This is a genomic window from Streptosporangium sp. NPDC051023 (genome assembly GCF_040689595.1).
Classification (GTDB): Bacteria; Actinomycetota; Actinomycetes; order Streptosporangiales; family Streptosporangiaceae; genus Streptosporangium.
Map to the genome: position 1 here is coordinate 1 of NZ_JBFBCE010000038.1, position 88838 is coordinate 88838.

81 protein-coding genes and 2 pseudogenes are annotated in these 88838 nt (G+C 68.9%); 41 read left to right on the plus strand and 42 right to left on the minus strand.

The genetic code is table 11. From position 1 onward, the window contains the following. Window positions 1-869, plus strand: an 869-nt coding sequence (locus AB0395_RS24640) for an HAD-IC family P-type ATPase (RefSeq protein ID WP_366284218.1), incomplete at its 5' end; no start/stop codon positions are given. Window positions 870-937: 68 nt separating this feature from the next. On the opposite strand, the gene AB0395_RS24645 is transcribed toward AB0395_RS24640, so the two are convergent. From AB0395_RS24645 to AB0395_RS24655, 3 genes are read right to left on the minus strand one after another with little or no spacing between them, the layout of a single operon-like run. Beyond that, entirely contained in the window at window positions 938-1543 is a 606-nt protein-coding gene (locus AB0395_RS24645) for an HAD hydrolase-like protein (protein ID WP_366284221.1), read from the minus strand. Beyond that, window positions 1503-2180 carry a hypothetical protein gene (locus AB0395_RS24650; protein WP_366284224.1) on the minus strand — a complete coding sequence of 226 codons (678 nt, stop codon included), beginning with the start codon at window positions 2178-2180 and terminating at the stop codon, window positions 1503-1505. The genes AB0395_RS24645 and AB0395_RS24650 overlap by 41 nt, the downstream gene beginning before the upstream one ends. Window positions 2181-2222: 42 nt before the next feature. Beyond that, window positions 2223-2906, minus strand: coding sequence for a hypothetical protein (locus AB0395_RS24655; protein WP_366284227.1), 684 nt, complete (start codon window positions 2904-2906; stop codon window positions 2223-2225). A 291-nt stretch (window positions 2907-3197) separates the two neighbouring features. Between AB0395_RS24655 and AB0395_RS24660 the strand changes: the two genes are divergently transcribed. Further along, complete coding sequence (locus AB0395_RS24660) at window positions 3198-4019, plus strand: MEDS domain-containing protein (RefSeq protein WP_366284228.1); 822 nt, start codon at window positions 3198-3200, stop codon at window positions 4017-4019. Further along, window positions 4016-4969 (plus strand): sensor histidine kinase, encoded by a 954-nt coding sequence (locus AB0395_RS24665; protein ID WP_366284231.1) that lies wholly within the window; start codon window positions 4016-4018, stop codon window positions 4967-4969. Before AB0395_RS24660 ends, AB0395_RS24665 begins: the two co-directional genes overlap by 4 nt. Before the next feature lie 83 nt (window positions 4970-5052). Here AB0395_RS24665 and AB0395_RS24670 read toward each other — a convergent pair whose 3' ends face one another. Then, entirely contained in the window at window positions 5053-5412 is a 360-nt protein-coding gene (locus AB0395_RS24670) for an STAS domain-containing protein (protein ID WP_366284233.1), read from the minus strand. Between the two features lie 297 nt (window positions 5413-5709). Between AB0395_RS24670 and AB0395_RS24675 the strand changes: the two genes are divergently transcribed. Next, window positions 5710-6114, plus strand: a complete 405-nt coding sequence (locus AB0395_RS24675; protein ID WP_366284236.1) for a YchJ family metal-binding protein — start codon at window positions 5710-5712, stop codon at window positions 6112-6114. 154 nt (window positions 6115-6268) lie between these two features. On the opposite strand, the gene AB0395_RS24680 is transcribed toward AB0395_RS24675, so the two are convergent. Beyond that, a complete protein-coding gene (locus tag AB0395_RS24680) occupies window positions 6269-7180 on the minus strand; it encodes a DUF4429 domain-containing protein (protein ID WP_366284237.1) in 912 nt (303 codons plus the stop codon). A gap of 287 nt (window positions 7181-7467) precedes the next feature. Between AB0395_RS24680 and AB0395_RS24685 the strand changes: the two genes are divergently transcribed. Beyond that, window positions 7468-8607 (plus strand): sensor histidine kinase, encoded by a 1140-nt coding sequence (locus tag AB0395_RS24685; protein WP_366284240.1) that lies wholly within the window; start codon window positions 7468-7470, stop codon window positions 8605-8607. Next, window positions 8604-9260, plus strand: a complete 657-nt coding sequence (locus AB0395_RS24690; RefSeq protein ID WP_366284242.1) for a response regulator transcription factor — start codon at window positions 8604-8606, stop codon at window positions 9258-9260. Before AB0395_RS24685 ends, AB0395_RS24690 begins: the two co-directional genes overlap by 4 nt. Here AB0395_RS24690 and AB0395_RS24695 read toward each other — a convergent pair. Then, window positions 9250-9984 carry a DUF2306 domain-containing protein gene (locus AB0395_RS24695; RefSeq protein WP_366284244.1) on the minus strand — a complete coding sequence of 245 codons (735 nt, stop codon included), beginning with the start codon at window positions 9982-9984 and terminating at the stop codon, window positions 9250-9252. The genes AB0395_RS24690 and AB0395_RS24695 overlap by 11 nt on opposite strands. Window positions 9985-10264: 280 nt before the next feature. Here AB0395_RS24695 and AB0395_RS24700 point away from each other — a divergent pair, with 280 nt between their 5' ends. From AB0395_RS24700 to AB0395_RS24710, 3 genes are all read left to right on the plus strand, one after another. Beyond that, window positions 10265-11251 carry an NAD(P)-dependent alcohol dehydrogenase gene (locus AB0395_RS24700; RefSeq protein WP_366284246.1) on the plus strand — a complete coding sequence of 329 codons (987 nt, stop codon included), beginning with the start codon at window positions 10265-10267 and terminating at the stop codon, window positions 11249-11251. Between the two features lie 223 nt (window positions 11252-11474). Continuing rightward, entirely contained in the window at window positions 11475-13067 is a 1593-nt protein-coding gene (locus tag AB0395_RS24705) for an alpha/beta fold hydrolase (protein WP_366284249.1), read from the plus strand. 158 nt (window positions 13068-13225) lie between these two features. Continuing rightward, window positions 13226-13897, plus strand: coding sequence for a flavin reductase family protein (locus AB0395_RS24710; protein ID WP_366284252.1), 672 nt, complete (start codon window positions 13226-13228; stop codon window positions 13895-13897). Between the two features lie 46 nt (window positions 13898-13943). Here the strand turns inward: AB0395_RS24710 and AB0395_RS24715 are convergent, their stop codons facing one another. The 3 genes from AB0395_RS24715 to AB0395_RS24725 form a co-directional block, all read right to left on the minus strand. After that, the gene (locus AB0395_RS24715) at window positions 13944-14552 is read right to left on the minus strand and encodes a DUF6461 domain-containing protein (RefSeq protein WP_366284254.1); all 609 of its coding nucleotides are present in this window, start codon (window positions 14550-14552) and stop codon (window positions 13944-13946) included. Between the two features lie 91 nt (window positions 14553-14643). Further along, on the minus strand, window positions 14644-18228 hold the full coding sequence (locus tag AB0395_RS24720; protein WP_366284257.1) for a DNRLRE domain-containing protein: 3585 nt from the start codon (window positions 18226-18228) through the stop codon (window positions 14644-14646). Window positions 18229-19138: 910 nt separating this feature from the next. Then, complete coding sequence (locus AB0395_RS24725) at window positions 19139-19573, minus strand: SgcJ/EcaC family oxidoreductase (protein WP_366284260.1); 435 nt, start codon at window positions 19571-19573, stop codon at window positions 19139-19141. Window positions 19574-19596: 23 nt separating this feature from the next. Here AB0395_RS24725 and AB0395_RS24730 point away from each other — a divergent pair, with 23 nt between their 5' ends. Next, the gene (locus AB0395_RS24730) at window positions 19597-20364 is read left to right on the plus strand and encodes a PepSY domain-containing protein (RefSeq protein WP_366284261.1); all 768 of its coding nucleotides are present in this window, start codon (window positions 19597-19599) and stop codon (window positions 20362-20364) included. Between the two features lie 83 nt (window positions 20365-20447). Here AB0395_RS24730 and AB0395_RS24735 read toward each other — a convergent pair whose 3' ends face one another. The 7 genes from AB0395_RS24735 to AB0395_RS24765 form a co-directional block, all read right to left on the minus strand. Continuing rightward, window positions 20448-21593, minus strand: a complete 1146-nt coding sequence (locus AB0395_RS24735; protein WP_366284263.1) for a DUF6596 domain-containing protein — start codon at window positions 21591-21593, stop codon at window positions 20448-20450. Continuing rightward, complete coding sequence (locus AB0395_RS24740; protein WP_366284266.1) at window positions 21590-21997, minus strand: YciI family protein; 408 nt, start codon at window positions 21995-21997, stop codon at window positions 21590-21592. Before AB0395_RS24740 ends, AB0395_RS24735 begins: the two co-directional genes overlap by 4 nt. Window positions 21998-22694: 697 nt before the next feature. After that, window positions 22695-22934, minus strand: a complete 240-nt coding sequence (locus tag AB0395_RS24745) for a BldC family transcriptional regulator (protein WP_366284267.1) — start codon at window positions 22932-22934, stop codon at window positions 22695-22697. 118 nt (window positions 22935-23052) lie between these two features. After that, the gene (locus AB0395_RS24750) at window positions 23053-23286 is read right to left on the minus strand and encodes a hypothetical protein (protein WP_366284270.1); all 234 of its coding nucleotides are present in this window, start codon (window positions 23284-23286) and stop codon (window positions 23053-23055) included. A 254-nt stretch (window positions 23287-23540) separates the two neighbouring features. Then, entirely contained in the window at window positions 23541-23825 is a 285-nt protein-coding gene (locus tag AB0395_RS24755; protein ID WP_366284271.1) for a hypothetical protein, read from the minus strand. Further along, entirely contained in the window at window positions 23822-24241 is a 420-nt protein-coding gene (locus tag AB0395_RS24760; protein WP_366284273.1) for a hypothetical protein, read from the minus strand. The genes AB0395_RS24755 and AB0395_RS24760 overlap by 4 nt, the downstream gene beginning before the upstream one ends. Further along, window positions 24238-24453: a hypothetical protein gene (locus tag AB0395_RS24765; RefSeq protein ID WP_366284276.1), complete on the minus strand. Its 216-nt coding sequence runs from the start codon at window positions 24451-24453 to the stop codon at window positions 24238-24240. The genes AB0395_RS24760 and AB0395_RS24765 overlap by 4 nt, the downstream gene beginning before the upstream one ends. Window positions 24454-25343: 890 nt before the next feature. On the opposite strand from AB0395_RS24765, the gene AB0395_RS24770 reads away from it, so the two are divergent. From AB0395_RS24770 to cas2e, 12 genes and pseudogenes are all read left to right on the plus strand, one after another. After that, window positions 25344-25607 carry a winged helix-turn-helix domain-containing protein gene (locus AB0395_RS24770; protein ID WP_366284278.1) on the plus strand — a complete coding sequence of 88 codons (264 nt, stop codon included), beginning with the start codon at window positions 25344-25346 and terminating at the stop codon, window positions 25605-25607. 161 nt (window positions 25608-25768) lie between these two features. Next, window positions 25769-26599: a helix-turn-helix transcriptional regulator gene (locus tag AB0395_RS24775; RefSeq protein ID WP_366284280.1), complete on the plus strand. Its 831-nt coding sequence runs from the start codon at window positions 25769-25771 to the stop codon at window positions 26597-26599. Further along, window positions 26592-26795 (plus strand): DUF397 domain-containing protein, encoded by a 204-nt coding sequence (locus AB0395_RS24780; protein ID WP_366284281.1) that lies wholly within the window; start codon window positions 26592-26594, stop codon window positions 26793-26795. Before AB0395_RS24775 ends, AB0395_RS24780 begins: the two co-directional genes overlap by 8 nt. 5 nt (window positions 26796-26800) lie before the next feature. Continuing rightward, window positions 26801-26998, plus strand: coding sequence for a DUF397 domain-containing protein (locus AB0395_RS24785; RefSeq protein WP_366284283.1), 198 nt, complete (start codon window positions 26801-26803; stop codon window positions 26996-26998). A gap of 720 nt (window positions 26999-27718) precedes the next feature. Continuing rightward, entirely contained in the window at window positions 27719-30616 is a 2898-nt protein-coding gene (cas3, locus tag AB0395_RS24790; protein WP_366284286.1) for a CRISPR-associated helicase Cas3', read from the plus strand. Next, the gene (casA, locus tag AB0395_RS24795; RefSeq protein ID WP_366284287.1) at window positions 30606-32354 is read left to right on the plus strand and encodes a type I-E CRISPR-associated protein Cse1/CasA; all 1749 of its coding nucleotides are present in this window, start codon (window positions 30606-30608) and stop codon (window positions 32352-32354) included. The genes cas3 and casA overlap by 11 nt, the downstream gene beginning before the upstream one ends. 2 nt (window positions 32355-32356) lie before the next feature. Next, window positions 32357-32983, plus strand: a complete 627-nt coding sequence (gene casB / locus AB0395_RS24800; RefSeq protein ID WP_366284289.1) for a type I-E CRISPR-associated protein Cse2/CasB — start codon at window positions 32357-32359, stop codon at window positions 32981-32983. After that, on the plus strand, window positions 32983-34185 hold the full coding sequence (gene cas7e, locus AB0395_RS24805) for a type I-E CRISPR-associated protein Cas7/Cse4/CasC (RefSeq protein WP_366284292.1): 1203 nt from the start codon (window positions 32983-32985) through the stop codon (window positions 34183-34185). Before casB ends, cas7e begins: the two co-directional genes overlap by 1 nt. Beyond that, on the plus strand, window positions 34182-34883 hold the full coding sequence (gene cas5e, locus AB0395_RS24810; RefSeq protein ID WP_366284295.1) for a type I-E CRISPR-associated protein Cas5/CasD: 702 nt from the start codon (window positions 34182-34184) through the stop codon (window positions 34881-34883). Before cas7e ends, cas5e begins: the two co-directional genes overlap by 4 nt. Then, complete coding sequence (gene cas6e, locus AB0395_RS24815; protein WP_366284297.1) at window positions 34883-35599, plus strand: type I-E CRISPR-associated protein Cas6/Cse3/CasE; 717 nt, start codon at window positions 34883-34885, stop codon at window positions 35597-35599. Before cas5e ends, cas6e begins: the two co-directional genes overlap by 1 nt. A 3-nt stretch (window positions 35600-35602) precedes the next feature. Beyond that, window positions 35603-36387 (plus strand): annotated as a pseudogene (gene cas1e / locus AB0395_RS24820) (type I-E CRISPR-associated endonuclease Cas1e). Then, the gene (cas2e, locus tag AB0395_RS24825; protein ID WP_366284299.1) at window positions 36384-36740 is read left to right on the plus strand and encodes a type I-E CRISPR-associated endoribonuclease Cas2e; all 357 of its coding nucleotides are present in this window, start codon (window positions 36384-36386) and stop codon (window positions 36738-36740) included. The pseudogene cas1e and the gene cas2e overlap by 4 nt, the downstream one beginning before the upstream one ends. A 286-nt stretch (window positions 36741-37026) precedes the next feature. Here the strand turns inward: cas2e and AB0395_RS24830 are convergent, their stop codons facing one another. Continuing rightward, window positions 37027-38160 (minus strand): HAMP domain-containing sensor histidine kinase, encoded by a 1134-nt coding sequence (locus AB0395_RS24830; RefSeq protein ID WP_366284301.1) that lies wholly within the window; start codon window positions 38158-38160, stop codon window positions 37027-37029. A 14-nt stretch (window positions 38161-38174) separates the two neighbouring features. After that, window positions 38175-38831 (minus strand): response regulator transcription factor, encoded by a 657-nt coding sequence (locus AB0395_RS24835; protein WP_366284303.1) that lies wholly within the window; start codon window positions 38829-38831, stop codon window positions 38175-38177. Between the two features lie 464 nt (window positions 38832-39295). Between AB0395_RS24835 and AB0395_RS24840 the strand changes: the two genes are divergently transcribed. After that, window positions 39296-40594, plus strand: a complete 1299-nt coding sequence (locus AB0395_RS24840) for a hypothetical protein (protein WP_366284306.1) — start codon at window positions 39296-39298, stop codon at window positions 40592-40594. Between the two features lie 285 nt (window positions 40595-40879). Further along, window positions 40880-41476: a YbhB/YbcL family Raf kinase inhibitor-like protein gene (locus AB0395_RS24845; protein WP_366284308.1), complete on the plus strand. Its 597-nt coding sequence runs from the start codon at window positions 40880-40882 to the stop codon at window positions 41474-41476. 185 nt (window positions 41477-41661) lie between these two features. Here the strand turns inward: AB0395_RS24845 and AB0395_RS24850 are convergent, their stop codons facing one another. Next, window positions 41662-42501, minus strand: a complete 840-nt coding sequence (locus tag AB0395_RS24850; protein WP_366284311.1) for an SAM-dependent methyltransferase — start codon at window positions 42499-42501, stop codon at window positions 41662-41664. Window positions 42502-43169: 668 nt separating this feature from the next. Here AB0395_RS24850 and AB0395_RS24855 point away from each other — a divergent pair. From AB0395_RS24855 to AB0395_RS24865, 3 genes are all read left to right on the plus strand, one after another. Further along, entirely contained in the window at window positions 43170-44303 is a 1134-nt protein-coding gene (locus AB0395_RS24855) for an SGNH/GDSL hydrolase family protein (protein ID WP_366284313.1), read from the plus strand. Window positions 44304-44803: 500 nt separating this feature from the next. Then, entirely contained in the window at window positions 44804-45373 is a 570-nt protein-coding gene (locus AB0395_RS24860; protein ID WP_366284315.1) for a hypothetical protein, read from the plus strand. Beyond that, the gene (locus AB0395_RS24865) at window positions 45370-48132 is read left to right on the plus strand and encodes an SUMF1/EgtB/PvdO family nonheme iron enzyme (protein ID WP_366284318.1); all 2763 of its coding nucleotides are present in this window, start codon (window positions 45370-45372) and stop codon (window positions 48130-48132) included. The genes AB0395_RS24860 and AB0395_RS24865 overlap by 4 nt, the downstream gene beginning before the upstream one ends. 25 nt (window positions 48133-48157) lie before the next feature. Here AB0395_RS24865 and AB0395_RS24870 read toward each other — a convergent pair whose 3' ends face one another. The 11 genes from AB0395_RS24870 to AB0395_RS24920 form a co-directional block, all read right to left on the minus strand. Then, window positions 48158-49156 (minus strand): FAD-dependent oxidoreductase, encoded by a 999-nt coding sequence (locus AB0395_RS24870; RefSeq protein WP_366284321.1) that lies wholly within the window; start codon window positions 49154-49156, stop codon window positions 48158-48160. Window positions 49157-49167: 11 nt separating this feature from the next. Continuing rightward, window positions 49168-50292, minus strand: coding sequence for a hypothetical protein (locus tag AB0395_RS24875; protein WP_366284324.1), 1125 nt, complete (start codon window positions 50290-50292; stop codon window positions 49168-49170). A 26-nt stretch (window positions 50293-50318) separates the two neighbouring features. Further along, a complete protein-coding gene (locus AB0395_RS24880) occupies window positions 50319-51410 on the minus strand; it encodes a 2-hydroxyacid dehydrogenase (protein ID WP_366284326.1) in 1092 nt (363 codons plus the stop codon). A 325-nt stretch (window positions 51411-51735) separates the two neighbouring features. Beyond that, window positions 51736-52644 carry a PLP-dependent lyase/thiolase gene (locus AB0395_RS24885; protein ID WP_366284328.1) on the minus strand — a complete coding sequence of 303 codons (909 nt, stop codon included), beginning with the start codon at window positions 52642-52644 and terminating at the stop codon, window positions 51736-51738. 42 nt (window positions 52645-52686) lie between these two features. Beyond that, complete coding sequence (locus tag AB0395_RS24890) at window positions 52687-53292, minus strand: TetR/AcrR family transcriptional regulator (protein WP_366284330.1); 606 nt, start codon at window positions 53290-53292, stop codon at window positions 52687-52689. A gap of 67 nt (window positions 53293-53359) precedes the next feature. After that, window positions 53360-54985, minus strand: a complete 1626-nt coding sequence (locus tag AB0395_RS24895) for a carboxylesterase/lipase family protein (protein ID WP_366284332.1) — start codon at window positions 54983-54985, stop codon at window positions 53360-53362. A 111-nt stretch (window positions 54986-55096) separates the two neighbouring features. Beyond that, entirely contained in the window at window positions 55097-56644 is a 1548-nt protein-coding gene (locus AB0395_RS24900) for an ABC transporter substrate-binding protein (protein ID WP_366284334.1), read from the minus strand. Continuing rightward, window positions 56644-57699, minus strand: a complete 1056-nt coding sequence (locus tag AB0395_RS24905) for an oligopeptide/dipeptide ABC transporter ATP-binding protein (RefSeq protein ID WP_366284337.1) — start codon at window positions 57697-57699, stop codon at window positions 56644-56646. Before AB0395_RS24905 ends, AB0395_RS24900 begins: the two co-directional genes overlap by 1 nt. Then, entirely contained in the window at window positions 57696-59585 is a 1890-nt protein-coding gene (locus tag AB0395_RS24910) for a dipeptide/oligopeptide/nickel ABC transporter permease/ATP-binding protein (protein ID WP_366284340.1), read from the minus strand. The genes AB0395_RS24905 and AB0395_RS24910 overlap by 4 nt, the downstream gene beginning before the upstream one ends. Further along, window positions 59582-60529, minus strand: a complete 948-nt coding sequence (locus AB0395_RS24915; RefSeq protein WP_366284343.1) for an ABC transporter permease — start codon at window positions 60527-60529, stop codon at window positions 59582-59584. The genes AB0395_RS24910 and AB0395_RS24915 overlap by 4 nt, the downstream gene beginning before the upstream one ends. A gap of 161 nt (window positions 60530-60690) precedes the next feature. After that, a complete protein-coding gene (locus AB0395_RS24920) occupies window positions 60691-61857 on the minus strand; it encodes a serine hydrolase domain-containing protein (RefSeq protein WP_366284345.1) in 1167 nt (388 codons plus the stop codon). A gap of 167 nt (window positions 61858-62024) precedes the next feature. Here AB0395_RS24920 and AB0395_RS24925 point away from each other — a divergent pair, with 167 nt between their 5' ends. The 6 genes from AB0395_RS24925 to AB0395_RS24950 all read left to right on the plus strand — a co-directional run bounded on the left by AB0395_RS24925 (window position 62025) and on the right by AB0395_RS24950 (window position 66718). Then, window positions 62025-62681, plus strand: a complete 657-nt coding sequence (locus AB0395_RS24925; RefSeq protein WP_366284347.1) for a GntR family transcriptional regulator — start codon at window positions 62025-62027, stop codon at window positions 62679-62681. Window positions 62682-62727: 46 nt separating this feature from the next. After that, window positions 62728-63633, plus strand: a complete 906-nt coding sequence (locus AB0395_RS24930) for a nitrilase-related carbon-nitrogen hydrolase (RefSeq protein ID WP_366284350.1) — start codon at window positions 62728-62730, stop codon at window positions 63631-63633. Next, a complete protein-coding gene (locus AB0395_RS24935) occupies window positions 63630-64292 on the plus strand; it encodes a DUF2848 family protein (RefSeq protein ID WP_366284353.1) in 663 nt (220 codons plus the stop codon). The genes AB0395_RS24930 and AB0395_RS24935 overlap by 4 nt, the downstream gene beginning before the upstream one ends. Beyond that, window positions 64292-65737 (plus strand): 4-hydroxyphenylacetate 3-hydroxylase N-terminal domain-containing protein, encoded by a 1446-nt coding sequence (locus tag AB0395_RS24940; protein ID WP_366284403.1) that lies wholly within the window; start codon window positions 64292-64294, stop codon window positions 65735-65737. The genes AB0395_RS24935 and AB0395_RS24940 overlap by 1 nt, the downstream gene beginning before the upstream one ends. 86 nt (window positions 65738-65823) lie before the next feature. Beyond that, window positions 65824-66168 carry a cupin domain-containing protein gene (locus tag AB0395_RS24945; RefSeq protein ID WP_366284355.1) on the plus strand — a complete coding sequence of 115 codons (345 nt, stop codon included), beginning with the start codon at window positions 65824-65826 and terminating at the stop codon, window positions 66166-66168. A gap of 67 nt (window positions 66169-66235) precedes the next feature. Continuing rightward, window positions 66236-66718 carry a flavin reductase family protein gene (locus AB0395_RS24950; RefSeq protein ID WP_366284357.1) on the plus strand — a complete coding sequence of 161 codons (483 nt, stop codon included), beginning with the start codon at window positions 66236-66238 and terminating at the stop codon, window positions 66716-66718. Between the two features lie 154 nt (window positions 66719-66872). Here the strand turns inward: AB0395_RS24950 and AB0395_RS24955 are convergent, their stop codons facing one another. The 4 genes and pseudogenes from AB0395_RS24955 to AB0395_RS24970 all read right to left on the minus strand — a co-directional run. Then, window positions 66873-68111: a hypothetical protein gene (locus AB0395_RS24955; protein WP_366284359.1), complete on the minus strand. Its 1239-nt coding sequence runs from the start codon at window positions 68109-68111 to the stop codon at window positions 66873-66875. A 402-nt stretch (window positions 68112-68513) separates the two neighbouring features. Next, window positions 68514-70082, minus strand: coding sequence for a M28 family metallopeptidase (locus tag AB0395_RS24960; protein ID WP_366284362.1), 1569 nt, complete (start codon window positions 70080-70082; stop codon window positions 68514-68516). Window positions 70083-70255: 173 nt separating this feature from the next. Then, window positions 70256-71509: a hypothetical protein gene (locus AB0395_RS24965; protein ID WP_366284365.1), complete on the minus strand. Its 1254-nt coding sequence runs from the start codon at window positions 71507-71509 to the stop codon at window positions 70256-70258. A 170-nt stretch (window positions 71510-71679) separates the two neighbouring features. Beyond that, window positions 71680-71790 (minus strand): annotated as a pseudogene (locus AB0395_RS24970) (alpha/beta hydrolase fold domain-containing protein); the annotation flags it as partial. Between the two features lie 107 nt (window positions 71791-71897). Here AB0395_RS24970 and AB0395_RS24975 point away from each other — a divergent pair. Further along, entirely contained in the window at window positions 71898-72512 is a 615-nt protein-coding gene (locus AB0395_RS24975; RefSeq protein WP_366284367.1) for a TetR/AcrR family transcriptional regulator, read from the plus strand. An 89-nt stretch (window positions 72513-72601) separates the two neighbouring features. After that, a complete protein-coding gene (locus AB0395_RS24980) occupies window positions 72602-74242 on the plus strand; it encodes a carboxylesterase family protein (RefSeq protein ID WP_366284369.1) in 1641 nt (546 codons plus the stop codon). A 139-nt stretch (window positions 74243-74381) separates the two neighbouring features. Here the strand turns inward: AB0395_RS24980 and AB0395_RS24985 are convergent, their stop codons facing one another. Both AB0395_RS24985 and AB0395_RS24990 read right to left on the minus strand, forming a co-directional pair. Continuing rightward, entirely contained in the window at window positions 74382-74723 is a 342-nt protein-coding gene (locus tag AB0395_RS24985) for a hypothetical protein (RefSeq protein WP_366284371.1), read from the minus strand. Then, the gene (locus AB0395_RS24990) at window positions 74698-75441 is read right to left on the minus strand and encodes a histidine kinase (protein WP_366284374.1); all 744 of its coding nucleotides are present in this window, start codon (window positions 75439-75441) and stop codon (window positions 74698-74700) included. The genes AB0395_RS24985 and AB0395_RS24990 overlap by 26 nt, the downstream gene beginning before the upstream one ends. Window positions 75442-75696: 255 nt before the next feature. Here AB0395_RS24990 and AB0395_RS24995 point away from each other — a divergent pair, with 255 nt between their 5' ends. Then, complete coding sequence (locus tag AB0395_RS24995; protein ID WP_366284376.1) at window positions 75697-76395, plus strand: pentapeptide repeat-containing protein; 699 nt, start codon at window positions 75697-75699, stop codon at window positions 76393-76395. A gap of 458 nt (window positions 76396-76853) precedes the next feature. On the opposite strand, the gene AB0395_RS25000 is transcribed toward AB0395_RS24995, so the two are convergent. Continuing rightward, window positions 76854-77060 carry a hypothetical protein gene (locus tag AB0395_RS25000; protein ID WP_366284379.1) on the minus strand — a complete coding sequence of 69 codons (207 nt, stop codon included), beginning with the start codon at window positions 77058-77060 and terminating at the stop codon, window positions 76854-76856. Window positions 77061-77126: 66 nt separating this feature from the next. On the opposite strand from AB0395_RS25000, the gene AB0395_RS25005 reads away from it, so the two are divergent. Further along, complete coding sequence (locus tag AB0395_RS25005) at window positions 77127-78548, plus strand: substrate-binding domain-containing protein (protein ID WP_366284381.1); 1422 nt, start codon at window positions 77127-77129, stop codon at window positions 78546-78548. Between the two features lie 82 nt (window positions 78549-78630). Here AB0395_RS25005 and tatA read toward each other — a convergent pair whose 3' ends face one another. Continuing rightward, window positions 78631-78900 carry a Sec-independent protein translocase subunit TatA gene (gene tatA, locus AB0395_RS25010; RefSeq protein ID WP_366284384.1) on the minus strand — a complete coding sequence of 90 codons (270 nt, stop codon included), beginning with the start codon at window positions 78898-78900 and terminating at the stop codon, window positions 78631-78633. A gap of 167 nt (window positions 78901-79067) precedes the next feature. Continuing rightward, window positions 79068-80504 carry an FG-GAP repeat protein gene (locus AB0395_RS25015; RefSeq protein ID WP_366284386.1) on the minus strand — a complete coding sequence of 479 codons (1437 nt, stop codon included), beginning with the start codon at window positions 80502-80504 and terminating at the stop codon, window positions 79068-79070. Between the two features lie 256 nt (window positions 80505-80760). Between AB0395_RS25015 and AB0395_RS25020 the strand changes: the two genes are divergently transcribed. Next, window positions 80761-81660, plus strand: a complete 900-nt coding sequence (locus AB0395_RS25020; protein ID WP_366284389.1) for a neutral zinc metallopeptidase — start codon at window positions 80761-80763, stop codon at window positions 81658-81660. A 113-nt stretch (window positions 81661-81773) separates the two neighbouring features. Here the strand turns inward: AB0395_RS25020 and AB0395_RS25025 are convergent, their stop codons facing one another. Next, on the minus strand, window positions 81774-83840 hold the full coding sequence (locus AB0395_RS25025) for an NACHT domain-containing protein (protein ID WP_366284392.1): 2067 nt from the start codon (window positions 83838-83840) through the stop codon (window positions 81774-81776). A gap of 127 nt (window positions 83841-83967) precedes the next feature. Here AB0395_RS25025 and AB0395_RS25030 point away from each other — a divergent pair, with 127 nt between their 5' ends. Next, window positions 83968-84651: a response regulator transcription factor gene (locus AB0395_RS25030; protein WP_366284394.1), complete on the plus strand. Its 684-nt coding sequence runs from the start codon at window positions 83968-83970 to the stop codon at window positions 84649-84651. A 32-nt stretch (window positions 84652-84683) separates the two neighbouring features. Here AB0395_RS25030 and AB0395_RS25035 read toward each other — a convergent pair whose 3' ends face one another. Continuing rightward, complete coding sequence (locus tag AB0395_RS25035; protein ID WP_366284404.1) at window positions 84684-86000, minus strand: HAMP domain-containing sensor histidine kinase; 1317 nt, start codon at window positions 85998-86000, stop codon at window positions 84684-84686. Between the two features lie 157 nt (window positions 86001-86157). Here AB0395_RS25035 and AB0395_RS25040 point away from each other — a divergent pair, with 157 nt between their 5' ends. After that, window positions 86158-86847 (plus strand): response regulator transcription factor, encoded by a 690-nt coding sequence (locus AB0395_RS25040; protein ID WP_366284397.1) that lies wholly within the window; start codon window positions 86158-86160, stop codon window positions 86845-86847. Window positions 86848-86853: 6 nt separating this feature from the next. Continuing rightward, window positions 86854-88251 carry an ATP-binding protein gene (locus AB0395_RS25045; protein ID WP_366284399.1) on the plus strand — a complete coding sequence of 466 codons (1398 nt, stop codon included), beginning with the start codon at window positions 86854-86856 and terminating at the stop codon, window positions 88249-88251. A gap of 149 nt (window positions 88252-88400) precedes the next feature. On the opposite strand, the gene AB0395_RS25050 is transcribed toward AB0395_RS25045, so the two are convergent. Then, window positions 88401-88619: a BldC family transcriptional regulator gene (locus tag AB0395_RS25050; RefSeq protein ID WP_366284401.1), complete on the minus strand. Its 219-nt coding sequence runs from the start codon at window positions 88617-88619 to the stop codon at window positions 88401-88403. Between the last annotated feature and the right edge of the window lie 219 nt (window positions 88620-88838).

Genomic DNA, 88838 nt, shown 5'->3' on the forward strand with positions numbered 1-88838 from the left:
TCGTCGCCGACGGCGAGGACCATGACGAGGTGCTGCGGCTGGCCGGCGCCCTGGAACACGCCTCCGAGCACCCGATCGCCCAGGCGATCGCCGGGCAGGCCGCCGCCCGGGTGGGCGCGCTGCCCACGCCGGAGGACTTCGCCAACGTCGAGGGGCTCGGGGTGCAGGGCGTCGTGGACGGGCACGCCGTCCTCGTCGGCCGCCCCCGGCTGCTGGCGGACTGGTCGCAGCATCTGCCCGCCGAGCTGGAGCGCGGGCTTCAGCAGGCGCAGGCGGCCGGTCGTACGGCCGTGGCGGCCGGCTGGGACGGCCGGGCCCGCGCGGTCCTGGTCGTGGCCGACACCGTCAAGCCGACCAGTGCCCGGGCGGTGGCCGAGCTGCGTGCGCTGGGGCTGACCCCGGTGCTGCTGACCGGGGACAACGAGGCCGTCGCCAGGTCGGTGGCCGCGGAGGTGGGCATCGAGGAGGTCGTCGCCGAGGTGCTGCCCGCGGGCAAGGTCGAGGTGGTCAGGCGGTTGCAGGCCGAGGGCCGGTCGGTGGCGATGGTCGGTGACGGCGTCAACGACGCCGCCGCGCTGGCCCAGGCCGATCTGGGGCTGGCCATGGGGACCGGGACCGACGCGGCGATCGAGGCCTCCGATCTCACGTTGGTGCGGGGTGATCTGCGGGTGGCCGCCGATGCGATCCGGCTGTCGCGCCGTACGCTGGCCACGATCAAGGGCAATCTGTTCTGGGCGTTCGCCTACAACGTGGCGGCGTTGCCGCTGGCCGCGTTCGGGCTGCTCAATCCGATGATCGCCGGGGCCGCGATGGCGTTCTCCTCGGTGTTCGTGGTGAGCAACAGTCTCAGGCTCCGCCGCTTCACATGATCATCGGGTCCCAGGTCCCGTCGGCGAGGAACCGTTCCAGCACGGTCGTGTAGGGCACGGGGACGAATTCAGATGGTCGTCAGGGCTTTGACGGTCCGGCGGACGGGGACGCCGGGGGCGGGGGGTGCGCCGGTGCGGTTCACCCAGCAGAAGTCCACCCCGGCCGCCCTGGCGCAGCCGCCGTCGCTCACCGGTGAGTCACCGACCATCAGGGCGTCGCGAGTCCTGGCGGCGAGCAGGTCCAGCGTGTGGTGCAGCAGTGCCCCGTCCGGCTTGCGCAGGCCGACCTCGGGCGCGATCACCACGTGTTCGAAGAACCCGCCGATGCGGGTACGGCGCAGCTTGGCCCGCTGGACGTGGGCGATGCCGTCGGTCACCAGGGCCAGTCTGAAGCGCAGGGAGAGCCGTCGCAGGGCGGCCCTGGCGTCGGGGAACAGGGTCACGCTCCGGCAGAGCGCGTCCTCGAAGGCGGCCGCGGCCGAGGGCGGGGCGCCCATCCTGGCCCAGCGTTCGAGCCGCAGCTCGGCGAGGGTGATCCGGTGCTCCCGGTAGGCCGCCCAGAGAGGCTCGTTCGCGGCGTGGAACGCGGCGAGGAACTCGGGGCGGCCCGTCCTGAAGAAGCGCCGGTGGACCTCATGAAGCGCGTCGCGCTCCGTCCGGGCGTAGTCGACCACGGTCCCATCCAAGTCGATCAGCAGGACCTGGTACCGGTGTCCCCCCGCCGAGCCCATCGCGCTCCGACAGCCGGAGGATCTCCCCGACCGCGACCGCGTCCGCGGTGTAGATGTGCGGAACGTCGACGAAGACCCTCATTGATCCACAGCTCACCCCGAGGCCGTCGGCGACCTCGCTCTGGATACTACGCAGCGGAACGTAGTTCAAGTAGGAGGTGTACACGTTCTGTGACCTGAAGGCGGCGGTCATCACCAGCCGCTCGTCGCGGAGCCTGAAGGCCAGGCTGGTCAGGCAGGGCACCGCGTCCTGGGGCTCGCCGGGAGAGGTGAGGGAGATCCAGCAGCTCTTGGTGTACGGCTTGGCCCGCAGCACCCCGGTGACCCAGCGGAGCTGGTCGACGCCGAGGAACTGGCGCAGCCGGCCGCCGTAGCTGTACTTGAACGGCGGGACGATCACGTTCTCGCTGAACTTCCTGCTGTACAGCGGGATCTTCTTCGCGTCGCCGTACGAGCGGAGAATCGGATCCTCCCAGCCGAGTCCGGCGATCTCGAACAGCACCGCCGGGGCTTCGATGATCGGGCCCCGGTCGTCCTCGGCGGGGCCGCCGTTGGTCCTTACGTGTTGGAGCAGCCACATCCATGCCTCCCCACAAGACACGAATCTGAGAAGGTCGGGCATTCAGGTCTCCACATTGGGGAAATGGAAGGGATTCTGGGGGAGTCGGCGCTGCCGGGAGACGTTGGCGCGGACGTAGTACACGAAGTAGTGCACCAGGGCGAGGAGCCCGACGACCACGGCCAGGAGCGCCGCGTTCGGGGCGGCGCCGATCAGGCCGAGGACGCCGACGGCGATGTAGGAGCCGTTGACCAGGGCGAGCATCATGACGTTGATCCCGGGCCAGGCGAGTGGCGCGTAGGTCTCCGGATAGCGGGGGTCGACCGGCAGGTTGGGGGTCCAGCCGAGGGCGGAGAAATGGTCCTTGAGCTGGACCACGTAGAGCAGGCGGAAGTTGTTGAGCGCCCGCGCGGTCCGCATGTGCGCGTTCACCGCCTCGATCAGCCGCAGGAACGGCAGGACGCTGAGCAGGCCGAACGCCGCGGTCACCGCGAACAGGTACCACGGGACCGTGGCCCACGAGGCCAGCGCCGCGGGATCGATCACCTTCGTGCTCACCAGCGCGATCGTGGCGGCGAAGGGTGCGGCGAGCAGGCTCATGGACAGCCGGGTCATCTTGAGGCGCTCGTCCTTGGCCGCCAGATAGACGTTGTAGGTCCCTGCGAAGTCCACGGAGACCAGTTGGATGAACTCCCGGGGTTCCACCGGCAGCCCGTCAAGCCTTTCGGGCAGGGCGGCAGCGGTCATTCGCGGCACTGCTTTCCGCATCGGGACCCCACTTTCGAGAAATAGTGGATTTCCCCGGTAAGAAGATTTTGACCCACTTGTCAGCTCTCTGCGGGAGATTTACCGAACGTGTATCTCAGAATTTTTCGACCTCGGGACGTTCGGCACTCACGGGAGAGGCGGGCATATCGGGAGGCGGCAGGAGGGACGGCCTGCGTAGGCTCGGAGCGTGGATCCCACGCGACCGGCCCATTCTCGGAAGCGCAGTAGGCTACGCCCGGGGTGTCGCAGCGAGGGCGAGGTGGGTTCGCGGTGCGGAAGTCAGGCGTCATGCCGACGCTCGATCTGGTCGACGTCGGCGAGCACGTGTGCTGGATCGTCGACCCGCACCAGGGATACGCGGCCGCGACCTCGGCGTTTCTCGCCGACGGTGAGCTCTTCGGCGACAAGGTCGTCATCGTCGGGTCGCCGCTCGCCCCCTTCCCGCCGGCGGGCATGCCGAGGGACGCGACCCTCGTCGACCCGCGCTCGGTCCGCGGGGACGGTCCAACGCCCGACCTGGCCTCGATGCTCGGCCTCGTGCGGCGTGAGGCCGACATGGCGGGACGCCAGGGCTACCGCGCCCTTCGCGTGCTGGCCGTGATGGATCAGCTCGTGTCGCCGGAGGTCGGCCTGGACGTGCTGATCGACCACGAACTGCGGCTCGACGAGCTCATGGCCGACAGCGAGGCCATCGTGGTCTGCGCGTACGGCCGTGACCGCTTCGGCGCCGCCACGCTGGACCACGTGGCATGTGTGCACCCCCGCGAACTGGGTAACGGACGCTCTGGACCGTCGTTTCGGATGTTCAACTCGGGACCGGGCAGCTGGACCGTGTGCGGGGTCGTCGACTCCGACGGGGCCGTGGCGTTCGGTGCCGCCCTGGCCGCCGCGACGGCGCTCTCTCCGACATTACGGCTCCGCCTCGACGAGCTGGAGCTGATGGACGCGGCCGGGATGCGCGCGCTCGTGGAGGCCGCGACGGGCACCGCTGTTCACCGGATCACAGTCGAGGGCGCGAACCCGACAGTGAGGGCGTGCTGGGAGATGCTCGGCTACAGCAGCTGCGAGATACCCGTGGAGCTGACGCCATGACCACCGAGGCCACCGGCGTGGCGGATGCGGCCGGCCTCCGCCACGAGATCTACTCCTACTCTGGCGAGGCACAGTTCCTCACCGGGGTGCTGCCCTTCATCGACGACGCCCTGGCCGCGGACGAGATCGTCCTGGTCTCCGTGCCGGAGAGCCGGGAGCGGATGCTCCGCGGGGAGCTGACCGGCTCCGACCCGCGCGTGGTGTTCATGGACGTCTCCGCGCTCGGCCGCAACCCCGCCAGGCTCATCCCCGCCTGGCAGCGCTGGATCGGCGAGCAGGCGAGGGAGGGCAGGCCGGTGCGCGGCATCGGCGAGACGGACTGGAACGGGCGCGGCACCGCGGAGATCGAGGAACTGCGCTATCACGAGTGGCTGCTGAACCTCGCCTTCACCGGCTCACCGGCCTGGTGGCTGCTGTGCCCCTACGACACCGACACGATCGATCCCGAGACCATGCGGGCGATCAGCCGGTGCCATCCGTTCGCGCTGCGGGAGGGAGTCCACCAGCAGTATCCAGACTTCGCCCAGGTGCCCTTCACCTGGGACGATCTCGAACCCGCCTGCGACCCCTTCGAGGAGTTCGCCTACTCAAGGGGAGACCTCGCGGCGGTCAGGGACAAGGTGGTCGCCTGTGCGGGGCCGTACGGGCTGAAGGGCGACCGGCTACGGGAGACCCTCGTCGCGGTCACCGAGATCGCGGGCAACAGCATCGCGCACGGCGGCGGGCACGGGACCCTCCGCACGTGGGTACGGCAGGGCACGCTCGTCTGTGAGTTCCGTGACGCGGGAGTGATGACCGACCCCATGATCGGACGCAGAGTGCCCTCTCCTCGCTCCCTGCACGGCCGGGGCATGTGGCTGGTCCACCAGCTGTGCGACCTGGTGCAGATCCGCTCGACCCCCGAGACCGGCACGCTCATCCGCCTGCACATCACGCTTCCCCAGCCCTGAGGGACGCACCTGGTTCCCGGCTCGGGCGGCACGGGGTTCGCGGGGCGTGGCCGTACCGCGCCAAGGCGGTCTCAGTGGCGGTCTCAGTGGTCCTCCAGGGCCTCCTCGACCGAGGCGGACAGCTCGAAGAACTGCAGGAGCCCCGTGGTGGCCAGCATCTGGCGCAGGGTGCGGTTCACGCCCGCCAGCACGAGGTGGGTCCCGGTCTCCCTGCTCCGGTGGAGGGTCCACAGCAGCTCGGCGAGGCCGGTCGAGTCGCAGAAGGTGAGCCCGGTGAGATCAAGGATGAGCGAGGGGGAGGGGCCGGTGCCCCAGAGCTCGGTGAGTTCCCGCCGGAACATGGGCGCGTAGTCGTAGTCGAGCTCGCCGACCGCACGGATCACGACGACGTTTCCCCGTGAGCCCGATGATATGGACAGTGCGTTCGCGCTCTCCGGTGACATGGGAAACTCCTTAGGCCCGCGGTTCACAGGGCGGGCGTTCCCCCCGTCCTACCAGGTATTCGGATTCGGTGCCGATACAGCTCGGCATTCGATACCGATTGGCATCTTTAACGATTTTTGCCCAATTCGTTGTGCGGCAAGCCGCCCGGGCTGTCGCCTCCGGCTCGCACGGCGCCCGTCCAGGGCGATGCGGTCGAGCCCGACGCGAACGGGGCGAGGCCGAGAGCGTCTTGAGCCTCGCGGGTGATCGCCTCGTACGAGAGTCCGGCCTTCGACGTCACCGGGCAGAATGAGGGGATGTCGCGACGCCGTGTCCAGCCCCGCTCCACCGCCCTTCTCTCGTGCCCGTGCGGGACCGCGGTGCCGTATCGCGACTGCTGCGGTCGGCTGCACCGGGGAGAGGCCGCCGCCACCGCGGAGGCGCTGATGCGCTCCCGGTTCAGCGCCTTCAGCGTCGGAGACACCGCCTATCTGCTGCGTACCTGGCATCCGACCACCCGCCCTGGGCACCTCGATCTCGGCGGAGGGGTGCGCTGGGTGCGTCTGGAGATCCTGGAGACCACCGGCGGCAGCGCCGTGCACACCGAGGGGACGGTGCGGTTCCGCGCCCACTACCTGGAGCGGGGCGCGGCGGGGGAGATGGAGGAGCACAGCAGGTTCGTCAGGTACGACGGAGCCTGGGTGTACCTCGGCGCGATCTGACCTCCTCGGCACGACCGTTCGGCGGCCTCATCTGACCGTCACCGGTCACGAGCCACCTCGCCGGCCCACTGACTCCTCGGACCTCTTCGGTTCTTTTCGGCTCTTGTCGGCGGTCTGAAGAGTCCCCAGAGAGAGCCGCCCGCAGGCCGCCGCCTCAGCCGTCGTTCAGGCGGCGCAGCAGCGCCTGCTTGGCCGAGCTGAACTCCTCCTCGGTGAGCACGCCGGAGCGGTGCAGTTCGCCGAGTTCTCCGAGACGGCGCAGCACGGCATCCTGGTTCTCCAGGTCGGCCAGGCGGCGCAGCAGTGTCTCCCGTTCGTCCGACGGGGTAGGCGCCTGGGATAGCGCGGGTGGCGCCGCCGGTCGGCGAGGGGTGCGGGGCAGCCTGGCCAGTACGGCCGCGGCGACCAGGACGGTCGAGCCGCCGTAACGTTGCACGCCCCAGGACACGCAGTGCGGGTCCTCCTCCGGCGATCGGGCGGGGGCCGCGCCGTTCAGGTGGAAGCGCAGCCGACCGTAGTTCATGCCCGACTGCGGGGCCCATTCCACGCCGGTCAGGTCCTCCAGCGCGAGGGTCTGCGGGCCCGCCTCCTGCTTGGCGGCCTTCGCGAACATGGTCCAGTCCAGCCGGACGGCGTGGCCGTCGAAGCTCACCGTGCCGTCACCCGCGGTCGCGGAGATCGGTACGGCAGGGCCCGGCAGCAGGAACGATCCCGTGGGCGTGCTCGGCGCCCGCTCGATCGCGAGGCAGTCGCGCACCTCGTCGGCGAGGTAGGCGGCGGCTCCGGCGCGATCCTTGGGGACGGCCAGCCGGTAGGGGTCGGCGGGCTCGGTGAGCCGTCCTGCGGCCACGTCGGACAGCGGGTCGGCCCCCGGCCGCAGGCGGAGTTGCAGGCTGCCGCCCTTGCGTGAGGGCTCGAAGGAGACGCTGCCGATCGCGGCGAGCGGAATCGTCAGTTCGCCGAGGAGTTTGCGCAGTTCGTGGACGCCTCTGTCTCCGCCCGGCACGACCCTGAGGGTCTCGCTGTCGAACGTCCATGACCCGTCCGGCACGAAGATCTCCGTCATGACCGCCAGCCTAACGCTCTGATCACCGCCGCTCATGCCGTACGACGGGACCGGACGATCTCGCCTGAATCGGGCCGGCCGCCGGGGCCCGCCAGGTCGAGCCGGCGGTCGCGAGCCCGGGGACGGCGTCGAGTGCGTGACCGGTGACCTGCCCGAGGACGGTCGAGTACGTGACCGGTGACCTGCCCGAGGACGAGGGGATCGAGCCCGTGGCGGGTGCCCTGGGAAATGCGAGTGTTGTGTTTTCGGATGATCCAGGGTGACACGGTCTCTCGTACGATGATGTGGTGCACGGCCTGCTGCGCTCTGTGTGGAACGAACCCCGACCCGCCGACCCGCCGCCGCGGGGGTGGCGCGACTGGGTGTTCGCGGGGGTGCTCGTGCCGGTCGTCCTGCTCGAGGGGATTCTGCGGCCGGATCTTCCGTGGCGGGTCGTCTCGGTGGCCGTCACCGTCGGGCTGGTGCCCACGTTGCTGTGGCGCCGGGCCAGGCCCCTGCTGATGGTCTTGATCGTCTTCGCCGTCACGAACCTGGCGCCGCTGCTGATGGGCGGCGCCTCTCCGGAGACGTACACCCTGGCATACGTGCTGGTCCTGCTGTACTCGTTGTTCCGGTGGGGATCCGGCCGCGAGGCCGTGATCGGGCTGACGGCCATGATCGTCGCGGTCTCCCTCTCGCTGTTCTCCGGCCGTCTCGCCCCCGGCGACACGGTCGGCGCGTTCGTCGTCGTATTCTCCAGCGTCACCCTGGGCGGCGCGCTCCGATACCGGGCCGGAGCGAGAGCACGTGAGCTCGACCAGATCAAGCTGCTCGAACGCGAACGACTCGCCCGCGACCTGCACGACACCGTCGCCCATCACGTCTCGGCGATGGCGATCAGGGCACAGGCGGGCCTCGCCACCTCGGCGTCGCGGCCGAACGCCGCGACCGAGGCACTCCACGTCATCGAGGCCGAGGCGGCACGCGCCCTCGACGAGATGCGCGCCATGGTCCATCTCCTGCGCCGGGACCACCCCGCGGAGCCTGCGCCCGGCCGCCAGATTGCCGACCTCGAACAGCTCGCGAACCAGAGCCGTTCCGGCCCGTCCGTCGACGTGAGGATCTCGGGCGACATCGGCGACCTCTCCCCGTCGGTCGAGGCCGCGATCTACCGCATCGCCCAGGAGTCGGTCACCAACGCCCGGCGGCACGCCCGGCACGCCACCCGCGTCGAGGTCCGCGTCGACGCCGACGAAACCTCGGTGCGCCTGCGCGTGAGCGACGACGGCGACGGCGGCCGCATGCGTTCGGCCGCGTCACCGGGATACGGAATCATCGGCATGATCGAACGCGCCGACCTGCTCGGCGGTACCTGCGAAGCGGGCCCCGGTCCTGACCGAGGCTGGACCGTGACCGCCGTACTGCCCAGGGTGGGGGCGGCGACGTGAGCATCCGGGTGATCGTCGCCGACGACCAGGAGATCGCCCGCACCGGGCTCGTGATGATCCTCGACGCCCAGCCGGACATCGAGGTCGTCGGTGAGGCCGCCGACGGGCGGCGAGCCGTCGAGCTCGCCCGGCGGCTGCGCCCCGACGTGTGCCTGTTCGACATCCGCATGCCCGGCCTCGACGGCATCGAGGCCACCCGCTCCCTCGCCGGACCGGCCGTCGACGACCCCCTCGCCGTCGTCGTCATCACCACGTTCGACCTCGACGAGTACGTCTACGCCGCCCTGCGCGCCGGGGCCAGGGGCTTCCTGCTCAAGAACGCGGGCGCCGCCATGCTCTCCCAGGCCATCCACGCCGCCGCCAACGGTGACGCCCTCATCGCCCCGAGCATCACCGCGCGGCTGCTCGGAACCTTCGCCAGAACCGGGCCCGCCTCACCGCCGGCGCAACCCATCGAGGTGCTCACGGACCGGGAGGAACAGATTCTGGCCACCGTGGCACGCGGGCGGACCAACAACGAGATCGCCGACGAGTTCCACATCTCCCTCAGCACCGTCAAGTCCCACATCGCGAGCCTGATGGCCAAGCTCGGCGCCCGCAACCGCGTCGAGATCGCCATGTGGGCCTACGAGACCAACCGCGTCAAGCACTGATCCGGGCTTGCTTCCTACGGATGATCCATTCGGCCACGGCGAGGTTTATCATCCAGCTGGCGCCCATGAGCAGTGCCTTGGGGATCTCGCCGGGTGTGCCGAAGATCAGGAACCAGAGCAACAGGGTCAATGCCTGCGTGTCCACGCTCAGGCCGATCGCGTAACCGCGGATCATCCAGGCGCGGTGCCGGGCGACATCTCGCCGCCGGATCGCGGCGAAGCCGAGAACAACGGACAGGAGCATGGCCGAGCCGAAGATGAGCCGGAAGCCGTAAAGAAGATCACCGTCACCGTCGGAGCGGGGATAGAACAGGGTCATCCACAGCGCGGAAAGCGCGGCGACGATTCCACAGAAAACCAGGAATCGCCCGGCGACGCGGTGCCAGCCGGGCCTGCGGCGGCGGAAACGGGGGGCGAACTGAAAGGCCCCCAGAACGCTGTACAGGATGGTGCTGAGAATGTGCAGCACTATGGGCAGGGGCGCCGCGAAGAACCGCGCGTTCTCCGGCGTGATCTCCGCCCCGCCCGTCAGTTCGGTCAGGCGGATGGCTCCGGCGGCCATCGGAATGGCGCTGAGTGCGATCAGGCCGGTGGGTATGAGCCAGCCCGCCCTGGCGGAGGAGTCCGCGATGAAAGTCGGTGCCGTGTTCCGGTCGTCCGTGGGCCGGCCGCTTCGCGGCGACCGCGGAGATGGAAAGCGCCCTGCCGGGCTCTCGTCGGTCATGACCTGATCGTGACGGCCGAGACGGTTGCGGCTCATCGACAGAACGGCCCGATTCGCGTCGGCCGATCATCCGCCAATTAGGCGTACTTTCGGCTGATGAGCCCTTTGTGCAGGGCTTCTACGCTGATTTCTCGTGGCCCGGGACGCGATTGTCGCTGTCCGGTCGGCGACGCGTCCGCCCCGTCAACGCGGGTCGTGACGTCGATCCATGGGTGCGCTGGTTCCCGATGGGGCTGGCGCACGGCTGACACCCGCACTCACGGTAAATGAGGAGAATGTGATGAAGGCGTTCGTCCTACGCTCGTACGGCTCACCCGACGCCCTGGATCTCACCGACATCGACAAGCCCGTGCCCGGCGACGACGAGGTGCTGGTCCGGGTGCGCGCGACCTCCGTCCAGCCCTACGACTGGCACCTCATGAGGGGAGAGCCGTATCTCGCGCGCCTGATGGGCGGCGGTCTCGGCCTGCGCAGGCCGAAGATCGACATCCTGGGCGCCGACATAGCGGGACAGGTCGAGGCGGTCGGCAGGGACGTGACGGAGTTCCACCCCGGTGACGAGGTGTTCGCGATGTCCAAGCAGGGGGGCTTCGCCGAGTACGCCTGCGTCAAGGAGGGCGAGCTGGCGCCCAAGCCGAAGAACCTGTCGTTCGGGCAGGCGGCGGCGGTACCGCTGGCGGCGAACACCGCCCTGCTGGGCCTGCGCGACGAGGGGCGAATCCAGCCGGGGCAGAGAGTTCTCGTCAACGGGGCCTCGGGAGGTGTGGGCACGTTCGCCGTACAACTCGCCAAGGTGTTCGGCGCGCACGTCACCGGCGTCTGCAGCGCGCGGAACGTCGACCTGGTCCGATCGATCGGCGCCGACGAGGTCGTCGACTACACCAAGGAGGACTTCACGCGGCACGGACAGCGCTACGACCTGCTGCTGGACATCGCGGGAAGCCGCCCGGGATCGGCGTGCAGGCGGGTGCTGACCCCCAGGGGGACCTATGTCGCCGTCGGCGGGCAGGGCGGCCGATGGCTGCAACCCATGGGTCACATAATCTCCGCGCTCGCGGTTTCGCCGTTCGTGTCCCAGAGACTGACCATGGCGGACGTGGTCCGGTGCACGGAGAACAAACGGAACCTGATGACGCTGACCGAGTTCGCCGAGGACGGCAGGCTCACTCCGGTCATCGACCGGAGCTACCCGTTCGAGGAGATCCCGGCGGCCGTCAGATACGTGGAGGAGGGACACGCCCCGGGGAAGGTCGTCATCGAGATCTGAGACACCGGGGGCGCCGCGTGCGATGGCCGGTGAATCCGACGCGGTGAGCCGGGCCGACGGGCTGGGCCGGTGAGCCGCCTCCAGCCGTTCCGCCCGACCGGCGTCGGTGACGGGGGAGGGCGGGGCGCGCGAGTGACGAGGCTTCCACCATCACCTTTCGTTGACGGAATCGGTCACTTTTGCGGGCAGCCCCGGCCGGGGCGCGGTCCCTAACGTGGTCAGCATGATCAAACGATGGAATTCCGGTAGGAGACAGGACCGTGCTTCCGTGGTCAACGGGCGCGGCATGACGCGCGAGGGCGCGCGCTCGACGACCGGCGTGCCGGGAAGAGTCGCCCTTGTCATCGTGCTGGCCGTCGCGGGCGTCCCATCGGCGGCGGTCTCCGCGCAGACAGTGGCCTCCGCGCGGGTGGTGGTTTTCGCGCAGACGGCGGACTCTGCGCGGGTGGCGACCTCGGCACAGGCGATGAGAACGGCGGCCCTGGACTGGCAGCCATGTCCCGGTGACCCCGGTGACCCCGGTGACAAGGCCGGGATGCAGTGCGCCGATCTCCAGGTCCCGGTGAACTGGGGCAGACCCGACGGGCGCAGGATCACCTTGAAACTGGGACGCCTGCCCGCAACCGGCACCGCCGAGGGCTCGGTCCTGGTCGCGTACGGCGGGCCTGGCGGCCCCGGCATCGCCATCACCGAGGCCCATCCCGACATGTGGGCGAAGCTGCGCACCCGCATGAACGTCGTCACCTGGGACACCCGCGGGTACGGCGAGCAGTTCGGAGGGCTGAGCGACGGGCTGCCGTGCACCTGGACCCGGATCCCCTACCCGGCGTTCCCCGCGGACGACGCCGAGTTCGGCAGGCTCTCCGACACCAACCGCGGATACGCGGAGGCCTGCCGCCACGGTGACCCGGAGTTCTTCGCGAACATGAGCTCGGCCGACCACGCCCGGGACATGGAGGCGATCAGGAAGGCACTCGGCGAGGCGAGGCTGAACTTCTACGGCGCCTCCTACGCGGGCCTGTACGCCCAGGCCTACGCTCGCCTCTTCCCCGCGCAGGTGCGCGCCATGGTGCTCGACGGCACCATGAACCACGGCGACGCCGACTGGCTGAAGGAGGTCGGCAAGTCCGCCCGGGATCATGAGGCGGCGATGCGACGCTTCTTCGACTGGTGCGACGGCGCGGACACCTGCCCCCTGGACGACGCCGCCCGGAGCTGGCGAAAGCTGATCGCCAAGGCCGACCGCTCACCGATCGCGGCCAAACGCGTAGGCGCGCACTACAACGCCCGTGACCTGCAGGACCTCGCGCTCGGTCTCGCCAGGCAGGGAGAGGCGCAGTGGCCCGCGCTGGCGCAGGCCGTTCAGGACGCCGTCAACGGCGACGCCTCGGGCCTCGCCCCGCAGCGGGGCGCGCGCTATCCGGATCTCACGACCCCGGTCACCGAGTGCCTCGACTGGCCACGCTTCCGGGACCGTTCCGAGATGGCGGCGGCGGTCACCCGGCTGCGGAGGCTCGCACCGGACACCGGGGCCGCCGCGACCCTGGTGACAGGGACGCTGGCGTGCGTCGGCTGGCCGGTGACGGTCACCAACCCGCCGAAGGCCCTGCCGGACGGCCTCCCCCCGCTGCTGGGCGCGGGCGCGTGGGTCGAGTCCGACGCCACCGAGCGGGCGGTGAAACAGGTGCCGGGCAGCGTCACGATCCGCCACGAGGGGCCGGGCCACACCCTGTATCCCTTCAACGCCTGCGCCCGCGAGCACATCGACCGCTACCTCACCGACCGCGTGCTGCCCCTACCCGGCACCGAATGCTGAGCCCGGAGCGGGCCGGCCTCGGTGACCTGGTGGAACACCCCGGTGGCCGATGAGGGCAGGATCGGAAAAGGGAGCCTTTCCCGCCTGCCCTCACCGGTTCGGTGACGTGCGCGATCTTTCGGCGGGCGCCGAAATGATCCGCTTGTACGGTCGGGCCCATGGACATCACCATGCACCGCGACGCATCCTCTGACACGGCTGCCGACCATGTGACGATCACACCGAGCATCCTGTACTTCGGGACGCCCGTCGTGCTGCTCTCGACCGAGAACGAGGACGGATCGTTCAACCTCGCCCCGATGTCCTCCGCCTGGGCGCTCGGGCAGGTGATCGTCCTGGGCCTGGATATCGAAGGTCAGACCGGGCGGAATCTGTCCGTCCGCCCCGACATGGTGATCAACCTGCCGGAGCCGCGGCAGTGGCCCGCGGTGGAACGCCTCGCGTCGCTGACCGGGGCTGACCCGATGCCGGAGTACAAGCGAGGCACGTTCCGCTTCGAGCGGGCCAAGTTCGAGGCCGCGGGCCTGCGGCCCGAGCCGTCCGGCGAGGTCCGTCCGCCCCGGGTCGCCGAGTGCCCGATCCAGTTGGAGGCCCGCGCCGCCCGGGTCCGGACCGACGCCACCGACGACTTCCTCATCGTGGAGGCCCACGTTCTCAAGGTCCACGCCGACCCTCGCATCGTCGTGCCCGGCACCCAGCACGTCGACCCGGCCCTGTGGAGTCCGTTGATCTACAACTTCCGTCACTACTTCGGGCTCGGCCCCGAACTCGGCCACACCTTCCGCTCCCAGACCCCGCGAAACCCCGGCCGGGCCGACGGCCTCCGGTGACGCGGTTGGCCACCTCGCGGCGGCCACCGATTCGCTGGAAAGCCCGCTACATCTCGTCGTACAGGAGGGTGGGCAGGGGACCTTCGAGGAGGGCTGTCTCCAGCCTGACGCCACTGGCCAGTTCGACGACCGTCATTCCCGCCGCCCACCATCGGATGAGCGTCTGCTCGTATCCGGAGTCGTCCTCTTCATCCACGTCCACGTGCTCGGCGAGAAATTCGTGATAGCGGTCGAAGACATCGGGTTCGTCCCCGCCGGCCGACGGCTCGTAGAGGAAATCGTAGGTGGCGAGGCACCTTCCGTCACGCGCGTAGGTGAGCCAGGCCTGCTGGTCGGTGTTCCAGGAAACGCTCCATATCCGGGCGTCGGCACTGAGGGACTCCAGCAGGCCGGGTGAGGAGAGCCGTGCCCCGTGCGGTTCGACGGTCATCACGGCGGACTGGGCTGTGACGAGGTGGAGCGGGGCCCCGTCGAGCTCAGGCCATTCGTCGAGGGCGTGTTGCCGCAGTTCGTCCGTCTCATGCCCGAGGCGGCGCACGACCTCCTCGACGGTCAGCGGCCGCGGGTCGCCCCGTAGGACTCCCCAGCAGGCGCCGAGCTCGATGGGCTGGCTCCTGAGCAGGGATCTGTAGTGCTGGAACACGTCTTCGTACATGACCTGACCTGCCCAGGACGCGAGGAATGACGGGGGAACGGATATCCGTTCCCCCGTGATCCTATCCGCGTTCCTGATTTCTACCGCATTCCTATTGTGGAGGTGCCGGGCGGGTGACGTTGACGTAGAACGGGTCCCAGTTCAGGACGTCCCTCTGCAGAGAACCGTCACGGCCAAGGATTCTTTGGTTGGTGAGGAAACGTCCCAGCTTTCCGCCCGCGCTGGAGTTTCCGGTCTTGGTCACCGGACGTACCGAGTAGGACTGGTTCGATGCTCTGGAGGCGCTCGACGTTGTGGCGTTGAAAGGGTATTCGTCACATTGTCTGATGCTCTTATCGTAGTCCGGTAGCTTGTCGCACTCCGCCCTGATGATGCGGCCGCTGGCCCTGTTCCAGGTCGCGTTGACCGACCTGTAGAGCGGCAATGGTGAACCCGACCTTCCAGGTATTGATTTGTTGGGGTTGTACGGGATCGTCTTCAGCGGCTGGTTGAGGGCGGTCCAAACGTGTCCCGCTACGGACCGGTACGTGGAGTTCGGATCGTTTGACGGTACGGTCGGATCAGCCGGATCCGACAGCTTGTACGTCAGCGTCGGCGCCTCGTAGTAGACCACGCACCCCGCGCCGATGGAACTGACGAGATATGCGGCGCTGTCACATCGGATCGACGGAACGGTGTCGTAGGATCGCGCCGAAACCGTCTCCGTCAGGCTTGTCACCTTCGACCAGAAACGCGGCTTACAGACCGCGACGGTGTCGAGATCGTCGTAGTCGTTGTCGTCGACGGAGGTCACGGTGAACACGGCTTCCGTGTTGGGCCACGCCGAATGGTGATACGTGTACGAGGTCTGACCGACGATCTGGCAGCGTTGTGTTCCCGGCGGCTTTTTCAGGTTCATGCCCAGGGTGACCCTGGCCCAGCGCGGATACGCGAGCCCCTTGAACGTGAAGTTGTTCACCGTGACGCGGACCTGGAAAGTGCGCTCGTGTTTGTCCTTTCCGGCGTTGTAGCTCCGGATCCGGATGGTCGCCTCACCATTGATGTAATGGTTGACCTGCGGCGTCGACCAGCTCCTGTTCTCCATGCCGACCTGGCGGATGGCGCACCAGTTGAAGCGGTCCTTCTGCCAGCCGCCCGGGTAGAAGGTCGTCGGTGTGTTGACACCCGGACGTTTCGCCTCGGTCGTGTGTTCCCGGCACTGAGCCTCGGTCATGAAGCCGCCGCCGACCGGAACCGCCGCTGCCGCGTTCGCCTTCACCTTCGCCGGGGCCGCCGTTCTCGCGGTTGCGGGTGGTCCGACGACGGTCACCGAGAGCACCGGCGCGACGGGATCGGGTTGCTCCGACGTGGTCGAGTCGAAGTAACGCTCAAGCGAGCCCGGCTGGGCCTCGGGTACCGCGCGAAGCTGGATTCCGTGGTCAGCCGCGCCCGACGCCCACGCACTGGCCATGGGGGTGACGGTCCAGCTGATGTCCGCCACATCCTCGCAGGGCGGGTCCGAGTCGGCACCGATCTGGGTGGCGCTCGTCGTGGGCTGGGAGTCCCATGTCAGGCTCGCCCCGTTCCATGGGCCGGTGACCTGAGACACCTTGATCGCGGCGGTGTGATCGGGACAGTAGCCGTATCGGTTGCGGAGCTTCAGATGCGCGTTCACCACCGTCTTGCCGGCCAGGGCCGAGGTGTCGAACTTCAGGTACGTCCGGGAGAGGTCGTAGGTGCCGTCCTCCCAGTCGTAGCTGCCCGCGGCGAGCTCCGGACCGCCCTGCTCCTCGTATCCCCAGTTGGTGGTGGTGACGGCGGACGTCAAAGGCAGTTCCAGAACCTCTTCCTCTCCCGACGGGCCGGTGGGAGAGGGGGAGGGGGAGCCTGTGGGCGTGGGAGAAGGAGAGGGAACCGTGGGAGTAGGGGTAGGAGAGGGAGAGGCGTCGGGATCGTCGGGCTCGACGCGGTAACCGGGGCCGGTGTCCGGATCTTCAAGATCTGCGAGTTCTTCCGGAGTCAGGTCCGGGGGAGTCTCCTGGGTGTCGGCGTCGACGTCGAACGACTCGCTCGCCGACTTGGCCGCCTCGACGATCTTCCGGTCGTCGGTGAGCGGGAATGTGGGATTCGTTTCGGAGGTCTCCCGGCTCTTGATGTCGTCGATCTCAGCCTGGGAAGGCGAACTCGACGGCTTCTCCGCCTGGAAGTAGGAGTACTGCTGCGGGGGCTCGAACTCGATGAACAGGACCGGGCCGCGCGGTCCCGACGTACCCGCGGAGTAGCCGTACTCGGCCGAGCGGTACTGCCGCCAGTTCGTCGCGTCGGACTCGCTGACCGCGCGGAGCTGCAGGCCGTTGTCAGGATCCCCGTTCGCCCATGCCTGGGCGATGCCCTCGATCGAGTAGTACAGCTCGCCCTCGCCCCACGAACAGGTGTCGCTGTAGGCGGCCTTGTTGCTGACCTGGTTACTGGACGTGGTCGCGGGCTGCGAGCTCCAGGAGATCGTCGACGGGGTCCACTCCTGGGTCACCCGGCGCACCAGGATGCCCGACCCGACCTCCAGGCCACAGGCGTTGGAACGATAGTTCCACAGCCGCAGGTCGGCGTTGAGGATGTTGGCACCCATGAGCTGGAAAGAGGCGTCCATCTGGAAACCGATGTAGGAACGCCACGTCTCGCCGCCGTTGCTCGACTTGCCGGCTCTGAGCCAGGTGGACGAGCCCTGCGAGTTCGGATACTGCGAGCTGGAGACGAACGTGTCGATGGCGCGGCCTGCTCCCAGCCACTCCGAACCTCCGGCCTGGAGGGTCACCGGGAACTGGGTGGCGGGGTCGGACAGGAAGGTGGTGTCCGCCGACAGGATCAGCTGCGAGGCGTCGCCGCCCATCGAGACCTTTGCCACGCCGCGGCGGCCGTCGTCCGGGCCGCCTTTCATCGCCGCGGCGTCAAGCATCGGTACGTCGGGAATATCGACTATTTTCCTTTTGCCCTCTTTGAGCTGTGCTTTTCCGTTCGCGGCTGCCGCGTACGACAGTCCGGGGGGAAGCTGCACCGGCAGGCTGAGCGTGGTCTTGCGCCGGGGACGCTCACGGAACACCACCGACTGGTTGAATCCCGTTGGAGTGGCCGAGATCGCCAGGTCGATGCCCTTGCCGTACGCGTCACGATAGGTGGCGGTGTTCCCCGCCAGAGTGGGAGCGGGCAGGGCAGAGGGGGCGAGCAGCGCGGAACGGCCTCTCTCGTGCCGGAGCTTGACCACGGGGCCGTTGCCGCCGGTCGACAGCTGCAGTCCGTTCTTGGCGAACTTGGGGGCGAGAGTCTCGCCCTTCTCGACAAGGGTGGTGTCGATGTCGTGCCACCGGCCTGCCCGCTTCACGCGGACCGGCCCGGTGTTCAGATACGCCTGCATGGTCTTGCCGTCGGGCTTGGCGAAGAACTGCGCCGTCTCCGTCGTCCACGCCTCCACCTCGACCGGCGTGTGACGGCTGACCGCCTCCCGCCTGGCCTGGTCGAGTTGCCTCGGCTGAGCGGGATCCTGCACGGAGGGAGTCGGCGGGGCCTCGGCCGCGGCGGGGGCGAGCCCTGTCAGCGCGGACAGCGGGGCCGACAGCACGACCGCGGTCAACGCGGCGGTTCCGGCGAATAATCGCCGCCGAAGCAGCGCGTTTCTCGGTAATGTGGTTGATTTATCGCTCATGAAGTTCCTCTGCTGCCAGGTGGTATCGCGAATGGACTCGACAGCCAGGCCTGGGATGTCGTGAAACATATTCGAGCTTCATTGCGCGACAGATGTGTGTCAATGCCCGAGAAGTGCTGCACCGATCACGGAAAGTCTCCAACCATTGGCAGACATGTTTGACGTGCATAGTCAGAGGGGTTGAGTGCGCCTGACTTCGGGCAACGGCGATCGGAGTGTGATGTGCGTCACATCGGTGCTCTCGTCCATGTGATCTGGTGTGCGTCCATCGCAAATCGGGATTTCAGACGAGGCTGATCGCATTTACATTCCGGTCTGTCGTGCGGCCTTTTCCGGATGATCGGTTCGTCCTTGGCCGATGGAGTGGCGGCGAAGTTCGTCGTGGGTCGAAGTGGGAGTCGTGCAGGGCTTGGAGCGGTGCCGATCGCCGTGTTCCGTTTGTCGTGACCGTAAGACGGCGCCGCTGAGACGGTAAAAAGAGGCGGGCTTAAATCAAATTCGGTCCGATCCGGCCGGCATTCGCAAGGCGGTAGAAGAAACGATTGCCGTCGCAGGGCGATGTACACCCCTCCGCGGAAGGCGGTGGGACATCGTGAAATGAGGAAAACCGTCATGATCCTTCGAGTGCGCACCTCGGGATCGCAGGAGAAAAAGTGATGACCGTATCCCGTGACATGCCTTCCGGCGCAACGCCGCTCAGTGGATCGAGCGCGGACAGGCCGGATCCGAGGTGAACCATGACCAAAAACGGCGAAGAGCGGCTTGGGCCTCGGTTTTGGCGCGGGCGGGGCCGTCCCGTAGGCACGGGGAGCAGGCTTGCTGACCTGTGGGTTTATTGGCGGTGAAAGTGCGCGGCGCCCGGTTTCCCTCTCGGGGCGGGCGCCGCGCTTTTGAAGCCTGGCGAGTACGGCTAGGAACTCGCGTCCCATCCCAGCGGGGACAGTCGGGCCAGGTCGTCGTCCCGCTGTGCGAAGTCCGCTATGTCCGACCGAATGGTGTTGTGGAATGCCAGAATCTGTCCGTTCCGGATGATTTTCGTCTGGATGGCGTGTGTGTCTCCGGCTCGCGGCCCTGAGGGGACCCGCAGCGTCGTCGTCGTGCGCACCAGCAGCACTCCGTCGCCGATGGGACGGACGGCCACCAGTCGTATCTCGAGCCGGCTTCCCCGGTAGATGGTGTCGAAGATCTTCTGGTGTTCGCGGGCGATCACCTCCCGGCCGTGCTGCACCCGCCCCACCACGTCGACGAACTCCGCGTCCTCCGCGAAATTCGCCGCCCACCCGGTGCCGTCACCGGCGTTCCAGGTCCGCTGCATCTCGGTGATTATCTCGTCAACCGTCAACATGGCCCCAGTGTCGAAAATCAACCATGGTTGAGGTCAAGTCGGGCCATTCCCGTGCGCGCGGCGAGCAGCCCCGTTTATTGGGGATTGGTCGGGTGGATGGTTGGCCAGGTCGTGAGCGGGAGTGGGCGAGGACCATGTTGCCCGACTTCCAGGCGTGCCTTTATGGAGTTTCGGGCAGCGTCACCAGCATGAATGGCGGAAAACAGGCAAAGACCATCATCGGCATCATCTTCATCGGCTCGGCCCTGCTCACGGCTGCGGCCTGCGGGAGCGCCCACACTGACTCCGGTGCCCTCGAAGTGGCCCCCGTGGGGGAGGCCGTCGCCGGACTCACGTCACCGGGCGACCCCAGCCAGGAACCCGGCGGTACGGCGAGCGCGGAAAAGGCGGCCGCCGCGGCCGTGAACGCCGTCGCGGGCTCCACTGCCCTCTCGGTCCAGTCGGAGAACGGCGGCGCGATATGGGGGGTCCAGCTGGCCGATCCCGACGGCACCGAACGGTTGCTGGAGGTGGACGCGTCAGGAAAGGCGCTCTCGGAAGCCAGGGTCAAGGACACCGGTAAAGAGGAGAAGACCAGGGTCAAGGGCATCATCAAGGGTGCCAAGGTGACCTTCGAGGAGGCGGCGAGGAAGGTGTCCTCCGCGGTGCCACAGGGCAAGATCGCCCACATGAGCCTGGACAGATACAGCAACGACCTCCTCGTCTGGGATGTCGATGTCGTCACCTCGGACGGCACCTGGCACGAGGTCAAGGTCGATGCCAAGACCGGTGCCGTGGCCAAGAACGGCTAGCGCCCTGTGCGAGGTCCGATCGGTGTCGCACTCTCCGAACAGAGATCTCCGGTAGAGGGTTCAGCGGCCAGGAGGAATCCGACTCACGGCCGCAGCAGTTGCCGCACTCGTGCGGCCTCTCGCGTGAGGTGGTCGCGCTCCGGCACGCTGGTAGCGGCGCGGGAGGCCTCGGCATACAGCTCGGCGGCGTGCCCGAGGTCGCCGGCGCGTTCGTGCAGGTATGCCGTCACCGCGGTGTAACGGGGCAGGTCGGGGTCCGCGTCAGCCAGCGCCGCCAGACCGGCCTGCGGTCCGTCGGCCTCCCCGACCGCTACCGCGCGGTTGAGCCGCACCACCGGGCTGCCGGTGAGGAGCAGCAATTCGTCGTACCACTCCACGATCTGCACCCAGTCCGTCTCGGAGGCGCTCCGGGCGTCCGCGTGCAGGGCGGCGATGGCGGCCTGCGCCTGGTATTCGCCCAGCCGGTCGCGCGCCAGCGCGGCCTGCAGAATCGCCACCCCCTCGGCGATCAGGCCGGTGTCCCAGCGCGACCGGTCCTGCTCGCCAAGGGGCACCAGGCGACCTCCCGGGCCGGTGCGGGACGCGCGGCGCGCATGGTGCAGCAGCATGAGCGCGAGCAGGCCGGCGACCTCGGGTTCGCCGGTCAAGGTGACGAGCTGGCGGGTGAGGCGGATCGCCTCGGCCGTCAGGTCGAGGTTTCCGCTGTACCCCTCGTTGAAGACGAGGTAGAGCACCCGCAACACCGTCCCGAGATCGCCGGGCTGGTCGAGCGGCAGTCCCGCGATCCGCCGCTTGGCCCGGCTGATCCGCTGCGCCATGGTCGCCTCGGGGACGAGATATGGCGCCGCGATCTGGCGCGTGGTCAGGCCGCCGACCGCGCGCAGCGTCAAGGCGACGGCCGAGCCCTGCGGCAGGGTGGGGTGCGCACACAGGAAGTAGAGCCGCAACGTGTCGTCCGTGGCGGGCGCAGGACCGGCGGGAGGCTCGACCTCCACGGCGAGCTCCCGCCCCCGCCGCGACGCCTCGGCACGGGCGGTGTCGAGGAACCTGTGCCACGCGACCGTGATGAGCCATGCCTTCGGATCGCGCGGTGGATCGTCCGGCCAGGTTTCCAGCGCCCGGATCAGGGCCTCCTGCACGGTGTCCTCGGCCGACGCGAAGTCGGCTCCGCGCCGGACGAGGACACCGATCACCGCGGGCACGAGCTCCCGCAGCAGCGACTCGTTCACTCAGTCACCGTGGGCGACTCGGTGAGAAACGGCCGAACCTCGAGCCACTCGTGGATCGGCTTGCCGCCGGGCCCGGGAGCGGCGGACAGCTCCCCGGCCAGCTGGACCGCGCGGTCCCAGGACTCCACATCGATGATCATCCAGCCGGCGATGAGGTCCTTGGTCTCGGCGAACGGACCATCGGTCACCGGCGGGCGCCCCTCGCCGTCGTACCGCACGAACGCGCCCTCGGGTGCCAGTGCCTGTCCGTCGATGAACTCACCCGTCTCCTCCAGGCGGGCGGCGAAGTCGCGCATGAACTGCACGTGCGCGTCGATCTCCTCCGGCGTCCACCGGTCTATCGACCCGTAGTCGACGACGGGGGCCGGGCCACCTCGGTAGTGCTTCAGCAGCAGGTACTTCATGGTAGTTCTCCTTCGTCGCGCGGCCCGTCGTGGCCACTCGTGCCCCTGGGACGGAGCCGGCACCACATTCTCGACACCCAGAAGCGTGCTGATTTCCAGAACTTTCCTCTGGCTGTCACCGCCGCTGCGGCACCCGTACGGCCAGCAGTGTCCTGTCCGCGTGCCGTCGGGACGGGGCAGGACGCCGAGCCGGGAAGACGACACCTGTCCGACCAGGGGCTATCCCTGCGTGCGCGGGGAGCAGATCGCCGACCACGACTCGATCGACTGGTTCTGGGGGCCATCCCCGCGTGCGCGGGGAGCAGCACGTGACGTTCCCTCGGATCGCCGAGTCGGAGGGGCCATCCCCGCGTGCGCGGGGAGCAGAAAGCTGCCCGCAAAGGGGAGCGGCTGACGGTGGGGCCATCCCCGCGTGCGCGGGGAGCAGACTTGCTGACCTGCGGGTTTATTGGCGGTGAGGGTGAAAATTGAGCACTTTCGATGACTCGGACATTTCGGGCGCACTGCCTGTTGCTTAGAAGGTGGGTGGTGATGACAGGTTAGCGTTTGGTGGGTTTGCTGTTTTGGGCGAACGCGCAAAGACTGAGGGCGCCTGTGGTGTTTCTCGCCGTCGGAACCGACGTGTTCCCCATGCTTGGGGATGATCATCGGACAGCCGATGACAGGTCAGCTGAGAGCTACGAGAAACAACGCTGTCTTATGCCGTGTCAGAGGCGGGGTGCCTGCCGGCCAGTAAGGCGCGGATTTCGGATTCGAGGTAGCGGCGGTGGCCGCCCAGGGTGCGAAGGGATGTGAGCTTTCCCGACTTGGCCCATCGGTTGACAGTCTTGGGGTCGACTCGGAACAGGGCCGCCACTTCGGCCGGGGTAAGCAGAGGCTCGATAGCGGGAGCGGTGACGGCAGAGTCGCCGGGGGCGATGATTTGGATGCCTTCCATGAAGATCTCCTGACAGGCGTCGGGCAATGAGGACGGTGCGCGGAACGGTGACGGGACGAGGAGTGTCGGTGATCTGACGGGCGTGAGGTGAGGCGGGTTGTCCCGGGGGCGAATGGGGTCAGTGGCGGACGCGGTGCAGGATGCCGGTGTGTACGGCCAGCGCTGCGGCCAGCCGCTCCGGGGTGGTGCGTCCCACCGAGCCCCGTGCTCCGGCGGCATGCTGGGCGGCGGTGATGCGTCCGAGGCGGTGGGCCCACCAGCGGGGCAGGCCTGGCAGGAAGATCTGCTCGTAGCGCCAGCCAGGGTAGATGCTGCCCAGCAGGCTGATCAGAGCGTTGTCGCGGTCGGTCATGGTCGGCTTTCTCGCCAGGTGGATTGGCCTTCTTACGGGGTAGGGGTGGTGCCCGGCCTGGATGGGGGTCCGGGCCGGGCACCAGGGTCTGCATCGGCTTGGGTGGGCAGGCGGGTGCAGACCCGCGCGGTTTCCGCTTCCCCGGTGCGCTTCGGGAACCGCACGAGGGTGTGCGACCCGGGCCCCTCCTCCCGGATCGCACGTTCAAGGGGTACGGCCTGCCGCAGGTGCGCGCGATGCCGTACCGGATGAGGTCAGGACCGCAGGAAGGTCCGGAGGACGCCCGGCAGCGGCTCGGAGGCAGACAGCGCGGCCAGGATCTCGGCCTGGGCGGCCAGTTTCCCTTCCAGCCGTTCGGCCGAGTCCGCCCTGATCAGGAGCCTGATGCCCGCCATGATCTCCTGTCTGTCGGGAAAGGTACGACGGTAGGCGCTCCAGGCGCCGGTCTCCGAGTTGTGGAAGATCAGCCAGCCGGGGTGGGCCTGTTGCACCGTGTCGCATCGTTGATGTGCGACACCCGAGTCCGAAGTGGGGATCATGCGGTCCTCCGGTAGGGGTGCTGTGGTGCGAAGGCCTGCTGCGGGAGCGCGGCACGCCCCAGAGCGGCGATGCCGCCGTACCCGGCCGAAGACAGAGACGAGGGCGTGGCCGGGGACGGAGACGACGTGGACACGAGCAGGGACTGCCAGGTGAGGGCCGTCTCCTTCTCGCGCATCTGTCCTTCCAGCCCTGCGGCGGTGTCGTCCTCGACGATCACCGGCTCGGGCGTGGGCCAGGTGGCGATGGCGTAGAAGCGGCGCCGTCCCAGGCTGTAGAGAACCGCCCAGTCAGGACGGGAACGTTCCAAGCATTTGACCTCAGCGCGGGCCGGGCCGTCCCACAGACGGCGGTGCACGCTGGTACGGGGCTGCCCGGCGCGGTGGCGCCCCGGCGAACGGGACAGGCGCCGGATCACGAGATCACCTGCCGGGCGATCTCCTCCTGCCGCTCCACCGCCGCCTGCACCTCGGGGAAGGTGTCGGCGTCCACGGCAGGGTCGGCTCCGGCCTGCATCGCCGCGATGGGGAAGGGGGTCTGGCGGATGGCCCAGAACCGCCCGGCGTCGCTGATGATCAGCCGCCAGCCGGGAATCGCCTGGTTCTTCGGGATGGACCTGGCATTCTCCATGGATCTGACCTTCCTCCGATCAAGGGCTCGACCGACATCGCGGACATCCGGCCGGACCTGGCTTATGGGGTGAGCGGGAAGAGCACGCGACATGCCGTCCGGCGCGGACGGCCGTGACCTGGGGATGGTGGTCCTGGTCGAACCGGGGCCACGAGAGGGAGACGCGCGGTCGCGGACGGGACGGGAACCGCCGATGCGTGAGATGCCGGGACGAGACGGTTCGAGGGGCCGGGAGCGCGGATGGGGGGAGGGTCGCTTCGTCCGCCTGGAGGGCGACGACCGTAGCGGCGGTGTGGTCGGGATCGGTACGGCCGTGGCGGGCGGGCGCGGAGGCGACTCGATCCGGAAGGGTGCTTTCGGGGGTGTGGGCTGAGCGGTCTCCAGGACGGGCGGCGTCTCCGGGACGAGAGGGGATGCCCGTACGGCGGGCGGTTCGGGTCGACGCTGGGCGGGCACCAGCGGGATCACCTCGACGGGAGCCGTTTCGGCGGGCGCTTCGATAGGGGGAAGGGCGTACCTTCCGGTGCGGCGCCGTTCCTGAAGCCGCGCTGCCATCAGCGTGCCGTCCGGCTGGACGTAGTCGTGATCGGTCCGGCGACCGGGACAGCCGTGCGCGTAGGGGGCGTGCCCACATAAAGCACACCCCATGGGCATCGGTGCGGCATCGGTGAAGCAGCCGCACCCGTCTCTCATCGTCGGCCGGTCAAGGACCGGAGCACTAGGGTTAGGCATCGGTCAGGAGAGCCTTCCTGATCAAGGACCCGTTGTCGGTGTAGGAGACCGGCAGCGGGTCTGCTTTTAGGTTTCTGCAGTCTGATGCAGTGTGCTGCACCAGACTGCATCAGGAGCGAACTAACGGGGGTAAACTGCACCCGTCTACGGTGCCGCTCATGAGTCAGGATTGGGAGTGGGATCAAGATCAGACGATCTGGAAGCAGTTGTATGAAGTCCTGCGGAAGCGGATAGAGACCGGTGTTTATCCATCCCGGTCGCCGGTGCCAAGCCTTGATCGGCTTCAGCAGGAATTCGGCGTTGCGCGGGTGACCGTCCAGAAGGTGATGCGCATTCTTAAGAGCGAAGGGATGATCAAGACGATCGTCGGCAAGGGAACCTTTGTAAGACCTCCGGAGGAATGGGGGCAAAGCTTGGATTAATAGGGCATGGTGGCACTGCTCCCGGGACCTTGTGGATAGTCGTTCAATGCCCGGCTGGGAACGATGCTTACCCCACTCATCATGGTCGTGCATACTGCACATGCGCAAGCGGTATGCACAGAGATTTTTACGAGGGGTAGCGACAGAATGACGCTATGCCAATGAAGTCCCCCACCGTGCGCCATCGCCGACTGGGTCGTGAACTGCGGCGACTGCGCGAGACCGCAGGCCTCAGCGTGGATACTGTCGCTGTTCACCTCGGCTGGTCGCAAAGCAAGGTAAACCGCATCGAAAACGCCCGTATCAACGTCTCCGGCGCTGACGTTGCCAATGCTTGCGACTTGTACGGTACAGACTCCTCGACCAAAGCTGGCCTGATCCAGCTCGCCAAAGACGCCAGCCAGCGCGGTTGGTGGACCGCCTACAGTGATGTCTTCACTGGATCCTTCATCGGGCTCGAAGCTGAGGCGTCGGAGATCCGCATTTGGCAACCGCTCCTCATCCCGGGCTTGCTTCAAACGGAAAGGTATACGCGGGAACTTTTTCGTGCAGGGCGCCCAGATCTCAGCGAGTCAGACGTAGACCGCCATGTCGCTGCTCGGATGGCAAGGAAGATCGCATTGGTCACCCCGCCTGTACTGCATGTGGTGATCGACGAAACCGTCCTACAACCGATCGGGCATCCCGGAGTCATGGCCGAGCAGATCGAGACACTCTTCGGGCTTGCTGACCATGAACTCATCACGCTTCAGATCCTTCCGCGCCGGGTGGGCTTGCATCGCGGGTTGGAAGGAGCCTTCTCTGTCATGTCGTTCAGCGAGCCAGCCGACCCTGATGTCGGATACGTCGAGAGCCCCGCAGGCGATATCTACGTAGAAGCGCCAGGACAGGTGAAGCTGCTTATGCTGACGTTTGAGCGCCTCGCTGGCGCGGCCTTGTCCCCCGAAGAGTCCGCGGCTTTCCTCGCCGCGGCAAGGAGTGACCATGTTTGATTCCCCTGCCTTGGCTACGGCCTGCTGGCGTAAGTCCAGCCTCAGCGGCACCGGTAACGACTGTGTCGAGGTGGCTACCAATCTTCCTGGCCTCGTCGCCATCCGCGACAGCAAGGATCCCTCTGGTCCGGCTTTGGCCTTTTCTCCGGCTGCTTGGAGCGACTTCCTGGTGGGTATCCGTACCGGGAGCCTCTGACAGAGATGGGTGCCGCGCGGCCCTCATCTAAGGGGCGCGCGACACCGAAAGGGGCAGCCGTGCCCGACTCCCTCGCCTCGTCCACGGCTCACTGGCGCAAGTCCAGCTTCAGCGATGGCGGAAACGGCTGTGTAGAGGTTGCGAGGAACCTTCCCGGCTTTGTCGCCGTTCGCGACAGCAAGGATCCCAGGGGTCAGTCTTGACATTCACCTCGGCTGCCTGGGGTGACTTCCTCGCAGGGGTCCATTGCGGAGACTTCCAGGGGTGATAGCCCCGCGTGCGCGGGGAGCAGGAAGGCGAGTTCGAGCAGTGGAATCCTGAGACGGGGCCATCACCGCGTGCGCGGGGAGCAGTCCTTCTTGAGTACACCGATCCGGCCGACGACGGGACCATCCCCGCGTGCGTGGGGAGCAGGATGGCCGCCGGATCGGCACCGGGCAAACGAAGGGACCATCCCCGCGTGCGTGGGGAGCAGACTTGCTGACCTGCGGGTTTATCGGCTTGGCGGGCAAGAATTGAGCACTTTCGATGACTTGGACATTTCGGGCGCGCCGTCCGGTGTCTGTAGATGTGGATGTTAGGGACAGGGTAGTGGCTGGGGTGTCCTCGTTCTCTGGTCTGGAGAACCTTCTTGAGGCTTCGGATATGCGGCGAAGGTGGCTCTCGTAGCTTTGTGGCGTATATGAGAAAAATAAGCCTTTTGGCATTTGTGTTATTTGTCTGACTTTGGGGTCGTGGGGGCTGTGTTGGCGGAGGCGGTCGTTACTGGTCCACGGGGTGGGGGGTGGCTTATTGTCAAATGTTCTATGTGGAGGTAAGAAACTCCTGCCGAGAGTGAGGAGCCTCCCTCCTGGCCGGGTTGACTTTGAAGGAAGCGCCAAATTTTCGAGACGTGTTCGGTAAACGTGGGTTTAATGGCTCCCATGTCGAACGGGCGGTCGAACAAGCGGTTCACCGAGGGGCTGTCGAAGGCGGCCCGTGCGGTCTGGGCCAAGCATGATCGCGAGACCGGTGACTGGCTTCCTCTGTGGCGGCACATGGCCGACAGCGGTGCCGTCGCCGGGTTGTTGTGGGATCGCTGGCTTCCCGCGCAGGTTCGAAGGTTGATCGCCGAGGCGCTTCCCGAGGGCGAGGACGACGCGCGCAGGCTGGCGGTCTGGCTGGCGACCACGCACGACATCGGCAAGGTCACCCCCGCCTTCGCCTGCCAGGTGGAGTCGCTCGCCGACGTCATGCGGGAGGCCGGGCTGGAGATGCCCTCGCGTGAGCGGATGACCGACCGCAAGCTCGCCCCGCACGGCCTGGCCGGGCTGGTGCTGCTCCGGGAGTGGTTGATCGAGCGGTACAGCTGGGCGAAGAGCTCGACCCTGCCGTTCGGGATCGTCGCGGGAGGTCACCACGGGATCCCGCCCACCAGCTCGGACATCAAGGAACTGGCCGACCGTTCCGAGTTGCTGCGCACCTCGGGGCGCGAGGAGCTGTGGCGGAGCGTGCAGTGGGAGATCCTCGACCGGTGTGCACAGGTGTGCGAGGTGGAGGACCGGCTGGCCGTGTGGCGGGAGGTCAGGCTTCCGCAGCCCGCGCAGGTGCTGCTGACCGGTTTGGTCATCGTGGCCGACTGGATCGCCAGCAACTCCGACCTGTTCCCCTACTTTCCCGAGGCGACCCGGCAGGGTGATGAGGAGCGGGTCGAGGCGGCGTGGCGGGGGCTGGACCTGCCGGAGCCGTGGCGGGCGACAGAGCCCGAGGGGGAGGCGGCCGACCTCTTCGCCTCCCGGTTCCGGCTTCCCGACGGGGCGCGGATCCGTCCCGTTCAGGAGCGGGCCGTACGGCTGGCGCGCGAGATGGACGTCCCCGGTCTGATGGTGATCGAGGCGCCGATGGGGGAGGGAAAGACCGAGGTCGCGCTGGCGGTCGCCGAGGTCTTCGGTGCTCGTTCCGGTGCGGGGGGCTGTTTCGTCGCGCTGCCCACGATGGCCACGGGCAGTGCGATGTTCCCCCGGATGCTCGACTGGCTGTGCCGTCTTCCCGCCGAGGGGTTCGGCGACGGACCGCGTTCGGTGCTGCTGGCGCACTCCAAGGCGGCGCTGAACGACGCCTACGCCGAGCTGATGCGGGCCGGCCGCCGAGGGATGCGCGGCATCGAGCAGGACGGCGACGAGCGACGGCGAGGGGCACACCCGACCGAGCTGGTCGCGCACCGGTGGCTGCGGGGCAGCAAGAAGGGGATGCTGGCGTCGTTCGTCACAGGGACGATCGACCAGTTGCTCTTCATGGGGTTGAAGAGCCGTCACCTGGCGCTGCGTCACCTGGCTCTGGCGGGCAAGGTCGTGGTGATCGACGAGGCGCACGCCTACGACGCCTATATGAATTCCTACCTCGACCGGGTGCTGTCGTGGTTGGGTGCTTACCGGGTGCCGGTGGTCGTGCTGTCGGCGACGCTTCCGGCCGCGCGGCGGCGCGAGTTGGCCGAGGCGTACGCCGGGGTGACCGAGGGCGGCGAGGGCTTTGCGAAGCTGGAGGCCGCTGAGGGCTATCCGTTGCTGACGATGGTCCAGCCAGGTGGTGAGCCCGTGTGCGAAGCCGTACAGGCGTCGGGCCGGAAGACCGACGTGTGGCTCGAAGGGCTGGGCGACGGCTTGGAGGAACTGGGCGACCGGCTCGCCGACGAGCTGGCCGAGGGCGGCTGTGCGCTGGTGGTGCGCAACACCGTTGGCCGGGTGCTGGAGGCCGCCGCGTATTTGCGGGAGCGGTTCGGCGAGAAGGACGTCACTGTGGCGCACGCTCAGTTTCTTGACCTCGACCGGGCTGCCAAGGACGCCGACTTGCTGGACCGGTTCGGCCCGCCGGAACGGAGCGCGGGCTGCCGCCCCACCGGTCGGCACATCGTGGTGGCCAGCCAGGTCGCTGAGCAGTCCCTCGACATTGACTTCGACCTCCTGGTGTCCGATATATGTCCGATTGACCTGTTATTGCAGCGTATGGGGCGCCTGCACCGGCACTCACGCGGCGAGGGGCAGAGTGACCGTCCCGAGCCGTTGCGTATGGCCCGCTGCCTGCTGACCGGCGCGGACTGGGAGACGACACCGGTCGAGCCGGTGAGTGGCTCCCGGACCGTCTACGGCGCACACGTGTTGCTGAGATCGGCCGCCGTGCTTGAGCCGTACCTCGCCGGGACGGCGAAGACGGGGCACGTGGTACGGCTGCCGCAGGACATCAGCCCGCTCGTGCAGAAGGTGTACGGCTCCGAACAGGTCGGCCCGGACACCTGGCAGGAGGCCATGACCCGGGCTTGCGAGGACCACGACCTGCGCCGGAAGGAACAGCACCGCAAGGCGCAGGACTTCCAGATCGGCGAGGTCGGCAGAGCGGGGCGCTCACTGCTCGGCTGGGTCGAGGCGGGGGTCGGTGACGCCGACGAGTCTCCCGGAGGACGGGCGCAGGTCAGGGACGGTGTCGACTCCCTGGAGGTGCTGGTGGTCCAGCGACTGGCCGACGGGTCCCTGGTCACGGTGCCGTGGTTGAGTGAGGGGCGCGGCGGCCTCGAACTTCCGGTGGACACGGCGCCCGAGCCGAGGCTCGCCCGGGTCGTGGCCTCGTGCGGGCTGCGACTGCCGTACCACTTCTCATTCCCCGGGACGATCGATCAGGCCATCAGGGAGCTGGAGGCCGAGTACGTTCCGGCGTGGCAGTCGAAGGAGAGCCCCTGGCTGGCCGGAGAGCTGATCCTCGTGCTCGACGAGGAATGTCGGACCCGACTGGCAGGCTACGGCCTGCACTACACCCCTGACGACGGCCTGAAGGTGTCGCGTGCCGAATGACCCATCCTTTGACCTGACCCGTGAGCAGTGGCTGCCGGTACGGCGTCGCGACGGCGGTGCGGACAAGTTGTCCCTGCGGGACGTCTTCGCCCAGGCTCACGAGCTGCGGCGGCTCGTCGGGGACGTGCCGACCCAGGAGTTCGCGCTGCTGCGGCTGTTGCTGGCGATCCTGCACGACGCGGTCGACGGGCCGCGCGAGATCGAAGATTGGCAGGAGCTGTGGGACAAGGGGCTGCCCGCCGACCGTGTCACGGACTACCTGGACGAGCACCGTGAGCGCTTCGACCTGCTGCACCCGCGGCAGCCGTTCTTCCAGACGGCCGGGCTGAGCGCCATGTCGGGCGAGGTCGGCTCGCTGGACCGGCTGGTCGCCGACGTCCCCAACGGCAGGCCCTTCTTCACCATGCGGGCCAGGGGCGTCGACCGGCTCGGCTTCGACGAGGCCGCCCGCTGGCTGGTGCACGCCCACGCCTTCGACACCTCCGGCATCAAGACCGGCGTCAAGGGCGACGACAGGGTCAAGGGCGGCAAGGCGTATCCATTGGGGGTCGCCTGGGCGGGCACCCTCGGCGGAGTCCTGGCCGAGGGGGACACGCTCGCCGAGACGCTACTGCTCAACCTGGTCGCCTTCGACACCCCCAACCTGCGGATCGATCCTCGCCGTGACCTGCCCACCTGGCGACGTGACCCGGTGGAGCCGGGACAGGCGAAGCCCGGGGAGCTGAGCACTCGCCCAGCGGGGGTGCGTGACCTGTATACCTGGCAGTCCAGGCGGGTACGGCTCGCCTTCGACGCCGACGGCGTGCACGGTGTCGTGCTGACGTACGGCGATCCGCTCGCCCCGCACAACATGCATGCCCACGAGCCGATGACGGGCTGGCGACGCAGCCCGGCGCAGGAGAAGAAACTGAGCCTGGCGCAGGTGTACCTCCCGCGCGAGCACGACCCCGCCCGCAGCGTGTGGCGTGGGCTGGGCGCGCTGATCGCCGGTCGCGCAGAGGGAGGCGAGCAGCGGAGTGAGGCGGCGGCCGTCGTCCGGCCGCGCATCCTCGACTGGGTGGCCCGTCTCACCGTCGAGAGTGACATGCCCACGGACTTCCTGATCCGGGCCCGATTGTTCGGCGTGGTGTATGGCACCCAGCAGTCCGTCATCGACGAGATCGTCGACGACGCCGTGGCGATGCGGGTCATCCTGCTGAAGGAGAACGACAGACGTCTCGGCCAGACCGCGATCGACGCGGTGTCCGACGCGGAGAAGGCCGTGACCGTGCTGGGCGACCTGGCCGCCGATCTCGCGCGGGCGTCCGGAGCCGACGCCGAGGCCCCCAAGGCGGCGGCCAGGGACCTCGGGTTTGCCACCCTGGACGGCCCGTTCCGTGACTGGCTCGCCGCGCTCGGCTCCGAGGGCGCCTCCGCAGATCCCAGGGCGCTCTGGCAGGACGAGGCACGACGGTGCGTCGGGAGGCTGGGCGGGGAACTGGTCGGTTCGGCGGGGGCGGAGGCCTGGCAGGGACGCGTCGAGACCTGGAAGGGCAAGCAGGTCTGGTTGAACGCCTCACTGGCCGACCTGCTGTTCCGTGCCCGGTTGCGTAAGGCGTTGCCCGGCACGGGCCGCCCTCGCCGGGATTCGCCCGACGGAGACCCGCCGGGCGACGACCTCCCGGACATCGGCTCTCCGGACGACGTCGAGGATGGCGGTTTCGAGAACGGCGGCGGACCGCCGGATACGGAGAAATGACCATGACCACCCCAACTACCCGGCGGCCCGTGGCAGGGCTGGTCGGTGAGGTCGCCGGTGCCTACATCGGCGAGCTGCAGAAGGGCTACCTCAAGGATGAGAGCTGGGCCGTCGCCACCCTGGCCCGGCTCAGGCGCGGTGCGGGAAAGCTCCCGGCGGACGTGCCCGACCTGTGGGGCATGACCGGCACCGAGCGTCTGTACGACGAAGGGGAGTTGTCCGAGACCGAGGAGACGAGGGCCGAGGCCGCGCTCTTCCTCGCCGTCACCCTCTACGCGCTGCACCAGCAGTCACGCTCAGAGCAGGGCATGCACCGGCGCAGGGTCGAGCTGGGCGCCGCTGTACGGAGGCTGATGCCGCCCGGTGACCTCGACGAGCCGATCCGGTGCCACTTCGTGCGGGCCGGTTCCGCAGAGACGCGCGAGGCACTGGCCGACCGGCTGCGCCAGCTCGTCTCACTGCTGCGCAGGGAGTCGATCCCACTCGACTACGCCCTGCTGGCCGAGCAGCTCTACCTGGCTCAGACCCCTGAGGGGATGCGCCGGGTCCGCGAGAGGTGGGGGCGCAGCTTCCACGCATACCGTTCCGACGACTCCGGCGACGCCGGTTCCACAGACAAGGACGTCTGATGACCCGCACCATCCTCGATTTCCACGTGCTGCAGACCGTTCCGCCGAGCTGCCTGAACCGCGACGACACCGGCACCCCCAAGACGGGGGTTTACGGCGGGGTGCGCCGCGCCCGGGTCTCCAGCCAGGCGTGGAAGCGCGCGACCCGGCGCGAGTTCCATGACCTGCTCGACCCCGCCGAGTTGGGGGTGCGTACCCGCAGGGTGGCTGAGCTGCTGGCCGGGCGGATCGCGCGACTTGATGGGACGATCGGGCAGGCCGAGGCGTGGACCTTGGCCGCACAGACGGTCCAGCTCGCCACCGGCACCAAGGTCGAGGTCCCCAAGCGCAAGAGCAAAGAGGGCAAGGAGGACAAGCCCGAGACCGAGGCCGCGCCGGAGTCGAAGTATCTGCTGTTCCTCAGCGCCCACCAGCTCGACGGACTGGCCGAGATCGCGGTCAAGGGGTACGGGGCCGGCAAGGACTACTTCAAGGACAAGGCGACGAGAGAGCTGGCCAGGCAGCTCGCGGGTGGCAGGCACTCGGTCGACATCGCGCTGTTCGGCCGGATGGTCGCCGACGGCGCCGAGATCAACGTCGATGCCGCCGCGCAGGTCGCGCACGCCATCAGCGTGCACCGGGTGGACAACGAGTCCGATTACTACACGGCGGTCGACGACTACAAGGAGCGGGAGGACGACGACGCGGGCGCGGGCATGATCGGCACCGTGGAGTTCAACTCCGCAACCCTCTACCGCTACGCCGCCGTCGACGTGGACCTGCTGCGCCGCAACCTCGGTGAGGGGCTGAGGGAGGACGAGCCGGTCACCGAACCCGTGCGACGGGCCGTCGAGGCGTTCACCCGGTGCTTCCTGACCTCAATGCCCACCGGGAAGATCAACACCTTCGCCAACCACACACTGCCGGACGCGGTGCTGGTGAAGGTCCGTTCCAGCAGGCCGATCAGTTTTGTCGGCGCGTTCGAGGAGCCGTGCCGTACCGATCCGGAGGTCGGCGGATATCTCCGGCAGACATCGCGGGCACTGGCCTCCTACATTCCCCAGGTCGAGAGGGCCTACGGTGTCGCGGACGACACCCCCGCATGGCTGCTGCGGATCGGCGGGAACACTGAGGCACTGTCCGGCCTCGCCGAGGAGCTGCCCCTCGACGAGCTGGTCGCGGCGGTCGGCTCGGAGGTCGTCAGGCGACAGGGTGGGGCATGAGCGTCCTGCTGATGCAGCTCGCCGGTCCGTTGCAGTCGTGGGGGGCGTCCTCGCGCTTCGCCCGCCGTACGACCGAGGCGGTGCCGACCAAGAGCGGCGTCATCGGGCTGCTGGCCGCCGCCCAGGGGCGCCTGCGAACCGACGACATCGCCGACCTGGCCGCGCTGCGCTTCGGGGTGCGCGTCGACCAGCGCGGCACCCTCCTGCGCGACTTCCACACCGCGCACCACTTCGCGGGGGGTGAGGCCATGCCGGTCTCCGAGCGCTTCTACCTCGCCGACGCGGTCTTCGTCGCGGGCGTCGAAGGCGAGGCCGGACTCATCGGCATGCTGCACCGGGCATTGCGGGAACCCGTCTTCCTGCCCTACCTCGGACGCCGCTCCTGTCCGCCGTCGCGGCGGCTGGATCTCGATGTCCATCCCGGCCTCCCCTTGGAGCAGGCGCTGGAGGACGAGAAGTGGCGGGCCGCGCCGTGGTACCAGCGCCGGTACCGCCAGGCCAGCGTCAAGTTGGAGATTTTCGTCGAGGGGACCGAGGAGGACGGCCGGGCGGACACCCTGCGCGACCAGCCGCTCAGCTTCGACCCGCTGCACCGCCGGTACGCCTTGCGCGGCGTCCGTCACCTGCCGTCGGTGTCCGTACCCAACCCCACCGCGCGGACCGGCCACGACCCGATGTCCGCGCTGGAGAGCGTCTGATGTATCTGACCAGGTTCCGCGTCAACACCGCCAGGACCGGCGCTCGTAGGCTGCTGTCGTCGCCGCAGCGCCTGCACGCTGCGGTGATGTCCTCTTTCGCGGAGATTCCATTGCCCGGTGGAGACGGGCCAAGGGTGCTGTGGCGGCTCGACCGCGACAGCGCCGCCGAGACCTTTCTCTACGTCGTCAGCGTCGCCGAGCCCGACCTCACCCACCTGGTCGAGCAGGCCGGCTGGCCCCAGACCGGCCGCTGGGACACCCGCGACTACGGTCCTTTTCTGTCCCGGCTGGCCAAGGGCGACCTGTGGGCCTTCCGGCTCACCGCCAACCCTGTCCACAGCATCCGCCGTACGGCCGGGGAGCCGACCAAGGTCACCGCGCACGTCGGGCCGCGTCACCAGTCGGGCTGGCTGTTGCGACGCCAGGAGGAGGCCGGATTCCGAGTGGTCGAGAGGCCTCAGGAACGGCGGCTTCTCCCAGAGGGAGACCGATACGCCCTGACACCGAAGGGGGATCGGTACGAGTTGGCCGTCCGTGACCAGCGTCAGCTGTCCTTTCACAAAGCCGGGCAGCGGCAGTTGGTCACCCTGACCGCCGTCACCTTCGATGGGTGGCTGGAGGTGACCGACCCGGACGCGCTCCGCCGCATGTTGACCCACGGGCTCGGCAGGGGCAAGGCGTACGGCTGCGGTCTGATGACACTGGCGGTGGTGTGACGGATGACCACCGTAGGCAGACGTGGTGCGTCCTCGCCGCGTGAGCTCACCCGGATGGGGGACCGGCTCTCGTTCGTCTACCTTGAGCGGTGCGTTCTGCACCGCGAGGACAACGCCCTCACCGCCGAGGACGCCGAGGGCGTCACCCACATCCCGTCCGCGACGATCGGCACGCTTCTGCTCGGCCCCGGAACCCGTGTCACCCACCAGGCGATGAGCGTGCTGGGCGACAGCGGGGCAGGCGTGGTGTGGGTGGGGGAGCAGGGGGTGCGTTTCTACTCGGGTGGCAGGTCACTGAGCCGTTCCTCCGCTCTGGTCGAAGCGCAGGCGGCCAGATGGGCCAACCGCCGTACCAGGCTCGAAGTCGCTCGTGAGATGTACCGGATGCGCTTCCCGAATGAGGATCCGGCCGGTCTCACCCGGCACGAGCTTCTCGGCAGGGAGGGGCGCAGGGTCAAGGAGTGTTACCGGAGGGAGGCCGCGAGGGCGGGCGTTCCCTGGAACGGCAGGGTGTATGTTCCCGGAGACTTCGACTCCGGGGACCCCGTCAACCGGGCGGTCACCGCCGCCGCCCAGTGCATGTACGGCATAGCCCAGACCGCCGTCTCAGCTCTCGGTTGCGCTCCCGGACTCGGCTTCATCGTGTGAACGACATCAAGCATCTCGTTCTGTTAGGTGAGGCGGAAGATCCTCCTGTCGAGGACGACATCGACCGGGTGACTCTCCAGAGTGACCACGGAGCCGAGGTGGAGTCGGGCCGTAATTATGACGACGGAGTGATCTGGTGACCGTCATCGTGCTCACCCGCTGTCCTGCGGGCTTGCGCGGGTTCCTGACCCGCTGGCTGATGGAGATCTCTCCCGGTGTCTTCATCGGAGGCCCGTCGAGGCGGATCCGGGAAGCGCTGTGGGCGGAGGTGGCACAGTATGCGGATACCGGGCGTGCACTTCTGGCCTACACCACCGACAACGAGCAAGGATTCGCCTTCGCGACATACGATCACAAATGGCACCCGATCGATCATGAGGGTCTTATTCTGATCCGTCGCCCGAAGCAGCAGCCCGCAATCGCTTCGACCGCCGACGGAGCCCCTCAAGGCTGGAGCAAGGCCTCCAAACGCCGCCGCTACGGACAACGCTGATCGCCGTTACCGCATATCAGTCCCTCGTCACCCGTCATCGAAAGCGAGACTCCAAGATTGTCCGAAATGCCCGAGTCTGCAGAAGTGCTAAAAATCCGCGCTGCTCCACTGTGAACGTGCAGGTCAGCGAGTATGCTCCCCGCGCACGCGGGGATGGTCCCGGTGCCAGACGGTCCGGGATCAGGTCGCCCAGATGCTCCCCGCGCACGCGGGGATGGTCCCGTGGTGGGGCCGGTGTGTCCGGTCAGGGGGCCATGCTCCCCGCGCACGCGGGGATGGTCCCGGGTCAGGAGGTGGCGGGGAGTTCGACGGTCATGGTGAGGCCGCCCTCCTCGCGGGGGCGGGCGGTGACCGTGCCGCCGTGGGCGTCGGCGATGGCGCGGACGATGGACAGGCCCAGGCCGCTGCCGCGTTCGGAGCGCAGGCGGTCGCCGTGCAGCCTGCGGAAGGGTTCGAAGATCGTTTCGATCTCGTACGGCGGGACCTGGAGCCCGGTGTTCGCCACGACCAGCTCGGCCACGTCCGTGCGCTGCCGGGTGGTCACCCACACCTCGCCACCGGCCTGGTTGTGCCGGATCGCGTTCTCGACGAGGTTCTGCACGAGCCGTTCCAGCAGCACGGGGTCCCCGGCCGTCGGAGCCGCGTCCAGTAGCCGGTGCAGGATCACCCGGTGTTCCTTCGCCTCCGCGCTCGCCTGGTCGAGGACGTGTTCCACCACGTCCGTCAGGTCGAAGGGGCGCCGGTCGAGGACGGCCTGCTCGCCCTCGGCGAGGGCGAGCAGGCCGTCGATCAGCCGTTCGTGCCGGGTGTTGACCAGCAGCAGGGACTCGCCGAGCTGTCTGACGTCCTCGGTCGCGTCGTGCCGTCTGACCGCCACGTCCACGAGTGTCCGGTTGATGGTGAGCGGGGTGCGCAGCTCGTGTGAGGCGTTGGCGACGAAGCGGCGCTGGCCGTCGAAGGCGCGGGCGAGGCGGGCGAGCATGACATCGAAGACGTCGGCCAGCTCGGCGACCTCGTCACGCGGCCCGGTGTAGGCGATGCGTTCGGTGAGGTTGTGGCTCTGGGCGACCCGTCTGGCGGTCTCCGTCACCTGCCGGATCGGGCGCAACGCCCAGTCACCCGCCCACCAGCCGAACCAGACGGCTCCCGCGCTGGTGACGACGAGCCCGAGGCCTCCCACGGTGAGCAGCGTGCTCAGCGTGTCGCGCTGGTAGATCCGTCTCACCTGGTCCACCCGCTTGACGGCCACGTAGTACTCGGAGGTGTTCGGCGCGTAGACCCCGTTGGACATGGTGATGTACTCGGGCCTTCCCAGCCCGTCGCGGGGTTCCAGACTGTTGCGCACCAGGAAGTAGGCACTCCAGAGCAACAGGGCTCCGACAACGAAGAACACTCCGCCGCAGGTCAGTGCGAGCCGCATTCTGGCGGTGGGTTTCATTGGATGCGATACCCCACTCCGGGAACGGTCTCGATGACGGGAGGGTCGCCCAGCTTGCGGCGCAGCTTCATCATCGTCATCCGCACGGTGTTGGTGAACGGGTCGATGTGCTCGTCCCACACCTTCTCCAGCAGGTCTTCGGCGGAGACGACCGCGCCGTCCGCCCGCAGTAGCTCGGCGAGCACGCCGAACTCCTTGCGGGCCAGCGGGACGTACCGGCCGTCGCGGTAGACCTGCCGGTGGGCGCGGTCGAGCCGTAGGCCCGCCCGCTCCAGCATCGGCGGGTCGGCGGGCCTGGCCCGGCGGCCCAGCGCGTGCACGCGGGCGACGAGTTCCTCGAAGGCGAACGGCTTGGGCAGGTAGTCGTCCGCGCCGAGGGACAGTCCCGAGACGCGGGCGCGGACGTCGGCCGCCGCGGTCAGCATCAGGATCCTGACGAGGGCGCCGGAGTCGACCACGGCCTTGCAGACGTCGTCGCCGTGGACGAGAGGCAGGTCGCGGTCCAGGATCAGCACGTCGTAGTCGTGGATGGCGAGCCGTTCGAGTGCCGCGTCGCCGTCGTAGGCGATGTCGACGGCCAGCGCCTCGGCGCGCAGGCCCTCCGCGATCGAGTCCGCGAGCATGCGCTCGTCCTCGGCGATCAGAACGCGCAACGACTCTCCCCCTGAATCCCCGGCGTAGATGAAATGCGCATTCCGCTGGAATGCGCATTCCGCCCAGGGTGCCGTAACGCATATAACCCGGGCATAACCAGATTCGGTGACGCCCAGGTTATCGATCATCGGCTCTACTCCACCACCGGCGAGGGCAACCGTCCCGCGCCGGAACAGGAGAGTGATCGATGCCGCGTCTGGAATCCGTTGCCCCGCCTGCCGCGCCGGAGGCGCCCGGACCTTCCGCCCCGCCGGGGACGCCCGGATCTCCCGCTCCGCTGGAGGCGCCTGAATCTTCCACCTTGTCCGGAGCGCTCGGGCCGTCCGCGGTACCGGAGACGCACGACCCTCCCGATCCGCCAGAGACGCACGACCCTCCCGGTTCGCCGGGGAGGCACGGGCCTCCTGGTTCGCGGTGGTCGTACGGCCCGCCGCTCCGGGCCCTCTCGGGCCACTGGTTGTTCGTGCTGGTTCTCGCAGGCGCGGGGGCGCTGCGAGTGGTGACCATGCTCGGCTACCGGCCCGCCCAGCTCTACTGGTACGACTCCTTCAGCTATCTCGACACCGCCGTGCACATGAGGCCGTCCGAGCAGTTCCACCCGACCGGTTATCCCTTCCTGCTGTGGGCGCTGCGCCCCTTCCACAGCGTCGAGGTGATCGCGGGCGTCCAGCACGCCATGGGGCTTGGCATCGGGCTGATGATCTACGTGTCGCTGCGGCGCAGGTCACTTCCCGGGTGGGGGGCGGCTCTGGCCACGCTGCCCGTCCTGTTCGACCCGGCGTTCCTGAGGCTGGAGCACGCCGTCCTGTCGGACATGCAGCTCATCTTCCTGGTCGTCGCCGCGCTCACCGTCCTGCTCTGGCGTCGTGAGCCGTCGGCGGGGGCCGCCGTCTGCGCGGGCCTGTTGCTCGCGCTCGCCGGGCTCACCCGGACGGTCGCGGTTCCCCTGCTCGGCCTGTTCCTGCTGTATCTCCTGGTGCGCCGTACCGGCTGGCGGCCCGTGGTGGCACTCGCGCTGGCCGGGATCCTGCCGCTGGCGGCGTACGCGGGGTGGTACGCCGCGCACCGCGGCAGATTCGCGCTCAGCGGTTCCGACGGCGTGGCGCTGTGGGCGCGGACCATGACCTTCGCCGATTGCGCGGTGATCAAACCGCCTGGGGAGGAGGCCAAGCTGTGTCCGAACGGCACGGTCGTGGACGCGGCCTCCGAGTACGTCTGGGCCCCGGACGCGTCCCTCAACAAGCTGCCCGGCGGCCGGTTCTCGCACAACGACCTGGCTCGATCCTTCGCCCTGCGGGCCATCGTCGCCCAGCCGCTCGACTATCTGCGCGAGGTCGTCAAGGACACCTCTCTCACCTTCGCCTGGACCCCGGTCGCCCATCCGAAGCGGGTCAATCCGGCCCTCACCTTCCCGAGGGGGAGCTGGCCGCTGCCCGACTTTCCGCTGATCGACAAGGTCCGTCGTGAGTACGACCCGGGCATCCGCGGCCTGTACTCGGTCGAGCCGTACGCCGGGCTGCTGGCGGCCTACACATATCCCGCGTATCTGCACGGTCCGCTACTGGGCGTGGTCCTGCTGCTCGGCGGGCTCGGCGCGCTGTTACGGCGCCGCCTGGCCCTGCTGCCGTGGGCCGTCGCGGTGTTCCTCCTCGTCGCGCCGGTCGCCGTCCTCGACTTCGACCACCGTTACGTCCTGCCCGCGATCCCGGTCGCCTGCCTCGCCGCCGCCCTGGGCCTCGCGGGTTCCCGCGACGGGGCCTGACAGGAAACGACAGGGTCTGACCAGGAACGACGGGCCTGACAGGGAACGGGGCCTGACCGGAACAGGCCGTGCCTCACGGCCCCGTTCTCCTCCCGAACCGCGGCTCAGCGGATCGCCGGCGGTTTCGTGACGTCAGTGACGATGGAGAGCAAGGTTCCCGATACGGGTGGTAGCGGGCGGAAACCTCGATCCGTACACTATGACCACGACATAAGTAAATATCAGTAAATGTCACTGTAAAACGGGTGGAGCACCAGGACCAAAACCCCCCCTTAGGAGTCCTCTGTGACCATCAAACGAGCCGTGTCGTACGCCCTGGTCGGCACATTGACCGCCGGCCTCTCCATCGCCGCCGCCGCACCGTCGATCGCGGGATCGGCAGAGGCGGGCCGTGCCGCGTTCACCGTGACGAGCAGCGCCTTCCCCCCGGGCGGGGTGATCCCGAAGGTTCACGAGTGCACCAGCAGCGGCAACAACGACCCGCGCCAGAAGAACGAGTCCCCGCCGCTGACGTGGGCCGGTGCTCCGGCCTCTGCCCAGAGCTACGCGATCGTCATGCGCGATCTCGACAACAACAATCTCATCCACTGGGTGATCTACGACATCCCGGTGAACGTGACCTCACTGCCGCAGAACGTCGAGCACGCCTATCGGCCCTCGGTCCCCTCGGGAGCCAGGCAGGTCTACTACCGTGGAAGCGCCAGCCTCTACGGCTACCAGGGCCCCTGCTCGCCCACGACGGTGAACACGTACGAGTTCGTGGTCTACGCGCTCAACAAGGCGAAACTGTCCGAACTGACCACCAACTCATCGACGCAGACCGCGGCCAGGGCCATCGCCAACGCGTCGCTGGGATCGGCCAGGGTGTCCGGCGAGTCGTGAGGCGGGGCGAGACCTCGTCGGTATCGATGCGGGTCATGCCACGACGGGTTCCCGCGATGGTGTCCGAGGTGTCTCGCCCGTTCTGAAAATCTCGTTCCTTCCGGTGAAGGGGACACCTCGCATGCGCGGGGAGTCTCCCTTCACCGTTCACGGGCCTGACCACGCGGGGGCCGCGTGCCGTGGTGTCAGCGCTTGATGCCGATGCCGCCGTACATCGAGACCTCGTTGTCCTTCAGGGACCTCGCCTCGTCGTCCGGGTGCCAGTGGTGCACGGGGGTCGCGCCGGGGGGAACCAGTTCCAGGCCCTCGAAGAAGAGGTCGACCTCGGCCCTGGTGCGGGTCTTCGAGGCGATCCCGCGCTGGTTGAACGCCGCGACGGCCGACGTGACCCGTTCCGGGGCGCCGTCGATCGCGATGGTGGACAGGGCCAGGGCGCTGCCCGGCGCCAGGGGCCGCATGAGCTCGTCGACGATGTCGTGCGCCTCCTGCTCGTCGGCGATGAAGTGCAGGATGGCGATCAGGCAGAGGGCGACGGGCTTGCTCAGGTCGAGGGTTTCCTGCGTCTCGGCCGCGCTGAGGATGCCCTGCGGGTCACGGATGTCGGCGTCGATGTAAGTGGTCCTGCCCGTCGGCGTGCCGACGAGGAGGGCGCGGGCGTGTTGCAACACGATGGGGTCGTTATCGATGTAGACGATCCGCGCCTCGGGGTTGACCTCCTGCACGACCTCGTGGAGGTTCGGCGAGGTGGGCAGCCCGGTGCCGATGTCCAGGAACTGGCTGATGCCCTGCTCGGCGGCGAGGTAGCGGGCCACGCGGACCATGAAGTTCCGGTTCGCCCGCACCGACGTCGTCAGGTAGGGGGCGACGGCGATGACCTCTTCCGCGACCTTACGGTCGGCCGCGAAGTTGTCCTTGCCGCCCAGCATGTAGTCGTAGACCCGGGCCGAGTGGGCCTGGTTCGTGCGCAGGTCGACGGGCTTCGAGCTGTCAGGCGTCAGTCTGGACCAGTCCAAGTTTCCCGACAAGGATGATCCTCCGGTCTTCGGTTCGACATCGTTCATATAGCTATAAAGCTTGTCGATCATATGCCCACTTCGCCCAAATGGGGCCAGGCGGAGATTGCGGGATGAGAACATTTTAAGCTCGAAGGAAAGGGGTAACTTACCTGCTTCCTTCGCCGTACCGGAGTGCCGCACCGCCCGGGTGAGCCGGGCGGGCAATCTTGTCGCGGACCAGTTCGAATACCCTGCTCCGAGTGGGCGGACCCGCCGCCTGTCGCGCCGTGCGGGGCGGGGAGGAGTGCTCCGGCGTACGGCGTGGCGGGGCTCGGAACCCCGTCCGGCGAAGCATCACAATTCAGAAGACGCATTACGTGAGATGCCAATGTGACTCCAGCGATATGTTGTAATGCGTGGAAAAATTATTCACATTTCCGATGGGTGTGATCGGTCCGACGTGACGCCCTTCCCGGACTCTGGCCTGGTGGCCCGTTTTGATGGTATTTGTTCTGTTTATTCTTTTGGGGTCGCCGGTGTGCCCGCCGAGACCCGCAGGCGGAGGAGGCGGTGATGATGTGTGGGCGGACGTCCCCTGTTCCCCCTGCGGCGGCGTGTCCGAGATGGCGGTAAGGGTCAGCCGTAAAAAGGCTTTTAGCGGGTGGAATACGGTCATCCGGCACGAGGTTGGGGCGGCTATGACCACAACTTGGGTAGCGGCCTTCCGGTCCGCGGTGATCAGTCCGTCCGGGGAGATCTCCTTCAAGGAGTCGCGTTCCTTCGCCGACCAGACCCTGCGGCAGATCCTCCATCTCGACGGGGGCGGAGCGGCACTGCGGGTACGGCTCACCAACCGGTACGGCACGCGACCGCTGACCGTCGCCGCGGCCAGGGTGGCCGTGCGGAAGTCGGGCGGGGAGATCGTCGCGGAGACCGACACCGAACTCCGCTTCGGCGGGGAGACGGAGACGACGATCCCCGCGGGTGGCCAGATCGTGAGCGACCCCGTCGAACTGGCGGTCGGCGCGGGCACCGACCTGGTGCTGAGCCTGTACCTCCCTGAGGAGACGGGCCTGGCCACCTTCTCCCACCAGCCCGCGGAGACCGGTTACGTGACGGCGGGCAACGCCGTCTCCGACGTGGCGTTCCCCGAGGCCGAGGAGGTCGACTCGCGGTTCTACGTCACCGGGGTCGACGTGCTGGTCCCCGAGGGCACCACGGTCGCCGTCGCCTTCGGCGACTCCTGGTTCGAAGGGGTCGGCAGCACGTCCGGCACCAACCGGCGTTCCCCGAACCTGCTGAACCGGCGACTCAGTCGAGGCTGGGTGGTCAACCAGGGCATCGCGGGCAACCGCCTGCTCACCGACGAGGTCGGTGAGCGCGCTCTGGACAGGTTCGACCGCGACGTGCTTCAGGTGCCCGGCGTGAGCCACGTTCTGATCAACTTCGGTATCAACGACCTGGGTCTGCCCGGCATGGCGGGTCTGCCGCCCGCGACGGCCGACGACCTCATCGCCGGTTTCACCGAGCTCGCCCGCAGGAGCCACGAAGCCGGTCTCAGGATCCTGGCGGCGACGATCGGCCCGTTCGCCGACTCCATCTATCCCGGTATGGACTCGCCCGAGGTGCGGGAGATCCGGCGGACGGTCAACGAGTGGATCCGCACCGGCGGCGTCTTCGACGCCGTGTTCGACGTGGCGGCGGCCGTCGAGGACCCGGAGCGGCCCGACCACCTTCGCGCCGACTTCGACAGCGGCGACCACATGCACCTCAACGACGCGGGCGCCCAGGCGATGGCGGACACCGTGGACCTCGCCTCCCTCGCGCTGTAGCGAGCCCTCCCGTTTCCCGAAGGGCCGGACAGCCTGGTCCTTCGGAAACGGGGCACTGGACATGGAGGGAGAGAACGCTAGGTCGTTCTCTGGGAGATTCGGGTGGAATTCGGCTGACCGGCCCTTGTGGTGGACCGGGACGACCCACCTTGCAATTACGTATGGCGCGGATTGCGGTCTACCGTCCCTAAGGGCGCACTTGTATAATGCGGTGCAACATCGCCACGCTCTCGTTAGGTGGAGATGGATCGATATCACCGTACGTCGTGCGCTCCCCTGGATTGAATACTTCTTCCCGCACCTCTTATTCGCCGTTCGTGTTCATCCGCCGGTGAACCGAGACGATCGAAATCGGGGCCATGCGGGCTGCGGGCGGCGAACGCCTGCCTTCCGTGGTCGAGGGATCAGGCATATTTAGAGATGCCAACTTTGTCCACAATTGTCCCTACGCAAGTGTCCTTGTATTGCTTTCTTATGAAACTTCCCTCAAGGAGCAACCCATGTGGCGCCGGGTCCTCTCTTCGGCATGGCTCAGTGTCACGCTCCTGGTCCTGCTGCTCCTGTCGCTCTCGTTGCAGTTCTGGGGGCTCACGCTGGTCGGCACCCGTGTCGACCACGATTCGGCCGGAAGCTGGGGAGAGCTGGTATCGGGCGTTGCGTCGGCGGTCGCGGTGATCGTGGCGGTCGGCACCTTCGCCTCCGGCCAACGACGGCTGGAGCAGGAGCGGGAGGCCGTGCGCGTGGCCGAGCTGACACGCGTGTACTGCTGGCTCGAACCCCGGCTTGATCACGGCTCGCGGCGAGTGTGGGTTCTGCACTTCGAGAACCACACGTCAATGCCGATCTTCTCATGGCGGGTCGTGATCGAGAGCGAACCCGCGGTCGTCCTGAGCGGGGAGAAACAGGGGCCCGTGCGCCCCGGCGCGACCGACCTGCGGGTGCAGGCACTGGAGGGCAGGGGAGAGGAGACACAGCCAAGCCTCGCCTTCGAGTTCCACGACGCGAACGGCGGAAAGTGGCGACGTTCCGCCCACGGCATCGAGAAGTGTGAGAGGCAGGCCGGGGAATGAACGAGTCCGAGCGGTCCGGTGCCGACTGGCTGCTGCCCGCGGTCGGTGAGGGCCTGGGCCCTTCGGGGCAGCCGTCGCGCAGGACGCGAATCCTCCGGTCGTATCTCACCCGGCTGACGGCCCACGCCGACTGCCTCGAGTTCGGCGATCCGTCGGAGTTCCTGGCGACCCTGAACCTGGTGGGCTCGCGGAAGGCCAAACTCACCGACGTCTGGGTGATGCCGATGGTCTGCGCCCTCGCGCTCGGGGCCACCCGGCAGGGCGTCCAGTTCTCGGCCAATCCCGAAGTCCCCCTCGACCGGGTGCTGTTCGAGAGCAACGAGCCCACCCAGGTCATTCTGGGACGGGCGGGCTCGGGCAAGTCCACGGTCTGCCGATACGTCGCGGCCAGGCTGGCGACGGACATGCTGGAGGGGGACGTGAGCCGGGAAGTCATCCCGCTGCTCGTCCCCGCGCGCACGATCAACTTCCAGAGCTCCGCCGACCCGGTGACGTGCCTGGTGCACGCCGCGCTGAAGGAGATACCGGGGATATCCAGGTCGATGGAGACCGAGATGGCGAACATCCTGCTCACGGAGCTGGACCGTTGCCAGATCATCGTCGACGGGTTCGACGAGGTTCCTCCAGGCCGCCTCGACGACGCCGCCTCGGGCACCCTGAACCGGACGAAGCTCCATTCGGCGATCGTCGACTTCCAGGAGGCCCACCCGTCAGGGCGGGTTCTCCTCACCTCCCGTGACAGTGAATACCGGTCATCCACTGAAACCGTGCTGCCGACGGCCTTTCACTACGCCATCGGCACGTTCAGCCGCGAGCAGGTCGAGAAGTCGATCGAGCGCTGGCATCGAGCCGCGACCGCTTCCGCGGCGGCCCGGGGGGAGACGCTCCGCGACTGGGACGCGCGGGAGGCGTCCCTCCTGGAACTCGTCCGGTTCGATCCGGACCTCGGCAAGCTCGCCGAGGTTCCGCTTCTGCTCAATCTGATGCAGATCGTCTTCCGCCCCGAAGACGACTTCCCCAGGAACATCTCGGAGGTCGCCAGCAGGGCGATCCAGTTCCTCATGGTGAAGAATCCACGCAGCCGCAGGAACGGTGACCCGGAAACAGGAGGTGCGCTGCGAGGCGGGCGCGACGAGATCGTGATCGAGGCGCTCCGCCTTCTCGCCTACCGGATCACGCTGCGGGAGAACGCTGCGGGAGACCAGGCGTTCGCGCCCGGCGACATCTTCGACGCCCTCGACAGCGTGGTCGAAGGGCACCGGATGACGGGGCGCGTCGACCTCACCACCGCCCGGGTGGCCGAGCTCGTCGAGTACGTCGAGCGGGGACACGGCATCGTGATCCAGACCGGTCCGAGGCGCTACGAGTTCTCGCACAACGTCTTCCGCGAGGTCCTCACCGGGCAGCAGCTCGACCAGCTGGAGCCCGCCGAGCTGACGACGTTGCTGACCGACCCTCGATGGCTACTGCCCCTTCGCTACTGGGCGGGCTGGAAGGCGACCGGTACGCGCGAGGCCGCGACCTACGTGTCCTCCGTGGCCTCCGAGCTGGTGGAGTACGGGCGTTCCGCGCACGGCAGGGAACGGGCCATCGCGCTGCTGGCCGTCGGTGAGATGGTCATCGAACTGACGAGACCGGGGTCGGTGGTAGGCGGCTGGGCGTCGATCCGGCTGATGCAGACACTGATCGTCGGCTTGCTCGTCGACCTGCTGGAAGACCAGACCTTCGAGTTCCCGCTGCGCGTGCGCATCGGCGACGCGCTGGGCAGCCTGGGCGATCCCCGGGTCGAGGCCCTGGCCGCGGTCCCCGGCTCCTTCGTCGCCTCCCTCGTGCCCCTGACCCCGGCGGGACCGATCACCTTCGGAAGGCGGACTCCCCACCGCGTGACGCGGGAGAAGTACGCGAAGGTTCCCGCGAGTCCCCAGGTCGAGCGGCTCCTGCTGCCGTTCTCCGTCGGTCTGCTGCCGGTGACCAACCTCGAGTACGCCCGGTTCATCAGGGCCGGTGGATACCGGACGGCGTCCTATTGGACGTCGGGCGCAGGCCGTAACTGGATGAGGAACGATCCCGATTTCCTCGCCGAGCTGCGGACGCTGGTCGAGGAGGCCGCGGAGATCCACTTTCAGACGGAGATCCTCGCCGGGCGGATAACCCGGGAGGACCTGAGGGCCGTGGCGCATCGCCAGCTCCGCCGTTCCGCCCCTCTGTACTGGCACCATCCGCGCTTCAACCGCCCCAACCAGCCGGTCGTCGGCGTGAACTACTGGGAGGCGGAGGCGTACTGCGTCTGGCTCACCCGCTGGCTCGCGGACAACGGCTGCCTGCCCGAAGGGCACGCCATCCGGCTGCCGACGGAGTTCGAATGGGAGTTCGCGGCTCGCCGAGATGGGACGGGACCGTACCCCTGGGGGGTCGAACCGCCCTCGTCAGGCCCTCGGGCGCACACCATGGATCACCGGAACTCCGCCGTGGGACGCACGTGCGCGGTCGGCATCTTTCCCTGGGCCCGCTGGGCCGACGGTCCTTTGGACATCGTGGGAAACGTCTGGGAGTGGACCGGGTCCAGGCCCGATCTCTACACGCTGGAGAGCGTGACGGTCGACGCCGTGACGGACAGCATGAGCGATCGTGTCACCCGCGGCGGCTCCTGGCTCTCCCAGGAGCCCGAGTCCGGGGAGGTGACCTTCAGGACCTTCGATCCCCCTTTCAACGCCTACGAGGATCTCGGCATCCGGGTCATCCTCGCCAGGGCGAGGTAACGGCCGGTCGTTCCCCTGGCGCCCGTCACCTCAGGCTCTCCCACAGTTCGACGGCGTCGATGACGGAACCCCACGCCAGCGTCCAGCCGTGTGCGCCGTGACCGTAGTTGTGCACCACCGTCTTGCCCATGACCTCCTCGACCTCCAGCCGCACACCCGACCGGCGTAAGGGCCGGACCCCCGCGCGGACCTCCACGAGCCTGTCGAAGGAGACGGGGGCGGGGGGCACACCGACCAGTGAGAGGGCCGCCGGGAGGATCTCGGCGGAGAACTCGCTCAACCGGAGGTGGTGAGCCCGGCTCGGGACGCCCCGATGCTCACCCGCGATGAACAGTGAGCCCACATAGAGGTTGTGGGCGGTCGACAGGCCGATGAACTCCCCCACCCCGACGCCGAACTCGACACCGAGCGGCTCCAGCCTGGCCACCTGCCCGAAGACCGGCACGAGCTCGGGGTCGGGGAACACGGCCGCGCTGCCGAAGCCCATGCAGTTGAAAACGGACTCCGCGGGGAGCTCGGTGAGGCTCTTGGAGGTGATCCGCGCCCTGACGAACTCGACGCCGCGGCTCAGGACGCTCGTGAAGAGGTCGTTCAGAAAACCCAGCGTGTCGACGCACGGCAGCTTGAAACGCACATACTGCTGATGGCCGTGAAAGCCGGTATCCAGACTGACGACCTGTACCCCCTCCAGATTGACCTGCGGAAGCCATTCGATCGGGAAGGACCCCTCCAGGAGGCCGTCCCGGCAGAACTCGACGTGATCGACCACGGAGCAGTGAACACCCGCGGAGAAGGTGTGATACATCTCCAGAGACGACTCGGTCCACCGCATCCTGCGGGTGAACTCCTGCGACCCCGGCGCGAAGGGGAAGAACGGGAGGATGATGCTTCCCGCCGCCGCGGAGGTGGTCGACAGCGGAAAGGCGTCACTGACGATCGTGACCCGGTGCCCCCGGTCGCTCAGCCTTTTCGCGGTGAGCAGGCCGACGACCCCGGCTCCGAGGACAACCGGGCGTCTTCTCATTCGGTCACGCCTCAATCCCGGAGCAGCGATTCGAACCTCTCCGCGAGCTCGACGGCCTTTTCCTCACAGTTCTCGATGCTGATTCCGTTCGCATCGTATTTGAGCATTTCTTGTGCTATCGCCGCCGCGCTGTCCGTCACCCATATTCCGTCCGTTCTGGAAACGGCTCTGATGCCGTCCCACGCCGCGGCGGTGCTGTTCACCGCCTCGGCCTCCGTCGGATCCGTCGTGCCGGGCAGATCGAACTCGACGGAGCCACCGTCGATCCTTACGGGATAGCCGCCGGCCCTGCCGAGGACGCCCGGCGCGTGCGCGTATCTCGATCGTCCGTCGATCAGGGCGTTCACCACGCTCATCGCCGAACTCACCGTCACGGCCTGGCCCGCGACCCCCTTGACGCGCCGGAACCTGGTCGCGACGCTCCTGAAGAGCGCCTCAGGATCGATCTCGGGGGAGACGTCCTCCTCGCGCACGAGGACCTGCAGGATGTACGGGGCGCCGCCACCGGTTCCGGTCGTGGGCATGGTGTAGCTCAAGAAGTGATGCGCCACGAAACGGATGCGTACGTCGCGGATGTCCTCCTCCAGCATGGCCGCCGCGGCGAGGGTCAGGCCGGGGACGGCGTTCGCGACGTTGCCGATCCCGCACACGGGACCCACGGCCGGGTTGAAGACGACGGGGTTGACGAGATCGGCGAACGACGCGTTGACGAACACGCCGTCGAATCCAGCCCTGTCCAGGGCCTGGGTGAGGCGCAGCGGCAGGAGCAGATCGGTTGCCGCCCAGATGCCGCTGCCCGCCTTCTTGATCCCGTCTCGCACTCGTGGCGGCAGCTCGTCGAGTCTCCACCACGGAAGCATCGACGTCGCGTTGAGGACCAGGTCGGGTCGTAGCGCCTCCACGGCCTTGGCGGTCCGCTCGCCGTCGAGCAGATCGATCGGCACGGCGGTTACCTCGGCCGCGTCGCCGTAGTTCAGCGCGGCGTATCGCGCCAGGTTGACCCGCTCCTCCAGCCGTCGTTCGTTTCGTCCTGCGACGAACACCTGGATGCCGGGATGCGCCCGGAGAACCTCGTCGACCACCCTGCCGCCCAGGACCCCGTAGCCCAGGATGAGGACCTTCTTGACCTCGCGCATCTGGGTCTCCGTTCGGGAACGGTGCATCACACCACGCGATGGAGGGGGGTTCCGGTCTCCAGCATGCTCACGATCGACTTGACGGCGAGGATGCCCATGGCGTCACGCGCGTCATGGGTGAGGGAGCCGATGTGCCCTGTGACCAGCAACCGGCTCGGGATCTTCGACGCGAGCTCCTGTCGTGACGCTCCGTCCGCCTTGTAGAAGTCGTCGAAGGCCGCGTAGGAGACTCTGCCGGAGTCCAGGGCGTCGTTGAGAGCGTCGGCGTCGACGATCTCCGGCCGGGCCGTGTTGACGAGGACCAGCCCGGGTCGTGCGCCGGCGAGCTGACGCTCCCCGATCAGTCCCGGTGTCTCCTCGTTGCCGGGGGTGAGGACGATGAGGGTGTCGACGACGCCGGTCAGCTCGTCGAGCGGGAGGTACTCGATGCCGATCGACTCTTCGAGCTCGGGCTTTCTGGTCCGCGAGTAGTAGCTGACCCTGGCGTCGAAGCCCCTGCGGAGGATTTCCGCGACGCGTGTGCCGATTCCGCCCATGCCGACGATGCCGTGGTGCAGGGCGGCGATGTCGCGTTGTTTCTCCTCGGAACCGCTCTGGCCGGTTTCGTACAGGTGAGCGTAGTAGTGGATCTTCCGTACGCCGGACAGGAGATGGCCGATGGTGAGCTCCGCGACGGCGTTGCTGAGAGTGCCGGGCGTGTTGGTGACGACGACGCCGTGTTCGAGAGCGGCCGCGGAGTCGACGTAGGCCTCGTATCCCATGCCGAGGAAAGCGATGATCTTCAGGTTGGAGGCGCCTGCGATGGCGTCGCGACCGGCCCTTTCGTCCCCGCCGAGCAGATATGCGTCGGCCTCGGAAAGTGCTTTCTTGAGTTCACCCTCCGACAGCAGATGTGGTGGATTGTCCACAGACCATCCGCGGTCACGTAAGGGCTGGAGAAGCTCCGGTCGCACGCTCGTCCCGGTAACGAGCACCTTCTGGGACATAACGTTTCCGCCGTCCTTGTAGTACCGCTTGGTGGGCCGGATGGGCAGTGGAAAAGGATGCTGATAACAGATGTATCGGATGGGAGGCAGGCCATCAAGGCGCGCGGTCGCCACTCCTTGGCGGCCGTGCATCGGTGGTAAAAGATTGTATCCGAGTCCGTCGCATTCTGGAAGGAACGTGCGAGAGGCTTGGTGTCTGACCGGAGGTTGCGGTCAAAGATGAAGTGATAAACATATGTCCAGATTTCTGGTTATGTGACCCTTATGCCTCTTATTTATGTGGGCATCCTGGAGGGTGATGTCCGCGGACGCCCAGCCGGGAGGGGGAAACGATGATCTACGAGGGCTTCCGGGGGCCGGTGTGCTTGTTTGCCGGGGCGTTCATCACGGTTTCTTGCGGTGACGTTATATAAACGTCCTATAGGGATTGAGGGATGCGGTGGGATTTATGTGGAGTTCAGGAGGGAACACCGCCGGTCAGCAGGACGCAGGCGCGCTCGTCGCCGAGCCGGGACCGGGAGTCCTTCAACGCCCCCGCGTATCCCGCCGCCGCTCCCGGTTCGACGTGGACCCCGTGTGCCCGAAGCCTCTCCCACGCCTCGATGATCTCCTGATCGTCCACCAGCAGGACATCGGCGAGGACGTCCCGTGCCACCTCCAGTATTTTGGCGCCGTGTTCCAGATCGCCGGTGAGGCAGTCGGCCACGGAAGGGGCCGAGGTGGTCGACAGGACGCGGCCGAAATGGAAGTGTTCGTAGACGAAGGGGGAGGCCGTCGGCTGGACTCCGACGACGCGGGGCCGGTGTTCCGCGGGCAGCAGGCCGAGTGCGAGGCCGACCCCGGAGGCGAGGCCACCGCCGCCGATGGGGAGATAGACGGTGCCCACGTCGACCTGGGCCGCCAGTTCGATCCCGATGGTCCCCACACCGTGGACGAAGGGCCAGCTCTGGCCGGGGGAGCAGTAGACGAGGTTCCGCGCGCGGGCGAAGTCGAAAGCCGCTTCGGCCGTCTCGGAGAACGATCGGCCCACCTGGACCACGTGTGCTCCCGCGTCGTCCAGGAGCCGGCGCTTGCGAGGGTCGATCTGGTCGGTGACGAAGACGTGGCAGGCGATCCCCAGCTTTCCCGCCAGCTCGCACAGCGCCCGCCCCGTGTTGCCGCTGGACACACAGACCGCCCCTCTGCCACGTGATCTCTCGTCCGCCTCCAGTAGGACGTTCGCGACACCGCGCGTCTTGAACGAGCCGCCGGACTGGAGATCCTCGCGTTTGAACCACAGGCCCTCTGCCAGTTCGACGCAGCCGGTGACGACGACATGCTCGCGGATTCGTTCCGCTGCTTCCCGAATCGCTGGTAGATGATCCATCGGCGGCTTCTCCAGGGGTGGCCTGGTGGGAGTGCCTCCCGGTCAGGCCGTGATCTCGACGGTCAGGTCGTCGATGAATGACCGGAAAAGACCTGGCATGTCCACCTGCTCTGGGTTGAGCAGCCACTGCAGTTGCAGGCCGTCCATCATCGAGAACACCCGCCGCGCCACGGCCGTCGTGTCGACGTCGGCGCGGATCGAGCCGTTCTCCACGCCGAGCCGCAGGTTGGCCGCGAGGCCGCCGATGAGCTTCTCGTAGCGGTCGACGGCCCACGCGCGCGCAGGGTGCGCGGTGCTGACGGCCGCCTCGCCGGTCACGATGGCGAACAGCTTCACCAGGCCGGGCAGGTGCGCGTTGTGCTCGACGATGTCGACGTACCGCCGCAGGGCCGCGGTGCCGGGGGCCGGGTCGTCGACGTGGAACTTCTCCGCGTCGAGCTTGTCGCGGTACTCCAGGACCGCGATGAGAAGGTCGGCCTTCGTGGGAAAGTGGTGCAGCAGGCCGGGCTGCGACAGGCCACACCCCTCGGCGATCTCCGCGATGGAGGCGCCGCGGTAGCCGTTCTCCGCGAAGATCCTGAGGGCCACCGCCAGGATGTGCTCCTTGCGGGCCTGACCACGTGCCTGGGGCCGACCGGGATTGGACATGTCACTATCTTCCTCGCTCAGCGGGCCGCGCCGTTCATTCCGCACCGACGGCCGGCAGTTGCATCGTTCATTCCGCACCGACCTTCAGCAGCCGCAGCGGGCGCAGGGGGTCGCGCTCCGTCGCGCAGGGGACGTCGAGCATCCTGGTCCACCGGTCGCGGAGCTCGAAGCGCGGCCAGTCGCCGGGCGCCGCCCCGGTGCGGGCGAACGCCGCCCACGCCTCGCCGATGCTCTCCGCCAAAGCCTCGGGCGGGTTCTGGCCGGTGAACTTCTGTACGCCGGGCTGGTCCAGGTTGCCGAAGACGAACGGCAGCTCCAGGGAATGGCACGCGCCGAGCGCACCGTCCCGCGCGGCCGAGCGCCAGGTGAACAGGTAGCGCCAGACGTCCGGCGTCAGCGCGGCGTAGGCCTCGGCGAGCCGGTCCGTCGGCGCGAGGAACAACTGTGTCCCGACGAGCGCGGCCACCAGCTCCGCCGGGCTCGCGCCGGGGTGCAGCGACCGGAACGTCTTCAGCGCCCCGGTGCCGTCGGCGCACACGGTGCCGAAGATCGCGGGGAGCGCGGACTCGCCGGGGGCGGGGGCGTCCTGGGCGAGGAGGAAGAGGCGGCCCTCGTCCCGGTTCGCGCCGAGGAGGAGGGGGACGGGGGAGACCGCCCCCGCCCGGATCGCGTCCAGTGGTCTTTCCGGCAGGACGACGCCGTCGACGACGGGCATGAACGGCAGTCCCATCCCCTCGCCGCGAGCCCGCATCGCCGCGGCGAGCGACTCCTGGGCGGAGATCAGGTCGGCAACCGGGATCTCCCGCAACCGGCGCGCGATGGTCTCGCCGAAGCCGAGCGATCCGAGCGACCCGAGCGGTCCGGGCGTCCCGAGTGGCCCGAGCGTTTCGGGTGTTTCGGGCGTCCCGAGTGGCCCTGGCGTCCCGAGTGGCCCGGGCGTTCCGGGCGGCCTGGGCGGGTCGAGCAGGCCGAGCGTTCCGAGGAGTTCGCGGGTCACCGCGGTGGCCCGTTCCGCGGTGTGGACGTGCTCGCCGCTGCCGCTCTGCACGACGGCCCGGTGGAACAACCCCCTGGCCGCGGGCATGGTCAGCAGGCTCACGATGCTCATCGCCCCGGCCGACTGGCCGAAGACCGTGACGTTGCCGGGGTCGCCGCCGAACGCCGCGATGTTCTCGCCGACCCAGCGCAGCGCCGCGACCTGGTCGAGGAGGCCCAGGTTGCCCGACTCCGCGTAGTCCTCACCGAGGACGTCGGCGAGATGGAGGAAGCCGAGGACGCCGACCCGGTAGTTGATCGTCACGACGACCACGTCGTGCCGGGCCGCGAACCGCGCCCCGTCGTAGACGACGTCCCTTCCCGACCCGTTGAGGAACGCCCCGCCGTGCACCCAGACCAGCACCGGACGCGGTCCGTCGCCGGTGCCGGGCGTCCAGACGTTCAGGTTCAGGCAGTCCTCTTCGGAGGACGGGTAGGGAAGCTGGCCGAGCATCTCCTCGGCGACGGCGTCGTAGGACTGGGGAACGGCGGGGCCGTACTCCAGGGCGGGCCTGACACCGGTCCACGGCAGGGGCGGCACGGGCGGGCGGAAGCGCAGCTCACCGACGGGCGAGGCGGCGAACGGGACGCCCCTGAAGGCGGTTACCCGTCCGTCGGCCAGGCCCTCGACGGCTCCGTACCGGGTGTGCGCGATCATCCTCTGTCTCTCCTTATGCCATTCCAGCAGAATCCGCGCGTTGCGACGGCCGGGACCGCCCCTGCGGCACCACCGGCGTGCCGCGTTCCCGTACGGCCCCGGCCGTCACGCTCACTTCGGCGCCACCGCCCACGCGAGGTCGGGCAGGTACCCGGAGGCGACCGTCACCCCGGTGAGTTTCTTGTCGTTGTAGGCGAAGATCTGGTCCTGCCTGGCCACGGCGACGAACCACGCCTGGTCGACGACGTACCGCATGGCCTCCCGGTACAGGCCCGGCTGCCTGCTCTGTGGCGCGGCGGCGGCGTCCGCCAGCATCTTCGCCAGCCTGGGATCCTCGGAGGCGAAGGGGTTGAAGGGCGAGGCGTGCGGAAGCATCCAGTCCAGTGACGTGAGGTAGGTCGGCAGGCCGCCGTAGGCGAAGCCGAGCGCGGGGAACGTCTTGGACATCGCGTTGTTCAGGAAGCCGCCGACGGTGGTGTCGGTGACGACGTTCACCGTGACGCCGATCTGCTTCCACTGCTGGAAGACGGCCTGGGGCAGCAGGTCGAACCCGTTGACCCCCTGTACTTCGGCGCGCAGCGTGAAGCCGTCGGGATATCCGGCGTCCGCGAGCAGCTTCTTCGCCTTGGTCGGGTCGTACGGGTAGCGGTTGTCGTAGTCGGGGACATAGCCATCCAGACCGGGCAGGGAGAGCTGGGTGGTCGGCTGGCCGTACTCCTTGAAGATCGCCTGAGCGATCGCCTGCCGGTTGACGGCGTAGTTCAGGGCCTGCCTGACGCGCACGTCGGCCAGCGGCTTGGCCAGCGTGCCGTCCCGGTCGGCGAGGTTGACCCCGGCGAAGGCGATGGGGGCGTGGATCACCGCGAGCCCGGAGGACTTCGCCGTGTCCGCCTGGTTGGCGATGACGGCGGTCAGGTCGCCCTGCCCGGTCTTGACGGCGTCGAGGGCGGAGCTGGGGTTGGTCACGACCTTGATGACGACCTTCTTCCACCGGATCCGGGACTTGTCCCAGTAGTTGGGGTTCGGGGTGTAGGTGTAGTGGTCGCCGCTCGCGGTCTGCGCGCTGTCCAGCACGTACGGCCCCGCCCCGAAGCTGTTCGCGCCCATCTTCGACGGGTCCGCGAGACCCTTCGGACTGATCACCGAACCGACGAGCTGGATCTGGTCGAGCAGCAGCGGCAGCACCGGATGCGGGGTCGTGCAGCGGATCCGCACGGTGAGCGGTCCCGTCGCGGTGACCGACTCGATCGCGCTTGACCAGGTCGCCGAGTTGAGGCCGTGCTTCCTGGCGTAGTTCAGCGAGTCGGCGACGGCCTGCGCGGTCAGTGGCGTTCCGTCGGCGAACGTGACGCCCTCGCGTAGCGTCAGGTCGAACATCTTGTTGTTGTCCCCGACATAGCCCCACCTGACGGCCAGGGCGGGCTGGACGTCCCCGTCGGGGCCGAGCCTGAGCAGGGTGTCGTAGGTGAGGTTGACGAACCAGTTGTCCGATCCGACGTTGGCCTTCACCGGGTCGAGGGTCGCGGGTGCGGCGCCGGCGACCACGGTGAGGGTGTCCGAGCCGTCCGATCCCGCGGCGGAGCCGCCGCCGCAGGCGGTGGCCGATCCGGTGACGAGCACGATCGAGAGCAGCCCGACCGCGGCGCGATGCCTGGACATCACGTTTCCTCCATGTGAACGTTTCCCGGACGGCCCGCGGCGGACGCCACGCCGTTTCCGGTGGATGTGAGCTCCGCGGCCCGGTGGCAGGCGACCGCCGCCCCGCCGGTGACGCCGTCGACGGGCAGCAGCCTCGGGCGCTCCTTCCGGCAGAGCTCGACGGCGTGTGCGCACCTGGGCGCGAAAGGGCAGCCGATCGCCGTCGGCCGTGACGTGCCCTGGGGGGTGACGGGCTCGTCGTGGCGTCCGGCTCTGATCCGCGGGTCGGGGTCGGGGACCGCGGCGAGCAACGCCCTGGTGTACGGGTGGGCCGGGCGTTCGTAGACCAGGTCGACCGGCCCCGTCTCCATGACGCCGCCCCGGTAGAGGACGACGACGCGGTGGGACAGGTACCGGACGACCGGCAGGTCGTGCGCGATGAACAGGTAGCTCAGCGACAGTTCGCGCTGCAGCTCCGACAGCAGGTTCAACGTCTGCGCCTGGATCGACAGGTCGAGGGCGCTGACCGGCTCGTCGCAGACGACCAGTTCGGCCGACGTCATGAGGGCTCTGGCGATGGCGATGCGCTGCCGCTGGCCGCCGGAGAACTGGCTGGGGTAGCGCTCCGCGGCCTTCGCGGGCAGGCCGACCCGCTCCAGCATCGCCGCGACGCGCGCGTCGGCCCGCGCGGAGCGGTGCCCGTGGTGGACCAGCAGTGGTTCGGCGAGTGTCTGGCCGATCGTCCGCGCCGGGTTCAGCGACGAGTACGGGTCCTGGAACACCATCTGCAGGCGGGCGCTCAGGGTGCGCCTGAGCCCGCGGCCCGCGTGGGTGATGTCGGTCCCGTCGAAGCGGATCCGCCCCGAGGTGACCGGGGTGAGGCCGAGCACCGCGCGGGCGACGGTCGACTTGCCCGAGCCGGACTCGCCGACCAGGCCGACGGTCTCACCGGGGCGGACGTCGAAGGAGACACCGTCGACCGCGCGCAGCGAGGGAGCGTGGCCCCGGCGACCTCGGCGGCCCTGGCCGTACTCGACGGTGAGGTCGTCGACCTCCAGCAGCGTGCGGGGGGTCACGGGCGGGCTCCTTCGCCGGCGAGTTCCTCGACGTGCAGGCATCGCGTGAGCCTGCTCGGGACCGGCCTGGTGAGTGCGACGGGTGCGGTACGGCAGTCGTCCGCCGCGTACGGGCAGCGGGCCGAGAACCGGCAGCCGAGCGGCCATTCGCGCGGGGACGGGACGGTGCCCGGGATGGTGGTCAGCGGCTGCCCGGTCACCGCCCGGTGCGGGTTCGCGGCGAGCAGTCCCGCGGTGTAGGGGTGCAGCGGCCGTACGAACATGGACTCGACGTCGGCCTGCTCGACGACCTGCCCGGCGTACATGACCAGGGAGCGGTGGCAGAGCGTGGCCACCACGCCCCAGTCGTGGGTGACGATCAGCACCGCGACGCCGGTCCGCCGCTGCAGGGTGTGCAGCAGGGTCAGGATCTCCTTCTGCACGCTCACGTCGAGCGCGGTCGTCGGCTCGTCGGCGATCAGCAGCCGCGGTCGGCCGGCCAGGGCGAGGGCGATGAGCACGCGCTGTGCCAGACCGCCGGACAGCTGGTGCGGGTAACGTCCGGCCACTCCCGGCGGGTCGGGGATCCCGACCATCGCGAGGAGTTCGAGCACGCGCTCGCGCGCCTGCTCACGGGTCGCCCGTTCGTGCCGCCGTACGGCCTCCGACAGCTGGGAGAGCACGGTGAACGTGGGGTCGAGGGCGACCATCGGGTCCTGCGACACGTAGGCGATGCCGCTTCCCCGCACCTTGGCCAGCTCCGCGGGGGACGCGGTCAGGTCGGCGCCCGCGAAGACCACGCGGCCCCGGGTGATCCGGCCGTTGCCCGGCACGAGGCCGAGGACGCCGAGGGCGGTCACCGACTTCCCGCACCCGGACTCCCCGACGACCCCGAGCGTCTCGCCCGGCATGACGTCGAAGCTCACGCCCTGGACCACGGGAACGCCGTCGATCTCGATCGTCAGGTCCCGCACGGACAGCAGCGCGCCCGGGGCGGCCTCGCCCGCCGCCCCGGCGATCTCCTCCGCGACGGGCGGCGGGGCCGAGGTCCCGGCGAGCTTGGACACCGACCAGTTCTCGACGGCGGTGTCGCGGATCGCGTCGCCCAGCAAGGTGAGGGCGATCACCGTCAGCACGAGCGGCACCCCGGCGGGCACCAGCATCCAGGGATCGCGGTCGATCACCTGGGAGGCGTCCGCGACCAGGCCGCCCCAGCTGGGGGCGGGGGGCTGCGCGCCCAGTCCGAGGAAGCCGAGCCCGGCCTGGATGATCACGGCGACCGCGGAGAACAGCGCCGCCTGGACGATGACCGTGCCGGTCAGGCGGGGCAGGACGTGCCGCAGCAGAATCTGCGTGTCGGACAGGCCGCAGACCCGCGCCGCCGCGACGTACATCTCCTGGCGGATGCCCAGGGTGCGTGACCGCAGCACCCTGATCATGCCGGGACTGCCGAGCACCCCGAAGGTGATCATGGCGGCGTGCAGGTTGCCGGGGAAAACCGACAGCACGACGAGGACGATGATGATCGCGGGAAGCGCGAACAGCAGGTCCCCGATCCGCGTTATCAGGTGGTCGGCCCAGCCGCCCCGGTATCCGGCGACCAGCCCGAGGCTGACCCCGACGGCCAGGTGGGCCGCGAGCGCCTCGGCGACCGCCAGCAGCGCGGGCCGTCCCCCGAACAGCAGCCTGCTGAGCAGGTCGCGGCCCAGGCTGTCGGTGCCGAAGGGGTGCGTCGCGGAGGGGAGGGCCAGCACCTGGGACAGGTCCTGGTCGAGCGGGCCGTGCGCGGCGATCAGCGGCGCGCACGCGGTCGCGACGGTCAGCAGGACCAGCCAGGCGACGGCGACCACGGCGGAGGGGCGGCGTAGCAGGCGGCGCCCCGGCGTCGGTGGGGGCGTGGTCTTCATGAGGTCCTCACCCGGGGGTCGAGACGGACGTAGGCGAGGTCGACCACGAAGTTCACCACGATCACGAAGACGGTGATGTAGAGAACCGCGCCCTGGATAACCGGGATGTCGTGCTGAACCGTCGCCTGTTGGGTGAGGCTCGCGACCCCGGGCATCGCGAACACGGTCTCGACGAACACCACGGCGCCGAGCAGGCTCACCATCAGCACACCCAGCACGGTCACGATCGGCAGCGCGGCGTTACGCAGGATGTGCCGGTACAGGATCGAGCGCGGCGAGAAGCCGTTGGCCTGCATGACCCGGATGAAGTCCTTGCTCATGGTGTCCAGCACCGAGTCGCGGGTCTGCTTGGCGATGATGGCGACCGCGCCCAGGGCGATCGAGATGACCGGCAGGATCAGCGAGCGCGCCCATCCGCCCGGATCCTCGTCGAGCGGCACGTACCCCGTCACGGGGAACCAGCGCAGCGTCACCGCGAACACCTCGATGACCAGGAGCGCGAGCCAGAACGGCGGGGCGGCCAGGCCCAGCATCGCGAGCCCGTCGACGATCTTCATGAGCACGCCGCCGCGGCGCGCGCTGAGCAGGCCGAGCGCGACGCCGGCGAGCCCGGAGACCACCGTGCTCGCCAGGATCAGGGAGAGCGAGACCGGCAGCCGGTTCTGCAGGATCGACGTCACGGCCTCGCCGCTGAACAGCGACGAGCCCAGATCGCCGTGGAACACCTGGGTGAGCCAGTGCCAGTACTGCGCGGGCAGTGGCTGGTCCAGGCCGAGCTGACCGCGGATGAGCCGGTACTGCTCCGCGGTCGAGTGCTGGCCCGCGATGGTGCGGGCGGGATCCCCGGGAACCAGGGAGACCAGCACGAAGGTCAGTGCGGAAGTGAGGAAAAGCAGTGGCATCGACGCCAGAAGACGGCGGATGGCTAGGCGAAGGGCGCCCATAGCGCCTCCAGAGATTCAGATTTACTTACCGAGTACTCGCTCGGTTATTCTGCTGACAGTAGTGACCCGATAGCCAGGGCGCAAGGGTCGTTTTCCGGTTCTTCCAGCGCGTATCCGCAGGTAGATCGCCTACGGACGGGGTGGCGCCGGAGGGCGCACCCCTACATGCACTCGCGGATCGTCGCCGCCAGCGCCAGCCCTCTCGCGTCCGCGCCGCCGGGCAGTGGCATCCTGGGCGTCGTGTAGCCGAAGCACAGTCCGTCCTCGGGGTCGGCGAAGCCGATGCCGCCGCCGACGCCGTCATGGCCGAAGGTCCGGTGGCTTCCGTAGCCGAGACGTTCGTCCGGCTTCTGGAACAGCGTGGCGAAGCGGGTCGGCATCCCCAGCACCAGGTCGTCGCCGATGACCTGCAGGCGGCTCACGGCCTCGACGGTCTCCGGGCTGAGCAGCCGTTTCCCCGCGACGTCGCTGACGCAGCAGGCGTAGAGTCTCGCCAGCCCGCGCGCGTTTCCGACGCCGCCCATGGCGGGCGGCCCCGCCCTGTGCAGCGCCGTCATGTTGGCCAGCTCGACCAGCGGCGGGAACGGCGGGAACGGCGGGAACGGCGGGAACTCGGCCATCTCCGCGTTCATCGCGACCCCGCCGAGGGTGCCCCGTGCGAACGTCGCCTCCATCAGGGCCAGGACCGCGGGATCGCCGGGGAGCTCGGGGGCGAGCAGCGGGACCACGCGCTCGTCCTCGGACTCGGGCAGGCCGATGAAGAAGTCGACGTCGCAGGGGAGGCGTATCTCGTCGGTGTAGAACTCGGCGAGGGAGCGCCCGTCGGTCCTGCGCACCAGCTCGTCGGTGAGGACGCCGATCGTCAGCGCGTGGTACCCGTGCGCCGCCCCCGGCTGCCAGTACGGCCGCTGGCCCGCCAGGCGCTCGGCCAGCCGCTCGTGCCCGAGCAACTCCTCGACGCCGAAGCCGCCGTCAACGCCGATGAGGCCGCTCTGGTGTGACAGCAGTTCCCGTACGGTCACCGCGGCCTTGCCGTGCTGCGCGAACTCCGGCCAGTACCTGCTCACGGGCTCGTCGAGGTCGAGCAGGCCACGCTCGACCAGCAGGCCGACGCAGATGCCCGAAACGCCCTTGGTGCACGAGAACGTGGTGACGATCGACCTCTCGTGAAGCCTCTCGCCGCCCCACAGGTCGACGACGAGCTCGCCGTCGACGTAGGCCGCGACGGCCGCCGAGTATTCCGGATCCTCGGCGAGAAGCGCCTCGAAGCGTTCCCGAACCCGTTCGAAGCCGGGCAGGATCACGCCGGCGGAGGGCTGTTCTTCCACAGGTCACCTTCCTGAAATAGAAACCGAGCGATTACTCGGTCGGTAACCTATATGGACGTCAACCCGTGGGCAAGGTTCCGTTACCCATGGATTCGGGTTTGGTTCAGACCCCTTGCCGACGTTGACCACAGGATGTATACATGGCATCTATGAGCAGTCTAGAAGCTGTGAGCAGGAAAGATTCGGCTCAGGACGTTGCATACCGATGGCTGAAGCAGCACATCGGCGGGCTGCCGAGGCATGGCGGGACGTTCCTGACCGAGGCGGAGGTCGCGGAGGCGACCGGCACCTCTCGCACCCCTGTTCGGGAGGCACTTCTCCGCTTAGAATCGGAAGGTCTCCTCCAGATAGTGCCGAAGAAGGGCGTTTTCGTTCCGCCGATCTCGGATGCCCAGGTCGAGGCGGTGATGCAGGCGCGAGCCCTCGTCGAGGACTGGGCGGTGCGTCGGGTCACGCCGTCGAGCGAGGAGTTCCTGGCCGAGCTGGAGCGGCTGGTGGCCGAGCAGGAGGCGGCCATCGAGGATCCGGTCGCGTTCATCGACGCCGACCGGGCGTTCCACCGGGCGATCGTACGGCAGGCCGGAAACCCGGTGCTGGCGGAGTTCTACGAGTCACTGCGCGACCGGCAGGTCCGGATGGGGCTGCGCGCGGTCGCGAAGGTGAAGAACCGGGCCGAGACGGTGCTGACCGAGCACCGAGCGATCATCGTGGGTCTGCGCGACAGCAGCCCCGCGGAGGCGGGAGAGGCGCTCGCCACGCACCTGTCCAGCACCCTCGCGGTACTGCGGCTCCCCGACGTCGGCAGCTGGGGCCCGGAACGGTGACATCCCGGGACAACAGACGCCTTGGGGCAGTGCCGGAGGCGGTGTCATGAGGATCGCACTGGTGCAGGTCGCCAGCCCGCCGGAGGAGACGCCGGACGACCGCAGGGCCAGGGTGGGCCGGATGGTCTCCGGGGCACGCGGCGCGGATCTGGTGGTGCTGCCCGAGCTGTGGGCGCCGGGCTACTTCGCCTTCGACGCCTACGCGGAGCGGGCGGAATCACTGGACGGGCCGACGGTCACGGCGGGGCGGAAATGGGCGCAAGAGCTGGGCGCGTACGTGCATCTCGGCAGCGTCGTCGAGCGTGACGGGCGGGGACGGCTGTTCAACACCGCCGTGCTGGTCGGCCCCGACGGCACGATCGCGCACACGTACCGGAAGGTGCACGTGTTCGGCTACGCCTCACGGGAGGCGGAGCTGCTGACCCCCGGCGACCGGCTCGACGTCGCGGAAACCTCCTGGGGCCGCGTCGGCGCGACGACCTGCTACGACCTGCGCTTTCCCGAGCTGTGGCGCGGTCTGGTCGACCGGGGCGCGCAGACCGTGGTCGTTCCCGCCGCCTGGCCCGCGGTCCGCCGTGAGCACTGGCGGCTGTTCACCTCGTGCAGGGCGGTCGAGCAGCAGCTCGTCGTGGTCGCCTGCAACGCCGTCGGCGTGCAGGACGGCGGCGTCGAGCTCGGCGGGTCGAGCCGGGTCGTCGACCCGTGGGGCACCGTGCTCGCCGAGGCGGGACAGGACGAGGGCATCACTCTCTGCGAGGTCGACCCGGACGTGGTCGGCCGGGTGCGCGCCGAGTTCCCCGTGCTCGCCGACCGCCGCTGGCCCCTCGCCCCCGAACCCGCGCCGGAACGGAAACCCGTATCCGCGCCACCCCCTGACCCCGCGCCGGAGCGGGAACCGGCATCCGTATCGACCCCCGAACCGGAACAGACGACAGGACAAGAAACGACGTGATTCTGAACGTCTCAGGCAGCAACGAGCAGCTCGCGATCTCGCCGGAACGGCTGATCGTGGCCGGATACACGGCGAGGGACGAGGCCGCGGTCGCCGAGCACATCGCCGAGCTAGAGGCCATCGGAGTGCCGCGACCGGCCGGCGTCCCGGCCTTCTACGACCTGGATCCGGCGCTGCTGACCACGGACGGCGTCATCGAGGTCGACGGGCCCTCGACCTCGGGAGAGGTCGAGCCGGTGCTGGTCCGCCACGGCGGCCGGTACTTCCTGGCGGTCGGGTCCGACCACACCGACCGCGACCTCGAACGCGCCGACATCGCCGCCTCGAAGGCGGCCTGCCCGAAACCGCTCGGCGAGACCGTCGTCGAGATCGGCACCGGCATGTCGACGCTGGACTGGGACAGCCTGACCGCGGTCTCCAGCGTCGACGGATGGACCTACCAGAAGGGCGCCGTGGCGACGCTGCGGCACCCGGCCGACCTGCTGGAGCGGATGGCCGCGGCGGTCGGCGAGATCTCCGGTGACCTGGTGCTGTTCTGCGGCACCATGCCGCTGCTCAGGAGCGAGTTCACCTACGGCGGCTACTGGCGGATGCATCTCGAACTACCGGCCGGGACGCTCCTGGCCCACGCATACGAAACGAAACGGAGAAGCCTGTGATGCGCAGTGGAGCCGACTACCTGGCCTCGCTGAAGGACGCGCGCCGCGTCTACGTCGACGGTGCCGCGGTCGAGGACGTCGCGCACCACCCGGCGTTCGCGCCCGTCGCGCGCACGATCGCGGAGCTGTTCGACCTCGCCGCCGACCCCGCGTCCGGCATGACCGCCGTCGACCGGGAGACCGGCGCGACCGTCAACCGGGTGTTCACCCTCCCGCGCAGCCGGGAGGACCTGACGGCCTTCCGGGAGGCGGCGACCAGGTGGGCGCGGCACACCCACGGCTGGGTCGGCCGCAGCCCGGACCACGTCGGCGCGTTCCTGGCCGCGTTCGCCGCGCACCCCGAGGCGTTCGCCACCGGTGACCGCGACCTCGCCGCGAACGTCACCGCGTTCCAGCGGCGGGTCGCGGACGAGGACCTGTACGTCTCCTACGCGATCATCCCGCCACAGGTCTCGCGTGCGACCACGGCGCACGCCTGGGACGGGGAGCTGATCCAGGCCGGGGTGGCCGAGGAGAGGCCAGACGGGATCGTGGTCAGGGGAGCGCAGATGCTGGCCACCGGCGGCGCGGTCGCCGACGAGATCCTCGTGTCCTGCATCAAGCCGCTCGGACCGGAGGACGCCGACTTCGCGATCAGCTTCGCCGTGCCCGTCGGGGCTGAGGGCCTGAAGCTGTACTGCCGGAGGCCGTACGCGCCCGCGGCGACGAGCCCGTACGACTACCCGCTGACCACCCGGTTCGACGAGACCGACGCGCTTGTGGTGTTCGACGACGTGTTCGTCCCCTGGGAGCGGGTGTTCGTCTACCGTGACGTGGCCGGGCTGCGCAGGCAGTTCTTCGACACCGGCGCGCACGTGCTGGGCAACTGGCAGGCGCAGATCAGGTTCACGGTGAAACTGCGGTTCCTGGCCGGGCTGGCCCGCAAGGTCGCCGCGGTCAACGGGGTCGACAGGTTCCCCGGTGTCGTGGAGAAGCTGGGTGAGCTGGCCGCCCTGGTCTCCCTGGTCGAGTCGGCGGTTCTCGCCGCCGAGTACACCGCGGCACCGGACGAGCAGGGCCTGTGGCGCCCCGGTGCCCGTGCCGTCTACGGCGCGATGGGCCTGCAGACCGAGATCTACCCGCGCGTGCTGGCGATCCTGCGCGACCTGGTCGGCGGCGGGGTGCTGCAGGTGCCCTCCAGCGTCGCGGACATGACCACCCCGGAGACCCGCGCCGACATCGACCGCTACGTGCACAGCCCCGGCGTCTCGGCCGAGGAGCGGGTCAAGCTGTTCAAGCTCGTCTGGGACGCGGTGGGCAGCGAGTTCGCCGGCCGTCACCACCAGTACGAGATGTTCTACGCGGGCGCCCCCTTCGTGGTGAAGGGCTACGCCTTCCGTAACTACGGCTTCGAGGAACCGCTCGCCGAGGTGGACGCGTTCCTGGCCGGTTACGACCTCGGCTGAGGCGGGCATCCCGTACGGCCGCCGCCTCCTCGGACGTCTCGCCCGCGCGGGGGCGCCGTGGAGAGAGCGATGACCTGGAGAAACAGATGAGCAAACCGGAACACGAGTTCTTCCCCGTCACCGACGTCGGCTTCACCGTCTGCGCCGGGGACGACCCCGCCATCACCGAGCGGATCCTCGCGAAGGACCCCGGGACCGGGGTGGCGACCCGCGTCCTGCGCTACGCGCCCGGCGCGGACTCGACCCCGCTGGGCGTGCAGAGGCACGACTTCTGGGAGGAGGTCTACATCCTCGAAGGATCGTTCACCGACCTCACGCTCGGCGAGACCTTCACCGCGGGCATGTACGCCTGCCGTCCGCCGGGCATGCCGCACGGCCCGTGGCGCACGAGCGAGGGCGTGCTCACCTTCGAAGTCCGCTACCGCGCATGATCCGCCTGTGGAGAATCCCATGATTCCCAGCCCAGCCCCGCCCGTCCCCACGGTCGACCCTCTGACGATGCGACGCACCATGGGCCGCTTCGCCACCGGTGTCGCCGTGGTCACCACCAGCGTCGACGGCGTCCCGCACGGCATGACCGTCAACTCCCTGACCTCGGTCTCGCTGGACCCGCCGCTGCTGCTGGTCTGCCTGACCACCGGAGCCCGCAGCACCGACGCCGTCACCAGGTCGGGGCGGTTCGCGGTCAGCATCCTGTCCGCGCGCCAGGAACAGCTGGCCCTGCGCTTCGCCCGCCGCGGCGAGGACCACTTCGCGGGCCTCGACGTCACGTACGGCAGGCACGCGGTGCCGGTCATCCCGGACGCGTTCGCCCACCTGGAGTGCGAGGTCGAGCGGCACTTCGTCGCGGGGGACCACGTCGTGGTTCTCGGACACGTGCTCACCGTCTGCGAGCGGGACGGCGAACCGCTCGGGTTCATGGGCGGGAGGTTCGGCGACGTCGTCGACCGCGGGCACGAGCCCGTCTCCTGGTTCTTCTGACCCGCTCGCCGCGCGGTTCCTCACGAGCTGACGGTGAGGGCGCGGAGAGCGGGAAGAGGGGGAGGGGACGACCGGGAGCGTTCGCGCCCGGCGGCCCCTCCCCCCGTCACGGTTCCACGGGCCGTTCGTGAGCCGGGCTAGTTCGTGAGCCGGGCTAGTAGGTCACGATGTCCAGGCCGGGCCAGTCACGGGTCGCGGTGCCGAAGTCCTGGAAGATGAGCCATTCGGTCGAGCCGCTGACGCCGTAACCGGTGATGGTGCCGATCGCGCGGGTCGCGCTTGAGCCGTTCTCCAGGTTGAAGACGGGGCCGCCGCTGTCGCCGCCCCGGGGGCCCTGCCCGTTCTTCTTCGCCGAGATCAGGTCGTCCCAGCACTCAAAGTTGCCGTAGAGGTCCCTGTCGCAGATCTTGGTGAAGGCGCTGTCGACCGTGTAGCCGCACCGGGCGCCGGTGGTGGTGCCCGAGTAGCACAGCGACTGGCCGGGGAAGGACCAGCCCCAGCCGATGACCGGCTTGGTGAAGTCGTTGACGCCCGGGGTGCCGTCCCAGATCCGGCCGATCACCTGGGTCTGGATGAGCAGCAGGTCGTGGCCGACGTTCTCGTGCGTGGCCCTGCCGATCTCCTCACGGCCGGGGTCGGTGAACAGGTCGCCGGGCGCGCCGCAGTGCCCGGCGGTCAGCAGGAACTCGTTGCTGCCTGCCCGCACGCCGAACCCGGCGGTGCAGGTGTAGGCCTTCCCCGTACCTCCGCACGACCCTCCGGCGAACGAGTCGTGGCGGAGCGCCCCGCCGCCGTACCAGCCGGCGGTGTCGTCGCAGCGGGTGCTGGTCGCCGTGATCGGCTCACGCTGCTCGACGGTGACGGGCACCCCGACGTCCGGGGTCGCGGCCAGGGAACGGGCCTGGGAGGGGGCGGTCAGCGCCTGCAGGCCGCTGCCGTCGACCAGCGCCTTGACGGCGTGGATCTGGCCGCCGTGCTCGACGCCCGCGGCCTGCCACAGCTTCGCGGAGGCGGCCCGCAGCTCGCTCCTGGAGTGGGCGGCGGACCGCACGTCGATCGGCACGCTCGCTTGGCGGACGGCCCGCTCGATCCGCTTGGGCGGCGTGCCCTTCCACCACAGGAGCAGCCGGTCGCCGGAGATCTCCAGCCCGGCGTATCCGGCCTCCTGGCCGTCCTCGACCAGGTTGCGGATCTTGGTGCCCGCCCGGACGAGCGGCTGCTGCCGGTCCATGGCCGCGCGGTCCTCGGGGGCGAGGTAGTTCGACGGCTCGGCGGGCGTCGGCGGAACGGGTTTGGTGGAGGGATCGGTGAGGGCGTTCGCCGAGGCCGAGCCGAACCCCACTGCGGTGAGGGAGAGGCCTAACAAGGCGGCGGCGACGTACCTCTTGGTCATTGAGAACACAAGAACCCCGTTTACAGTCGGTCCGAAAAGGACTCCCAAGATCTACAAACGGCTCGCTACGCGGGGAACAAGATCACATATCTGGGTGGTGAACACGAGCCGAACGGCGGAAGCGGGAGGCGTTGTCGGAACGGTGAGTCGTCGGTCTGTCACGTCGATGGCGGTTTTTCGGTCATGGACACGACGAACGGCGACCGGGGATTGGGACACATGGACGACCGCGAGTTTCCTGCCGACCGCTTCGAGGGCACCGCACCCGTCTGTGCTCGGTGGCCTAACGGCTGAGACGGCGCTTCGGCACGGAAAAGGCGTGCCCGCCCGCCCCGTCAGGGCGAGCGGACACGCCTCCTGGTTTCTGCCGGTCGATCGGTTCCGCCGACCGGCGCGGTTTCGTCAGCTGCTGACGCGGCCGTCGATCGTCGCGCCGGAGACGGCCCTGGTCTTCTGGGAAGTGACCGCCGCCGCGGTGCCGGAACCGGGCAGGTTCCTGCTGTAGGCGTAGACCACGGCGGCGGTCGCGATCGCGCCGGTGTTCAGCGCGAGGGCCTTGTCGTTGATGTTGGAGATGTCGTCGCAGGCCTGGTGGTAGCAGCTGTCGTACGGCTTGCCCGCGGTGCCGCCGAACAGCTTGGCCTCCTCGGCCGTCTTGACGCCCTCCGCACCGGTGAACAGGCCTCCGCCGGGGATGCCGACCGCGATGAACGGGCCGTAGTCGGAGCGGCCGTCGAAGTCGGTGCCGTTGTGGGGCTGGCGCAGGGTGTCGAAGTACTTCTCGAACAACTTCTCGATCTGGTCGGAGCCCGCGGGCCCCGCGGGGGAGCCGGTGGCGTCCGAGTCGTCACCGTCGTAGATCTTGAGGGCGTAGTTGGGGGAGGCGACCATGTCGAAGTTGAGGTACAGCTTGATCTTGGCGCGCTGTTCGGCGGTCAGGTTGTCGACGTAGAACTGGGAGCCGAGCAGCCCCAGTTCCTCGCCGCTCCACCAGGCGAAGCGCAGCTTGTTCGTCGTGTGGAGCCTGCCGAGCGCCTCGGCGACGGCGAGGTCGGCCGCGCTGCCCGAGCCGTTGTCGTTGATGCCGGGCCCGGCGGGCACGGAGTCCAGGTGCGCGCCGATCATGACGACCTTGTCCGGGTCGCCCCAGCGCGAGTCGGCGATCACGTTGTGGGTCGTGCGGGTCTCGCTGGTGGTGTCGGTCTTGACGTGCACGACCGTGCCCGAGGGGGAGGCAAGGTCCTCGCCGACGGCGAAGCTCGCCCCCACGACGGGGATGGTCACGCCGGGGCCGGAGAGCCTGCCCTGAACGGTCGCGGTACGGCCAGGCTGGCCCTCGTTGAAGATGATGACCGCCGAGGCGCCCGCGGCCTGGGCGTTGCGCGCCTTGGTGTCGAAGGGGCAGGTGCCGCGCTGGATCAGCGCGATGTTGCCGCGGGTGAAGCCCGCGAAGTCCGCCGCCTCACAGCCGGAGGTCGAGCCGGGAGCCGGGCTCGGCGGCAGCGTCAGGTCCACGTTCTGGACCGTCGCGGTGACGTCACCCGAGCCCGAGTAGGTCATGGTCGCGAAGTCGCCGACCGAGGAGCCGTCCGGCGGGGTCGGGGCGTAGGTCTTGGCATCGGGGGAGACTTGCGCCAGCGACGCGGTCGAGTTTTCCGTGAAGAAGCCGAACTCGAACGGCTGGAGTGTGACGTTGTAACCGGCCTTGCGCAGCTTCCCCGCGACGTAGTCACGGGAGGCGTCGTGCCCCTTCGTCCCGGCGGCGCGGGTTCCGTGGTTGGCGTTCGCGATGTTCTGCAACGCCCGCAGGTGGTTCTTGACCGCGGGGGCCGTCACCGAGTCGATCAGCGCCCTCTGGGCGACGTCCTGGCCGGGATCGGCCTTGGCCGGTGCGACCAGGGCGAGGGGAAGGCTGAAAGCCGCGGCCATGGTGACCAAGCGGATCGTGTTTTTGCGCAGTTTTATGCGCATCTGGACTCCTCCACTGCTCTGAAATACGGAGAAATCCCCCGAGGTGCCACTGCGGGGAATCTGTGAAGTGACACTTAACGGAACCTAACCGCCCAGCGCCTTTTGGGAAAGAGTCCTTGCTGTAAAAAAAGGCGCGCCGGGAATCCCGGCGCGCCCGTGACCTGTGAGATGTGTCAGTCGTCGTGGATGTCACCCGGGTTGCAGTAGTCGATCTGGTTGGTGGTCTTGAACGGACCGTTGATGATCTTCCGGATGAACTTCCCGGTCTCCAGGATCTCCTCGGCCGAGGCCTCGTAGGTGAACTCCTGTCCCGCCTGCAGCCGCCGGTCGCCGATCAGGATCGGTCTGTGGACCCGGTAGATCGGCGCCCAGGGGCAGCAGTAGTAGTGGCTGTTCAGCACCGAGACGTCGCCGCGCTCGATCCCCTGGTTGATGTCCTCCTGGAAGCGCAGCGTCTGGGCCGGATTGGGGTCGTGACGCCACAGCTCGGTGATCGACTCGCGGGCGCGTGGATCGTTCTTCCACCGCTCCAGCGTCTTGCGGTCGGTGAGGCACCACTGGTCGAACCCGGGCTGGCCGGGGCGCGGCAGCTTCTTGCGCGGCTGCGCGGTGCCGGCGAGGTCGCCACCGGTGCCGGTACCTGTGCCTGTGCCTGTGCCGAAGTTGTCCTGGCGCGGCTGGCCGTACGTCCTGAGCAGGGCGGGCATCGCCACGAGCTGGCCCAGGTGGTGGTAGGTCTCCAGGGCGCGGTGCAGGCGTTTCTCGATGAGCTCGTGCAGTTCCGCGCTCGCGTCCGGCGAGTACATGTTGGTCGCGTAATCCGCCGCGGTCGCGGCCTCGGCCGCGATCTGCCGCAGCCGGTCGCGGTCGGCGTGCCGCGTCTCAGGGATGCCCGCCGCCTCGAACAGGGCGAGCGCCACCTCTGCGTGCTGCCTGATCGCGGCACCCGCCGCGATCATCGCCTCCAGATGGGCGCGCGGGCACGGCTCGGCCTCGACCCAGCCGGGCAGGTCGGCGGGCAGCGAGCGCGGGTCGGCGATCCGGTATCCGGGATTGGCCGCGGCCTGCCGGGCCAGCGACAGCCAGCCCTCGACCTGGCCGAAGAACGCCCACACCTGCTCGGCGGTGACCTGCGGCAGGTAGCCGACCGTTCGCGCGTCGGCCTGGTAGTCCGCCTCGATCATCTTGTCGCCGAGCGTCTGCAGGACGAACGCGTTCCACGCGTAGAGCTGCTGCGCCGAGACCGCCTCTGAGGCGCTCCACGGGTCGATCCCCCCGGTGGCCAGGTCCCTGCGCAGGATCTCCACCTCGTCGAGCACCTGGTAGACGCCGATCCCGGCCTTTTGCACCGCCTCAAGGGTGGCAGCCGGCACCTCATTCTTGAATCCTGCGATGACGCGCGTCAGTAGTCCCGGCTTGTCAGACATTCATCTCCTATCACTGCCCCGTCAGATAACTGACGTGTGATCGGTGAGAGAGGTTCCCTCATTCGGGAGAATGTCATAACGAAATATCGAGTCATGGAGTCGTCACGATAGGTTTCCACACTTCACCCATATTGCGGTGGTTCACTATTCGGAGTTTTGGAACGTTCGGACCGTACGGCGATGACGTCGGCCCCGGCCTCGCGGAGCTCGGCGGCGTACGCCTCGCCCTCGTCGCGCAGCACGTCGGCCTCACCGTTGAGGACCACTGTCGGCGGCAGTCCCCAGCCATCAGCGCCAGCCCTTCGGTGTGCTCCCGGTACGGCGAGGCCGCGAACGGGGGTGGATCGGGTTCACCCTGGTCGGGGCCGGGCGTGGAATCATGGGGTGAATGAGCGGCGAGGCGCGGAACGAGGGCAGGCGGGGGCGCGGGCGGGGGGCCAGGCAGAACCGCGCCGAGACCGAGGCGGCGCTCATGGAGGCGGCTCTGCGCATCCTGGAACGCGACGGCGTGCTGGCCGGGCTCAGCCTGCAAGAGGTGGCCGATGAGGCCGGGGTCAACCGCGGGCTGATCCACCACTACTTCGGCGGCCGTCAGGCGCTGCTGCGCGCCGCGCTGGAATCGCGCAGGAACGCCGGGGCCGAGCGGTTCGCGCGTGTCCGTTCCCGCCTCCCCGAGGAAAAGGAGGCCTGGGCGTTCCGCGTGCACGCGCGTGACGCGACCTATCCGCGCGTCGTGACCCTTCTGGCGCTCGACGGGGACGAGGAGTTCGAGCCGCTCGCCTACCTCGGGCAGCGTGTCGAGGACCTGGAGCGGGAGACGGCCGAGGGACGGGTGCCGCCGGGGATCGACCTGCCCGCGCTGCTGGTGCTCTGGGACAGTTTCATGTACGGCTACTTCGTCATGCGCCCCGCGATCGCCCGGCAGCTCGGCGTCACGGAGGCCGAGCTCGACCGCCGGGTGATGGCCACCTTCGCCCTGCTGACGGGCCGTTCGGCGGACTAGCGTTTCAATCGAAAGTTGATTGACCTGCGTCGTCTACGCGTGTTTGCCTTTAGCGAAACGCTAAACGAGCTCCAGGAAAGGAGCTGACGATGCATGTTCTCCGTACCGTTCTCGCCGCGGCCACTCTCGTGCTGGTCGCGGGGAGCGGCGCCGTGCGGCCCGCCTTCGCGGCCACGGCCCCCTCGCTCTCGCCCTCGTCCATGTCCTTGTCCCCGTCCTTGTCCCCGTCCTTGTCCATGGCGGACCGGACGCTGGTCACCGTCTCGGACGGTCCGCTGAAGGGGGTCGCGAGCGGTGACGTCCGCGTCTTTCGCAACGTGCCGTACGCGGCTCCGCCCACGGGGGCGTTGCGCTTCGCGTCGCCCAGGCCGCCCGCGAAGTGGACCGAGCCGCGGGACGCGAGCCATCCGGGCAACCGGTGCCCCCAGGCGGCGGCGATGGGCAGCGGCGGCAGCCTTGACGAGGACTGTCTCACGCTGGAGGTGACCGCACCCGCCAAGGGCGGGAAACGGCCGGTCATCGTGTGGCTGCACGGCGGTGTCGGACTGTCCGGGTCGGGCATCGACTACGACGCCAGGCGTCTGGCGAGCCAGGGCGGGGTCGTCGTGGTCGCACCCAACTTCCGCATCGGCGTGCTGGCCGCGTTGCAGCATCCCGCGCTGGACGCCTCCTCGGCGACCGGCAGCTCGGGCTCCTGGGGGGTCGAGGACCAGCTCGCCGCCCTGCGCTGGGTCAGGAAGAACGTCGCCGCCTTCGGCGGAGACCCGGGCAACGTCACGATCGCCGGGCAGTCCGCGGGCTCGACGGCGGTGTGCGGGCTGCTACTCACGCCGCTGGCCAAGGGCCTGTTCGACCGGGCGGTCATGCAGAGCGGGCCGTGCGACCTGCGCTGGGCGAAGAACGCCCTGTTCGAGGGGACACCGCCGAGCGACGGGCGGCCCATGAGCCAGAAGGAGAAGCTCCCCGGCAACCTGCGTACGGCCGCGAGCCTCGGCTGCCCGGATGAGAAGGAGGCCGCGGCCTGCCTGCGTGCACTGCCCGTCCAGAAGTTCATGGACGCCCAGGCGACCGGGGCCGAGGTCGGCGGCGGCTGGGGCACCGCGATACAGCCGGTGCGGGACCCCCTCGGCAAGGGGGCCTACAACCGGGTGCCGGTCATGATCGGCGCGACCAGCCACGAGAGCAGGCTCTTCCTGAGCCTCCGCTTCGACCTGCAGGGCAAGCCGCTGACCGCCGCGCAGTACCCGGAGAAGGTCAGGGAGAGCTTCGGCAAGGACGCGGGCCGGGTCCTGCGGCACTACCCGCTGAAGAAGGGCGCGCGGCCCGCCGAGACACTGGCCGCCGTCTACACCGACCACGGCTGGTTCTGCCCGACGCTCACCACCGCGAAGAAGCTCACCCGCAGGACTCCCGTCCACATCTACGAGTTCGCCGAGACACCGGTCTCCTCCGTCCCCGGCCTCAGCTTCAACCCGGGGGCCGCGCACGGCACCGACGTGTCCTACCTGTTCGACTACCAGGGTAAGAACGTCCTGAAGACCAAGGCGCAGCGCGCCTTCGCCAAGACGGTGATCAAGATGTGGGCGCGCTTCGCCGCGACGGGCGACCCGAACGGCCCCGGCCTGCCCTCCTGGCCGCGCGCGCCCAGGGTGCTCGCCCTGGACTCGGACGGCGCGGGCATCCGCCCCGTCGACGCGGCCAGAGCACACCAGTGTGGCTTCTGGAAGTAGTCCGGACTTCCAGAACGGCCGGGCCGGGGGGACGGTGACGTCCGCTCCCGGCCCGGTCACATTCAGGGCCGGGAGATGAGACGGCAGCCGCCTCGTGGCTCGCCGCCCGAACGCGGCGACGAAACCGCGCTCTGGCCCGTCAGTGCTGGGGGATCGTCCCGGTGAAGCGGTGCCCGGCGAAAACGCCGGAGACGGCGGTCTCGTCCGTGGCGCGGAACGCCTCCCACGACAGGCGCACCGCGCGGGACCCGCCTCCGTCCGTGACGTCCAGCCGCGCGGTGGCGTCGCGGAAGGAGGGGTCCGCACCGCTCAGCCGGATCTCGCCGCTCACGGTGAGGTCGTCGACGAAGCGGACGCCCCGCAACCGGATGGTGGCCGTCCTGTCGTCGAACGCGAGCAGACCGCCGCGCAGGCCCGCCTCGGTGGCCCCCTGCCAGTACGGCGACCTGAGGGGATTACGCCTGGCCGCCGCGTCGGCCACGGTGGCGAAGACGGCCGCGAGAACCCGCCGCTCGCGTGCGGCCAGGCCGACACCCTGCGCGGGGGGCACCGGCGGAGTCGCGGTCCATGGTCGTGCGCGCAGCCCCGATGAGGATCTGCATCGTGCTGATGTTGTGGGCGACCACGTCGTGCAGCTCGCGGGAGATGTGACGGCGCTCAGCGCGTACGGCCTCCTCGGCGAGCGCGACCCGTTTCCTGTGGGCGTTTTCCTCGCGCAGCCGCATCAGTCTGCCCGCCCCGACGAGCAGCAGCGGGACGAACCATCCCAGAGAGCCGGAGTTACGGGGCCCGGCTCCTGTGACAAGGTGGATGATCGGCGTCGCCGTCGCGTAGAACAGCCCGGCCGCGACCGCCGCGATCCAGGCGGTACGGGCCCTGCCGTGCCTGCCCGCCGCGTACAGGGCCAGCATCGTCTGCAGGCCGTACCCCTGCCAGCCCGTGGACACGACGATCACGCAGTCGCAGACGACGGTGACGGTCGTGACGGTGATCGGTTGGGTCCGCCGCCACAGCAGGGCCGCGGACGAGACGGTGACGAGCGTGAGCGTCAGGACGGAGAGCGTCCCCGCGGAGAACCTGTCCTGCAGGACGGCCAGGGCGACGTAGATCGCCCACACGGTCAGCACGACGAGCACGTCGGCGACGCGTGAGCGATTCACCGTGCCGGAGCCGGGAGGGGACTCGGCTGCTCGGGTCATGGTGAACCAGGGTTCCAGACCGCTGTGCTTCGGGCCATGGGCTGACAAGGGGACATGGGGATGACGAGGGGACATGGGGCTGACAAGGGGATGACGCGGTCGCGGCGGTTTCCCGGCGGGCCGGGGAGCTTCCGGCCGCTGGAACGGCAGCGGCGTTCCCGGTGAACCAGAGCATGCCGAAAGCGGTACGGCGGTCGCCCGCGGACCGGCGGCTCGGGTCGAAGACCGTCGGGGGCCTCTGCTTGGATGCTCGGCATGAACGTCACAGGGCTGCTCGCGGAGACACGGGACATCGAGGGTCTGGACCTTTCGAAGATGGCGCTGACCGATGTGCTGGCGGCGGAGCCGTACAGGTTCAGGAACTGCGACCTGACGCGGGCCGATCTGAGCGAGGCCGACCTGGTGGGCCACGTCTTCGAGAAGTGCGTGCTCGACGGAACCGACTTCCGGGGCGCGGATCTCGAAGGCGCCCGGTTCGACGGCGGCGGAGGGGCGGGAACCAGATTCGTCGGCGCGGAACTGACCGACGCGGTCTTCACCGGCGTCGACCTTTCCGGCGCCCAGTTCGGCAACGCGCTGCTGACCGACGTGAGCTTCACCGGCTGCCGGATGATCGGTGCCGGTCTCACCGGGTCCCGGGGCACCTCCTTCTTCCTTTCCCGCTCCAACCTGACCCTGGCCGACCTGTCCGGCTGCTCCTTCAGGAAACAGGAGTTCGAAGGCGTCCGGTTCGACGAGGCCAACCTCTCCGACTGCGACTTCACCGGCGCCGTTTTCACGGACTGCCGCCTCATCCGCGCGAGGCTGATCGGCACGAAGTTCACCAAGGCCGACCTGAGGGGCGCCGACATAGGTGGGCCGGACGACGGCCAGCTCCGGGCTCTCACCGGCGCGATCATCAGCTCCGCCCAGGCCGCCGCCATTCTCGCGATCCGCGGGCTGACGGTTCTGTAGGGGCACCCTTTCGCGCCCGAGGCCCGGCCTATGGGTGATGAGGCGCCGAGCGGATTCTCCGAGGTTTCGGCCGGGAAAGAATCACGAACCTCTATCTACCGATTAATGAAGACTTATGGGCATATGGTTGCCCTTGGCGGCGTGTGTGCTGCTGCTTGCCATCTCGGGGGCATCGACCTCGCGAATCCGCTCGTTCCGCTTTCCCGAATTGTCGCCGCGGAGAGGTGACAGATGCCTAAAGGTGGCAACTGCGAGAAGGTCTCAGGATGCTCTCCGCCGAGAGTGGGATGGGGGGGTGCCGAGGCGGTAGCGGTCGAGGTGGAGGGGCTTGGGTGCCTGAAAGGCGGCTTGTGTGGGTAAAGGGCCGCACGCTCCGGTGTCCGGTATCCGAGAGCTGAATTCCCGGTGAACTGATTGACGCTTTCCGTGGCATATGCCGTGGAGTGCAGAGAATTGAATCAGTTTGCGAGGAGGGATGAACGGTGGCCGTTCAGGAGTTTCTTGGGCAACTGGTGAACTTCTTCGGTGGCGCCGGCCAGATCCTTTTGGGAATAGCTCTTCTCATCGCGACTCCTTTTCTCGATCGCCTGCTCGTACGGCGCAAGCGCATAGGTTTTCGGGTTCTGTACAATTCCAGGATTGGTGTTGGCCCGGAAAAACTCCACGACGGCGCCGACCCCATCAGATCAGGGCCGAAACAGCTCCGCCAGGTGACGCGGATGCTCGACGGGATGAGCATCGTCGTCATCCGCATCCGCAACAGCGGCAGCTACGACATCGACCCTGAGGACTTCCACACGCCGCTGTCGTTCACCTTCGGCGGCCGTGTGGTGTGGAACGCCAGGGTGTCCGAGGCGAGCACGGAGGAACTGCGCGAGAAGCTGTGGAAGAGCCTGCGCTTCTTCGCCACCGAGGGGGCCCAGCCTCCCCGTGACAGCCTCGACACCGTGCGCAGGCGGCTCTACGGGCGGATGAGCCGCCTGCTCCGTGCCTCGCCGGAGCAGGATCCGGCCGAGCCGAACTGGTACGGCGTGCGGATCGAAGGGCTGTCCCTGAAACGCAAGGAGAAGGCGAAGCTCGTCGTCGTCCTGCGCGAACCCGTCTCCCTCAAGGACGACGGCGTCACCAAGGGCTTCGGCTACGGGGGCAAGCTCAAGGACACCGGCCTGATCAAGGACGAGGGTGAGCCGCGTCGTGTCACGTTGCCGCGGGTCAGCGGTGTGCTGGCGATCGGGCTTGCCTCCATCCTGGTGATGAACCTGCTCTCCAGACCGGCCGACTCGACCATCGCGTGCTCGTCCGGCGACCTGCGGATCGAGGGGTCCAGCGTGCTCATGTCGACGATGCGGGCGATCGCCGACGAGTACGTCAAGGCCTGCGGGGACGGCGTGCGGATCACGACGAAGGCCAACGGCTCCCTCGAAGGGGTCCGCACCGTGGTCGAGTCCGATCCCGCGAACGCGGACGGGGTCATCGCGCTGTCCGACACCAGGAGCCACCAGCACGACCAGCTGTACGCCCAGAAGCTCGCGATCGTCGTCTACTACGTGGTGGTGAACAGCGGAGTCGAGCTGACCACGCTGAGCGTCGAGGACCTGCGCAAGATCTCCGACGGCACCTGGAAGACCTGGGACCAGGTTCCCGGCGCGGGCGAGAGGTCCCTGCCGATCCGGATCGTCGGACGCGGGCAGAACTCGGGGACCCGGCAGATCTTCGAGCAGCGGGTGCTCGGCGGTGGTGAGAGCTCGCTGTCGTCAGACGAATGCCTCGTGAAGGACCGTAACCCGAAGGCGCCGGTCATCCGCTGTGAGCGCGACGACAACGCCCAGGTCATCCAGATGATCAGTACGATCCCCGGGGCGATCGGTTACGCCGACGCGCTGTCGACCACGGAGGCGCGCCGGGCCAACAGGATCACGGCGCTGACGCTGGACGGCAAGCCGTTCGACGTCTCGACCGCCATCGAGTCCGGCTACCCGTTCTGGACGGTTGAGTACATCTACATCAAGAGCAAGCCCGCGCCGGACTCCCTGACGGCGCACTTCCTCGATTTCGTGCTCAAGCACGAACGCGCCCGGATCCGGCTCACCGAGTCGGGCTTCAGGCCCTGCATGAGGCCACAGGGTCCCCTGGAGCTGTGCAACCTCCGCTGACCGGGCCGCTGCTCGGACCGGCTGTTCGTGACCCGGACCGCTCGGACCGGCTGTTCGTGACCGGACGGCTCAGACCGGCGGCTCAGACCGGCTGCTCGCCCCGCTTCGGGGCGGCCTGAGCCCGCAGCCGGGCGGCCTGCTCCTCCAGTCGCCGGGCCTGTTCTTCGAGTGAGGCGGCGGAGGCGGGCTGGACCTGAGGTTCGTCCTCTTCGCGCAGCTTGGCCGTCTCCGCCTTGAACACGCGCAGTGATCGACCGATGGAACGGGCCATCTCCGGCAGCTTCTTCGAGCCGAAGAGCACCACCAGGACGAGGACGATGATCAGTATCTCACCGGCTCCCAGATCAGCCATGACACATCCTTACGTGGAGTGGGATGCCGAGCACTTCTCCTTCGATGGTACGCACGCCACCGGCCGCCTCCGGCGCGGGCTCCGCCCGCCCGCGCCGTGACTCTCCGTACCGCGGTCTTCAGGTCACCTGCGGTTTCTGGCCGCCGCAGGGCGGAAACGGCCGGCTCTCAGCGGAGCAGGGCGTAACCGTACAGCGCTCCGGCCGGGCCGGTGGCGAGGGCACGGATCCGCCGATCGAGGAGACCGGGGTAGGACCCCTTCCTTTGACTGCCGCCGATGAGGACCACCGCGCCGTCGTCGGGAGAGCCGACAAGGAGATCGTCGAAGGCGTTCCCCTGTTGCCTGACCGAGGCCAGGGCGCCGCCGAAGCCGCGTTCCCCGCGGGGGATGAGGACGTTGTGGTGGCTGGTCAGGCCGCCGGAGCGGGTGCCCGCCAGCACCTGGACGGCGTTCTCGCCCGGCGCGCCGATCGCGAGATCGTCGTCTCCGTCCCCGTTGAAGTCACCGGCGGCGAGGGCGGCGCCGAAGCGGTCGGAGTAGCGCGTCTTCCCCTTGACGCCGTGGGTGTTCTGGGTCCACATCTCGCTGCCCAGGGCGGTCAACCCCCCACGCGAGCCGTACAGCACGTTGACCGCCCCGGCCCCGTACTCGAGCGCGCGCACGTTCGCGTCGAGGTCCTCTCCAGGAACGCCGATCGCGAGGTCGTCACGGTCGTCGGCGTTGAAGTCGCCGACGGCGAGGGCGGCGCCGAAGTGGTCCCACTTCTCGCCCGCGCCCTTCACGTTGGGGCTTTCCTGGGTGTAGACCCCCGCCTGGCGCGCGGCGAGGTCCAGGATCGTCACCGATCCCGCCCCGGACCGCAGCCCTCCGTCTCCCGGCGCGCCGACCGCGACCTCGTCCCGGCCGTTGCCGTCGAAGTCACCGACGGCGAGGACCGAGCCGAACTCGTCGGTGTTCAACGCGTCCTGGCCGATCCACGAGGTCGCCTTGGTGATCATGTACGGCTTGCGTCCCTTGACCCCGTACACGCCCACACCGCCCCCGACGTCGAGCCCGGGAGCCCCGATGACCAGCTCGTCGGCCTTGTCACCGTCGAGCTGACCGGCGGCGAGCGCGGCGCCGAACCGGTCGTGGGCCGGGCGCAGCCCGAAACCGGAGATGTTCAGCACCTTCCCCGGGCGCAGGCCCCGAGGTGACCCGTAGAACAGGTGCACCGTCCCGTCGCCGTCCGCCCCGGGCTCCCGGTCGCCCAGGAACTCCTCGGAAGCCCCGACGGCGAGGTCGGCGCAGCCGTCGCCGTTGAAGTCCCCGGTCGCGACGGCGGAGCCGAACGAGTCGCCCGTCTCCGCGGAGTCGGGCACGTCTGGGCTGTTCTGGGACAGCTGCTCGGCTCTGCTCACGCCGTACATGACGGTCACCGCACCGGCACGGAAGCCGCCGCCGACCGTGGCGTACGGCGCGGTGATCACCGCGTCGGCGCGGCCGTCCGCGTCGAAGTCGGAGGGCACTCCGGAACAGGCCCCGGCGGTGGCGGCGGTGGCGGTGGTGGCGGTTCCGGGGGCGAGGAGCGAGGCGACGAGAGCGGAAGCAAGGAGGACGCTCATATGTCGAACGGTCCCCACCCCTGGCCACGAACGCGTGAAATCCGCATGACCGACTCACGTAGAGAACATGCAGGTCTGGGGGGAACGACATGGGAATCCGTGCAGGTCCGGCCCCCGGGACGGGAAGCGGGGGGCGGGATGTCCCGTGCGGACGGGCCGTGGCGGACCGGCGGGGCGCGGGGGCCCGCACTTTCGAAGGGGCGCGATTCAGCACAGAATGAAGCCGCGAAGATCCTGCCAAGAGAAGGCGGCTCCGATGGACTTCCGTGATGACGCTGACCTCGACGCCTCCCAGGTGGAGGACATCGGCGGTGGGGGCGGTGGTTTCCCCGGCGGAGGCCTCATGATCGGTGGTGGTGTCGTCGGCGTCGTGGTGCTGGTCGCGGCGGCGGTGCTCCTGGGGATCAATCCCGCCGCCCTGCTGGGTGGTGGCGGTGGTGGCGGCGGTTCCCGGCCCGCCGGTGCGGCTCCGACCTCGGATCTTGGCAGTCAGTGCCGTAAGGGCAGCGACGCCGACCAGTCGGACAAGTGCCGCGTGGTCGGTGTGGTCAACAGCGTGCAGGCGTACTGGCGGGACGCGTTCGCCGAGCGCGGCAAGGGGGCTTACCGCACCGCCAGGACCATCCTGTTCACGGGAGGCGTGAACACGGGCTGCGGTCAGGCCAGCTCCGCGGTCGGTCCCTTCTACTGCCCGGCCGACAGCCGTGTCTACCTCGACCTGGGCTTCTTCTCCGATCTGGAGAGCCGTTTCGGCGCCAAGGGAGGGCCGTTCGCCCAGGCGTACGTGATCGCCCACGAGTACGGCCACCACGTGCAGAACCTGATCGGCACCTCACGGCGGGTCGGCAACGACCGGCAGGGGGCGCAGAGCGCCTCGGTCAGGCTGGAGCTTCAGGCGGACTGCTACGCGGGGGTGTGGGCGAAGAACGCCGTCACCACCGGGTTCTACGAGGGGCCGTTCACCTCCGCCGACATCCGGGAGGCGCTGGACGCCGCGGCGGCGGTCGGCGACGACAGGATCCAGCGGCGTACCCAGGGCAGGGTCGATCCGGAGGGCTGGACGCACGGCAGTTCGGAGCAGCGGGTGAAGTGGTTCACCACCGGCTACGAGACGGGAGCTCCCGCCCGCTGCGACACCTTCTCCGGCGGCATCTGACCGACGGACGAGCCCGAGCCCCGGCGGAGCGTTACGGGGAGTCCTCCGCGGGCGGTTCGGAGGGGAACGGGACCGTGGGATCCGAGGGGGCGTGGCCGGTTTCCGCGGGTGCCTCATGCCGGACGCGGGGCGCGGGCGAGGTAGTCCTGGAGCTCCCGGTGCCGGAACTGGTAGGCGCTTCCGACGACCCGGACGAGGCCGACCTCCTGACACCAGTGCAGGAACCGGCCCAGGCGCCAGGGCAGCCACCGGCCGGTCCATCGCCGGGTGCACAGCAGCATCGCGAGGTACCGCAGTCCGAGGGGCGCGCCGACGTGCCCGTACAGGAAGCCGATCAGCAGCACGGCGCCGGGCCCGCCGAGCGCCGTGCCGATCCCCAGCCCGGAGCCCAGCCCGGCCACGAGCCCGAACGCGAGACTGGCCCGGAGCACCTCCCGGGGATCCCGTACCCCCATGGTCCCGGGAACGGTGAGCGCCGTCACGATTCCGAGGCCGAGCGCGACCACGGCCGAGACCCCCTGTCCGACCGTGAACCCTGAGGTGAGCCAGGGCAGGAATCCGATGGTGAAGCTCGCCACGACCCCCACCGCGAGCCAGCCGCCGAGCCAGCACACCATGCCGATCACGCCCCCGAGGGCCAGGCGGCGCAGTCCGGTACGGCTGCGCAGCCGGTGCAGGTCCATCCTGAGGGGTTTCGACCAGGGAAAGCCCCAGGGGACGACGGACGCCCAGACGACCGGCAGGGAGACCACGACGTTGAAGAAGATGGGGATCGGGGAGGGCACGATCGGTAGCTTGGTCAACGCGAGCGGCGCGCCGAGCAGCCATGTCACGGTGATGATCGCGCTGCAGAGGAACCGGGGAAGGCGGGAGCCCGCCAGGGGCCACAGCTCGTGCGGCACGATGTCGGTGCCGGACAGTTTTCTGAACCCCACCGTGCGGCCGGTGGCGGCGTTGTCGGCGCAGTAGGCGGCCAGTGTGGTGAGCCAGGCGCGGACCCGGGCCGCCGACGCGTTCCCGGGCGGAGGACGCAGCGCGGTGGCGACCGGGATGAACAGATCCAGAAGATGCTCCTTGACCGCGTCCTCGGTCTCCAACCCCGGATCGGTCAGGGCGGCGGGATCGTTGAGGTAACGGCCGTCATCCGAGCCGTCGTCCCGCCGGTCGTAGACGAAGGCGGCCAGGGTGAGGCCCCAGGGGGTGGACAGGACCTTCGCCAGGGGGCCGAGCGGCGCGCGCTCGATCGTGTCCAGGACCTTGGTCCACTGTTCCGGGTCGTCGACCCGGTTGTGGAGGAACTCACGCGCCCTCGCCACATCGATCGGGCTGATCTGGATCTTGGCGATGTCCTCCTCCCGGCCCGCCGCCCGTTTCAGGGCTCGTCTCAGATCCCGGTACTGCTTGGTGCGGCAGGTCAGCACGAGCCCGGCCCTGTTCTGGGTGTCGCGCTGGTACTCGTTCAAGGCCCGCAGGGCCCTGCCCGCCTGTGAGGAGTAGCCGGAACCGAGGCCGCCGTCCATCTCGTCCAGCCCGTCGACCACGGGCAGCACCATGTGAGAGCCGATCAGCGCCCGGGCGGTGGCGGAGGAGAGGCCGTAGACGTCGGTCAGATGGCGGCGCAGCCATTCCTCGACCGTCCAGGCGGGAACCGCCCACGAGGTGGCCGACAGCCGGACGGGCACCGGATCCTCCGGCCGCCGCCCGTCCAGCAGACCCAGCATCAGCCTGAGCGCCAGCACGGTCTTCCCGGCCCCTGCCTCCCCCTCGATCACCAACTGCCGGGGCCGGAAGTCGCGGTGGTGGGCCACGACCTTGTCGAGGTCGTCCGGGGTGGGAGGAGCGGCGACGCCGCCGGTCCGCGCCGGGCGGAACGTGAACTCCAGGGCGATGGCCTCGCCGCGCCCCAGCAACTGCGCGAGTGCCTTCCCCTCGGTCTCCCGTACCTTTCTCGCCAGCTCGGCGGCCGGGTCCTCCTGTGGCCGCAGGGCCCGTATCGCGGGCCACAACGCCGCGAGGGCGACCGCAAGCGCGAGCAGGCCGACCACCGTGCCGAGCGGATCGATGGTTCCGATCTGGGCTTTCGGCAGCGCACGCCATCCCAGCGTTACTGCAGCGACGAGCGGAACCAGGCAGATGATCCCCAGGAAAATCGCGGCCCAACGGGCCCCTCCGCGTCTCACACCTACGGATGATGCGGCGCGGACCTGTAAAGCGCAGGAATTCCCATCCCAAGACATCGAACTGTGACAACCAGCCTTCGTACGGCCCACGCCACCGGGCAACCGGTGCCCGCCTACCATGGACCTCATGGCGCAGGTACTGGTCGTTGAGGACGATCCGGTGATCGGCGCGGAGCTGGTGGAAGCGCTGAAATGCCATGGACACCAGGCGGCCCTGGCCACCGACGGCGAGAACGCGTTCGAGCATGCCCGCCGTCGCGGGCCCGACCTGGTGCTGCTCGACCTGGGGCTTCCCGACATGGACGGCATCACCGTCTGCCGGGGGCTGCGGAGCGCCCTGCCGTACACGGTGATAGTGGTGCTGACGGCGCGTACCCAGGAGTTCGAGGTGGTGGTGGCGCTCGACGCGGGCGCTGACGACTATCTGACCAAGCCGTTCCGGCTGACCGAGTTACTGGCCAGGATCCGGGCGCATCTCCGCCGTCAGAACGCCCCGCTTGAGGAGCGGAGCGTGTCGGTCGGCAGGCTCCGGCTGGACGTCGCGGCACGCCGGGCCTACGTCGGTGATCAGGAGGTACCGCTGCGCCCCAAGGAGTTCGACCTGCTGGCCGCGCTGGCCGTGCGGGCGGGGGAGGTCGTGAGCCGCGAGCAGCTGATGGAGGAGGTGTGGGACGTCAACTGGTTCGGGCCGACCAAGACACTGGACGTGCACGTCTTCGCCCTGCGCCGTAAGTTGGCCGAGTACGGCGAGGATCCACGGCGGATCACCACGATGCGGGGCCGGGGCTACCGCTACGAGATCGACCTGTAGGCAGGGCGCTCCCTCCTGTCACATGTCACGTGTCACGTGGTTCTCAGCAGGAGGCTGAACACGGGAGGCGAGGCCCTGCGGAGGATCAGCCTGCCGCCCTCGGCCTCGGCGAGTGACCGGGCCAGCGCCAGCCCGATGCCGTGCCCGTTCCCGCCGCCGGAGCGGCGCGCGAACACGTCGTGTCCCTCGGGCACCCCTGTCCCCTGGTCGGAGACCTCGATCGCGGCGCCGTCACCGAGATCCACGACGTCGATCGTGACCTCACCACTGCCGTGAACGGCGGCGTTGTCGAGCAGCACGTACAGGATCTGCCGGACGGCCGCGGGGGAGGCCGCGATGGAGGGCAGCTCGTCGGGCAGGCGGACGGTGAGCCGGCGACCGTTGGCCGCGAGGCTCGCGTGCAGGTGTTCCTCGGTCTCCTCGAGGAGTGCTCGCACGTCGAGTGTCCTCTCACTCGTCTGGCTCTCCCTGGCCAGCCGTACGAGGTCGTCGACGATGGTGTGGAGCCGCTCGCCGCGCGTGATGGCCGTGTCGATCGCGTCGCGGAGATCCGGTTCCGGGCGAGCCAGGGCCGACTCCAGCCCCAGGAGCATGCCGGTGAGGTGGGTGCGCAGCTGGTGCGACACGTCCGCGCTGAAGGCGCGCTCGCGGTCGAGCACCTGGCCGAGCCGTCGCGCCGTCGACTCCAGGGCGAGGCCCGCGGCATCGGCTTCGCGCACGGTTGAGCGCGGGGCCCTGATGCTGAAGTCGCCGGAGCCGAGTGCCTGCGCCGCGGCGGTCAGGTGTTCCAGGGGGGCGGCGAGCCGGGCCGACTGGCGCAGCGCGAAGACCGTCGCGAGCCCGATCACCACGACGGCCAGCGCGGCCATGACCAGCCAGGCCAGGTGCACCCGGTCCTCGACCACGTCGTACGGCGTGGCCACCCGGACGACGGCCGCCCTGACCTCGTCGGAGGGCACGGGGACCGCCACGGCGAGAACATCGTTCTCGACGGCCTGGTGCACACGGCCGTCCAGCGACCTCTCCGCAACGCCGGACCGCCGCGGGCCCTCGCCGGTCAGCAGCGAGCCGCCCTCGCCGTAGATCCCGACGGACAGGCCGGAGGGCAGCTTGCCCGGCAGCGAGACCGGAGCCCGGCGGTTCTGGACGATCTCGTCGGGTACGGCGGCGGCGATCCAGGTGGCGGTGCGCTCAAGCGTGGCCGCCGTCTCGTCGTGGTAGAGCCGCTCGACCGACAGCGCGAGCGGGATCGCGAAGAGCGCGACCGCCAGCGCCGCCACGCCCGCCATCGAGGCGAGCAGCCGACGGCGCAACGGCGTGCCGTGCGGCTCCTGTCTCGGTCTGGGCATACGCACCGGCTCAGCATGTCGAAGTGAAGGTAAGCGGAACGACAACGTGGTGTCGCGGGTCGCCGTGCCGCCCCCGTCCGGCCCGATGCCGGTCACCGCCACCGTACGTTGCCTGACCTGGGCTTTTTCACTGCGGACCGCCACATACCGTGAATCCGTGCGTGTACTGGTTGTTGAGGACGAAGTTCGCACCTCGGCGCTGCTGCAACGGGGTCTTGCCGAGGAGGGATACGCGGTCGACGCGACCGCCGACGGAGCGGGAGCCGTGTGGCAGGCCACGGAGTTCGGTTACGACGTCGTCGTGCTGGACGTGCTCCTGCCCGACATGGATGGCTTCGAGGTGTGCCGGCGTCTGCGGGCAGAGGGGTGCTGGGTGCCGGTCCTGATGCTGACCGCGCGGGACGCGGTGATCGACCGGGTGCGCGGGCTGGACGCGGGCGCCGACGACTACCTGACCAAGCCGTTCAGCTTCGCCGAGCTGTCCGCGCGGCTGCGGGCGCTGATCCGGCGTGGCGCGCGCGAGCGGCCGGTCCTGCTCCAGGTCGGTGACCTGAGACTGGACCCGGCGAGCCGCAGGGCCTGGCGAGGACCGGCGGAGCTGGAGCTGTCGCCGAAGGAGTTCGCCCTCCTGGAGCTCTTCCTCCGGCACCCGGGTCAGGTGCTCACCCGCACCCACATCCTGGAGAGCGTCTGGGACTACGCCTATGACGGCGTGTCGAACGTCGTCGACCAGTACGTCGCCTACCTGCGGCGCAAGATCGACCGGCCTTTCGGCGTGAAGCACCTGGAGACCGTCCGGGGCGCGGGCTACCGGCTGAGGGTTCCCCTGCTGTCGGGCACCGGGTGATCCGCGATGTCGTTGCGGTCGCGGCTCGTGACGCTGTTCACCCTCGGCGTGGCGGCGGTGATCGCCATTGCCGGGGCCGTGTTCCTCAACCAACTGCGATCCTCGCTCGACAGCGCTCTTGACGAGACGCTGAACGCCAGGGCGGACGCCGTGGCGGCCCGGCTCGCGCTCACCCGGCCCGTTTCGCCGCCCGAGCACGAGGGCGACCAGCGGGACGATCACCAGGGGGAGTTCTCCGAGTCAGACGAGGTGACACAGATCCTCACCCCGGAAGGCGGCGTGCTTGAGGCGACCGGTGCGCCCAGGGGAAAGGCACTGCTGACGGCCGACGAGCTGCGGCGCGCGTCCGAGGATCCGCTGTCGTTCACCACGACCGTCGCGGGCGAGCGGGTACGGCTTCTCGCCACCCCGGCCCGTGGCGCGGGCCGTACGGTCGTCGTGGTCGGCACCAGTACGGAGGTCGTCGACGCCGCGCAGCGGCGGGCCAGGACCGCCATCTGGGTCGCGAGCGTGCCCGCCGCCGTGGTCGCGGGATTCGGGGCCTGGCTGCTGGCCGGTGCCGCGCTTCGTCCCGTGAACCGGATGCGCCGCAGACTGACGGAGATCACCGAACACGACCTCGGCGCCCGTCTGCGCGTCCCCCGCACCCGCGACGAGATCGCCGCGCTGGCGCGGGCGATGAACGCGTTGCTGGACCGGCTCCAGCGTGCCATGGCCCGCCAGCGCGGCTTCGTCGCCGACGCGGGGCACGAGCTTCGCACCCCGCTGACCGCGCTCAAGGCGGAGCTGGAACTGGCGGCCAGGCCGGGGCGTTCGCGTCAGATGCTGGACGACGCCATCGCGGCCGCGGCGACGGACACCGAACGGCTCATCCGGCTCGCCGAGGATCTTCTGCTGCTCGCCCGGTCCGACGAGGGCCCGGACTTCCTGCGACCGGAGCCGATCGTCCTGTCCGAGGTCGTGGCCGCCTCGATCCGAAGCGTCGAGGCGGTCGCCACGAGCCGGTCGATCGAGATCGTCCTGCGCGCGGAGGCGGAGTTCAGGGTCGTCGCCGATCCGGACCGGCTCCGCCAGGCCGTGGAGAACCTGCTCGGCAACGCGCTGCGGCACGCCCCCGAGGGGAGCGTGATCGACGTCGATGTGCGGCGCGGTACGGGAGAGGGCGGCAGGCGGACCGTCGTGATCGAGGTGCGCGACCACGGGCCGGGGTTTCCACCGGACTTCCTCCCGTACGCGTTCGAGCGCTTCCGCCGCGCCGACCCAGGGCGCGCGCGCGAACGGGGCGGAGCGGGACTCGGCCTCGCCCTGGTGGCCTCCATCGCCCGCGCCCACGGGGGTGACGCCAAGGCGGCCAATCATCCGGACGGGGGCGCACGGGTGTCGATGTTCATTCGCGACGCCTAGCGGCGTCGTTGATGGCGACACCTCCGTCGCTCCTTTGCTCCTCGGTTCGGAAGCTGAACGGCGGAGCGTTGGAAACCAACACCGATCGCGTCGGCGTGAGTGGTTCCCACTCAGACGGCGGGCGCTCCCGGGATCCGGCCGGTCAGGGCCTATCCGCTGTTCCGCAGCGCGTTGACCTCGACTTCCCGGTACCGGCGCTGCCCGCCCGGGGTGTGGATGAAGGTGAGCTTGCCCGCATCGGCCCACCGGTTGACGGTCTTGGGATCCACCCCGAACAGGCACGCGACCTCGCGAGGGGTCAGGAACCGCTCGGCGACGCCGTCGAGGGCGAAGGTGCCGTCAGAGCCGATGACCAGGATGGCCGTCATGGGGGGCCTCTCGGTGGGAGTGTGGGATGGAAGCGGCCGGGCGGCTCACGGAGCGTGGTCGGCGCGGGACGCCCGGGGATCAAGGGGTTACGGGCGTATCCGGTCGATGATCTCGGCGTGGCGGGCGAGCGCTTCGGCCAGCCGTTCCGGGGTGCTGCGGCCGACGGAGGCCCGCGCCCCGGCCGTGTGCTCGGTGGCGGTGACCGGCTGGTAGAGGTG

Bases quoted from the DNA above. Each gene is read 5' to 3' on its own strand.
- AB0395_RS24650 (WP_366284224.1), bottom strand. From the start codon at position 2,180: ATGTGGCTGCTCCAACACGTAAGGACCAACGGCGGCCCCGCCGAGGAC.
- AB0395_RS24655 (WP_366284227.1), bottom strand. From the start codon at position 2,906: ATGACCGCTGCCGCCCTGCCCGAAAGGCTTGACGGGCTGCCGGTGGAA.
- AB0395_RS24665 (WP_366284231.1), top strand. From the start codon at position 4,016: ATGACCACCGAGGCCACCGGCGTGGCGGATGCGGCCGGCCTCCGCCAC.
- AB0395_RS24670 (WP_366284233.1), bottom strand. From the start codon at position 5,412: ATGTCACCGGAGAGCGCGAACGCACTGTCCATATCATCGGGCTCACGG.
- AB0395_RS24675 (WP_366284236.1), top strand. From the start codon at position 5,710: ATGTCGCGACGCCGTGTCCAGCCCCGCTCCACCGCCCTTCTCTCGTGC.
- AB0395_RS24680 (WP_366284237.1), bottom strand. From the start codon at position 7,180: ATGACGGAGATCTTCGTGCCGGACGGGTCATGGACGTTCGACAGCGAG.
- AB0395_RS24695 (WP_366284244.1), bottom strand. From the start codon at position 9,984: ATGACCGACGAGAGCCCGGCAGGGCGCTTTCCATCTCCGCGGTCGCCG.
- AB0395_RS24700 (WP_366284246.1), top strand. From the start codon at position 10,265: ATGAAGGCGTTCGTCCTACGCTCGTACGGCTCACCCGACGCCCTGGAT.
- AB0395_RS24705 (WP_366284249.1), top strand. From the start codon at position 11,475: ATGATCAAACGATGGAATTCCGGTAGGAGACAGGACCGTGCTTCCGTG.
- AB0395_RS24710 (WP_366284252.1), top strand. From the start codon at position 13,226: ATGGACATCACCATGCACCGCGACGCATCCTCTGACACGGCTGCCGAC.
- AB0395_RS24715 (WP_366284254.1), bottom strand. From the start codon at position 14,552: ATGTACGAAGACGTGTTCCAGCACTACAGATCCCTGCTCAGGAGCCAG.
- AB0395_RS24720 (WP_366284257.1), bottom strand. From the start codon at position 18,228: ATGAGCGATAAATCAACCACATTACCGAGAAACGCGCTGCTTCGGCGG.
- AB0395_RS24725 (WP_366284260.1), bottom strand. From the start codon at position 19,573: ATGTTGACGGTTGACGAGATAATCACCGAGATGCAGCGGACCTGGAAC.
- AB0395_RS24730 (WP_366284261.1), top strand. From the start codon at position 19,597: ATGGTTGAGGTCAAGTCGGGCCATTCCCGTGCGCGCGGCGAGCAGCCC.
- AB0395_RS24740 (WP_366284266.1), bottom strand. From the start codon at position 21,997: ATGAAGTACCTGCTGCTGAAGCACTACCGAGGTGGCCCGGCCCCCGTC.
- AB0395_RS24745 (WP_366284267.1), bottom strand. From the start codon at position 22,934: ATGGAAGGCATCCAAATCATCGCCCCCGGCGACTCTGCCGTCACCGCT.
- AB0395_RS24750 (WP_366284270.1), bottom strand. From the start codon at position 23,286: ATGACCGACCGCGACAACGCTCTGATCAGCCTGCTGGGCAGCATCTAC.
- AB0395_RS24755 (WP_366284271.1), bottom strand. From the start codon at position 23,825: ATGATCCCCACTTCGGACTCGGGTGTCGCACATCAACGATGCGACACG.
- AB0395_RS24765 (WP_366284276.1), bottom strand. From the start codon at position 24,453: ATGGAGAATGCCAGGTCCATCCCGAAGAACCAGGCGATTCCCGGCTGG.
- AB0395_RS24770 (WP_366284278.1), top strand. From the start codon at position 25,344: ATGAGTCAGGATTGGGAGTGGGATCAAGATCAGACGATCTGGAAGCAG.
- AB0395_RS24775 (WP_366284280.1), top strand. From the start codon at position 25,769: ATGAAGTCCCCCACCGTGCGCCATCGCCGACTGGGTCGTGAACTGCGG.
- AB0395_RS24780 (WP_366284281.1), top strand. From the start codon at position 26,592: ATGTTTGATTCCCCTGCCTTGGCTACGGCCTGCTGGCGTAAGTCCAGC.
- AB0395_RS24785 (WP_366284283.1), top strand. From the start codon at position 26,801: ATGGGTGCCGCGCGGCCCTCATCTAAGGGGCGCGCGACACCGAAAGGG.
- cas3 (WP_366284286.1), top strand. From the start codon at position 27,719: ATGTCGAACGGGCGGTCGAACAAGCGGTTCACCGAGGGGCTGTCGAAG.
- casB (WP_366284289.1), top strand. From the start codon at position 32,357: ATGACCACCCCAACTACCCGGCGGCCCGTGGCAGGGCTGGTCGGTGAG.
- cas7e (WP_366284292.1), top strand. From the start codon at position 32,983: ATGACCCGCACCATCCTCGATTTCCACGTGCTGCAGACCGTTCCGCCG.
- cas5e (WP_366284295.1), top strand. From the start codon at position 34,182: ATGAGCGTCCTGCTGATGCAGCTCGCCGGTCCGTTGCAGTCGTGGGGG.
- cas6e (WP_366284297.1), top strand. From the start codon at position 34,883: ATGTATCTGACCAGGTTCCGCGTCAACACCGCCAGGACCGGCGCTCGT.
- AB0395_RS24830 (WP_366284301.1), bottom strand. From the start codon at position 38,160: ATGCGGCTCGCACTGACCTGCGGCGGAGTGTTCTTCGTTGTCGGAGCC.
- AB0395_RS24855 (WP_366284313.1), top strand. From the start codon at position 43,170: ATGACCACAACTTGGGTAGCGGCCTTCCGGTCCGCGGTGATCAGTCCG.
- AB0395_RS24860 (WP_366284315.1), top strand. From the start codon at position 44,804: ATGTGGCGCCGGGTCCTCTCTTCGGCATGGCTCAGTGTCACGCTCCTG.
- AB0395_RS24865 (WP_366284318.1), top strand. From the start codon at position 45,370: ATGAACGAGTCCGAGCGGTCCGGTGCCGACTGGCTGCTGCCCGCGGTC.
- AB0395_RS24870 (WP_366284321.1), bottom strand. From the start codon at position 49,156: ATGAGAAGACGCCCGGTTGTCCTCGGAGCCGGGGTCGTCGGCCTGCTC.
- AB0395_RS24875 (WP_366284324.1), bottom strand. From the start codon at position 50,292: ATGCGCGAGGTCAAGAAGGTCCTCATCCTGGGCTACGGGGTCCTGGGC.
- AB0395_RS24880 (WP_366284326.1), bottom strand. From the start codon at position 51,410: ATGCACGGCCGCCAAGGAGTGGCGACCGCGCGCCTTGATGGCCTGCCT.
- AB0395_RS24885 (WP_366284328.1), bottom strand. From the start codon at position 52,644: ATGGATCATCTACCAGCGATTCGGGAAGCAGCGGAACGAATCCGCGAG.
- AB0395_RS24890 (WP_366284330.1), bottom strand. From the start codon at position 53,292: ATGTCCAATCCCGGTCGGCCCCAGGCACGTGGTCAGGCCCGCAAGGAG.
- AB0395_RS24895 (WP_366284332.1), bottom strand. From the start codon at position 54,985: ATGATCGCGCACACCCGGTACGGAGCCGTCGAGGGCCTGGCCGACGGA.
- AB0395_RS24900 (WP_366284334.1), bottom strand. From the start codon at position 56,644: ATGTCCAGGCATCGCGCCGCGGTCGGGCTGCTCTCGATCGTGCTCGTC.
- AB0395_RS24910 (WP_366284340.1), bottom strand. From the start codon at position 59,585: ATGAAGACCACGCCCCCACCGACGCCGGGGCGCCGCCTGCTACGCCGC.
- AB0395_RS24915 (WP_366284343.1), bottom strand. From the start codon at position 60,529: ATGGGCGCCCTTCGCCTAGCCATCCGCCGTCTTCTGGCGTCGATGCCA.
- AB0395_RS24930 (WP_366284350.1), top strand. From the start codon at position 62,728: ATGAGGATCGCACTGGTGCAGGTCGCCAGCCCGCCGGAGGAGACGCCG.
- AB0395_RS24940 (WP_366284403.1), top strand. From the start codon at position 64,292: ATGCGCAGTGGAGCCGACTACCTGGCCTCGCTGAAGGACGCGCGCCGC.
- AB0395_RS24945 (WP_366284355.1), top strand. From the start codon at position 65,824: ATGAGCAAACCGGAACACGAGTTCTTCCCCGTCACCGACGTCGGCTTC.
- AB0395_RS24950 (WP_366284357.1), top strand. From the start codon at position 66,236: ATGCGACGCACCATGGGCCGCTTCGCCACCGGTGTCGCCGTGGTCACC.
- AB0395_RS24955 (WP_366284359.1), bottom strand. From the start codon at position 68,111: ATGACCAAGAGGTACGTCGCCGCCGCCTTGTTAGGCCTCTCCCTCACC.
- AB0395_RS24960 (WP_366284362.1), bottom strand. From the start codon at position 70,082: ATGCGCATAAAACTGCGCAAAAACACGATCCGCTTGGTCACCATGGCC.
- AB0395_RS24965 (WP_366284365.1), bottom strand. From the start codon at position 71,509: ATGTCTGACAAGCCGGGACTACTGACGCGCGTCATCGCAGGATTCAAG.
- AB0395_RS24975 (WP_366284367.1), top strand. From the start codon at position 71,898: ATGAGCGGCGAGGCGCGGAACGAGGGCAGGCGGGGGCGCGGGCGGGGG.
- AB0395_RS24980 (WP_366284369.1), top strand. From the start codon at position 72,602: ATGCATGTTCTCCGTACCGTTCTCGCCGCGGCCACTCTCGTGCTGGTC.
- AB0395_RS24990 (WP_366284374.1), bottom strand. From the start codon at position 75,441: ATGACCCGAGCAGCCGAGTCCCCTCCCGGCTCCGGCACGGTGAATCGC.
- AB0395_RS24995 (WP_366284376.1), top strand. From the start codon at position 75,697: ATGAACGTCACAGGGCTGCTCGCGGAGACACGGGACATCGAGGGTCTG.
- AB0395_RS25005 (WP_366284381.1), top strand. From the start codon at position 77,127: ATGAGCATCGTCGTCATCCGCATCCGCAACAGCGGCAGCTACGACATC.
- tatA (WP_366284384.1), bottom strand. From the start codon at position 78,900: ATGGCTGATCTGGGAGCCGGTGAGATACTGATCATCGTCCTCGTCCTG.
- AB0395_RS25015 (WP_366284386.1), bottom strand. From the start codon at position 80,504: ATGAGCGTCCTCCTTGCTTCCGCTCTCGTCGCCTCGCTCCTCGCCCCC.
- AB0395_RS25020 (WP_366284389.1), top strand. From the start codon at position 80,761: ATGGACTTCCGTGATGACGCTGACCTCGACGCCTCCCAGGTGGAGGAC.
- AB0395_RS25030 (WP_366284394.1), top strand. From the start codon at position 83,968: ATGGCGCAGGTACTGGTCGTTGAGGACGATCCGGTGATCGGCGCGGAG.
- AB0395_RS25035 (WP_366284404.1), bottom strand. From the start codon at position 86,000: ATGCCCAGACCGAGACAGGAGCCGCACGGCACGCCGTTGCGCCGTCGG.
- AB0395_RS25045 (WP_366284399.1), top strand. From the start codon at position 86,854: ATGTCGTTGCGGTCGCGGCTCGTGACGCTGTTCACCCTCGGCGTGGCG.
- AB0395_RS25050 (WP_366284401.1), bottom strand. From the start codon at position 88,619: ATGACGGCCATCCTGGTCATCGGCTCTGACGGCACCTTCGCCCTCGAC.